Here is a 112,151-nt window from a genome sequence, read left to right as displayed (position 1 = left end):
TGAAGAATAGAAAGGAACGTGGGTTATCATCTCGTGGTAGACGAACTCGTCCCTCTCGGTCAGCTGCACGGTACCGTCTATGGAGAGGAGCTTGCCGAAGTCATAGGTATCGAAGACATCTATCCGCTGGAAGTCCGTCCTCACGGAAAGCAGCTGGTCCTTTATCCTGAACGAGAGCTGCAGGTTATCAGAATAGCGTTCCGAGAACCAGTTCTCAATCATCTTCATTGGCCCTTGGATTGAGAATGCATATTTAACCTAACCTTCCTGGATGCGGGGCAGGAGACAGGCCAACCTTTCATGCTGCCCGGCCGCTGGAGCAGGCGTTCAAGATGTCACCTGTCAACGGGCAGGTTGCCCGGTATGGGAGTCAGCTTGTAGACCCAGTTGTCAAGCCTCAGAGAGAGATCTACGTCTGAAAACCTGCCATTTTACTATATTCGTAGCATTTTAATTTAACATGCATTAATTTTATTATAATTTCTGAATACCCCCCCAAGACCCTTACTTTTTCGCATCTTATTAAATCACCGACACAAATATTTTAATATTGGAATGTACATTATACACTGGAGGTAACCGAGATGGTCGGAATTAGCGAACTGTCGAAGACCGTTGCCAAGAAGACCAACACAACGCAGAAAGTGGCAAGGAATGTAATCAAGACATTTCTTGACACAGTGATAGCAGAGGCCGACAGGGGCCAGAAGATAAACCTTGCTGGCTTTGGCATTTTTGAAAGAAAGAAGCAGAAGGCAAGGACAGCCAGGAACCCGCAGACAAAGGCCATGATCAGTTCCCGAGAAGAACAAGTTCGTCTTCAGGGCTTCCAGCAAGGTAAAGTACAAGTGAGCGGGGCTCACTTGGTCAACATCTTTTTTCTCTCTTTCGCGGAATAACCTGTGAGGTCCTCAATGAGCGCGTTGTATATCTTGACCGTCTTCTCAGGTTCCCTGTAACCCGTGTCTGTTTCCGTTGTAACGAAGATCTTTTTGCCTTCGGCATATATCTCTATTCGCTTTAGGCCTGGGACGGACATGAAGATGTGCCCATCCCGTGCATTGGCCTCCGGGTCGTAAGTCCTGCACTTGGAGAGCAGGGTTTCCAGGTCTGTCTTGAAGTTCCTCTTAACAGGATAGTCCCTGACCATGCCTCATGCCACCTGCTTCTTCGTCACGGATTTCTTCTGCATGTGCCTGGAGTAGCTCCTCATGAATATTATGTTCATGTACTGCGCATCGTGCTCCAGGAGCGGGGAGAAAGAGATCACAGTCATGTCGTCATCGTAGTTCATCATAGCCTCCGCCAGCGTCTCAAACTTCAGGTCACCGTGCTTTATTGCCGTGATCTTTTTCTCGTTCCCATCTGCGTATTCCACACCTGCGAATTCGGTGTATAGGTCTCCCTTCTTGTACCTGCTGAACTCCTCCATCACCTTCTCGAAGTCGCTGACCTCTAGGAGGGATCCGTTGCCCAGGGAGTGGACATGCGGGAAGTTGAGTATCGGCTCGATGTCAGGTATCTTCTTGGCCAGGGATATGACTTCCTGCTCCGTGCCGAATATCTCGGTCTTCCCTGAGGTCTCTACGCCCAGGTACGGGTATCCCCCCCTCTCGGTTGAGAACTGCGAGGTTATCCTTGTGTAGACCTCCATGGCCTTCTTCAGGCTCTCCTTCTTACCACCCCCCCTGTAGAAGCCTGTGTGCGTGATCACTCGCTTGGCCTCCATGGCCTTGCCTATAATCAGGGACCACCTCAGGTGTGTGTAAGATTTGTCGCCTATCTCCTCGTCATTCAGAAGGTCCATGTAGTAAGGCGCGTGTATGGACAGGAGGACGTCAAGTTCCTTTGCCAGCTCTCCGCCATCGTGGAGTTCGTCATAGTTCCTGGCAAGGTTCCAGAAGAGTTCCTCAACTATGTCGCCCTCCTCTATCACTGTGTCCACACCGATGCCCTTGTATATGCCGTCCTCGTCCTGCCTCAGGACGTCCACGATTATGCAGTCCTCAACGTCCCTAGCCTCATGCCGGAGTATTCCTCTGCGGGGGGGACAGACTGGACGTTGACCCTTAAAAGCTGGACCTCCAGGGCATTGAGGCCCAGGTTATGCGTGTCCTCAACCGAGTCTATGAAAGTCCTTCCCTTACTGGTCAGCGGGATCCCAGCCAGACCGAACCTGAACATGAAGATGCAGCATAGAAATACACTACCGATTATTTAACATCTATGCCGGGTGTTGTGATCTTCCGGGGGGGCTTCCGCATCAACCGGCTGAAGTGCCCCCCCGGTATGCGCAATGGAGATCCAGCCATACCATGGAGTCCATGCCCCTGATCGGTATGGGCGATGACATCCAAACCTGCCGGTGAGCAGCAGTGGACTATCCGGGTTATGTGGTGCAGCCTGCATGGGACGCAAGGAGTGGAAAGGATCACTCCGGATCCACCCGGATCACCCGGGGGGGCAGAGGCCCAAGGTGCTCTGATCGTATATCGCTGCATTGACTTGACCGTTTTATCCGGAAATCTTTGCCCTCAGGGTTAAGATTAAATACAGTTTAGGAATACAAAAGCCAGATGGTGATAGATAAGAGAAATGTGAATTTCTCGTTATCCCACATCAGAGGTACTCAAGGTGATGATTGTGAATGTAGATCCAAATATAACGAAATACCTGATCAAGGCAAAGATATCTACAGATGGGGGGGTGGTTGAGAAACCCGATGTCGTCGGAGCTATTTTTGGTCAGACGGAAGGGTTGCTCGGAGACGAGCTTGATCTCAGGGATCTCCAGAAGAGCGGCAAGATCGGTAGGATAGAGGTCGAGATAGACAGCAAGAAGGGGGGGAGGACAGAGGGATACGTCCTGATCCCTTCCGGGCTCGACCAGGTTGAGACCTCGATCCTGGCAGCGGCCCTGGAGACAATAGACAGGATAGGTCCTTGCAAGGCCAAGGTAGAGGTTGAGAGCATTGAGGACGTCAGGGTACAGAAGAGGCAGAGGATCATAGAAAGGGCAGAGGAACTCTACAAGAAGATGAGCGAAAACGGCAAGAGTGTCAGCGAGAGCATAATAAGTTCAGTCCGCGAAGAGGTGGAGAAGGGAGAGATCATAAGCTACGGTGAGGAGAAGCTCCCGGCTGGCCCGGCGATAAAGGACTCCGATTCAATAATAGTGGTGGAGGGCAGGAGCGATGTGCTTAACCTCCTGCGCTACGGTATAAAGAACACCATAGCCGTGCAGGGCACCAACATACCGAAGACCGTCCAGAAACTCTCCAAGGAGAGGACAGTTACGGTTTTCCTTGACGGTGACAGGGGGGGTGGTGACCTCATCCTGAAGGAGATGCTCCAGGTGGCAGAGGTGGACTTCGTTGCCAGGGCACCGCCAGATGGAGGTTGAGGAACTCACATACAAGCAGATAGTGAAGGCCCTCAGGTACAAGACGCCTGTGGAGCAGTACCTGGCCATGCGCGGCATGACTGAGGAACTGAAGGAACTGACCGAGAGGAACAATGCGGAGAAGAACGGCAAGAAGAAGGCGCAGGAGAGCGTCAGTGAGCCCGCTGTTATCGTCCCGCAGACAGGTGACAGGGCCCAGGCGGCGAAGGTCGTCACCGCGGAGGAACACGCGGAGGAGCAGAAGGAGGAGAAGGACGGGGAGCAGCAGGGCGGCCAGGTGGCGGAAGCTGTACAGGAGGAGAAGGTCAACCTTGCGGACCCCAGGTCTGTGGAAAGAAGGGGGGCCAGGTACTGAACCAGGAGAAGACCATGGAACTCTATGATGAGGCAGGTAACGTTATAGCCTCGCTCCCACTTGCAGAGGCCGTGGAGAGGATGGCGGACATCAGCAAGGCCAGCACCATAATAACAGGAGGGGGGGTCATATCACAGAGGCTCATAGACGTGGCATACAAGATGGGTGTGAGGAACATCTACGGTGCGAGGCTGGGGGGGCATATAACTAAAAAGCCCCTGGACATAAGGGTAGTAGCATGGGATCACCATACGTGAATTTTGATTACGAGAACTTTCAGGACACATCTTACGTGCCGATACCGCAGAACCCCCCTGGACAGGGTGATCGGCCAGGACGAGGCCGTGAAGATGGCCCTGATCGCCGCAAAGCAGAGGAGGCACCTGCTGCTTGTTGGCCCTCCAGGGTGGGGAAGTCCATGATCGCGCAGGCCATGTCCTTCTACATCCCAAGGCCGCAGCAGGAGATCAGGGTTGTCCATAACCCCCCCAGTACCCGGAAAGGCCATTTGTGGAGATAAAGAGCCTGGCGGAGATCATAGAGGAGAAGAAGGAGATGAGCTCCGTTGAGGGGGGGGAAGTGGTGGACCCGAGGCAGGTGCCCTCGAGCGTTGCTGAGCGGCTGGGCTACAGGTGCCCCCCCAGGTGTGGTTTCTACTCCCTGCCTAGCGATGTGACTTGCCCGAACTGCGGACAGCCAAAGGTCACCATATCGGCGCAGGGGGGCCATTCGGTGACGTGTTCAACGTGATCGGTGCCGCGTTCGGTGTCCAGAACAGCCAGGAGAGGGTCACCTCCACACGGAGGGTAGGGGGGGACAGGGAAGAAGTTATCGTTTACGAGAGGTACGGGGGGGACAAGATAAGGATACTGGACGAGAAGACCCTGGAGAGGAGGAGGAAGCTGGACAAGAGGAGCCCAAGCAAGGTCATAGTCCCCCCCATAGACAGGAACCCATTCGTACTTGCCACAGGGGGGGCAAGCGAAACAGAGCTCCTGGGGGGGATGTGAGGCACGACCCCCCCTATGGCGGGCACCCGCAGCTGGGCACCCTGCCCTATGAGAGGGTCATTGCCGGTGCGGTGCACGAGGCCCATGAGGGCGTACTGTTCATAGACGAGATAACACACCTTGGAAACCTACAGAGGTTCATACTCACTGCCATGCAGGAGCGCCACTTCCCCATAACAGGGAGGAACCCGCAGAGCGCGGGTGCCAGCGTCAGGGTGGACAAGGTACCGACTGACTTCATACTGGTTGCAGCCTGCAACATTCAGGACCTTCAGTATATACTTAGTCCGCTGCGCTCCAGGATAGTGGGGGGGAGCGGTTACGAGATACTCATGGAGGTGGCGATGCCGGATACACCGGCCAACAGGGTCAAGTACATACAGTTCATCGCACAGGAGATCAACTCCGACGGGAAGATACCGCATATGACCATGGACGCCTGCAAGCTCATAATCGAGGAGGGCAGGAGGAGGGCGAAGGAGATAGACAGGAAGGACAACGCGCTCACACTCCGCCTCAGGGAGCTTGGTGGCCTCATAAGGGCAGCGGGTGACATTGCGGTCTCGAAGGAGAAGAATCTTATCGAGCCGGAGGACGTGAAGGAGGCACTCAGCGTCTACAGGCCAGTGGAGGAGAAGATAAAGAAGTACTACGGCAACATGGGGGGGCGGCGGTCTCCAGCGAGAGCACAATAGCGCAGCGCGGGGGGGAGGAATACTACTTCTCCTACCACAACTACAGGGAAGACCGCTCTTACCAGTGAGCGGTGCATATTTTTTAATATCTCCGGTACGCTTTAAGCGGCGCGATGAGGATATCCTATACAGTTTCAATGGAAAAGCCACAGACGCACTTCTTCAGGGTCAGGATAGATGTGAGGGAGGTCAGCGATGACCACCTCGACTTCACCATGCCGGTCTGGGCCCCCCCTGGGTCCTACCTTGTCAGAGACTTTTCCAGGCACGTCAGGTCATTCAGGGCGGTTTCAACCAGCGACGGCAGGAGCCTCGAGGTCCAGAGGCTTGATAAGTCCACATGGAGGGTGCGCACCGGCATGTCCAGGGAGGTGAGCGTGGAGTACGAAGTTTACGCGAACGAGTTCACGGTGGATACGAGCCACCTTGATGCGTCCCACGGGTACTTCAACGGCACCAGCGTCCTCATGTACATTGAGGGCTACAAGGACCAGAGCTGCGAACTCGTCATAGTGCCATACGGGGGGGACTGGACGGTGAGCACCTCACTCGAGAGGATAGGGGGGGAGAACAGGTTCAGGGCGCCCAGCTACGATATCCTCGCAGATTCGCCGGTTGAGATCGGGAAGCACAGGGTGCTGAGCTTCACCGTGCAGGGGGGGAAGCCCCCCCACGAGATAGTCATATACGGCCACGGGAATGAGGACGAGAAGAGGCTGGTTGAGGACATAGGGAAGATCGTGGAGGCGTTCGCCAGCATGTTCGGCCAGCTGCCCTACAGGAAGTATACGTTCATATTCCACCTCGTTTCTCCAGAGGTCGGCAGCGGTGGCCTTGAGCACCTGAGTTCGACGACCATTGACATCGACATGTTCACCTTCAGGCCCAGGGAGAAGTACATCAGGTTCCTATCGGTGGTGGCGCACGAGTTCTTCCACCTCTGGAACGTGAAGAGGATCAGGCCGTCGGAACTGGGGGGGCCCTTCAACTACAAGCAGGAGAACTACACTAACTTCCTCTGGATCGCGGAGGGCTTCACCAACTACTACTCCTATGTGGCCCTCTACAGGGCGGGGATAATAAGCGAGAAGGAGTACTTCGAGCACATCATGGAGAGCATAAGGATCCATGAACTCCTCCCAGGCTCCAGGAGGGTTTCTGCATACGAATCTTCCTTCGATGCCTGGATCAAGCTCTACAAGCCCACACCGAACAACTACAACAGTTACATATCCTACTACCTGAAGGGGGAGATCCTGGGCCTCATACTGAGCATATGGATTGCTGACGTGACCAACGGCCAGAAGTCACTGGACGACCTCTTCAGGCAGCTGTTCGAGAAGTACAAGAAGGACGGCAAGGGCTATGGGGGGGAGAAGGAGATACTGAACACGATACAGGACGTCACAAACCACGACTTCACGGATTTCTTCAGGAGGTACGCCAGTAACCCCGGGCCAATAGACTTCGATTCTGAACTGGCCAAGATAGGCGTCAGGATAATTAGGAAGTACGAGAAACTCGGTGGAACAGATGAGGTGGAGAGGGGGGGCTACCTGGGCCTGGTAGTGAGGGACGCCGGAGGGAAGTACATAGTTGACGGGGGGGTGCTGGAGGGTACGCCTGCATATGAGGCAGGCATAAACGAAGGCGACGAACTGGTTGCCATAAACGGCTACAGGTTCACGGATCGGCTCCTCAGGCCGTTGAGGAAGGAGAACGGCAAACTGAAGACGGATTACCTCGTTGACACCAGGCCCGGTGAGACCGTGAGCGTGAGCGTCTTCAGGAGGGACACACTCCTGACCATTGATGTCACAGCGGCAACAGCCCCCTCACGACACCTTCGAGCCAGAAATAAGTGATGACAGGAGCTCAAGGCAGTACACGTTGAGGAACAAGGTGCTCAGGGGCTGAGGCCCCCCCTTACCACAGGAGAACCCCCCCAGCCCGGCTTCTCCGACCATTCTGGCCGGTCGACGGAAGCCGTCCCTTACTCAAACTTAATTAACGTGTCTGGAATATTTATCCGTACCCGGAGGAAAGACCCGATGCTGCTAATACTGGAGGAATACTTCAAGAACTATCCCATAAAGAGGAGGATAGTTGAGGGTCTGTACAACCTCGGGATCTCGGTGGTGGACGGCAGGTTCTACCTGGGTGGCATGGAGATCTCCATCTCTGAAATTGCAAAGGCATTCAGGGTCAACAGGAGGACGGTCTATGACACGCTCAGGTTCATAGAGGCCACGCCGCAGGTGAAGGCGGTGATGGAGAAGATCAAGCCCAGCGTGGACATATGCGATGTGGTGCCCCCCCTCATGGGACACCAGGTCATAACAATAAGGACCACCATGGGCTATTTCTCGCGGACTCTGGCCGCAGTCGGTGAGATCGTCTCAAGGTACGGGTGCTACATCAGGGAGTTCACGGCAAAGAACTACGGGTCGAACGACACGTTCATAAGGATCATCTTTTTCAGGCCGATACCGGAGAGGGTCATAAATGACCTCTCCGCCATAGACGGGGTGAGGAGGGTAGAGATCGCGTCACCCGAGCCGCTGGATGGCAAACTCCTCTGCGACATATGCGAGGTAAAGGTGTGCCCCCCCAACAAGCTGTCGAGCGGCCTAAAGGAAATAGAGGAGTGACTGGAGCAACCTTTAAATACAACCTTTTATACTTGACTCTGTGGAAGACCCCCCCGGAAGGAAATACTCAGGAGAGTTATTACGTTCCTAAGAGGTAGGGGTTTTGCCGTATCAGACCCGGAGCTCGGAGGTCTCGTGGCATTCGACATAGTTGCCAGGAGAGAGGATGAGAGGTACATACTCAAGATCCTGTTCAACATAGACACCTTCAGGGCCAGCAGCGCCATAGAGCTCATCAGGGTGTCCAAGATCACGGAATCTGTGCCTGTCGTACTGGGGGGGGAAAGGACAGGCAACGGCCCGCTTGAGAGGGGGGGGTGGTCTATTACAGGCACACGCTCCCGATAATGAACCTGGACACGTTCCAGGATTATGTGGATGGTGAGAGGCCTTACATATTCTCAGGCCCCGGTGGGTACTATGTGTCCATCGACGGGCAGAGGATGAAGGAGGTCAGGGAGAGGCTCAGGTACTCCATAGGATACATATCCAACAAGATAGGCGTTTCCAGGAGATCGGTATCACTGTACGAGAACGGCAACGCAGCCACAATAGAGATCTTCAGGAAGATCGAGGAGTCCTGAAGGAGGACCTGAAGAGGAGGATCGACCTCAGGGAGGCCATGGAGGGGGTGAGCATACCTGATCCCGAGGCGCCGGAGGACGAGCTCGTGGGAGAGGTCATAGAGATCCTCTCCATGATGGGCCTTCACTCCGAGGTGGTCAAGAGGTCTCCCTTCGATGCCATATCCCTGGAGACCTACAGCAGGATGCTCTTCCTGGGCGTGGTGGAGGACATGTCAAGGGCGGCCAGGGCGGCTGCAATAAAGAGCATATGCGACGTCCTGCTTCAGACACCACTGGTTGTCAGCGAGAGGGACACGGACAAGGAGACGATCGGTGGGTGCCCGGTAATACCGGTCGGCCTCCTCAGGGCTACCAGGGACCAGGACGACCTGATAAGGACAATAGAGAAGAGGGCGGCGGGGGGGCACAGCTGATCCGATGAAGAAGTCATACCTCGACGGAAACGGGAACACTGTCATCCTCGGTGCAATCAAGGGCCTTGTCTCAGATGGCAACGAGGTAAGAGATGCCCTGCGTGATTTCAGGCCGGAAACTGTTGCAGCGACCATATCACCGGAGGAGGCCGAGGGGGGGCTCCTGAAGTTTCTTGACAGCCCATTTGAGGTCTCCATATCAGACTACGAGACGATATACGGCGTCAACCTGTCAAGGTTCGGCGAGGTGATGGTGCCGCCGCCCATGTTCATAGAGGCAGCGAGGTACTGCAAGGAGAACGGTGTGCCCCCTGGTGGGCCTTGACATGGACGACGAGCACTACAACGAGGCCTACAGGAGGAGCGTGGGCACCATGGCGCTGGTGAGGCACTCACTGCGCAAAAACAGGGTGGCCAGGAAGGTCTTCACGTCCTCCAGTGCAGAGGAATTCGTGGATGAGTGGAAGAGGGAGATGTGGAAGGTGAAGGGCTTCAGGGTCCTGGACATGCTCAGGCAGGATGAGGTTGTGAGGAATATCAGGAGGCTCATGGGTGAGGGCAGGAGGCTGGCCGTTGTCTGCGAGCTCGAAATGTACAGTGATGTGCTCTCATCCATCGCCGGAAAATCCAGTGAATAGGATGTAGACCTCGCTGCTCTCCGCCCTAGATGCCCTAGGCTTCACTACCCTGGAATCCCGGAACCTGCCACTGTGCTTCCTTATGAAAGACTGCGTCATATCGCCCTGGAACTGCTTCACAAGGACACTGCCTCCCCTGGAAAGGAACTCCCCTGCGTAAGACATTGCAGCCTCGCAGAGGAGGTACGAGGACGCGTGGTCCCTGTTCCTGTCTCCGCTCGTGTGTACCATGGCGTCAGAGACTATTGAGCCTGCGTGAGCCAGGCTGAGCCTGGACATCTCTTCCCTCAGCCTCTCCCTTGTCTCCCTCCTCGTCATGTCGCCCCCCCTTATCTGGACGACGCCCTCCCTTTCCCTGGAGGCCACTAAGTCTATGGAGAAGACAGGGTGGCAGCCGAGCTGGAGAAGGACCTCGGTCCACCCCCCAGGGCTGGCCCCCAAACTCAATGACCGCAGTGCCAGGGGGGGAGAGGAACCTGTACCTCTCCTGTATCTCCAGCAGCTTGAAGGCCGCCCTGCTGCTGTACTCATATTCCCTGGCGAGCCTAGAATAGAGATCCTTCCTCCTCTCCTCCGGCCTCATTCCTCGCCTATGAACTTCCTGTACTCGGATGCACTCATACCCTGCGGCTTGAACCCCCCCTTTTCGAGGCGCATCTTCACCAGCCAGTTTGCATAACTGTCCTTGTTCAGCAGCTCTGGGCTCTTGCCCAAGCTCTCGTTGACCTCTATGATTTCGCCCGTCACAGGTGAGAACACATCCTCCGCTGATTTCACTGATTCTACTGTCAGGAGCACATCACCCTGCCTCTTCCTCTCCCCCCCCTTCTTGGAGATCGACATAGACGACGTCTGTCAGCTGCTGCTGGGCATAGTCAGTAATGCCCACGGTCACAGTGTCCCCCCCATCCACAGAGAACCACTCGTGTGTCTTCGTGTAAAGGAGGTTTTCTGGAACCTTGCTAGCCATGCTTACACGTAATGCTGGAAATTATAATACCCTTGGCTTCCTGCAACACGGTTGCCTGGAGTGCATTACCGTCCTCCACTGTCCATTGTTAAGGTTGTCTCTGCCGCTGAACTGTCGTGAGTGCTGCCGGAGCGGGGGCCTACCTCCCACGGTGCGGCCAGGGGGGGTGTGGCGCCTGTTCACCCACAACGGCCCGGGGGGCCGTATGCTCCCCCCCGCCACTGTCACTGTTATTTAGGACTTGAGGCATGACCATGCCATGCGCGCCTTCCTGGCAGTGCCCGTGAGCAGGGGCAGCGATACCGAAAGGGTGGAGCGTATGATCACGGCAATCCCCCCCGGCCTGAGGCCGGTGAGGACGCCCGAGCTGCACGTTACCCTGAAGTTCCTGGGCGAGATAGGAGATGGGGGGGAGGCAAGACGCATCTCCAGGGGGGGCCTCTCAGCACTGAGGTTCCAGAGGTTCAGCTTCAGGATAGAGGGTGTCTCTGCCTTTCCGGCACCCGCAAGGGCAAGGGTGGTGTACCTGTCAGTGTCACCAGAGGGTTTCAGGCACCTCTATTCCGAGGTGATGGGGGCTGCTCAACCTGGGCGTTGAGGCTGATTTCGTGCCCCCACATAACCGTGGCGAGGCTAAAGAGCCCCCATGGACCTGCGACAGTATGCCGTCAGGCTTGACGGAAACACTGAGAGGTTTGCTGAGAAGGTGTGCCTCTACAGGAGTGACCTCAGGCCGGATGGCCCGGTATACACAGCGATATCGTGCGCTCAGCTGATGTAGTTTGTCTTGTCGCCCTCTTCCCTCTCTGGCTTTGACTTTGCACTGACCAGCTGGTCCTCACTGAACTCTATCGCGATCAGATTCGACACAGGTATGAGCCTGATGAAGCTGCGCCCGTCCTGCTGCGTGACCCTGAAGCAGACCGCCCCCCTCCTCGCCGAAGATCGTGTAGCCAACGTACTCGCCCTCAGTCTTCATGGGCTCATCGGTCCCGCTGTTTGATAAAACCGTGTACCTGCCACCTTTCTTAATCTCGATCATGTCCATACCAATCATTCCCAGTATGCTCTTCAAATCTATTTTCGTATCCACCACTTCATACGGCCCTGGGCCGCAGTGAGATGGCCATGGGCATGCCTAAAATAAACTTTCAGGTGCTCCACACAACCTGATAGGGCAAGGTGCCACTGTTTTTAGGGGGGGAGCTAGAGATCAGGGATCATGCCCCTGGTCCAGTGCAGCCCCCTGAGGCTTGGTAGGTTCACCCTCCGGGAGAGGTGCATTCCAGTCATCTCAATAGGCAGGGAGGAGGATATCGCAAAGGTCGATCCGTCCAGGCAAATAGCTGAGCTGAGGGCTGACCTCATGGGCGTTGAGAGGGCCATTGGTGCACTCGAGAGGCTCGCTGCAGGCGGGGGGGCCACAGCGATCTTCACGTTCCGCTCCAGGGACGCTGCGGCAGCTTCCGCTGCATACTCCAGGGCCACAGATGCGGGTGCCGCCTGTGTCGACATAGACGCTGCCCTGTTGGGCAGTGTCAGCTCCGACCTAGGCGGTGCCAGGGTGATAGTGTCCATGCATATGTTTGAGGGCGATGGCATTGGCAACTCGCTCGATGAGATTGGCTCCATCCCCGCAGACATCTACAAGGTGGCGGCAAATTATAACACCAGGATGGCCTTCTACAGAGACCTGTCAATGTGCGCATGGTTCAAGAGAGAGGTGAAGAAGCCAATGATTTTCGCTCCCATGGGCCAAGAAGCGCAGGACTTCAGGCTCATGTCGGCCCTGGTGGTCTCAGACCTCATGTACTGCTCTGCCGGCGCGCCCACGGCACCCGGGCAGACAGGTTGCCAAGAGTTTGGAGAGTACCTATCGTCGCTGGAAACTGCTGCCGGCCTGCGTCAGTGGAGTGACGATATGATCGAGTAGAGGCCCGAGGTTATGAACTCTATCGCTATGCTCGCAAGCAGAAGGCCCATTATCCTGGATATAAGCAGTGAGCCCGTCCTGCCAAGCCTGTTGAACAGGGGCACCGAGAACCTCAGGATGAAGTAGGCAAGGAGTATCACAATTATCCCTGCAACCACAACCAGAAGCCTCTCAACAACTGTTGCGCCGGGTGCGTTGAAGTATATTATGCCTGTGGTTATGGTGCCTGGGCCTGCAAGCAGTGGGGTGCCTATTGGCACTATGCCTATTGCCTCCCTCTCGAGGGTCTCCTGCTCCTCCTGCTGCGTGAGCTTCGTGTTGGACGTCCTGCCCTGCAGCATGTCAAACGCTACCTTGAAGAGGAGCACGCCACCAGCCACCTTGAAGTCGGAGATGTCGATGCCAAGCACCAGGAAGATGTAGACACCAACGAACATGAAGCCGAAGAGCATGCCTGCGGCCACCATGACGCTTCTCCTGATCACTCTCCCGATCTCATCCTGACTGTAGCCCTGGGTCAGTGCCACCAGTGTAGGCACGGCCCCCCCTATCGGGTTCATTATTGCAAAGAGTGCGACGAGCACTGTTACGAAGAACACAGAGAGGAGCATTAGTCCGCTCAAACAGCTTCTTTGTATTAAATGTATCCGGGCACCACATCCTGGCTCTGGAAATACTGATCCTTTCAGGCGGAGTTGAACGACCCTTACCATAAAGCCATCGACGGCCCTTGCCTGCCATTAGAGAGGAAACGTATGTCCCTGGCCTGTGCGGGGTTGGGCCTGCAGTTCGTGATACTCCACCTATGCCTTACCACTGGTCTCACGGGCCAATAGGGCGCCCTGCCTGTATATCTCCTGTACCGTTTCTGACAGGCCCAGCCACAACAAGAGCCATGCTGTGAAATGGCATGTACCCTGCCTGGCAATATTTCTATAAGGGGCAGGCATCACCCGGCGTGGTAAATGCAGACTTCCTCAGGAGGCTCCTTGTTGTCGGGGGGGAGAGGAGTGTCCTGGAGGAAATGACAGAGTACATCCCGCTGAGCAAGGAGGCCAGCGAGTGCATACGCACCATGCTCTCAAAGAGGGAGCAGGACCTGAAGCCTGAGAACGAGAGGGTGCGTGCACTTGAGAGGCAGGCTGACGAGATCTCCATGAAGATAAAGCACGAGATAACGAGCGGGGCAATAAGCTCAAACGTGATGGACAACCTGATAGAGCTTGTTGAGAAGTGCGATGACCTCCTTGACCAGTCATACTACATAAGCAGGGAGATAAAGAGGATGGGTCCCAGGCTGAAGGTGCAGAACGATGCCTCCAGGAACGCTGTTGATCACGCGTACACTGTCTTTGCAAACATGATCGAGATACACCTCAGGGCCCTCGACCATGTAAGGATCGCCTTCACTGGGAGGCAGATAGCCGAGGTGCAGGCGGCCAGGCATGAGATCGAGAAACTGGAAGAACAGGTTGACGAGATGAAGGACAACCTCATAGACAGCCTCTATGAGATGTCCCAGTATGTGTCCTACATAGTGTTCCTGCACCTCACAGAGCTGACGCACAAGATCGATGACCTTCTGGACGACTGCGAGGATATTGCAGACCTTGTCCAGACCGTGCGGCTCTCTGTGACGAAGTGAGCCGCGCAGCCTGGAGGGGGGAGCTTGAATCCAGAGTACTTCGCATTCGGTATCGTGGTATCTTCCATCCTCACGGCCCTGGTGGCCGGGAACAACCTCTCGGCATCTGTGGGGGACGCTGATAGGCTCCAGGATCGTGAGCAGAAACGCTGGCACACTGATAGGCGCTGCGGGCTTTGCCATCGGCCTCCTGATTCAGGGCCACAGCCTGAGCCGTGCGGCGGCAGAACTCTTCCCTGAGGGCCAGTCATACCGCCTCCTGGCTATGCTGATATCCCTGGCCATCTTCCTCGTTGCCAGCCTCACGAGGTCACCGCTCTCCCTGACCATGGCCATGGTCGGTGTCTCCATAGGTCTCTCACTCAGGTTCGGCGAGGCCTCAGCCTCAGTTCCGTCAGGCCGGTTGTCCTGATGTGGGCCGTTGCGCCGCTTGTCTCTGTGGCTGGTGCTGTGGCCCTTAACAGGCTCGTGTCTGGCATAACTTACAGGGACGAGTGGGCCGCGGCTGCTGTCATCAAGACGCTGCTGATCATCTCGTCGTTCCTCACTGCAATAACCCTGGGAGCGAACACCCTCGGCTTCATAGAGTCCATGGCTGGTTTTAGCACAGCAACGACTGCGGCTATGGTTCTGTCCATATTCACCGGTTGCTTCTTCCTGAGCAGGGGGGGAGTCATCAAGAGGGTGGGGGGGAGGAGATCTACAGGATGCGGTACACAAACGCTTTCATCTCGCTTATCGTCTCTGCCGCCCTGGTCGAGACCGCTACGCTCTTCGGCATACCCCCCCTGTCAAACACGCAGACGCTCACATCGAGCGTTCTTGGCACCGCCCTGTCATACAGGTACAAGGCCGTGTACGTGAGACCATTCCTCATAGTCATAGCCACATGGGTCCTTTCGCCGGTCACAGGCATGGCACTGGGCTACCTGTTATGAAGGTGTATGCCATGTTATTACTGCAGATAATTTAAAGGCGCGCATATCAAAGGGGGGGTTATATGCAGGCACACATGGTGTCCATGATGCTGGAGCAGAGGGAGATGCCACCCTCAGCTAAACTGGTGCTCAGGGTGCTCAGGGAACTGAAGATCGCCACGGTGAAGAGGCTCGAGGAGGAGACCGGCCTGTCAAGGAGGACTCTGATGTACGCAATCAAGGTGCTCAAGGAGGCCGGGCTCATAGAGACACAGATATGCCTTACCGACACAAGGAAGAGGTTCTACTGCATAAGGCTCGGCTCCCCCGGAAACGTGACATGGTGCGGGCATTCCCTTGTGCATTCCTGCTTCGCTCTAGATATCTAGGAGGCTATGTCCAGGCCCGCTGGTATGCCGCGTCCTGCGTGAGTATAACTAATTAGTGGTCTGTGCAAGGCGTGCACAGTTAGAAACGTTATTCTCTATAGCGACTATCAGGTTATAGGTGGTTTAAAGATGCCAGTATATCTTGGACAGAAGGCTCCGGATTTCACCGTGAACACCACACAGGGCCCACTTACCTTCTCTGACCTGAAGGGGGGGCAGTGGGTGCTGCTGTTCTCACACCCGGCTGACTTCACGCCTGTCTGCACAACAGAGTTCATGGCCTTTGCGGAAAAGTACGACGAGTTCCAGAAGCTGGGCGTCAAGCTCATCGGTCTCAGCGTTGACAGCATATACAGCCACATCCAGTGGCTCAGGGACATCAAGGAGAAGTTCGGCGTGGAGATACCGTTCCCTGTTATCGCGGACATAGACAAGGAAGTCGCACGTGCCTACAACCTCATAGACGAGAAGGCCGGAACTACGGTCAGGGGGGGAGTGTTCATAATAGACCCGAACCAGATCGTGAGGTGGATGATCTATTACCCGGCTGAGATAGGCAGGAACATAAACGAGATCCTGAGGGTGGTGAAGGCACTGAAGTTCAACTGGGAGAGGAAGCTCGCCACACCGGCCAACTGGGAGCCTGGCCAGAAAGGCGTGGCATCCGCACCATCGACGTTCCAGGACAGCCTTAAAAACGAGAAGGAACCCGGCGCCAGGACGTGGTACCTCAGACTGGTGGACTGAATTGACAGCCGGCGAGAGGCTGAAACAGATACAGGGACTCTTTGAAGACCTGGGCGGGAAGTACCCTGATGTGCTGCAGAAGTTCATGGAGTTCAACCAGGCTGCAGTGGAGCCAGGCGCCATTGACCAGAAGACGAAGGAAGTCATAGCAGTGGCAGTGTCGGTGGCATCTCAGTGCCAGTGGTGCATCACATACCACGCGAGGCAGGCACTGGAGCTTGGGGGGGCCACAGAGAACGAGCTGATCGAGGCTGGCCTGGTTGCTGTCTCGATTTCCGGCGGTTCTGCGGCGATGCACATGATACCGCTCAGGGAAGCCATTAGGGAGTTCAAGAAATAACCTCTTTTTTACTCCCTGATGAACTCCCTGAAGCCCTGAACGAATTTTTCAGTATCCTCTATTGTGTGTGCGAAGCTGACGAAGCAGGTCTCGAACTGGCTAGGTGGCACGTATATCCCCCCCTTCACCAGCATGTGCCTGAAGAAGCGCATATATGTCCCACGGTCCGCGGACATGGCGTCCCGGTAGTTCTTCACGCTCTCCTTCCCGAAGAATATCTGGAACATTGGGCCCACCTGGTTCACTGTGGCCACCTTTCCTGAGCCCTCTATCTCCTCCCTTATGGCAACGGCCATGTCCTTCACAAGCCTGTTGAGGGTGCCGTAGTCGCTGTTTGCCAGCTTCTCCATGGTGGCAAGGCCGAAGAGCATGGATATGCGATTGGCCGAAAATGTGCCTGACTGGTACACAGGGCCAGAGGGCGTGACCCTCTCCATGACCTCCTTCCTGCCACCGAACAGGCCGATGGGCGCACCTCCGCCGATGATCTTGCCCATTGTCGTCAGGTCGGGCCTGATGCCTATGACGTTCTGGTAAGCTGAGAACTCAACCCTGTATCCAGTTATCACCTCGTCGAATATGAGTAGAGAGCCGTGTTCCGATGTCACCTTCCTCAGGTACTCCAGGAACCCCGGCTCCGGCGGTATGAGGCCCACGTTCCCGAAGACCGGCTCAGTGATCACCGCGGCGATCTCGCTGCCGAGCCTATCGAATATTGCCTCCACGCTTGCTATGTCATTGTAAGAGGCCACTGCCACCGTGGCGGAGACCTCCTCGGGCACGCCAGGGGGGGTTGAGGGTGTGCCAAAGGTGAGTGAGCCGCTGCCCGAGCGGATCAGAGAGTAGTCATGGGCACCGTGGAAGCCCCCCTCCATCTTCACTATGACCTTCCTGCCAGTGTAAGCCCGTGCCAGCCTAATGGCGTGCATTGTGGCCTCGGTGCCGCTGTTCACGAACCTCATCTTCTCCACCCACGGTGAGCTTTCCCTGATCATCTCGCCCAGGGATACCTCCTCCGCGTTCGGGGGGGCCCCGGGGGGGAACCAGCCTTCCCTCAGGCCCTCCTGCACCCTGGCGAGCACGTCAGGGTCACCGTAGCCCAGGATCATGGGGGCCGTATCCCAGAACGTAGTCTGTATATGTGTTCCCGTCCACGTCCCTGACCCTCTGCCCGCTCGCTCCCGCAATGAACAGCGGGTGTGGGTCGAAGTACCTTACCGGGGGAGTTCACACCACCCGGGAAGAGGCTATCTGCCCGCCTGAACAGGCTCTCCGATTTCGCCGTGTTCTCCATCAAAAGACCTCCTCTCCAGTGCCGTCCTGAGAGATGCGAGGACGTCTCCGTCCCTACCCTCCCTGAGTGCCTCTATGACCGGCCTCAGTGCCTTCGATGTTATGGCCCTTGTCATGGACTCCAGGCAGAGTCTATGGAGGACCCACCCGATACCTCCTTCAGGAACCTTGAGACCTCGCTGCGCCGCACCTCCTCGGCGTACCTGAACATGGATGATATTACCTCGTCCACCTGGTACCTGTTAAGTTCAACCATGAACCTCTGAACTGCTTCCTCGACCATGGCTTCCGCCCTTGCAACGTCCCGGGCCTTTGAGGCTCTCATTTCCAGGGCGTGCTGGGCCAGGTCTGGCATGTATCTGCACCTGCCCATGCCGTCGTCCACCACAGCGGCAGGGTTGGATATGTCCACAATCACCTTAGAGGCCCTCAGTGCCTCCATTGATGAAGGGTCGATCTTACCTTCATCTGGCCTCAGCGCAGCCACAGCGGCCGAAAAGCTGCGCCTGAGTGAGGCCACCTGGCCTGCGCTGCATGCAGTGACGTCCGTGAAGCCTAAAGACATGAGGACATTGTAGACGGAGCTGGCTGCCCTGCCAGACCCGATGACCAGAACAGGCAGGCCCGTTGAGCCGAGCTCACTGGCCACCACGTCGGCCGCAATGTCGAACACAGAGGACTTTCCGGATGATATGCCGGTCTCGGTCCTCACCCTCTTGCCCAGGGAGATGGCGCGCATGCAGAGGGTGGATAAAATGCCCCCTGACCTGGCCCCTCCTTACCTGCTCTTCATACTCGTGCCTCAGCTGCCCCCAGTACCTCGTTCTCGCCCACAGACATGGACTCCAGGCCGGCTGCGATCCTGAACACCCTCCTCACAACATCCTCGCCCTCAACGTGCCTGAAGCCATCCAGCGCAAGCGGCCTTTCGGAGACGTAAATCATCTCAATCCTGTTGCATGTGTAGAGGAGCATGTAGTTGTCTGAAACCGACCCCCATCTTTTCCCTGAAGTAATCTGTACCCCCCCTTTCAGCGGCCCGATACAGCTCTTCCCACCCGGTCCTGTAGTCCACGTAGGTGTCGTGAAGCTCACTCATGGAACCGCTTCCAGTTCCGTTATCTCAGTCCTGTATATAAGGAGGGGGCGGTACCCAAAAGTTCATTCCCTACCTTTACCCCCCCGCCTGTCCTGCCTGTTCCTCCTCACCCGCCTGAGCACCGCAGGCCGAATATCCTGGAGACCTCATCGTCCGTGAATAAAGAGAGAACGCGGAGCATGCGCCTCCTCATCGCCCTCTCTCCCTCACCTTCTGCCGACCTGGTCAGCAGGTCGACGATGAACTCCTTACCAGTGGCCTCCACCTGCCCGTGGACGACCCTTTCATCTAGCACAGAGAGGAACCACTTCCTGAACTCCTCCTCTTCCGTTTCCCTGATGCCCTGTATGTCTCCACTGAGGTAAGAGGACTTGAAGTCCACGGTCTTTTTCATAAGGTCGAACCTCTCGATCACAGAACGGAAGAAGGCGTCCCTGTCCAGGGTCATTGTTTTACCATCCCTCTTTCTTTGTTAACATGCAGCTCCATCAGGACACGTATCTTCCCCCCCATAGGTTTAGTCCGTTGTAAATCTTTAGGCCACCACATGTTTAAATCAGGCACAAAGTTGTTTTATTCCGGAAAGGTGATTGGCATGTTCTTCGCGTTTAAGACACTCCACCTGCCCTCTCCAGAACGCGTTCTGCCGGAGGCAGTGCGAAATTAGATAACGCGTGCCTGCTGGACTCCAAAACTAATTTATAGGTAGATCCTGCTGTGGCTATCATGGAGAGGAAGTGCAGCAACTGCAACGTTGACCTAGTTGAGGTAGGCAACATGAACTTCAGGGTTGGCGGGTTCACCGGCATAGGCGGCATGTTCCTGGGGGGGGATGGAACGACCTGATGGAGCAGACACAGACGTTCACCCTGTTCAAGTGCCCCCAGTGCGGCAAGGTTGAGTTCTACGAGCCTCCTCAGTATCGGATCAGGGCCAGAAGAAGCACCACTTCCTCTGACTATATTTTCCTTGAGAATAGGAAAAACACGCTCCTGTCAGTGCTCCCGGCCACCTCTATCCCGCTACCGACCTCAACGGCAGTGTAGCCCTCCGAAGGCAATATCTCGACCCTTGGAGTTGGCCTGAGGACATGGTAGGCCGTTTCTGAGGCCCTGTAAACGGTGATGCCCCCCCTGACATGAGGGCCCTGGGATGGAAACTGGCATGGTGTGCCCTGGCGAACCTCCACCCTATGTTCAGGAATGAGCCCCCCTTTCGATCTCCACATCCTCTGTCTCTCCCAGAAGAGGATTGCCACGGTGGAACTCGAATCCAGAGACCTTCCTGAAACCCAGCTTCGATACGAGGTTCAGTGATGGGGGGGTGTTGCTGTCCTCCACGATCAGCCTCATCTCATCAGACCTTGCAGCCTCGCTTGAAATTGCGTGTTCCATGAGGGATGAAGCAACGCCGAGCCTCCGGAATTCCGGAGCGACCCTCATGCCGCTGGCCCATGTGGAACCATCCGGAAGGTCCTCCACCTTCACGAAGCCCATTATCCTCTCCTCTTCGGCCACGTATATCCTCCCCCACCTGCAAGTATGCAGGCCCAACCTGGTTTATGTAGTCGTCGTAGCCTGCCCTGGAGGATATGGAGCTTATCTGTCCCCAGTCCTCCTGCCTGGCGAGACGGAACCTCATAGGCGGAAGAGTGATACGAGCCTCTTCAACATTTGCTGGTCCCCCACCCTTTCACGCAGTTCTTTCCGAAGCGGCGACTTCTCGTACCTCACTCTCTTAAACTCGAAGGCCTGCCCCCCCTCCGTGTCAATTACACAGTACCCCCCCGGCCATGGAGAGTTGTCCCGTGGCTGCCCTGCAGATCCAGTTCATGATGACCCACCCCCCCATGTACTGTGTCAGGAACTGGTAGTGGGTGTGGCCGACCATCACCAGGCCCTCTGGCACCTCCCTGCCCAGGGTGTCCCTGAAGTCGTCCCGTGAGATCGACCATGGGTAGAGGTAGCGGTACAGGTGGTCTGCCGGGGTCGCGTGGTATGCCTGGGCCCTCACCCCCCCGTCAAGGTCAACCTCAGCGCTTTCGGGCAGTGAGGCAAGGAACGACCTTTCCTCCCTACCCAGATCCTTCATGGTTATGTTTTCCCTTGTATAGACAGAGAGGTCATGGTTATCCTGCCCACACATGCAGTCAACACCGTGGGCTGCAGCGTAGTCATGGTTTCCAGAGAGGATAACGTCGAATGTCCTCAGCGTGTCCAGGACGTCGCCTGGCCTGGGGGGGCCGTAGTCCACAGCATCTCCAAGGAAGACGGCCTTATCGTACCTCTCGCTTTCCACTATAGCTTTCAGGGCCCAGGGGGGGTTCGCATGGACATCGCTGACCACAAGGACACGCATGTCCAGAGCATTGAAGGACTGGATAAAAGCATCGGGCACCTGCAATATATAGAGCTCCCATCCCTATATATATCAAGCCATTATGTATATTTATGGTCACACACTTATGGATAATACCCGTGGCCACCGTTCATGTATTTATAGAATGGTGACGATTTGAAGCACATGAAATCCATGGTGCTCAGGGAGATCAGGAAGGCTGAAGAAGAGCCTCTGGTGATGGAGGACCTTGATACCCCGGAACCTTCGGAGAACCAGATACTCATCAGGATCACATCCAGCGGTGTCTGCAGGTCCAACCTCCACATGATCGAGGGAGACTGGGTGCAGAACGGAGTGCCAGCAAGGCTTCCGATCATACCGGGCCATGAGGTCATAGGCAGGGTGGAGAAGGTCGGGGGGAAAACGTGGACTATTTCAGGAAGGGCGACCTGGCAGGTGTCCAGCCCCTCTGGACTGCCTGCGGCAGGTGTGAGTACTGCCTCTCGGGGGGGAGGGAGAACCTCTGCCCCAACAAGCAGGTCACGGGCGAGACGCTGGACGGTGGCTATTCCGAGTACATGCTGGCCGACGCCAGGTACGCCTACAGGATTCCTGCTGGAATCGATGAGACTAGGGATGCACCGCTCTTCTGCCCGGTGTAACGGCTTACAGGGCAGTGAAGCAGGCCAGACTTGGCCCGGCGAAGGAGGTCTTCATCTTCGGCGTCGGTGGAGTGGGCCACCTGGCAATACAGTTTGCGAAGCTGTCGGGTGCCAGGGTCACGGCTGTATCGACCGGTGAAAGGCACAGGGACCTGGCCCTCAGAGTCGGGGCCGGACGACGTCATAGACCTGGCAGGGACTATTCAGGCATCTCAAAGTTCTCGAGGGCTGCAGACAGGGCCATAGTCTTTGCACCCTCCCAGGCAGCCATAGACGCGGCCCTGAAGACGCTCAAGCCTGGGGGGGGCAGGCTTGTCCTGGGCGTTTTCGGAGGGGGGGCATCCAGCATACCCTTTGTTGACGAGATCGAGATCGTCGGGAGCGTCATAGGGACAAGGAAGGACATGAACGAGGTGCTGAGACTGGCCTCCACCGGCAAGGTGAGGATAGAGGCCGAGAGGTACAGGCTTGACCAGGCAAACGAGGTGCTCCTCAGGCTCAAGAGGGGCCAGATAAACGGAAGGGCAGTACTTAACCCATGAGGGGGTCGAGTCGTTACTGCCTTACAAAATATTTATGAATTAAAAGGATTTAACTTCTCTAGAACAGGAGTAGTGACCATGACCAGATTCGTCTTGGTATCAGATTCTACCTTGAGCTATGAATACAGGAACTTTCCACTGCTGGACTTTCTCCCATGCGCTCCGGGCAATGCGGTGCCTGCATCAATATACAGGTTCCTGAAGGGGGGGCCTGCGCCACCGGCCAAACCCAACGGAGAGGCCGTGTACGCTCCCTACGCAATAAGGAAGCTGGAGGCCTCACTCCTAAGGAAATTCAAGAGAGAGGAGGTAGTGGTGGCCCATGAGGACTACCTGCAGAACTTCATAAAGGATGACACGGAGATAATAGCGGTATCCACCATGGACCCGCTTGGCCTCGGCCCGACCACCATGTCATACTACGCCCTCTTCGGGGGCGAGCTGAATGCCTGGGTGAAGAAGGAGTGGGACGCCTGATGGCAAAGATAAACGCCATCAGGCAGGGCAAGAAGGCCAAGCTTGTCGTGGGCGGACCCGGTGTCTGGGAGTTCGCCATCCTGAGGGACGAGGTGGAGAAGAACCATATAGACTACATATTCCAGGGTGAGGCAGACGACGTTGCGCCCCTTCTGTTCGAGCAGATTGCTGAGGACAGCATAGACACTTCGGTCTTCTTCAACGGCTACTGGACATACGACGAGAACTTCAGGAAGGTCATGAAGAAGGACCGGTGTTCCTGGCACGCGGCTTCTCGCTCAAGGCCTACCCGAAGCTCGAGGAGATACCCTCCATAGTGGAGCCGTCGATGAAGGGCATGGTGGAGGTCATGAGGGGGCTGCGGTGTGGGCTGCGACTTCTGCGAGGTAACACTGAGGCCCCTGAGGTACTACCCGCTGGAGAAGATCGTTGAGGAGATAAAGGTGAACCTGAGGGGGGGAGGCAACACCAACGCATGGCTCCACTCTGACGAGATATTCGGTTACAAGCACGGCCCCCCCATGTTCGAGCCCAACGAGGAGGCCCTCCTGGAGCTGTTCCAGACAGTGCTCTCTGTGCCGGGCGTGACCTCTTCCAACCCCCCCACGCACGGCAGGATCTCCATACCTGCCGGCTATCCGGAGATGATGGCCAAGCTCTCCAAGGTCCTCCGCGCTGGCCCCCCCAGGAACTGGATCGGTGTGCAGACTGGGGGGGTGGAGACCGGGAGCGAAGAGCTGGCGAAGAAGCACATGCCCAACAAGACACTGCCGCTGAGGATAGCCCCCCCGACGGCTCCTGGCAGGAGATCGTGTGGGAGGGCGTGTTCGTAGAGACCAGGAACTACTGGAGGCCTGCGTTCACAATACAGGTTGGCCAGGAGGGAGAGACGCCAGAAGACCTCTGGGACACCATAGCTCTCACGAACAGGCTGAGCAACTCCTTTGTTGACGGCAGGCCGTTCGAGTTCACGATAACACCTCTCCTGAATGTGCCTCTGGGCAGGATAAAGTCCAGGAAGCTTAACACTGACATGCTAAACGCAGACCAGCTCGCTGTATACTACGCATCCTACAGGCACCTGGCGAAGATGGCTGCCAGGGACGGCTACAGGGACGCCACAGGCAGCTTCCTGGCAAGGATGGGCACAGGCACCATAATATCCTTCGGCGGGTACGTGATGATGAAGTTCGTCGAGCACCTGGCCAGGAAGAAGGGAGTGGATATAGAGAAGGTCAAGCACTACGGCGTGGAGGGTGTGAAGGAGATCACGTCAAGGGCTGTCCTGAGCAGGGCCCTCTGAAGGCACCTTGATAGTATTAAACCCTGAACCCCCCCTGGATTTTTCATTTCTACCCGAGACCCTTCCCCCCCACAGGGAGAGGGAGATAGAGAGGATAGAGTCCATTTTCATCTCACCTGTCATGGACGGGCTCCAGACCTCGCTCCTCATACACGGCATCTCCGGTACAGGGAAGACTGCCACGGTGAGGTACGTGATGCGCAGGCACCCGGAGATATCGTTCCACTACATCAACTCCCTGGCCCACACATCGGTGAGGAGCGTACTGAACGAGTTCGCCTCTGGCCTCGGCCTGGTGCTGCCGCCCGGCCCCCATCAACTATTCGGTCATTTTCAGGAGGATAGCCTCCAAGATATCCCAGCAGAGGAAACCGGTGGTTCTGGTCATCGATGAGTTCTCCTCCATAGCCAGGGCGGACTTCGAGGGCATCTACAACCTCCTGAGGGCCAGGGAGGTCCACGGAGTAAGCATACCGACAGTGCTTGTATCGCTTGACAACCCCCCCCTCGTTTACTTCAAGGAGAGCGAGATAAGGAGCATCGGCAATGTGGAGAGCCTCAAGTTCCTGCGCTACGGTGTAGGTGAACTCAGGGACATAGTTTCAGACAGGGTGGATAGGGCCATAACGCCCGGTGCGTGCAGCGATGAGGTCATAGATTACATAGCGGACATATCGGAGCAGTACGGGAGCGCCAGGGTGGCCATAGAGGTCCTCCAGAAGTCCGCCTACATAGCAGAATACAGGCAGTCTGCAGAGATCGGGATAGATGACGTCAGGGCTGCAAAGTCCATGATCAACCCGTACATAACGGAGAGCAAGCTGGCCAGCCTCATGGAGGAGGACCTTGTGGTCCTGCTTGCGGTGTGCCGCTGCCTGGTCTCCTCGAGGTACTGCGAGAGTTCGTGCATAATGCAGGAGGTATCCGTGATCGCGGAGGACTTCCTGGGGTCTCCCATGCCCGCCTCCAGGGCTTCGGGTGTGCTAAGGAAACTGGAGACCGTTGGCTTGGTGGACAGCAGGGTCATCGGGCAACCCGGTGATTCCAGGAAGGTCTACGGCATCAGCGAGGTTCCCGTGAGCGTGCTTTCCAGGAAGATCATATCAATGCTGGGAAAAAAGCAGTGAGGTCCGGGCCCTTCTTCCTGATTATGTATGAGAATGGCTCCCATGCCATCTCTATCAGGTGCCTGTAGTACGCTGCGTCTATTTGGTCAGCCGCGGAGGCCCTGAGCACCTTCCTCCCCATGTCCGAAACAACCACCGGGACCTCCATTCCTGGCTCGAAGGCCACATGCTTTCCCTCTACCATCTCTGCCACAGCCCTCTGCATGTTCTTGACGGAGTACTCGCCTGGGTACCTGGATGGCCTCACCTTTACGGCGAGCTTCTCCACTGGCGCCGCCCTCAGTTCCCTCATGAACCTCCTCTTCACCTCTTCAAGCCTGCTGTAGTAGAGCGGGAACTCCCTGGAAGATCCGCATTCCGAGAGGACGGATAGGCACCTGGCCTGGAACTCCTTCACGATCGCAGGCATGTCGCTCCTCCTCATGCTATGCCTCGTACCTTGTAGGTGCCGTCTGTCCTCAGGCCGAAGTAGCGGTTCAGTGCTCCCGTGCCGTCCCTGGAAGGAGGAACACTATCCACCTGTAATGAGAGTCGAGGACTATGTCCAGGCGCGTCTCCTCCCTCACTCTCTCCAGCACCCTGTCTATGCTGCCGCCGCCCCTGAGCCAGAGAGAGTCCACGATGCCATGGATCACCTCGAAGCCCTCCTCCATGGCAATGGCCGCAGCGCGTGCCAGGAGCTTCCTGCCTATTGCCGTCACCATCTCGTGCACCTCTATCTTACCGAACCTGGCGTTCTTGTAGCCTGTGTAGCCGAATGACGTCAGGAGGAGCCACTTCAGCGCTGTGTCCCTGAGGGAGTTCACGTCTCCATCCGACTTGATGGACTTGTAGTACAGCCTGGTATCCAGGAGGTCTTCTAGTGCTCTTGAGAGGAAGCCGCGCCTTGAATTATCCACAGAGTACGGTAGGTCAGAAGGCCCCCTGGGTTGGTCTGATGGTCTCTGGGGGGGACAGGTTGTAGCGCACTATGATGGACGGATACATGGAGGAGAAGTCGATCTCGTAGACATCATCGTATATGCCCGGCTCAGGCTGCAGCACTGTGCCGCCCCTGTCTGAGGAGTAGAGCTGCAGCACAGTCTTCGGCCATTCGTGGTCATCCTTCACGTCCGGGACGAGGATGCCAGAGAAGAGGGCCTTCGAGACCTCCATGGAAGAGACGACCGTTCCAGGCGTGGAGAGTGCCACCCTCTCGGGCGGCAGCGAGGAGATGCGCGAGAGCGTCTGTATGCCCACGGTACCGGAGACGGAGAAGGTGAAGCTGTCGGAAGGTATGCACACCATGGCGGGCACAGATATGGTCGGCGGCCTGTAGGAGACCCTGCCGTACGATGCATAGTGGGACGGGCCTGATAGCCTGAACCACGGGTGCCCGTGCCTCTCCCTCACGATGGTGAGGATGTAAGAGAGGCCCACCGCGTCGTTGTAGATCAGGTACAGGGATTCCTCCATGGACCTGAGGAGGTCGTCCAGCGCGTCAAGAGATGGCCTGCCGTACCTGCGCCCGTTGACTGAGAGGTGCACCACCTCCCTCCCGTCCCTCCTCAGCTCGACCCTGCATGCCGGCAGCTCTGGCTCCGGGCCAGATAGATCCTCGATGTGAAAGAACCTCAGGCCCCCCCTCTCCGCAGCGAACCTGTGCGGTGCATGTATGGATGAGTTGTACGTGCGCACCATGCCCCCCCCGAAGAGCCTCTGCACTTCCCTGGAGAGTGCTGCGAGTCTGGATGGCCTTCCCCATACCTCGAGGCCCTCCACCACCCCGTATATGGTGGACCTCTCAGACCACATGGCACTGAACTGCTGGCCTGAGAGCTGTGCCTCGATCTCCTCGAGGCTCTGCCTCCTGCCCTCCAGGAAGACCCAGGTGAAGTAATCGTACCTCCTGGAGCGCAGGCCAGAATCGTAATACCAGAGCGTTACTGTGTCCTCACCTGTGGCGTTCACCAGCATCCCTGGCCGCCTCCAGCTGCCTGACCCTCCTCTCCAGGTCTATCAGGACGGAGAGCAGGAAAGAGAACTGGCTGTCCAGGCCCCCCGAATGAGGCCTCTGGCACCCGGCGCTTTCCGCTCTCGAGTATGTGCAGTGCAGCGCGCCTCTCCTCTTCTGGGAGCATCTCCGACATGCGCAGTATCCCCTCCACCACAGGCCTGAGCACGGCCCTTGCTGTCGGTACCGTCCTACCCATTCACGGCAAGCCCCCCTGGCAACATGGTCGAGGATGAACGGCGCCCCGAAGACAACCAGGGTTATCTGACAGCCCTGGAAGTATGCCTTCATCCTCATGATGTCGAGAACGGAGAGTGTTATCTCCATGCCCCACTCCGACAGCACCGAGGACGAGAGGACAATGAGGTGCGGCAAAGTGTCGCCCTCCAGGAGTATGCGCCTGAGCTGGAAGGGCGTGAGGATCCTCTGCACCATGACCATCTCTGACATATCCGTCCCCCCCAGGTACCTCTCCACATCCAGCACCACGCCATCGGACAGCAGGAGGTGGCAGGAACCGCCCTCCTCCACGCATGACCTCAGCAGGCTGTCCAGGTATTCCTGGTCCAGGTCCCTCAGACGCCTTATCCGGAGTGAACTGTGCATGCATGCCCATTGTGCCCATGTGCTAAAGAGAGGCGACAGGTGTGGTGTGCCGGAGATCGCAGGCCAGCCAAGAGTTACAGGGGGGGATCGCCATAAATGAATGCAGTATAACGCATCACAGTTGTGAATTCATTCAATTTCAATCATGCACATGGTAATGATGGGTGGACCAGAATGGAGAAATGAGGTGGCTAAAATTAAAGGATATCAAAAAAGGGCAGGTGTCACAGGCCGGAGCCTATGACTGCGGTGGTGAGGTAATAGTTCACCAGGTCCTGTGAGAGGTTAAAGGCCTGTATGGAACCGATGCCCACAAAGTCGTTCCAGCCTGGGCCCAGGTACCCGCTGCCCACCATGCCAGGGTACGGCTGCACGTAGTTGACCTGGAAGTAGGCCTGGTAACCGAACATGGTGCCGTAACCCAGCTCGTAGAGTGCGGGCTGCACCCAGCCGAGGTACCCAGCAGTGCCTGATATGCTGCCGTATTCCTGCTCTATGTCAGCGAATATGCCTGCGGTTATGGGCGTGGCAAACGATGTGCCGCCGCAACACCGAAGAAATTCCTGAATGCGAAGAGCATCTTCGCAGCAGGCATGGCTAGGTCTGGCTGGCCCCCCCTGTTGGTGAAGGTCGAGGGCACAACTATCGTCTCGGCGCTCTGGTATACTGGCCTGGCAAAGAAGAAGCTGTTACCTCCTCCGGAACCGACCGGGCCACCGTACCAGCTGAACTGTGGCTGGTACCACGCGTACTGCTGCACTATCTGGCCGGTGCTGTTAAGCACAGGGTATACACCCCCCCCAACTGAGACGATGTACTGTGAGGCCATCACGGTGAGGTAGAATATGCTGTGGCTGTCGGCAGAACCAAGGAATATGGTCGTACCCTCTGCCACGGCCTGCAGGCCTATGAGGTCATATATCCTGGCGAAGCCGCTGTCGTGGTGGAACTGCAGCTCCGCCCAGCTGCCCGATATGACCTGCGGGCGTATCACGTTGAGCATGTAGTAGAGCTCGATGTTCACCGCATTGTCGCCTATGCCGGTGAGGTTGAAGGGCTGCATGACATCGTATATGGTGGCGTTGGGCGCCATGGCCCCGGACCACTCCACATCGAGGTCAGCCTCAACGCCCTCCGGATAAGGATTCATTCCGTTCGGGGGGGTGAGGTTGACAAGCACAACGCTCGGGTTGTGTATTCCGAAGCGGTCCCAGAAGGCCCTTACAGCGGACATGTTGACAGACTCGCCAACGCCAAGTATCCCTATCTTGATGCCCTGGCCCGTGTAGCCCATCTGCTGGAGTTCACTGACGCCGTAGAACTGCTCGAGGTTAAGTGGTGTCACCACACTGCTCATGCTGATCTGGGACCCAGCGGTCTGCGTGGCACCAGTGACCTCAGTCTTCAGGTCCTGCCTGTTCACCTCTGATAGGAGGGCGTCTGACGAATAGCTCAGGCCATAGACGTGCACGATGTACTGGGAGAACTGCTCCGGTATGTACGGGTTAGCGGTGTTCGTCACGAACGTCGCGTATGAACCGTTCGGATATGTGAACTCATACTCATATAGCATCGTTCCGAAGGTATGCTCGAACATGCTCACGTTGCCCTGCAGCACTATCACCAGGGGGGGCGCGTACCAGTAGCTCCAGACCTTGAAGCCCAGGCCAGAGTAGTATGCCTCTATCTGCCCGATTACAGATGCGGATGGGTAGTACATTGCCCGGAACTGCTGCGGTGTCAGGTAGTCCCCCGAAGTATGGGCTCATCGGCGAGTTGACCTCGCTAACGAACTGCTCCAGCCGCTCAGGTTCGTGAAGTTGAGGTAGAGGGTGACGTTGAGCTCCATGCTGCCATTCGCTGGCCCCCCCAGGTTGATCAAGTACTGCTGGAAGTACGGCGAGGTCATCAGGTATGGCACGTTGCCTGGAGCATCTGTGAGTGGGCGGGCCTCAGGTCTATGAGGTTAAGGGGGGGCAGGTAGTCCCCCTCCATACTCTATCAGCGCTGTCATTATAAGGGACCGTGCCGTTGAAGTTGTACCAGAAGTTGCCACCCTGGTACTTGCCGCCTATTATGCTGCCTGACAGGGGGGGCTGACCGTCGAAGTAGTTCACCTGCGATGCCGGCTCCAGGGATATGTTCCACTCGTTAATGTACACACTGGCGTTTCCTGTGTATATGCTCGTCGATGGGCTTATGGCCGTGAGTGCTGTGGCGAAGAAGTTGTTGTATATTGTGTTGTTAGAGGAGTAGACTGCCAGGCCAAGTGGCGCGCCCCACAGATTCCATGCGGATTCGAGGGACGCGCTGGCAATGGCCGGCGAGTCCATGAAGTAGTTGCCCCAGACCGTGTTGTTCATGCCACCGAATATGAGCACTGAAGAGTCCATGGAGAGGAACTGGTCTGAGGCGATGAGTGAATCGGTGGTGTTCCAGAGTATCACGTTGGCCAGGGGGGGCTCACCGGCATCGTCTGTGAAGAACCAACCGGTTACCCTGCTGTCCGTGAGCATGAAGTGGGACACGTTGTAGGCCCAGTAGCCCAGGTAGTTGAACGGGACCAGGCCCTCCACGAGGGCAGTGTCAAGGAACGAGCCCTGGTATATGACAGGGAAGGTCGGCATGTCCTTCGCCATCACGTACGCGCTCGTGTTTATCAGCATGACGCCCTCGAACTGCGGGAACGCGTAGTCGTTGATCTCACCGAACAGGGGATCGATGTAACCGTACTCATTGTTGAACAGCATGTATGGGTTCGAAAGGGTACCGTTTCCTGCATACGATATGTTCTGTAGCTGAGCGTTGTTCATCGCAAAGAGAGGTGTGTAGACCCCCCCTGCGGACATGTCCAGCGGCAGACTGAACGTGTTTTCACCTGTCAGTATCTGGGCCACCGCCCTGTGGTCGCTGAGCAGTGCCAGGGCAGCGTACTGGCCGGAAGGAAGCATGAAGCTGTAGGTGCCCGAGGGAGTCAGTGCACGTAGCCGGCCTGGCTGTAGTTGAGCGTCTCGCCCGGGCTCACGAACAGGAATGCATTGCTGGGCGAGACCTGGCCGGAGAACTGCTCCATGGTCGTGTCGGATGAGACGTTCCACATGCCATATAGTAGTGAGGGGGGGCCTGTGGTCAGTATCGCCTTGTCCTGGCTGTTCCAGGTCACCGCAACGCCCGTGGACGTCTCACCGGTATCTGTGCCGAAGTCAAAGGCCGCAGGCACGTTGACGTAGGCTGCCTTCTTCATTCCCTGCTGAGGTGGAGGTGGAGGAGGGGGGGGCGGGGGGGGTGCCGGGTGGTTCCCGTTCATCGGGTTCTGCGCTGGGATGTACTTCAGGGAGAGGTTGCCGTTGATGCTGTAGAACGTAGTGGTCGATCCTCCTCCAGGGCCGCCCATCATGATCTCTGCGTCATACAGCAGGCCCACCGGTGCCAGCTGGGTGCCGCTCACCAGGAAGTAGGACGGTGGTGCCCTGTAGCCTGGCGGCATCCCGTATGTGGAGTTGAATGTGACCCTGTCGTATGTGCGTTCACACCGAGCTGTGGGATGGAGTAATTGAAATAGACGACGTTGTTCCCATCGATTTCAGAGGTGTTCAGGTAGAGTGTGACGCTGAATGGCGGCTTGATCAGGTATGATGGCCCTATCGCTATGTGCACACCGGGATATGGATATACCTGCCCGGTGGAGTTGAGGATTGCGTTCGAGGACAGGTATGCAGCTGTGCTGCTGAAGTTCCATATGTTGTCCTCGAACCCCAGATCATGCGTCCTGACAGAATACGTGATCACGTTCTGCGTCCAGAAGGTGTACTTCGACTGGCCGAACAGGGTGGTGTTCGCTGTGACCGTGTTCAGCTGGAATGTCAGTGAGTACGGGGGGGCATCGTTTGCAAGGTTGAATACGCTCAGGTTTGTGATGTTGACCGTTGCCTCGAAACTGGACGCGTAGTAGTTCGAACCGACCAGCTTGCCCGAGACGTTCTCAAGGCCGAAGAAACCAATGCCCATGGCGCCGGTGACTGCGTGTAAAGGGGGGGCATCACGGTTCCGTTCTGCATCAGGAACCTGTGCACCTTCGCTGGCATGAACAGGTAGTTGTTCACGGGCTTACTCAGCTGGGCCGGTAAAACCGAGACCTGTGTGGCCGTACCAGTGCCTCCAGTCCCGCTGCCTGAGGGAGCCCTGTTCCCAGTTGACTTTGGCTGGCTGCTTGGGGCATGCGTAGCCGCAAAGCCCATAAAACCAATGACAGCCACGACCGCAATGGCAACTGTCACAAGCGTGAGAAGTTTACTGCGCATGGCGACCTATGCTCAGTGTATATATGAACGTATGTGAATAACTTTTACACTCTGTGTACGCTAGGCCTGTGATATGGGCACCACGGTGAACGTGAGCACAAACATCACCAGTGCGAAAACGCCTATTGCTATGTCCCTGGGCCTTATGGGAGAGTAGTCATCCAGCGCAGGCGGGTGTGTGATCCCCATGAATATGACGAATATTGCGAGGAGCCACCACCCGGGTACCTTATGCCCAGGTAGAAGAGTATGGCCACGAAGGCATAGTCTGCATATACGGCGTTGCGTCCCAGGAGGCCCCTGATCACATGACCGCCGTCAAGCTGCCCCCCCACAGGGATCAGGTTCATCGCTGTGGCGAACATGCCGACCCACACGGCGAGGACCATCGGGAATATGGGCCTGGCCGTTGGGACCTGTAGGTGGAACAGGTGGTATATGAGGGGGAGGTGTATTATGAAGGGCACGTAGTCTGTCACAGGCCTGAATACCCTGGAAAGGTAGGAGGCCAGGAACATGAGGGGCAGCGCAGTCAGGAAACCGAAGATTGGCCCTGCAGCCCCTATCTCAGTCATTGCCCTCTTGTTCGGTATGGGGTCCCTTAGGGATATGAAGGCCCCCCCGAACGTGCCCAGCTCCAGAGGGAACGGTATGAAGAACGGTAGCGAGGCCCTCACATGGTGCCTCTTGGCCACAATGTAGTGCCCTATTTCGTGTATGCCGAGGATCAGCATGAGGGGGTGCGGAAAAGAACGCGAAGCCGTAGAGGAGGCTCAGCTCCTCCCTGTATGGGCCCGGGCTGACGAAGGCAGATGCGTAGCCAGACCCCCCCACGTATATGGTGGAGGCCAGGGTCAGGATCAGCATCACCAGGTTCACTGTGTTGCTCCTGTACCTGACCTGGGGGGGGCGCCTGTCGACCTCTATGAAAGCCTCGCCGTCCTCAGCAATGAAGGGTATGTAGCCCCCTATCAACGAGTACCTTCCTAATGTCATCGAAGGCCTCTGCGATGTCGGGGGGGTTGTCGGAGTGGAAGAAGAAGAACCTTATGTGTTCAGGGTTCACCTGAACATCGTATGTCTTGACCCTTGAGGTAACAGTCTTCACAACGAACTCGAGGTCATCGCTCTCAACCCTCACCTTCTCCTGGCTGTACATAAGTTTCCTCGTGGTTGAATCTTGATCTTCCCCCCCACTTTAACGGGGGGGACCAATCACCTTTCATGATCCCACTGACCCTGTGGGGGATTTCTTCACCTGCCGCTGGTCGGACTTTCACAGCAAGGCCTGCGGCCATTTGCTAGGTTCGAGGCCCATGGCCCGGTGACATCTAGTCCTGTGTCGTCGTACCGCATCACCGTTCAGCGGTACTTCTATTGCAGGACATGGGTGTATCAAGAATGAGCCTTAACCTTTTTTCCTCATGTCAGTGTCAGTGAACCTGCATATGTCCCTGTATTCACACTCGCCGCAGAAGGCGCAAGGCCTCCCCCCCCTGAATTCACCGGCCGACATCCCGGCGATGCACTTTTCAAGTTCCTTGTCGATCTTCGGGCCCGCATCGAGGTTATGCAGCTTTCCATCCCTGAGGTTGAGTACCTTCACGGACCTCACAATCATCCCCCCCTGGCCCTCAAGCATTTTCCTGTAGACTGCGAGCTGCATGCTGTAACGCTTCATATCGTCCCCCCCATCCCCCCCGGACAGGTTAGACTTGTAGTCTATGACCTCAATGGACTCGCTATCAGGCCTGACCAGCAGGTCGGTCCTGCCCCCCCTGAGGATCGATGTGCCAAGTGAGAGGTGCATCATGCCGTCCTCTGTACTCTGAACGTGCGCCGATTTCAGGTAATCCAGGACACCCATTACCTTTTCCTCCACGTCCTGCCTCACCCTCCGGACGTCTTCCGGCGTTGCATATGGCAGGTGGACCTCCCTCTCCACTATCTTCCTGACCTGTCCCCCCCTCGTCAGCCTGTCCCTGTTGGCCGCTGAGGCTACGGCCTTCAGCACCCTGTGCACGGATTCCCCCCCGAATCCCTTCATCCTGTCAGTGCCCTGCACAAAGCCGCACACGCTGCCCAGATAGTAGTGGTGCGGGCAGACGTAGTAGTCGGAGATCGATGTCGCGTCGAAGATCGAGTACTTCCGTGGGGAGGCCTTCGATCCGTGGACCCTGATCTCACTGGAGTTCTTGCCACCACCGAATATCCTGTTCCTGACAAACATCACGGTGTCCCTTGCTCTTGTGACGGCAACGTAAGCGAGGTTGTAGTGCTCCACGCCCCCACCTGAATACCTCCAGTGGTCGTAGAGATCCTTGCTCAAAACCGGCCTGCTCGGCCTTGAGCGGAGCTTGTCTATGTCCGGCAGGAATACGACGTTCCACTCCAGCCCCCTTGGCGCTGTGGATGGTGCTGACAGTCACCGCGTCCCTGACCCTGTTTTCATCTGCGCTTATGCCATAGATCCTTTCCGATTCACTGTCACTGAGGTACCTCAACAGTCCCCCCCTCACGTACGTTTTCCAGTGCCCGTTCCTGCCCCCCCCAGGCTCACTGACTGCTCGAAATCACCCACCATCTTTGAGAATGATGCCATGGCGAGGAGGAGGCCATGGTCTTCGGCCTTTGTGCTGTCGAGCCCCCCCTTGATCCCTATGGCTGCATACACCATCTTGTAGGCCTGTGAGAATGCATCCAGCGCTGTGCCGGACGTCCTTCTGAACTTCTCCCTGGCCCTGGCAAGGTCAGCGGATATCACTTCAGCAGGCCTGCCGAACCTCTCCGACAGGATTCCGATCTCTTTCTCCGGTGGATCGCCACCTTGCCTAGAGGCGTCCACGAACCACTTGTAGACGGTCCTAATGGCTTCCATCTCGGGCATGGAAAAGATGGCGGAGTTGCCGAATATGACGAACGGTATGTCCCGTCTCCTGAACTCCGTTATCAGGCCGCTGGCATTGCCCTTCACGCTCCTGTACAGGACGGCAAAGTCAGAATACCTGGCCCCCCACCACCCTTCACGCTTTTCTCTATGGTTTCCGCTATCTCTGCTTCATACCCACTGAAAGTGCTCACTGTGCCCCCCCTCTCTTCCCTCACTGGCCTCAACATCGACTCCCTGGGCGAAGACAGGTACGCTTCATCAATTGAGTTCGCTAGTCTTACTATTTCCGGCACGCTCCTCCTGTTCCTGGTCAGGTAGTATGTGGCAGTGCCCGGGAACGCCCTCTCGAACTCATTGATGAGTGACGGGTCCGAACAGCGCCACCTGTATATTGTCTGCCTGGGGGGGTCGCCAACGACAAAGACGGAACAGCTTTTCCCGATGAGCCGGATGATCTCGAACTGAAGCCTGTTGATGTCCTGGAACTCGTCCACTAGGAGGTGTTCGATCTCTGGCCTGTAACCCTCTTTCAGCTTCGAGTGGTAGATAGAGAGCATGCGCGGGAAGTCTATGAGCCTCTTCTCCTCCATGTATTCCTCGTACTCCTCTATGAGGCCCATCACTTCCGGGTGTACCCTTTTCAGCTCCTTCCTATCAAGCATCTCCTCATAGAAGATGGAGATAACTTTCTTGAAATTCTCAACATCATAGCGCCCTTCAAGGAACCGCATGAGAACAGCGTTCTCAAGTCCCTCGTCCATCGGTGTGTAGCTGTCGTAGCCGAACCTCTTCTTCAGCTCGTTGAAGCAGAACGAGTGAATAGTTCCCACGAACATCTTTCCTATTGAGCCGGCATTGATGCCGCCCCCGCCGGTTCGCTCGTAAACCCTGAAGAGCATCTCAGCCGCTGCCCTCTCAGTGTAGGTGAATGCCACGACCCTCTCCTGCGGCACACCTCTGTCCTTGATAAGGTGTATTATCCTGGACACCAGTGTCTCTGTCTTCCCTGTGCCTGCGCCGGCTATGACCCTGACGTACCTCTCCTCAGCCATTACGGCACGGAGCTGCTCATCGCTGAGTTCTATACCGGCATCCGTGTGCTCCATGAAAATAGAAATTCCGTGGTGCGGATATAAATGTATGCGCGGTGCCGCGTAAGGGTTAAATTGTGCCAGTACCTTACGGATGCGAAGGGCCCGTGGTCTAGTGGTTATGACATCGCTCTCACACAGCGAAGGCCACCGGTTCAAATCCGGTCGGGCCCACTCAAACAATGTAGTTCGGACTAGTTGTAATCTTTTCACAGTGGAGATATTATCATCGCAAGGTGCCTGGATGTCGCACAGAACCAATCAAGATTCCTGGCCACAAATAACGCCTAGAATTTCCTTCATTCTTCTATCAGCCAAATGTTGGTGAACCATCTCGTGCCTCCGTTTCATAAATTTCTCACATGATATCTTACCTATGCCGGAAAGATGCCTTTGCCCAGGATGAGCAAAATGTTTCTAGGCTGCCACAAAGATTTACTGAACCCACACATGGAAGGAAAAAGAGGTTTGTAAAAAATGTGGAAATAGGGCTTTGATATTTCACGCGAAGGCTTCATTCATAAGGGTGGGCAAAACATATGACACTTATCAAGCCCTAAACTATAAATTTCGTGATATTTTCATAATTTTATATAATAATTATACAGAGTAGAATCCATCTCACGAATTTTTATATATTGACTTTCAGATAAGACCGCCAATGGTAAGTAAAAAGGTCATAGCAGCAGTCGTGGTGGTGGTAGTAGTCATCGTGGCGGCGGTGGCCGTCATTGAACTGTACCATCCACAGAAGATCTACCATCCTACAGTATTCACCGACGTATCGCAGACAGCAGCTCCCAGTGAAGGGCTTGACCCGGCCACAGGATTCTTCACGACAGACGAGCCCCCCCTGTTCACAGCCCTCTATCAGCAGCTTGTTGAGTACAACGTGACTTCCTTCAACGTGGTGCCCGTGATTGCGCAGAGCGTTACGTACAACGTGAGCAACCCGATGGTCTACAACTTCACCCTGAGGCCTTACGTGACATTCAGCAACGGCATGCCTGTAAACGCAACAGATGTGTGGTTCTCCATATACAGGGGAATCCTCATGGCCCAGGCACCATACGCCTCGGACTTTGGAAACATACTGTTCAACGACACGATATTCGCTGACTACAGCATAGAAATACCGTGGGGGCATAGGCCACGCGCTCAGGGCTGCGGGATACACGATCAACGGTAAGAACGAGAGCCAGAATGTGACGATTGAGGCAAACGATCTGGCATACATACTGTCGCACTTCAAACTGAACTACACGGACTGGAAGGTCATGACATACCCAGACCAGGCTGTCTACCTGCCTGCCAGCGAGATCAACAGCACGGACCCGCTCAATGTCACCATACAGACCATGTACCCCCCCTACCCCCCCTTCCTGCTGCAGGACATAGCGAGCTCATACGGTGCCATAATCGAGCCACAGTACGTTGACGCCCACGGAGGCGTGAACGTTTCAGGTGAGAACTCGTACATAAACCAGAATGGGGGGGCCCTGGCAACTGGACCGTACGTGATCTCAAGTGTCAGCAGTGGATACTCAACGATAGTCATAGTTAAGAACCCGCACTACTGGGTGGATGGTCACACTGTTAACAACGATACAATTGTCACGGTCAACAGCAAGACGCACATGGAGACCATTTCCACACCTGTGAACGACGTTCCCTATGTTGCCAGTCCGCCGAGCATTCCGGAAATTGTCATAGAGTACGGTCTAAGCCATGCGGACAGGATAGCTGACTTCGACACCAACCTGTCACAGATATCGACCGTGGGGCCCACCGGCTTCAAGCAGATAATTAACGGCTACTTCAACCCATCGGACAGGAACACTAACCTGGTGCAGGTGATACCTGAGGCGGGCGCACTTTACATATCGCTTAACGTCCAGAGGTTCCCGACGAACAACACGAACTTCAGGGCAGCACTATACTATGCCATGAACTACAGTGCTCAGCTGGCACTTTACGACAACAACTACAATGGTAGCCCACTGGCGTACATGGAACTTGGCCCAATATCCCCGAGCTATGGGCTTTACTACGATCCTGTGCACGCGCTCTCCCACAGCAGAACCTGACACTGGCTATGCAGTATCTTAAGAAGGCACTCTACCAGATGCATGCCTATGTGGTACTCCCGAACGGTACGAAGATAGGTAACACATCTGGCACTGACCTGTCATCGCAGACCTTTGACATAACAGGTATATCGCCCCCCCCGAGCACCCTTGAATCGGACCAGATAACCATTGCAATAGACTCATTCAAGCTGCTCGGCCTCAACTTCCAGGCCAAGTACGACACGAGGGTACGGTGCTCTCCTGGACAAGCCCAGCATCAACTCCGAGGTTCGTTGACCTTGGGTGGGTCCCGGATTACCCTGACCCCCCCGTTGGTCAGCAGCTCATGGCAATATATGATGTGACGGAGGTGGGGCCTTTGGAGGCAATGATGCATGGGTCAACAACACGACACTCCAGAACCTCTTCGTGAACATGGACTTCGAACCCGAGTCTGTTCAGCTGAAGCAGATGTACGAGGTATACAACATTACTGACCACCTGTACGCCTACGTATGGATGCCGATGTCAGATAACGTGTTCTTCATACAGCCGTACATACACAACTTCTACTTCAACCAGTTCACCGGTTACTTCTACAACCTGCTGACAAGCCAGTACTCATTCAAAGAGACGGCGTCACCGTCCTCAGCTGTGACGTCTTCGAGTACTGCCTCCGTATTGGCCACAACATCCTTACTGGCTTCCGACGCCCTAAGGATGGTGTCATAAAGATAACCCATCCTTAATTTTTAAGTGGCCCTTTTTTAATCTTTAGGTAAATCTTCTCTTCTTGAGACTAGCCTGTTAGAATCCGTGTTTGAAGTGTTGGAAGTTATCTACCACAGGTAGATAATATAACCATGAAAGAAGGTAGGGCAGGCTAAAGCTACCCCCACAGAGGTACATCTGATCGACCGTCTGTACCGTTATTGATGCCTGAACAGTTTCGGGTGCTGGTGGCAACAGATACAATTTTGGATTGTAGCATGCTGGTTTGCCTACATCTTCCAGTGGGAAGTGGCTTAATGTAATCTGCGGCTTGGGAGTGGAGGTACGCAAAACCCCGTGATCCTACTTCAATAGATTGATTGCTTGACTGGAAGCTTGAGGTACCCTTATTATCCACAACGGAATAGAGTGATATGGTGGCGCTTCCTGTAAGCCGTTTTTAAACTCAATAAAATAGTATGCTGAACCCGCCATTCCCTTTCCCTTGAAAGGTCCATGCGGAGCAGCATGACGAAGCCGATTGAGAAGTCCAAAAGATCTCACACAGATTGCCCCTGCTCCGTAGAATCGCCGGCGTGATTCGCCCGGTAAGCAGCATCCAGGGCTTCATAGACATGCCTTCCGTCCCGCAGGTCCTTTATGAGTATGTTCCCCCCTCTTCGTTATAACGTATATCGATATCAGGTCGAACTTCCTCTGCAGGATGCCCTGGTTATAGAACAGATCCTGAATATCCGAAATCCTGAACCTCTTGGTGGATAGAAATGACTTCACTTCGACCTGATCTGAATTTATGATCACCCTCACAGTGGTCTTCCACCATATGTAGATGGCAAGCAGGAGGTAGGTAACCCCCAGGAATTCCAGATAAGAGATAAATGTCCTCCTGCTTATGTCAAGAAAGATGGAGAAAATGGCCACAAGGATGGTGCCCTTAATTAGGGTTTTCCACGGCATTCCCCCCCACATAGAGCCAGCACGCAACCTTCACTCCATTTATTTCAGCAATCGGGGGTTCCTTCGAACAGGTCTCCATTGCAAAAGGGCACCTGTTCTTGAACCTGCAGCCCGGAGGTGGGTCAATCAGGCTCGGAACGTCCCCCCCGGTTGGGGACCTTAACTTCTTCGATTCAAAGCTCGGAACGGATGATATAAGGAGCTGAGTGTATGGGTGCTTTGGACTGTTCAGGATCTTCTCCGTGCTACCGTATTCGAACACCTTTCCGGCGTATGTCACAACCATCGTGTCCGATATGTATTTTGCGACGGCTATGTTGTGGGTGATGAACACATAGGTCACAGAGTACTGTTTCTGGAGCTCAACGAAAAGATTGAGCATCTGTGCCTGTACGGATTCATCCAGTGCCGAGGTTGGCTCATCAAGAACGAGGAGTTCAGGATTCTTTACAAGCGCCCTGGCTATTGCCACCCTCTGGATCTGACCACCAGAAAGCTCCCTTGGCTGCTTGTCCTTTACATCGCTGTACCTCAAACCCACCGATTCGAGGACTTCGGCCACGCGGTTTTCATCGAACCTCCCCCCCAGCGGCTCAGATACTATTGCCTTTATCTTCATCCTCGGGTTAACGGAGGTGGCGGGGTTCTGAAAGACCATGGAAACCCTCTTCCTCACCTCCTCCACGTAGCTGCCTCTGACTTCCTTACCTTCAAAGTAGTATGTTCCACCTGTGGGTTTTTCCATTGTTGTGATTATCTTGCCCATCGTTGTCTTCCCGGAACCGGACTCACCCACCACGGAGGTTACGGATCCTCTCACGATTGAGAGGTTCACGTCGTCCAGTGCCCTCACGTAAACTGGCTTTCTCCTGAATATCACATCAAGTAGCTGCCTCTGGTAGGCCATGTAGTACTTCTTCAGACCAACAAATTTTATTATCTCATCCACGGAGCCAACACCTCACACTAGAGCTGCCATAATTAACCAGCCTCGGTTCCTCGGTTTCGCACTTGCCAAAGACATACCTGCACCTCGGGCTGAACTTGCACCCCTTAGGTAGGGAGAAGAACGATGGCGGGCTTCCAGGTATGGAATAAAGTGGGCCAGCATTCTTATCATTGGTGGGTATGCTCATAAGAAGTCCCTCTGTGTAAGGATGCAGTGGTTTTCTTATGAGATCCTCGGCCGGACCGTCCTCCATGATCCTCCCGGCATACATCACCACAATCCTGTCTGCCAGGACATAAGCAAGACTGAGATCATGAGTGATGAAGATTATGGACATCTTCCTTGTCTGGTTCAGTTCCTTCAGCAGGTTCACCACCTGCGCCTGAATTGTCACGTCCAGTGCCGTGGTTGGTTCGTCTGCTATGAGGAGGCGCGGTTTCAGGAGGAGCGCCATGCATATAACAACCCTCTGAACCTGACCACCGGAGAGTTCATGCGGATATCTTTCCAAGATCCTCTCCGGGTCTGGGAGCCTGACGACCTTCATCGTTTCGACTACCTCGTTCTTCATCTGCTCCTCTGTCATGTTTTCGCCGTTACGCTGGTTTCTGATGCTAATCGCCTCCATCAGCTGGAACCCAACCGTTTTGACCGGGTTCAAGCTGTTAAGGGGGGGGTTCTGGAAGATCATGAACATCGTTGTTCCCCTTATGTTTGACATCTCGTCCTCGGACTTCTTCGATATATCTATGCCAGAGACCTCTATCTTCCCATCCATGACGGCCGAGGGGGGGGCAGGAGCTTTGTTATCGCCTGTCCAAGGGTACTCTTTCCAGAGCCGGACTCGCCAACGATAGCAACAGTTTCGCCCTCCTTCATATTCAGGTAGAAGTCATCTAGGACGGTTATGGTACCAGCATATGACCTGTAACTCACCTTAAGTCCCTGTATTTCCAAGAACATCAGAGCACCCCTTCAGTATTCAATCCTGTTGTTTATCACGTCCTGGAACCTGTCGCCCACCAGAACGAAACCGACCACTATTATCAGTATAGCCAGACCTGGGAAGAGTGAATACACCAGTCACCTGGCAGGTAGCCCAGACCGTTTGAGGCCATCGAACCCAGCTCGGGTATAGGTGTTGTTATACCGATCCCGAGGAAGGCCAGCGTGGAGTATGTGAGTATCACGTTACCGAAGTCGAGAGCAGCGTACGCTATGACCGGGTCAACACTGTTCAGGAATAGGTACCTGAAGAACAGTGCCCAGGGCTTGACGTTGTAGAGCTTCGCCGACTCCACGTAATCCCTGGCCTTGACCTGCAGTGTCTGTGCCCTGAAGAACCTGGCATATGTGGGCCACCATACAATTGTGAGGCCTATGAGGACTGAGCTGAAGCTGGCCTTCAGTGGTATGGATATGGCTATCACAAGCACCAGGCTGGGAGGGATAGGAATGTATCAGTTATCCTCATTATTATGGTATCAACCCAGCCCCCCCCTGTAACCCGCTGTTATGCCCAGAAGGGCGCCTATAACTATAGCAACCAGGACTATGACCAGTGATACGAAAGCATCCCTGGGCATGGCGTACAGCATTCTCGAGAGTATGCTCTCCCCCCCAGGGCATTTGTACCGAAGAGCATTGCAAGGGAGCTGTGTGATGGTGGAAGAAGCTCGTCTGCGAAGTCTATCTTGAACGGGTTAGAGGGCAGTAAAGCATACCCAAGCCTCGGATCATGGAAAAAGCCCGAAAGCACTTCCATTATGCCCTGAATGAGGGCCCAGAGCAGGAAGAGTCCGACTATCACCATTCCAAGGATCGCTGACTTGTCCCTGGACATCTGCCTTATATAGTCAAAAAATCTTGACCTGGCCCTGGCTACTCCGCTAACCTGTAAACCTGTCTTTACTTCCGTTGTCATTGTATTCTCACCCTCGGATCTAGTACACCGTAGAGGATGTCCGCAACGAGGTTTGCAACTATCACGGCAACCGCGACTATCACGGTTGTTGAGAGTATCGCTATGTAGTCAAGGCTGTAAATTGAGTTCACAATGAACCAGCCCATCCCGTGATAGTGGAATATGTCCTCAACTACAACTGCTCCTGCCACAGAGTATGCAAATGACAGCGCAAGAAGTGTTACAACAGGTATGGAGGCGTTTCTGAGGGCGATGCTGTAAACAGCCCTCCTGCGGGGGGGTATTCCCTTCATGAGACCCAGCTTGAAGTAATCGGACTCCATTGCATCCAGCATGGAGGCCCTTGTCAGCCTAGTTATCACACCGAAGCTGATCAGCGCTATTGTTATGACAGGCAAAACGGCATGTATCACTAAACTGTGGAGGTAAACCCAGTCACCCGCTATGAGCGCGTTGAGGAACGGGAAGAATGCCCTGTCGGGTGGCGCAGGGAGGCCAGGCGCCACCATACCCACTGCCGGAAGCAGGCCAAGGTCATAGGCGAAGAAGAGCTGGAAGACTATTCCTATGAGAAATGACGGTGAAGCCCATGTGACCAGGTATACCCCCCCCTTTACCACGTGGTCCCCAACCTTCCTCCTCCTGGAGGCGCCGATCGCACCTGTTAATAGGCCCAGGAGCATTGACAGTATTATCGCCGGTATCACCAGCTCAAGAGTCCTGGGCAGGTAGTGACCAATGAGCTGTATTTCAGGCCTGTGGTACACCGGGTCATAGCCGAGGTTTCCGTGAAACAGTCCAGAGATGTAGTTCAGGATCTGCACGTACAGTGGTGCACTCAGATCGTACTCCTTGACGATGGCCTCCAGCTCAGCCTTAGGCGCGTGATAGCCGCATAGACCTTTGCGAGTGCAAGAGGAGTAGGTGCAATAATGTGAATCAAGAGTTCAAGTATCGTGATGATCAAGAGTAGGCTGATCACGGCGTATATGGCACGCCTGACTATGAATATTATTAGGTTACTATTCACGTTGATAAAAATGGAAATTCCTTATTTTAGACTTTCTCAAACGATACAAACAATTGTAGAGTGTGTTAACAATTGGCTTCCCCCTATTGAAATGTACAGGTACCAGCATACTGTTACATAAAATGTATCCAATTATGTACTCATATCTAAATTTTGTTCAGGCTATCTACCCCCCCTCAAGAACTTGTTGTCTTTACATGGTGTTCATTCTCGATATGCCAGCAGGTATCTGTCGGGTCTCCGGATTTGGGTAGGATCCCGGCATGTAAAAGTAGAAGGCGGAAAATATAGGGAATCAGACTACCGTGCCCCCCCTGACAGAGTCCTTGTGAAGTCATTCATATGGTGAGGTGGTCGATAGCGGGCTGATATATGACAGATAAAGTGTTATCAGGTTACAAGACCTCTCTGAGCAAAATGTTCCCGACTGAGGAGGCGGAATCGCGGAGTGCAGGAGTCTATCGGATAATGGACATGAACGGTTGGTACGGTGTTGGAGCTGACCTTATACTTACAGACCCACCTTTCGGCATAGACTTTAATGGGAGGAAGGGGAACTACAACAGAGACGATAGTCTGGTTGTTGACGGTTACAGGGAGTGGAATAAGGAAGAATACGAAGAAAACGTGGCCAGTCTTCTCGAAGTGATTGAGAGGAACCTCTCTCCTGCGGGCCAGGCCCTCCTCTTCTCAGGCTGGAACAACAGCGGTGCAGTCAGCAGGGCCATTGAGAGGCACGGTGGTCTCAGGCTCAACGGAAAGATCTACTGGGTATACAACTTCGCGCCTGCCTGCAGGAAGAGGCCAGCACACAACGTGTACGAGATATTCTGGCTCGTGAAGGGCCACAGGTACACATATAACAGGAGGTGCAGCACCGAGCACTGCCTTTCCGGTGAGGCGAACCTCTCATCCTTCATATTCAAGAGGGACTACAAGAGGGCCATGCCAAAGTACCCGACGAGGCTTCCTTTCGAGCTAGTGAAGGCGCTGATCGAGCATTTCTCCTCCCCCGGAGACCTGGTGTTCGATCCCCCTGGCAGGAAGCGGCATGGTGGGCATAGTTGCAGGAGTCACAGGAAGGAGATACCTCCTTGGAGATGTAAACCCGAATGCACTCGCGGTCTACAGGAGCCTTATTGAGTATTACAGAGGGCATTACATGTATAACCCCCCCTGACCCCCCCGCCACATGGCATTCAGGGACTGGCAGTCCTCAATCAGAAGTGTGTTTCTGGGATGCCTCTTATCCATGTTCAATCAATGAGGCCTGTTCGAAGAACTGCCTGGCGCACTGCGCAGCAGCCAGTACTGCAGCGAAAAGCGCTACTGAGATTATCACAGATACAGAGAGGTACAGAGTTCCTGCCATCTCGGCAGAGGCCCTGTGCGTGATGGAGAATATGTCAGTGAAGACAAGGCCCCCGTCTATCCCAGCGTGCAAGATGATGCACAGCAAGAGTGCACCCAGCACTCTTGCCCTGCTGAAGAACGTGGACCACTTCATGAGGGCAGCTGAGCCAGGGTGGAGCGTTGCCTCTACCGCGATGTTCGAGGTGAACACGAACAGGAAGTAAGAGTTCAGGGACAGGAATGACGGTATCGATTGAACCACAAGCAAGAGGACGTCCACGACAGAGAAGCCAAGCCCAAAGTAAACGACTGCCCTTTGACAGATAAACCTGACACCTGCAAGGGTGAGCAACTCCTGGCAGATACCGGCAACCAGGCCAAGGTATAAGGAGATGAGTATTGAGTGGGCTATCTCGAACCCCCCCAGATACCCCGGCGTGCCCAGCAGGTCACGGCTGCCTGAGGAGGCGTTGAACCAGGCCAGTGGTACCAGGTCCAGGACCTCCTGGACGAGAATTGCGCAGACCATGAGGGCTATTCCCAGCACCAGTGCAAGTGGCCTCTCCCTTATGAGTGTCCCGGCGTGTGGCATTAAGGCTACCGCTCCCCAGTGCAGAGGAATGGCGTACTTAAAATATGGCACTCACAGCCGATCAGGGTAGTACGGGGGGGCATGGGGGGGCCCGTGCTTCGAAGACGTTTTTCCAGGGTCTCCAGCGGGGGGGCCCCACCTGCGCAACATGGGGGGGAAGCACAACATAATATGGAGATAGACATTATGATCCCGGATATGAGCCAGGTCAAGATAGGCGACATAAAGGCCGCAACTGAAAATGTTGATGTCAGGGTCAAGGTCCTCTCCCTGAACCAGAGGGAGCTCCACAACCAGAGGGGGCGACTCGATATACTTCTCTGGAATAGTTGGTGACGATACCGGGACGATATCCTTCACGGCCTGGACCTTTCCCTCCGCAATAAGGCCGGGAGACGTCATAGACATAAACAACGCGTACGTGAAGGAGTTCAACGGGAAGCTGAGGCTCTACGTGGACTCGAGGAGCGAGGTCATACTCCGGCCGAAGGACGAGATAGAGGTGAGGAGGAGCTACAGGGAGTTCAAGGTGAAGGACCTGAACACCAGGGACGCTTACGTGAGCGTGAAGGGCAGGGTGTCGGGCATCAGGGTAACCGAGCAGGAGAGGGACGGCCAGAAGGTCACAATCTACAGCGGCTACCTGGAGGACGAGACCGGCAGGGTAAGGCTCACCTCATTCGATGTGCCTCTGGTTGAGGGGGGGCGTTTACCAGTTCGAGGGCGCCCGGGTCTCTGAATACAACGGCATCCTCAGGGTCACCGTGCAGAACAGGACAAGGGTCTCGCAGGTGACTGAGGAGATAAGCATGGGTAAGAGGTACTATTCGATAAGCGAACTGAACGATTCCATAGGCGGGATAACACTCACTGGCTTCGCTGTAACGGTGGGGGGGGAGAAGAGCGGCATCATCTACCGGTGTTCTGTGTGCAACAGGGTGATCGAGGAGGTCAGGTGCCCGGACCACCCCATAGACGTGCCCAAGATGGACATATTCGCCTACTTCACCCTGGACGACGGCACCGGCACGGTGCAGTGCACGTGCGGAAGGCAGGTGCTCATGCCCCTTCTGGGCCTCACAGATGCTGACCTCGACTTCACTAAGAGCAGGCTCGACACCAGGACTATCTCCGGAGGATAGAGGCTGCGCTCCTGGGCAGGGCCATCTCGGTTGAAGGCGACCTCACCAAGGGGGGGACGAACGGCCTGACACTGAGGGCCAGGAGCATCTCGTATATATCGAAGGATGACCTGAAGGAGATATCGATCATGATACAGGAGGAAATATCATGATGTCCAGGAGGAGGGAGCAGGCCTGGTGGCTCTTCTCCAAGGAGCTCAAGGACACCACGGTCGTTGAGGAGAGGGACGAGGATCAAAGAGGGAGGCCCTACATCGTGACACCGCTTGGCGCCAGGGTGAAGAGGGTTCTGGTCTGCGGCCAGGTCACCCAGAAGAGGGCCGAGGACACCCAGGTCAGGCTCACTGTATCTGACCCGCTGGGCCCGGTGTACGTGAACGTGTTCGCGAGCGACTTCAACGAGAAGGTTATGGCTGAGGCCGCGAAGGTCAACGTCAACGACTACATAGTGGTCATGGGCAGGACCAACGTCTTCAGGAACAGCGAGGGAAACCTCTACGTGAGCGTGAACCCGGAGTTCCTGAGGCCTGCTGACGAGATGACCAGGGCCTTCTGGAACTTCAGGACGGCACACCTATCAATAAGGAGCTCTACGCCATCAGGGAGGCATTCAAGTTAGAGAATCCATCTGTGCAGGATCTCGTAAGGCTCGGATACACAGAGGAGGAAGCTGAGTGCGCCATAAGGGCACACGGGCACTACAGGGAATACGACTTCCAGAAGTTCAGGGAGATGGTGGACATAGCCTTCACGGTGGCTCAGGTGGACGAGAAGGTGCAGGAGAACAAGGACCTGATCCTGGACTACATAAGGAACAACGACACCGACGGGAACGGCTGCCGCTACGAGGACATAATAATAGCGGCGGCAAACAGGAACATAGACCAGGCGCAGGTCGACGAGATCCTTAACTACCTGGGCTCCGAGGGCGAGATATACGAGGTGTCTGTGAAGAGGTACAAGGCGCTCTAGTCCCTGAATATGTTCTCCCCCCCTAACTCATCCGTCTTCGTTAGTATGTAGTGTGTCACTGGCTCTTTGCCGAAGTCCACTGCGACGTAGCCCTGGTTGAAGAGGCTGGAGAGTGTGCTGCCGATGTACTGGCGCCAGGCAACCGCCTCCGTCCTGTCCCTCTCCTTGAGGGCAGCGAAGTCTGTGGGTATTGCCAGGCCGATGGTGTCCTCTCCCCCCCCGGTGACCGGTTTCCTTGCAGGCCTGCCGTCCTCCATGTTCTCTATGGTGTAACCACGCTCCGAAATTCTTGCCCCCCGCCTATGTACCATTCTGCCACGAGCCTGTCTGTCTTCATTCCCCTGTTTATCCTGTCCTCCATGGTTCCGTAGAAGTTGGGCAGGTATGTCCTTGCAATGGCCCCGAGCTTGTGGAGGTTGAAGTACGCGTTCAGGGACATCGCAGGGTCGAAAGTCCATGCGATGAGGCTGTAGCCCATCTCCCTGGCGATCCTGGCCTGTTCCATCTTCAGGGCGTAGCCTATGCCGGAGTACTTCCTCTCATCCACCACACCTGTCATGTGGGAGTAGAGGTACACCCTCCCCCCCTTCCTGTACCCCCCCGGGAAGCTGAAGTGCATGCCCACCATCCTGTCTCCGTCGTAAGCGCCGAGCACTATGCCGCCGTGGAAACGCATGGCCGCCACCACGTCCTTGACCAGGCTGGACATGTCCTCCATGCCCCATGCTGACCTTATCACAGGCACGATCTTCCATATCTCATCAGGATCGGTGATCCTCTTAACGGTCTCCCGCATAAAGTGAGGGGGGGTTATCACCAGGAGCATTATCTAACCTCCGCACCGCATATGCGAAAGGTTATGCACACCCAATCGTTTTTCATACGTGAGGCTCGAGTTCTACAAGGTCAGGCTCCCCTTCAAGTCCCCGTTCACAACCAGCTTCGGCACTGAGGATGAGAGGGTCGGCTACGTGTTCACACTGGAAAATGAAGGCATCAGGGCCTTCTCGGAGTGCGTCACCAGTGAGGCCCCCCCTCTACAGTTACGAGGACAACGATACCGCAATGCACGTGATAAGGAAGTTCCTGGCCCCCCATGATTTCTGGCCTCCCTACACCGGATGAGTTCACCGCAAGGGCACAGGCCATAAAGGGCCACAACATGGCGAAGGCTGCGCTCGAGATGCTCCTGTGGGACTACCACGCAAAGGCTGAGGGCAGGCCCATGCACCAGTACATAGGGGGGGAGAGCAAGGGCTACGCAGACGTGGGCATATCAATAGGCATCGACAGGCCTGAGAACCTCCTGAAGGCCGTGGAGGCGGCGGTGCAGAGGGGGGGCTACAGGAGGGTCAAGCTGAAGATAAAGAGGGGGGCATGGAGCACCAGATCCTCGGGCCAGTGCGCGACCGCTTCCCGGACATAGTGCTGAGCGCTGACGCCAACAACGACTACACACTCAAGGACCTGGATGTACTGAGATCGCTTGACAGGTACAATCTCGTGTACATTGAGCAGCCCCCCCTCGACCATGAGGACATAATCGACCATGCGAAGCTGCGGAAGGAGATCTCCACACCCATCTGCCTTGACGAGTCCATTACCTCCCCCCCTGACAAGGCCAGGAAGGCCTTTGAGGTCGGGGGCTGCCGATGTCATAAACATAAAGCCCGGGAGGCTTGGCGGCTTCGGGCCCTCGCTTGAGGTGGTCAGGATAGTGAGGGAGAACAGGGCGCACTGCTGGGTCGGTGGCATGCTGGAGACCGGAATTGGCAGGGCCTTCAACGTCGCGTTCGCATCGCTCAGGGACGTTGATTACCCCGGAGATACATCGCCCAACGACAAGTACTTCGAGAGGGACATTGTCCTGAACCCCTTCAGCATGGAGGACGGAAGGATCAGGCCCAACGCAGGACCGGGGGGGATAGGCGTAACTGTGGATATGCAGTACCTGAGGAGGATGAGCGTGGACTACGGCTACATAACGGTGGGGGGGGTGACATGGAGGGCGTCAGGGAGTGGATGGCCGGGAAGAGGGAGGAGATGCTCTCCCTCCTGTCCACAATGGTCAGCATGGAGACGCCTTCCACAGACAAGGACCTCCTGGACGGGTTTGCGGAGTGGCTTGCAGATACTGTGGAGAGGCTGACAGGCATAAGCGCCAGGATCATAAGGCTGGGGGAACTCTGGAAACGCAGTTTTATGCGGGGATGGGAAAGACCTTTTGCTGAACCACTACGACACCGTATGGCCGAAGGGCACCATCGGGAAAAGGCCGTTCAGGACGGACGGTAGGTTCGCTTACGGGCCGGGGGGGGTCTTCGATATGAAGGCCGGCATGGTACAGTGCCTGTACGCCATGCAGTTCGCGGCGGAGCACGGTGGTAGCTTCGTATCCCTCTTCACCGGCGATGAGGAGGTAGGTAGCACGGAATCGAGGCCGATCATAGAGGATCTTGCTTCCAGGAGCAGCAGGGTCTTCGTGATGGAGCCGAGCCAGGACGGAAAGATAAAGACATCCAGGAAAGGAGTCGGAGACTACACTGTTACATTCAGGGGGGGCAGGGCCGCTCACGCAGGCCTCGAGCCTGAGAAGGGCGTGAACGCCATAGATGAGATGGCCAGGGCAGTTCTCTTCCTCCATAGCCTCTCGGACACTGCCAGGGGGGGCACCACGGTGAGCGTCAACGTGGCCAGTGGGGGGGGCACCAGGAGCAACGTGATCGCTGACTGGGCCCAGGTGCAGGTCGATGTGAGGGTATGGACACTAAGCGAGGCAGAGAGGGTCGACGGGCAGATCAGGTCCATGCGACCGCACAACCCGGGAGCCACCATTGAGGTGTCGGGCGGCATAAACAGGCCGCCCATGGAGAGGACAAGGGCCACCGTGGAGCTCTTCGAGGAGGCCAGGAGGGCTGCCAGGACCCTTGGCATTGACCTTCAGGAGTGTGCGGTCGGGGGGTGGCAGTGACGGCAACTTCTGCTCCGCGATGGGGGAAGCCCGTGCTGGACGGCATGGGTGCCGTGGCTCAGGCGCCCACGCGGAGAGCGAGGTGGTGAGCGTGGACGAAATGCCACTCAGGGCTGCCCTCCTGGCAGCGCTGATCTCACCACCTTAGCTTCGGCTCCCTGGCTGCCCTCACCTCGTCTATCCTGCCCACCGCGGTGTTCAGTGGCATCCTCTTCAGTCCCTCCGGATCCTCCCTGGCGGCCTCCAGCATTATGTCAGCGTACCTGTCAAGGTCGGCCTTGCTCACAGTCTCGGTGGGCTCTATCATGAGGGCCTCGTGCACTATGAGCGGGAAGTACACAGTTGGCGGGTGCATGCCATTGTCCAGGATGTACTTGGCGATGTCCTGGGCACGCCTTCCAGTGCTGTCGCTGGACACCACGACCTCATGCTTCTTCAGAGGCTTGTACGGTATCCTGTAAGCCCCCCCGGAGAGCCTCTTCGCGAGGTAGTTGGTGTTGAGCACTGCCCTCTCGGTGTTCCTTGTGAGCCCGTTGCCACCGTGGTAGAGTATGTACGCCCAGGCCCTCAGGTGCATGAGGAATGAGCCGTAGTAGGACGATACCGCCCCCCCGATGGTGTGCCTGAGGTCGTAGTTCAGGTGGTAGGCCTTTCCATCGTACTCGACAACGGGCACAGGCAGGTAGTCCCTGAGCTCGCCCCCCCTGACGCCCACAGGCCCTGAGCCCGGCCCGCCACCCCCCCGTGGGGGCGTGGCGAATGTCTTGTGGAGGTTGAAGTGCACTATGTCGAAGCCCATGAGGCCAGGAGAGGTTTTGCCCAGGATGGCGTTGAAGTTCGCGCCGTCGTAGTAGAGGAGGGCACCGGCGGAGTGGACCAGATCCGCTATCTCCAGTATGCGGTCCTCGAATATGCAGCGTGTTCGGGTTCGTTATCATGAAGAGGGCGGTCCTGTCTGACAGCGCGGCCCTCAGGGCACCCATGTCCACCATGCCATCCGGGGGGGAAGAGGGTATCTCAACCACATCGAACCCGGCCATGGCAGCAGAGGCGGGGGGGTTCGTGCCGTGCGCCGAATCCGGTATGATGACCTCCCTGCGCCTCTCCAGCTCACCGTGCACCTCATGGTACTTCCTGGCGATCAGTATCCCGGTGTACTCTCCATGTGCCCCCCCTGCCAGCGGCTGCAGCGATACCGCGTCCATGTCGGAGATCTTCTTCAGGAACTCCTGCAGCTCGTACATAACCCTGAGGTTGCCTGCACACTCTCCTCAGGGGGGGCCAGGGGGGGGTGCACAGTGCTGAACTCCGGCATGGAGGATATCCGGTCAGCAAACTTGGGGGGGTTCAGCTTCATTGTGCAGGAGCCGAGAGGGTACATGCCTATGTCAACGGCATAGTTCATCTGCGAGAGGCGTGTGTAGTGCCTGACAACATCGTATTCCGCCACAGACGGAATGTCAAGGGACTTCCTCCTCAGGGATTCCGGTATGGCAGCACCGGACTCAACATGGTGGTAGTCGTTTCCAGACGATATCTCAGAAAGCAGCGGTTCATCGTACCTCGCCTGCCTGTACTGCACCTACTCCACCCCCAGCGCCTGTGCCAGTGCAGCTATGGCCTGATCCGTTGTCTTCTCCGTGACCGAGAAGAAGTATGTGTCCGGGAACTCCGCTGCAAGTGGCTGTATGACCGAGGGGAGCGGTATCCCACCGGCGATACCGGCACTCTCGAGCCTTCTCCTGAGCTCCTCGCGGCTGTATGGCACCTTGACTGGCACGTCAGAGAAGTATGTTCCCCCCCTGAACGGCCCGGCAGAGATGCCGTGCAGGGAGGAGAGGCTTGAGATCAGGCGGGATGACATCTCCACCGTCCTGGAGGCAACGGCCCTGAGGCCCTCGGCCCAAGCGTTGCAAGGTAAACGCTGGCCGCAAGTGCCATCAGTGCCTGGTTCGTGCATATGTTGCTCATGGCCCTCTGGCGCCTTATGTGCTGCTCGCGGGTCTGCAGAGTCATGACGAAAGCGCGCCGCCCGCTGCTGTCCACGCTCTCGCCTATTATCCTCCCCCCCGGGGACTTCCTCACGTACTCCTCCCTGAAGGACATGATGCCAAGGAACGGGCCGCCGAAGTTGGGCCTCATGCCCAGCTGCTGACCTTCGGCCACCGCTATGTCCGCCCCCCCGTACTCCCCCCCGGGAGGCACAACAATGCCCAGGGACACAGGATCGACGTAGGCTATCAGCACGGCGTCCCCCCCTATCACCTCCCTCACGTGCCTCACCTCAGGTCCAGGATTCCGAAGGAGTTGGGGTTCTCCACCACCACCGCACAGGTATCGCTACCCACCTTACCCTTCAGGTCCTCGATGTCCAGGGATCCTGTGGAGCGGTCGACCCTGTAGAAGGCCTCCTTCATACCGAGGCCGATGGTGTAGTTCCTTATCACGCCCAGCTTCCTCGTGTATATGTTCTCAGGGAGCAGCACCTGGTGCCTTCCGTTGATCCTGAATGCCATCCTCACCGCCTCACCCAGGGCCGTGAAGCCGTCATACATGGAGGAGTTCGTGACGTCCATGGCCATGAGCTGGCTCATCAGGCTCTGGTACTCGAAAAGGGCCTGAAGCGTGCCCTGTGACACCTCTGGCTGGTACGGGGGGGTGTAAGAGGTGAGGAACTCGCCCCCTGGAGATGACGGTGTCCACAACGGCCGGGACGAAGCGGTCATAGACGCCGCAGCCCAGGAAGCTGTAACGGTATTTCCTGTTCATGGACGCCACGGACTCGGCCAGCGCTGTCAGTTCGAGCTCGCTGATCCCGTCAGGTAAATCGATGCCGCTTTTCCTGACCTTCTGGGGGGGAATGTCGGAGAAGAGATCGTCAACGCTACCTATGCCCAGGTAGCTGAGCATTTCAACCTCATCGCTGTGGTTCATGGGAGACCAAGCTCGGTAACCCGAGCCAGTTATTTTACGTTCCCATCCGGCCACATTTTAATAGAGCATGCAGATAACGGGGGGGAGGATGGATCCCAAAGGGCAGGCCAACTGGGCCGTTGCTTACCCGACCATCGGGATAATACTCCTGGGCGGCATCTCCGACCCGATGAGGAGGCGCCCGCTGCACCTCTCAGCCGGCATAGCATACACATCGGATGACGGCAGGACAATGGTCAGGACGAGGCTTTTCTACGCCTCACCCAGGCGCGGCACGGTCAACGGTGCCGAAATAGACGCGTCATCCCCCCGTTCACCGTTCAGGCTCATAGACAGGTATGCCAAGTACATAGATGGTGCGGAAAGGGTATCGTTCGAATCGGAAAACGTGAACGTGATCAGCGGCAGCTCAGACGGTGCCGCTGCGGCATTCGGCCTCTGCCTATCTTCAGCATCAGGCGGAAGTCTCTCCCTCGCTGAAATGGAGGACGACCTCAGGATGATATCTGAGAGCGTGGGCAGGAGCCTGTTTGGCGGCCTCACCATAACAGATCCGGACAAAGGCCTGCGGACGGAGAGGCTCCTGGACGCCCGGGACTTCTCACAGTACAGGATAATTGCCTGCAGGTTCAGCGAGAAGAGGAACCCTTCGGACGCCATTCACAGCAGCGTTGTGCGGAACAGCGGCTATCAGAAGAGGGTCGAGAGCACCAGGGAAAAGGGCAGAACGCTGAGGGAACTGGCCGCCTCAAGGGACATAGAGGGGGGGATCTTCGAGCTCGCGATGGGCGACACAGATGAGTACCACAGGCTAGTCGAAGCGTCTGGCGTACACGTCATCACGGACGGCATGAGGGCCCTGATGTCCAGGGTAAGGGAGCTGAGGAGAGAGGTGTGGTGCACTTACATAGTTACGGGCGGTACGAATGTCTTCGTGCCCGCCAGGAAGGGGGGGGATGTGCCCGAACTCGTGTCTGCGCTTGAGCCCATGTGCAGCGGCGTGGAGGTCCTCAGGGTGGCTGGCCCGCCGCACTTCAGTGGCCCTTCCTGACCCTCCTGGCCACACCCCTGTAGGGGGGGAAGACCAGAGCCACCACTATGGCGGCAAGGGATATCCCCCCCAGGTCCCTGTAAGAGCCCTTTGGCACCTCGTTGTAGTATGGCCAGTCCCCCCCCTGTAGCCTCATCAGGTTGAGCTTGATGAGCCCAAACCACGGTATCTGGCCAAACGCTATGCCCACAACATCGGATGCCTTCACCGGCGGGAAGCCGAAGCCGGCCGGCGGGGGGGCGACTGGTCCGCTGCGTCGTATGCGTCCAGGGTTGCATTGTAGACCGGAGATACCGCAAAGTTGTGGTCACCCATGGTTATGAAGCCCGTCTCGTTCCTGACCGGTGCCAGGGGGGGGAAGTAGAAGTTCCTGTGGGAGTAACCAACATCCTTTATGAGGACGTAATTATCGGTAACCACAAGCCAGCTCTGTCCGTGGTAGCCAACCACGTATGGAGTGCCATTGTGCCATTCGAGCAGGAACATGGCCCTGTGGATTATGACCTCGCCGCTGGGTGCCCTGTAGAGTATGACATCGCCGTACTCACCGTAGGTCCTTATGCCCTCCTCCCTGCCCACCACATACGTGACGACGGATGAATACGGATCCGGGGTCCTCTTCACAAAGACCATGTCGCCAGTGTTTATGACGCCGGGCATCCAGTAGCTGCCGTGCTGCATGCTCCCCCCCGATTCGACAACGGAGACAGGTGGCCAGATGCCGCAGTATGCCGTTGTGCCGCCTATGACTGCAACTATCACAACTACAGCGATGAACGCTGATGACCTGTACCACCGGGACATGGCCATGCGGCATGTGAACCGGTTCTGATAAAAGTTGCCCGGGCCCGCTTGATAGTGTTTTAAGCCCGGTCGGCATTCACACCCATGAATATACTGGCCAGCACCTACGACAAGAGTGGCCTCGATAAGTTCATAAGGCAGTTCACGGAGAGGGGGGGTGCCAGGGTATACGCAACAGGCGGCACCTGGTCCTTCCTCAGCGAAAACGGCATAGACGCTATCGAGCTCTCGGAGATCACCGGCTTCTCGACGAGGGCGGATGGCCGCGTGAAGACCCTGCACCCTGACGTCTTCAGCGCGATCCTGTCCAGGGGGGGCGGGGGGGATGACTTCCTCTTCGACATGGTGGTGGTGAACCTGTACCCCTTCCAGAAGTACGCAGATGCTGACCTCAAGGACATGGTGGAGAACATAGACATCGGCGGCGTTGCACTCATAAGCTGCCGCCAAGAACTTCCAGAGGGTAACCGTGGTCTGCGACCCGGCGGACTACGAGAGGGTGGCAAGGGAATATAAGGAGGGGGGGGAGAGATACCTTACAGCACAAGGGCGGAAATGGCGGTGAAGGCCTTCTCCATCACAGCCTCCTACGACATACTGATCAGGGAATCGCTTGACAGGGCCCTTGGCACGGGCAACAGGGACTTCCTGCTGGTATCGTCCAGGCTCAGGCAGGCCCTGAGGTACGGGGGGGAGAACCCACACCAGAGGGGGGGTACCTCTACCATGACGGGTCGGGCAGGGGCATACCCGGTGCAGAGCAGCTACAGGGTAAGGAGCTCTCCTACAACAATATCATGGACGCTGATGCCGCTCTCTCCGCCGTGGCCGAGTTCCAGGAGCCTGCGGCCGTCATCGTGAAGCACGGCACTCCCTGCGGTGCCGCAACCGCAGGCAACCTGAAGGATGCATTCCTCAGGGCGCTGGATGCGGACCGGGAGAGCGCGTACGGCTCAATAGTGGCTCTCAACAGGGAGGTTGATGTGGATGCCGCCAGGGCCATGTCCGAACTCTTCATGGAGGTGCTTGTGGCCCCCCCATCATATACGGAGGAGGCACTGAGGCTGCTATCCAGGAAGAAGAACCTCCGGGTTCTCAGGTGCAGCGTAGAGAGGGAGAGCGGGGTGCGTGTGAGGTCGGTGATGCACGGCTTCCTTGTCCAGGATGCAATGGATGTGGAGCCTCAAAGGCTGGAGCGTGTTGCTGGGCCAGAGGCAGACCAGGGGGGGACGGTCAGTGACCTGCTATTCGCCTGGAGGGTTGTTGCCCACTGCAGGAGCAACGCTGTGGTGCTGGCCAAGGACGGTGCACTGTGGCAATAGGGCAGGGGGGGCAGACGTCAAGGGTGGAGGCCGTGAGGATCGCGCTTTCAAAGGCAGGGGGGGAGAGGGCCCGGGGGGGGCGGTCATGGCATCCGATGCCTTCTTCCCGTTCCAGGACAGCATAGAGATCGCTGCGCAGCACGGGGGGGTTTCCGCCATAATAGAGCCCGGTGGCTCAATAAGGGACAGAGAAGTCATGGAGGCTGCGGAGAAGGGTGGGATATCGCTCTACTTCACCGGTAAGAGGGTATTCCTGCACTGATCACGGCCTCAGGGGGGGAAAGTACATGAAGAAGGCTATGAGGAAACCGAGGATGGCGCCCGTGTTTATGTATGGCAGGCCGGGCGCTGGCCTGTTCTTGTTGAAGAAGAAGAGGAACGCCATGCCTGCAAGTGCACCGGCCAGTGGCAGCCCTATGAACGGAAGTGGGTGGGAGATGCCGTAAACGGCGGAAGAGACAACGAGTATGCTTGGCAGCGCTACGTCCCCCCCGAAGCCCAGCATGAGCACCTCCTGCTCCCCCCCCTGTTGTCGAAGGTCAGGTCCCTCATGGTGAAGTTCCTCCGCGACGGAGATACGAAGAGCAGCGGTATCGATTCGTCCACTGCAACCCTGGCCAGGCTCACCATGTGCTTGGTCTTGTAGACCGCTATGTAGTCGTAGATGGCAAAGGCGACCAGGAAGACCACAGCGGCCCAGATGCCAATCTCCACTCCCCCACACCGCCGAGACGCCTGCGGAGAGGAAGAAGCCCGCTAGGTCTATGACGTACCACTCATTGCTCACCAGCAGGAAAACCAGGATCACAACAGGTATGGCAAAGGTTATCACATAGTACTCGACGATGTTCACGGAAACGATGGCAGCCAGGATCGAGGAGACGAAGAAGGTAACATACGCTATCAGGACGTAGAAGACGTACCTGAGGATGCTGATCCTGCGCCGCCTGGCCACGAAGAGTATCACGAATGTGAAGGCTATGGCAACAGCGATGTAGACGAACACTATTGATATGCCACTAGTCGAGCTTGTGCTCTTTATGCCAGGGCTTATCTCTATCAGTGCCTCTGCAAGGTACACTGCGAACAGCGACGAAGCCACGAATATGGCCATAGTGAATATCTCAGGAAGCCGGTTCCTCATCCCCCCCCTCCTCCTGTTGAACTGGCAATCCATCTTGGGGGGGCAGAACCTCCACCTCCTCCTGCCCCCCCGGATGGAGAGGAGGATTGGTGCACCGCAGTACTGGCACACCTGCCCTGTGGGCTCCACGGTGCCCATCTGCGGAAGGGGGGTAGCTGACGGTGCACTTCGGTAGTTGGAGCAGCTCAGGAACCTCTTTCCGTTCCTCGACTGCCTCACCACAAGGTCACCGCCGTCCGACGGGCACTTCCCCCCCATCCTGGAGCGTTCCACGTTGAACGCACACGCAGGGTCTATGCACCTGAGCTCCGGGGGGGACTGGCCCTTCCTTATGACCTTTATGAGAGGTTTCGAGCAGGCGCTGCACCTCTCGTCCGTCTTCTTGATCGAGCCCCTGGCATAGAGCCTGTAATTGATAGGGCACCCTTCCACGGTGCACCTGATCTCGTAGTGGTCCCTCTTCTTGATCGCAATGACCTCCCTTGAATGCACGGGGCAGAGGCCGACGGTCTCACCGCTGTTCTCTGCCTCCTTTATCTTTCCGTTTATTATGTCCTCCTTCTCCCTGAAGTCCTCGAGCACGGAGCTGAGCATCTTCCTGGACTGGTTCACCACACTCTCCTTGTCCACCTTGTTCTCTGCTATCCTGTCCATGTCCACTTCCAGTTCCGCGGTCATCTCCGGCTCCGAGATCTTCGATTCAACAGTAAGTATCGAGTCGATGAGTGACATGCCCAGGGGCGTGGGCCTCACGGGGTTCCCCCCCTCTATGAAGCCCCGCTTCTGCAGCTTCTCTATGATGTCGTGCCTGGTGCTCTTGGTGCCAAGGTTAAGTTCCTCCATCTTCCTCAGTAGGGAGGACATGTCGTACCTGGGCGGGGGGGCTTCGTCTCGTCCTCCTCCTCGTACCAGTCTATGGCCTTCACCTCCTCGCCACTGTGCAGGTCAGGCAGGAAGGCCTCTGCCTGCCTGTGGTAAGTATATATGGAGAGCCACCCAGCTCCGTCACCCTGACACCCCCCCTCGCCCTGAACTCCTCGCCCGAGACCTCGATTGTGGCCTCCCTGACCTCCCTGGTGCCGTCTGTGTAAAGTGTGGCCAGGAAGCGCCTCACAACGAGCTCGTATATCTTCGCATAGTCCCCTGTCAGCTCGCCCTTCTTAGCCGCGGAGGCCGGGTATATGGGGGGGGTGGTCTGTTGCCTCCGTCCTGCCCCTGGAGGGCCTCACGCTGTCCAGGGAGAGCACCATGTTAGCCTCCCTGCTGAACTGTGTCTCAGCCAGCGATTCCACTATCTTCCTGAGGGGGGGAGAGACCGGTTGTACACGGTGTTGTCCGTCCTCGGGTAGCTTATGTAGCCCCTGTTGTAGAGCGATTCCGCTATCCTCATGGCGTTTGCAGGTGATATGCCTATCCTGGATGCCTCCCTCAGGAACTCGTTGGTGTTGAAGGGTGCCGGCCTCCTTATGGGCTCCTCCCACCTCTCGAATGACCTGACTCTGCCGTCCTTCCCCCCCCTCACCTTGGAGAGGATCTCCTCCACCCTCCTGTGATCCTTTATGTTCCCCCCCTCCACGTGCTCCGCCCTGAAGGTACCGCCCTTATCGAATGATACAAACACTCTCCAGAACTTCTCCGGCACGAAGGACAGGATCTCCCTCTCCCTCTTCACTATCAGGGCCAGGGTGGGCGTCTGCACCCTGCCGATTGAGAGGAAGTCCCTGCCCCCCCATCGCCCAGTGGCGTTGGAGAAGAACCTCGTGAGCACCGCACCCCCCCACAGGAGGTCTATGACCTCCCTGGCCTCGGCAGAGTCCGCCATTGCCTTGTTCACGTCTATAAGGTTGCTGAAGGCCTCCGTGACCTCCTGCCTCGTGAGGGCGCTGAACTTGGCCCTCTTTATGTCAGGCATGCCCAGATGCCTCCGCTGCCTCTCCTCTAGGACTATGTTGAGGGCCTCCATGCCTATGAGCTCCCCCTCCCTGTCGTAGTCCGTTGCTATGATTATCTGGTCTGCATCAGCGGCTATGTCTTTCAGGGTGCTGTAGGCGGACCTGTTCTTTACCTCGATTACCGTCTCGCTCTCCACCAGCTTCCTCAAATCCACGGACTTCCAGTCCTTCATGGATGGCGGGAAGTTTATCTCCACTATGTGGCCGCTCAGCGGTACGACGACGTAGGTGTTCCCGTCCTTCTCGAACTCTATGTAGTTGTGGCCCTTCGAGCGCTTTGACTTCGCCTTACCTTCGGAGAGGAAGAACGATATCCTCCTTGCAACATCGGCCTTCTCGGTTATTATGGCACACTTCAAGGCGATCCCCGCCTCCCAGGGAGTACCTGAATGCCTGCATCACGCTTTAACATGACTGCTTGAGCCCCCCATGGCCATGACTGTGTGGTTTTCTCTGGCCGCATGATCCGCAAATCAAACATATCTAGCATTAATAAATATACCGCTGGATGACCATCCACTCCATGTCCGGGGGGGTGATGTACAGGTGCTGCCCCGGTGTTTACGAGCCTGCGGAGGACACGGAGATGATGCTCCAGGCGCCTGAAGTAATGGGGGGGCCTATCCTGGAAGTGGGTTGCGGTACCGGCGTGGTCTCCATATACCACGCTCTCCGGGGCCTCAGTGTGACCGCCACTGACATAAACCCAGTGGCCATTGAATGCGCAAGGAGGAACGCGGAGCTAAACGGAGTCTGCATCGATCTTGTCCTCACAGACCTCTTCCCAGACGGGAGGTTCAGGACGGTCCTCTTCAACCCCCCCCTTACCTGCCGGCAGAGGAGTGGGAACCCCCCCCGGAGTGGAACGGCGGCAGTGACGGCCTGGTGGTCGTCAGGCGCTTCCTGGAAAGGCTCCCTGAACACCTCATGAAGGGGGGGGTCAGGCTTATATCATACTCTCCGATCTCAGCCCCCAGGGAGGAGCTCTTTTCCCGTTTCGACCGTTATGAGTTTACAGAGGTCTCGAGAAGGGTGTTCGAGTTTGAAGCGATCTTCCTCTACGTGGTGAGGGTGGATGGGGAGCATTGAGGACAGGATCAGGGAGATAGAGGAGGAGCTCAGGAGGACGGAGTACAACAAGGCGACGGAGAAGCACATAGGGCTCCTGAAGGCAAAGCTGGCGAGGCTGCAGATGGAGCCGAGAGCCACAGGAAGGGTGGCGGAACCGGCTTCGCCATACCGAAGTCCGGGGGGGACGCAACCGTGGCCCTGGTGGGCTTCCCCAACGTGGGAAAAAGCACGCTCCTCAACAGGCTCACCAACTCCAGGAGCGAGACAGGTAACTTCGCGTTCACAACACTCCGTGTTGTGCCCGGTACCCTGGAATACAAGGGCGCCAGGATACAGATACTGGACCTTCCCGGCATCATAGAGAATGCCTCCAGGGGGGCGCTGGACGGGGGGGCAGAGAGGTCCTCAGCATGGTCAGGAACGCTGACCTTGTCCTCCTGGTCACGGACACCAGCGTGGAGGGCCTGGACAAGATAAGGTCAGAACTGTACAGTGCAGGCATTGTACTGGACAGGGAGAGGAAGAACATCTCTGTGAAGAAGACGAACAGTGGCGGCATAAGGATACACAGGCCCAGGAAGCTGTCGATGAGCGACGAGGACATCAGGGACATACTGAAGGAGTTCAGGATAGTCAACGCGGAGGTGTTCCTGAGGGAGGACATCACGCAGGACGACCTGGTGGAATACCTCAGGGGCAACGCAGTCTACGTGCCCTCGCTCACAGTGGTGAACAAGGTGGACATGCCGCACAGCAGGGAAGAGCTTATGGAGAGGCTGCGAGGGGGGGTGAAGAACTACGTGCTCGTCTCCGCAGCCAGCGGCCTGGGCATAGAGGAACTGAAGGAGAGGATCTTCTCTTCCCTGTCTCTGGTCAGGATATACCTGAGGGATAAGTCAGGCAGGATCGACTACGAGCGCCCCCTGGTGCTGAGGAAGGGGGGGGTCAGGATAGAGGACGTCTGCAGGCACATAAGCAGGGAGATGCTATCGTCCTTCAGGTACGCCATAGTCTCAGGCCCGTCAAGGAGGATAGGGGGGGAGCAGAGGGTGGGCCTGGATCATGAGGTATATGACGGCGATGTCGTTACGATAATAAGCAGGAACTGATGGGCATGAAGAGTTACAGGGTGCGTTTTTTCGGCAGGGTACAGGGCGTGAACTTCAGGAGGTCCACAGCAGACATGGCCAGGAGGCTTGGTGTGAGGGGGGGCTGGGTGATGAACATGCCCGACGGCTCAGTCGAGGCTCTCCTGCAGGGCCCTGAGGAAAGGGTCAGGGAACTTGTGGACTACTGCCGCACGTCCATAAGGCTGGCATCGGTCACAAGGGTCCAGTTGGAGGAGGTGGAGGCTGAGGAGTTCATGGACTTCACAGTGCGCCTATGAGACCACCTGGAAGGAGAAGCCCAGTGTCTTCAGCTTCTCCACGAGTGCAGCCGCGTGCTCTGAATCCCTGACGTTCACTGTGAACCTCACAGACTGGTAGCCCACAGGGGGGGTGTCCCTGGCCAGGTTGTCCACCTCCGCGTGGTATATGTTCCCGCCCACGCTGGATATCGCGTTGGATATCCTCCACAGCGTGCCCGGCCTGTCTGGGATCTTGAAATCTATTCTCACCAGCCTCTCCTCTATCTCCAGCGACTTGTAGATTATCTTGGAAAGCAGGAGGAGGTTGGCGTTTCCGCCAGAGAGGACTATGCCAACGTTCCTGCCGCTGACGTCGACCTTGCCCTCCATGACCGCAGCGAGGCCCGCTGCGCCCGAGGGCTCGACAAGGGTCTTCTTCCTCTCGAGCAGCTTGAACAGCGCCAGGGCTATGGTCTCGTCCGACACTGTCACTATCTCGTCGACATACTTCCTGCAGACCTGCAGGGTGAGGTCACCGGGGTACTTCACCGCTATGCCGTCCGCGATGGTGAAGCCTGTGGTGTGCTCCACGATTATTCCCTTTTCTAATGACACCTTCATGGAGTCCGCGTTCTCCGACTGGACGCCTATGACCCTCACGTCCGGCTTCAGGGACTTCACTGCAGTGGCTATGCCCGATATCAGGCCGCCACCGCCAACGGGCACGAGCACGGTGTCCATCTCCGGGAAGTCCTGGAGCATCTCCAGGCCTATGGTGCCCTGGCCAGCTATAACGTAGGGGTCGTTGAAGGCCTCTATGAAGGTCATGTCCTCCTTTGCCGCTATCTCGCCTGCCTTTGCCCTGGCCTCGCTGTAGTCCTGGCCGTAGAGGACCACCTCGCACCATAGCCCTTCACCGCAGACACCTTCGCCGGGGTGGTGTATTCCGGCATCACTATCTTTGCCCTGATTCCGCTGGCCCTGGCCGCGTAGGCGACGCCCTGTGCATGGTTGCCTGCGCTCGCGGTGACGACGCCTTTCCCTGCCTCCTCCCTGGGTATCTTGGATATCCTGAAGAGGGCTCCCCCCTGATCTTGAAAGAGCCTGTCTTCTGCATGTTCTCCATCTTGAACATGATCCTGCAGCCGAACTGTTCGCTGAACGTTGCGCTGCCGACCATCGGCGTCCTGACTATCCTGCCCTTAAGGAATTCCTGGGCCTCCCTGATCAGGTCAATGCCCGGTAGAACGGAAGAGACCATGGTGCGTGATCCCTAACTACCTCTCATTTTTTCCCATCACCGCACCCTCCATGGAGATGCCCAGGGAGAGGAGGGGTATGTCACCGCCCCCCTCCTCCCTGCCACCTGCAGGCCCACCGGCAGGCCCCCGCCGTTACCTATGGGTATTGAGAGGGCCGGCTGGCCGGTGAGGTTGAAGATGTGCGTGAACGCGTTGAGCCTTGAGTGGACCTCCATGCCTGCTTCACCGATGCGGGGGGGTGCCTCCACAGGGACTGTGGGCGATATGAAGGCATCTATGCCGTCCATGAGCCTGTCAACCTGCCTTGCCAGCACGATGCGCTCCATCTGTGCCCCCCCCACGTACTCCGTGGCCCTCTCCTCCATGCCGGGCGCCAGTTTGGCAAGGATCTCGCCAGAATACATGCCGGACCTGTCCCTGTAACGTGAGTGGAAGTGGGCCGCCTCTGCGCCCCTGATCCTCCCGTACAGGCCCTGAGTGTCCACATGCGGTAGCCTTACCCCCCCGCGCACCGTGGCGCCAGACGCCCTCAGGGCCTCCACTGCCCTCTCGAACGCCCTCCTCACGTGGCTGTCTGATGCTTCCACATAGTCCTCCAGGACGCCCAGGGTGCAGCCCTCCACGCCTGGCGTGTACCTCCTATCTGGTGGGAAGAGCCTCAGGGCAGCCCCTTCGGTGTCGAGGAGGGCATCCAGCAAGATCTGCGCGTCCTGTACGCTCCTTGTGAGGAAGCCCACATGGTCCAGGGAGTATGAGAGAGGTATCACCCTCCTGTGTTTATGTACCCTATGGTTGGTTTGTAACCGACCACCCCGCACAGTGCCGCGGGTATCCTCACTGATCCACCCGTGTCGGTGCCTATGGCGAACACGCTCATGCCGGATGCCACTGCAACAGCTGACCCGCCGCTGCTGCCACCGCTTATCCTCTCCGTATCGTGGGGGGGGTTCCTGGCAGGCCCGTACCAAGGGTTCACGTTGGTGGGCCCGAATGCGAACTCGTGCGTGTTAGTCTTTCCAACCATGGCAGCCCCCAGCGACTTCAGTTTCCTGACGACCTGTGCGTCCTCACCTGGCACGTTATCAGCCAGGACCCTTGAACCGGCCGTTGTCCTGATGCCCTCCGTGTCCACGATGTCCTTGACGGCATATGGTATGTATGCGAACGGCCCTGAACAGGCCCTTGGTTCATCCAGGAGCGTTATGAATGCATTCAGCAGTGGGTTGGCATCCCTGGCCCTTTCAAAGGCCCCCGTGCATAACCTCTCTCCTCTCCTCCTCTCCCATGGCCAGCATGGACGCCAGGTTGAATCCGGGGTCAGAGTATACAGAAGAGGACATGGTTGGGTATCCCTGGAATGTATAGAAAACTTGAGATCCCTGGTGAACCTACATGCGCCCGCCCACTGTTTCCATCACCTTCCTGTGCCTCGACTCCATGTCCTCGAGGAAGAGCCTGGTCTTTATCTCCTCGTCCTCCCTCTCCCCCCCATCACTTAGGTTCTGCGCGTTCACCCTGACGTTGAGGAGGACCGCCCTTGCGGCGGACAGGGCGAACTCCGCGGCGCTGCCTGCATCTGTAACCGCGCTCTTGAGCCCGTCCCTGGCCACCTGAGCTGCCATGTCCATTATGTCGGAGGAGACGAGGGCGATCTTCCACGGTACCGATATGGCGTACCTGGACGCCTCCCGGAGTGCCTGCGCCCTCCTGGCCTTTTCCTCTTCCGTTGCCTTCGGCATCTTCCAGGCCTGGACGACCCTGTTGAAGGCCCTCTCGTCCTCCTCGATGAGGTGCCTGAGCGATTCCGATGCCGCCAGGGACCTGGAGGATATCCGGGCCATCTCCTCCCTCCTGTCCTCGTATCCCTTCTTCTCCATTGTGATCTTAGAGACCATGGTGATGAGGGAGGCCGCTGTCAGGGCCACCAGTGCGCTGGCAGCTCCACCCCCCCAGGTGCAGGGCTTGGTGAGGCCAGGCGCTCCATGAAACTGTCAAGTGATTCCACCGGCCTCACCCCCCCAGAGCTTCTTTTCCAGCACCTGGCTGTTCTTGAAGCCGTTGAGCTGGAGGTAGAACTTCGCACTCTCCAGGAGGGCATCAAGCGGGACGAGGCCGACTATCTCGGACTCCACCACGTTCACGCCGTACCTTGATGCCTCCAGCTTCACGAGCTCGAATGCCCTGTATATGGGCGTCTTGTTGAAGTTTGTTAGGTTCATCGAGATCTGCACCATCTTCTTGTCCTCAAGGTAGAATGAGAGCGCCTTGACAAATGTCAGGCCACCGTCCCTTGCCCTCAGGGCCTTAGCTATCTTCTTGCCTATGTTCAGGTTAGAGGTGTTCAGGTTCACGTTGTAGGCGATGAGGAAGTCCCTGGCCCCCCCTATTATAGTGGCGCCGGCCTTGCCGACAGATGAGGGGCCAAAATCAGGCTTCCACCTCTCCTCCGCTATTGCAGTCTTCAGCTGCTCGTACTGGAAGCCCTGGGACCTGATGTTCTCCAGGCTCCTCCTCTCCTCCCTCATCGCTGCCTCGCCGTAGAGGAACACGGGTATCTGCAGCTCTTCGCCGACCCTCTTCCCGAGCTCCCTGGCAAGAGCGACGCATTCATCCATCGTTACGCCACTCAGAGGCACGAAGGCACAACGTCTGCGGCCCCCCCGAATCTTGGGTGCGCACCCGTGTGCCTATCCAGGTCGATCAGCTCTGATGCCTTCTTTATCCCCCCCCTGAATGCTGCCTCAACGGCCCTGTCAATGGGGCAAACGAAGGTGATCACAGACCTGTTGTGGTTCTCGTCCATCTCTATATCCAGTATCCTGACGCCTTCCACGGATGATATTGATGAGGCTATCTCGTCCACCCTTGCCTTCACCCTGCCCTCACTGAAGTTGGGCACGCACTCCACGAGCTTCATAAGCCGGTGAGCCCTATGTGCTAAAAAACCTTAGCCTGTGCAGCCACAGGGGGGGCAGACCTGGGGGGGCATGACAGGCACCTGTGTTCGCGAGCCTGGGTGTGCCGCTTCACGGCCTGCCCCCAACGCCCAGGGCCGGGCCAGGGCACACACGAAAAGGGCACATTGTAGTTTTTCACGTGTGGATAGGATTAAATGCTGTTATGCGGATATTCTAGAGGCAGGTGATCCATATTGATCACATCCATGTGATCATAGGGTCACACACAAGGAAATAAGGGAGCCATGCAGATGGCATGATTTACCCGTAGGAAAGAGAGGCAGAGAGGGATAACAGATGAAGGATTCAATAATCAAGAGGGACGGTACAGTCGTTCCGTTTGACAGGACAAAGATCACGAGGGCAATATTCAAGGCGATGCAGTCAACAGGCCACGGGACGTGGGCTGACGCCGAGGACGTGACAGACCACGTGCTCCTCGAGCTAGAGAGGGTTGAGGGCACACCGCACGTCGAACAGATACAGGACATGGTGGAGAAGGCGCTCATGACGTTCTCAAGCAACGGCGAGAGCTTTGCGGATGTGGCAGAGGCCTACATACTCTACAGGAAGCAGAGGGAGATCATAAGGGAGGAGAAGAAGAGGATAGGCGTGCTCCAGCCAAAGAGGGTGAGCGTGGATTCTGGAAACTCGGTGCAGGTGGAGCTCAAGCTGAAGCCCAGGACCGTGACGAACAGGTCAGGGCAGAAGGAGCCCATAGACATAACAAAGATCAGGGAGGTCATAGAGAAGGCATGTGAGGGTCTCTCCGGGGGGGTAGACCCCATAGAGCTCGAGCTTGACTCGCAGATCCACTTCTTCGACGGCATATCCACCAAGGCCATACAGGAAACGCTCATAAGGGTTGCAAACGAGAAGGCGAGCGTTGAGAGGCCAAACTGGACGTTCGTCGCGGCCAGGCTCCTCCTCCATGACCTCTACAAGGAGGCCAGGAGGAACAGGCACATGGACGGCAACGTCTACGGCCACTTCCCGGAGCTTGTGAGATACCTCACATCTATCGGCAGGTACGACCCGAGAGTCCTGGAGGAATACGGGGGGGAAGAGGGCCTCAGGGTCCTTGGGTCGTACATAAAGCCGGAGAGGGACCTCCTGTTCAACTACCCGGGGCTAAAGCACCTTAGCGACAGGTACGCCATAAGGGGGGTGTGGACAACGAGGTTCTGGAGCTCCCGCAGGAGGTCTTCATGGGCATATCCGCCTACCTGGCCCTGGCTGAAAAGAAAGAGGATAGGATATCATGGGCCAGGAAGTTCTACGACGTCCTCTCGACCCTCTCTATAACGATGGCCACTCCCACCTTCGCGAACGCGAGGAGGCCAAACGGGCAGCTCAGCTCATGCTTCGTGGACACCCCCCCTGACGACTCGATCAACGGGATCTTCGATGGCCTCACGACGTTCGCCAAGGTATCACAGAACGGTGGCGGCATGGGAGTATACATAGGAAAGCTGAGGGCGCTGGGCAGCGACATCAGGGGGGGTTACAAGAACGCGGGCAGCGGGGGGGTGATACCCTGGGTCAGGCTCTACAACGACACTGCTGTATCGGTGAACCAGCTGGGGGGGCAAAGGGCAGGTGCGGTGAGCATATGGCTCGACATCTGGCACAAGGACATCATAGACTTCCTTGACATAAAGACCAACAACGGTGACGAGAGGAGGAAGGCACACGACATATTCCCTGGGATATGCGTGCCTGACAGGTTCTACAGGTCCCTGGAGAAGAACGAGACCTGGTACCTGTTCGACCCCCACGAGATACTGCAGAAGAAGGGTTGGGCCTTGAGGACTCCTGGGGGGGAGAGGAGTGGGAGAGGAGGTACGAGGAGTGCATAAGGGACCAGAGCATTTCGAGGAAGGAGATACCTGCACTTGACCTGATGGCACTGATCCTCAAGAGCCTCTACGAGACCGGGGGGGCCATTCATATTCAACAGGGACACAGTCAACAGGATGAACCCCCCCAACAAGCACGCAGGCATGATATATTCATCAAACCTGTGCACGGAGATATGCCAGAACCAGTCCCCCCCACCGTCAGGATAAGCAGCGAGGAGGAGGACGGGCAGATCGTGTACAGGTTCCAGCCCGGGGACCTGGTGGTCTGCAACCTTTCGTCGATAAACCTCGGCAGGACGGACACTGTGGAGAAGCTCAGGGAGGTCATACCGGTGCAGGTGAGGATGCTGGACAACGTGATAACGATGAACCACCTGCCGCTTCCGCAGGCCGTGAGGACAAACATGCGCTACAGGGCCATAGGCATAGGTATATCGGGCTACCACCAGCACCTAGCCAAGAAGGGCATAGACTGGGAATCGGAGGAGCACGTGCGCTACGCGGACTGGCTCTTTGAAGAAATTAACTACATCGCCATAAAGGCGAGCATGGAGCTTGCCAAGGAGAGGGGGGCCTACCCACTCTTCAAGGGCAGCGACTGGGAGACAGGGGGAGTACTTCAGGCTCAGGGGGGGGTATACAGACGAGAGGTGGAGGCAGCTTGCCGAGGACGTAAGGAAGCACGGGATCAGGAACGGGTACCTCTTCGCAATAGCGCCCACTGGGTCCACCTCAGTCATAGCGGGTTCCACCGCAGGCGTTGACCCGATATTCAAACCCGTTTACACAGAAGAGAAGAAGGGGGGGTTCCTGATAAAGGAGGTGGCACCAGACCTGTCCCCCTGAGACGCTCAGGTTCTACAAGAGCGCCCACCAGATTGACCAGATGTGGTCCCTCAGGGCCGCGGCTGCAAGGCAGAGCACATAGACCAGAGTCAGTCCATAAACCTCTACGCCACCCCTGACATGGACGAGCAGAAGTTCCTGGATCTCTACTACACGGCCTGGAAGCTGGGCATCAAGACCCTCTATTACTTCAGGAACTTCACGCCTGAGGAGGAGAAGATATCGCAGGCAGCACCCGTATGCGAGTCCTGCAGCTCGTGAGGTGATCTACATGATGCAGATGAAGAGGCTCTTCAACCCCCCCGATGGCTCCAGGGACCTGTCCCAGCAGAGCCTAATAGGGGGCAACACGACCAACCTCCTTGAGTTTGCACACTGCAAGTACCCATGGGCTGAGGCCCTTTACAAGAAGATGCGTGGCTTCTTCTGGATACCCGACGAGGTGCCCCCCCTGGGAGACGACAAGAAGCAGTTCCCTAACCTGACAGAGGCTGAACAGGAGGCCTACAAGAAGACCCTTTCCTTCCTGATATTCCTGGACAGCATACAGATCGACAACCTCGGGGCGCTGGCGTCATACATAACGGCGCCGGAGGTGACGGCATGCCTGAAGGCACAGGCGTTCTTCGAAACCATACACGCACAGAGCTACGACTACCTGCTGACATCCGTTGTCGATTCCCTCACTAGGGAAGAGGTCTACACGATGTGGAAGGATGACGAGCACCTGCTCAGGAGGAACAAGTTCATAACCGACCTCTACGAGGAGTTCATCTTCAACCCCCCCACGGAGGAGAACTTCGTCAAGTCATGCATGGCAGATTTCCTGCTTGAGGGCGTGTACTTCTACAGCGGCTTTGCGTTCTTCTACGCCCTCGGGAGGCAGGACAAGATGGGCGGCACGGTGAGCCTCATAAGGCTGATACAGAGGGACGAGAACACCCACCTTGCCCTGTTCACAAACATCATAAGGACGCTGAGGGAGGAGAGGCCGGAGCTGTTCGATGAAAGGATGGTAAGGGAGCTGCTGGGCATGGTCACCACGGCGGTGAGCCACGAGATAGCCTGGGGGGGACAGTACGTGACGCACAACCAGATACTGGGCCTGACGGATGCCCTCATAGACAGGTACATAAAGTACCTGGGCAACATAAGGTGCAGGTCCATAGACCTGCCGGAGCCGTACCCCGAGGTCAAGGAGCACCCCCATGCCCTGGGTGGACACCTTCGCGTCCATGAACATGACGAAGACAGACTTCTTCGAGAGGAGGGTCACCAACTACGTGAAGTCCGGCAGCTCGCTCAACTTCAACAGGCTGAGGCCGCCCGGTGAGGGCTGAACATATTTTTAACAACTCATAATCCCTGGACATGGGCGACGAGGACCTCTTCTACCCCCCCACCGAGGCTTTCCTGTCCGCTCTCAGGGACGCCATGTCCTGCACCGGCCTGCAGGGCGTGAGGGACAGGATCAAAGGTGCCCTGGCAACAATGGACGTGCCAGGCGATGCCCGGGGGGGAAAGCCCAGGAAGAGGCCTGCCCTGCTCCTGGAAATGAAGAAGGCACTGCAGGCACGGACTGAGGAGAGGGCAAAGCACTATGTGAAAAAGATCCTGGAGTCCTTCCTTGAGGAGAAGAGCAACGGCATAAGCGATATAGACCTGACCAGGTGGAGGGACTACGACGAGGTCATCACCGACAGCCTCTGGATATTCCAGAGGCGTGACAGGAGTGGCTCACACTCCGCCTGGTACTGGGGGGGTAACTTCGTCCCACAGATCCCCAGGCAGCTGATGCTCATGTTCACGAAGAAGGGGGGACTGGGTACTTGACCCCCCCTTCGTGGGGAGTGGCACGACACTCATAGAGTGCAAGAGGCTCGGCCGCAACGGCATCGGTATTGACATCGACGGGAAGGTTCTTGAAGCCGCCAGATCGTCCATAGAGTCCGAGCCGAACCCGTTCGGCGCCACGGTCATGACATTCCGGGGGGGTGATAGCAGGACCTTCAGGCTCAGCGACGTCGTCCCTGAGGGTGGGATCTCCCTGGCAGTACTGCACCCACCGTACCATGACATAATAAGGTTCAACGGCATTGAAGGTGACCTCTCCGGAATTGGGAGCCTTGATGATTTCATTGAGGCACTTGGCCAGGTGTTCGAGAACACGATTGGTGTCCTGAGGCCCGGAGGGCACATGGCGCTGGTTATAGGAGATAAGTTCAGCAGGGGGGGACAGTGGTACCCGGTCGGATTCCTGGCCATGCAGAGGGCATTGGCCTGCGGGTTCAGCCTCAAGAGCATAGTGGTCAAGAACTTCACCGAGACCAAGGGAAAGAGGGGGGCAGAGTGACCTCTGGAGGTACAGGGCGATGGCAGGTGCTACTATGTCTTCAGGCATGAGTACATATTCATTTTCAGGAAGCCCTCGGGCAGGAGACCAAAATTAATAAGCGATCAAAAATTCCCGTCTGCAGAGCGGGCAGGGGGTTGTCGAGACTGGTCAAAGGCGCCAGATTGAGGGTCTGGTTCCGTAGGGATACGAGGGTTCAAATCCCTCCCCCCCTGCACTCTGGGATGCGGGAGATCACTCCAGTTTTCTTGTCCCAGGCTGGTTCGCAGCAAGAAGCCACAGGTGACAGCAGGTGAGCGGAAAGAACCTGTGGAGCACCATGGCATTATGCCCTGGGAATACAGATCCTGAGGCTATGTTCCTGCCTGGAACGGAACGAATAGCGTCTTGATCTCGAACTTCTTGAAATGCACCTCACTTCCCTGTATCGCTGGCCCATCGTCTTCTGTGATATTGCTCTCGGACATGTCCCTGATCCATGGCGCCGTTATCCTGACTGCGGCTGGGGAGTCGAGGGAGTAGGCCCTTATCACGATCCCTTTCCCCCCCGATTCGGCTGGCTTCACTGATTCGACTTCAACCCCCCCTTCGCCCTCCACACTCATAATCTCCCCCCGCTGTTGTCCGCATTACCTCCACCCCCCCATGTCCTGCAGAGGATTGGTGGGTATAGGACGAAGTTGCACTTCCTGTAGACCTCCCTGTAGTCACTGTCAGGCAGTATGTAGAACTTGTTCGATACCCCGTCCGCATCGGAGAACGGGTTGGGTAGAGAGGGAACTTTGCAAGCGATATGCCGAGTTCGCCCCCCCAACGAAGCTGTAGCCGTGTATCTCCCTGGAGACTATGGAGAAGCCGGAGGACCCATCGGACCAGTTGACGAACCGAAGGGCGGGGAACTCGAACCTCGGGTCCATGCCCTTGTTTCCGAAATCGCGCTCCACCACGCCGAATGGCACCTCGCATGTCAGCTTACTGCTCCCTATGCCAGAACGGAGGAATGTCTTGACGAGTTTCTCCCTGCCAGCGGGCCTTATGCTGTTCTCCACGCCTATGACCTCACTCCTGGCGTCGAGGGTGAACTTCTGCTCTACCACTGAACCGTCCTCGTAGGCCGTCCTGGACCCCCCCAGTGTGAGGATCCTTCCCCCCCTGCGCTCGGCCCATACCCTGACGTCCACCCTCTTGAGGGTGTGCCTCTCGCTGATGGTATCGTGGTCTATGTTCCATGCATCGAACTTCGCCGGGAGGTCCTCCAGTACCTCCGTGCTTGCCCTCTGTATAAGTGCATTTCCACCCCCCCTTGACAGGCTGAACGAGCCATCCTGGTGGAGTGAGAACTCGTATTGCCTTGTGGCAACGCGGATTTCACCGCCGGACTGCTCGATTGTGAAGCCAGGGCCCTGATCCCCAGCATCTTCAGCGCGCTGGATGCTTCCGAGCACAGTAAGGGAGAGTGGGGGGGAGGCATTGATCACCATGTGCCTCCCAGGGCCTCGCCTGTGAGGTTTATTAGGTCGCTCGATGCGTCCAGCACAGCGCTGATGCCGTACCTGCTCCTGTTGAGCACTATGTAACCACCTGCCAGGCCACGCCTACCGGAGAAATCGCTGACCTGATCCGCTATGAATTTCGACACCCTGTCCAATGATTTTCCGAGGTCGGCGAAGGCCTCCGAGTATGCGAAATAGTTCGCAGAGCCCGGTATAACATCATGGAACTGGGCGGTAAGCAGGGCTTCCCAATCATCCCTCAGTGTATCCACACCAGCCCTTTGGCCACCTATGGTCTGCAGTGATGCCACAAAATCCGCCGCTAGGAGGAGGTCCTCTAGCCTGGAGACCATCTTCTTTACCCTGCTGTTGGTCGTGTATGTGCCCCCCCTGTGGTTCTCCACGTAGAGTTCCCCATGGACCTCTTCCGCTGAGCCGGAGGATTGAAGAACGTCACAGAGCATCTCTTCCTCTGAGAAGATGGTGTGAGCGCCTCCCGCTATCTCATGCACGTACCTGAGGAGCTCGAGCATCTCCACGCTCGGACCCCCCCCTCCACCGTCACCGTGACCGAAGAGGTATGCGTAAGGCACCTCCCTTTCCCTGACCCCCCCGGAGACTGCCCTCGCTATCTCACCGTAATCCATGCTCCCATTATAAGTATCGTTCACCAGCATGGCCGGAATGCGGGAACCGTCGATGCCAACCCAGACGAAGAAGTTGTGAGGGAACTTTGTGGTGTCGTTCCACCTTAGCTTGTGGGTCACGAAGGCCCCCTATGCCACTCTTCCCCATGATCTGCGGGAGCTGGGCGCTGAAGCCGAAGGTATCCGGGAGCCACCCTATCCTGGCACGCCTCCCGAGCCTCTGCTCGAAGTACCTCTGCCCGAACAGGAACTGCCTTGCCAGGGACTCGCCAAGGATCAGGTTCGTGTCCGATTCCACCCACATCCCGCCAACGGGGAGCCACAGTCCACTCCTCACGAGCCTCCCTATCTCCGTGAAGAGGTCGCTGTCCATGAGCTCCAGCCACCTGTAGTAAAGGGCAGAGCTCTGCGCATAGACGAAAGAATAGCCATCCCTGTAGAGCTTGACCACGTTCAGGAAGGAGCGCTCCACCTTCCTCCTTGTCTCACTGTAGGGCCAGAGCCAGGCGGCATCTATATGGCAGTGGCCAATGAAGTAGATGCATGCATTGAGCTTCACAGCCGGGGGGGCCCCAGTGGTGCGTCTATTGCCGCTAGGGCGTATGTGCCCGGCTCCAGGTCACTGATGGCGGACTGGCTGACCGGACTGGAGTAGAAGTCCACCACCTCCTCATAGCTCCTGTACGTCAGGTGCCCCCCCATGAGGCGAGTGGCGGCCAGCTGCATCACATTCGGCGTGCCGTGCACCGAGTAGAGGCCATCAAGTACCGAGGAGAGCGATGCCATGTCACCGTTCTGGGCGAAGTACTTCGTGAGGCCCCCCCTCAGGCGCAAAGCCTCGAGAACTTCTCCCAGTGGGTCTTTGTTATCATGACTTCGTTCACGGCAAACCTCCACATGTTGCTTCCAAAGAGGGATGTGGGTGTGGCCTTCACACAGATCCCGTGTGGCCTCTCCTTCAGGACCACGTACCTGTGCCCCCCCGGATCTATGGCCTGGTTCTTCATGCCGTCCGTGTAAACTGTCCCTATGCCGCTCATATCCACCAGGAGCAGGTAAACCTCCCCTTCCGCCAGGCCCGGCAGGGAGACATCGAGGCGGATATCGAAAACTGTGTCCGGGTCCGCAGGCACTGAAAACGGCATGGCCACATCCCGCCCGTTGAGCGTGATGCTGCTCAGCCTTTCTACATAAGTGTGACTCATTGATATTATGTCGTCAATCTTTCTTGAGACCTTTAATTCAACTGACGACCACATATGAAACAATTGGTGTAGCCAATATAAGGGTTGCCCTGAGCTGCTCCGTAGCGACCACCAGGATCGCCTCTCTCCCAGTATCTGGCTTCAGGGGGGGTCTCCAATGGCATACTCTGTGGCCACCTGGGGGGTTGGCTCCATCCCATACACCCTGGCCCCCCCTGGGTTTCCCTGTGAGGGCCTGGCTGCAGCCGGGGGCGTGCCCGTTGCTGGCCTTTTGAGGGAACTGAGGTGGGGCAAGAAACCGCATGGGCCATCCGGTGGGGCCAAAAACTAATAATAGCTGCGAAGACATCTTAAACATATGGAGGGAGCATCTGGCCCTGAGGCCCACGGGCTGGCCCAGCAGGACGTGGGGGGGCCTGGAAGGCCACAGGGCAGGATCGGTGCCCTGAACGTCCTCGCGTACATAGTGCTTGCCATCTCACTCTCGTTCTTCATCGCTTCTATTGCCCTTGTCTTCAGCCCACATGGTTTCCGCACCTGTCCACGGCCATATCGCCTTACATCTTCGTGCTCCTGCTGGCGTTTTACCTGCCAACCTCCAGTGCACTGGCAGTCTCCATCGCGGTGTTCGTGGTATATTCGTGCCTCTTCGCAGCTATGGTATATATGTCACGCAGGCAGGCCAGTAGCGTCCTGGATACGCCTGTGGGGTACTTCACCCTTGTGAGCAGCTCCCTTTACCTCATAGTGTACGTGGTATCCCTGGCGGAGATCTCGTCAGGAGTGAGCATAGGCGGATCGAGCATCAGCAACGAGCTCACACAGCACCCTCTGCTCGGCTTCCTCTCGCTGATATACGCGCCGTTTGCAGAGGAGATAGGGTTCAGGATCATACCCCTGGGCATCCTCACCCTCGTCCTCGTCCTGAGGGCCGCTTCCGGAAGGGGGGGCAGCGCCAGGGACGTTGTCCTGAGCTTCGTGTCACCCGGCACGGTGCGGAGGAAGTACGGGATCAGGTTCGGTACTGCCGACTACGCAATGATAGTGTTCACAGCCGCTGTCTGGGCCTACGCGCACATATTCTTCGGTGCATGGAGCTGGGGCAAGTTCCTGCCCGTGTTCATAGCGGGCATAGCCATAGCTGTGGGCTTCCTGAAGTTCGGCATCTACGTTGACATACCGATGCACTGGTTCTTCAACGGCTTCTTCACAGTATACGTGCTCAATTCCTCACTCCTGGCCGCCTCCAGCATAGCCTGGTCTTCATACTCATAGTGGGAGTGGTGGGCATAGTGGCCGTGATACTCTACCTATCGAGCTACTTCAGGAGGCCGCAGAGGCCCGTGGCGGAGGAGCAGCAGGTCAACCAGACCTGAATATGACCCTGTTGCCCCCTTATAACGTAGCCCATGGAGCACATGGACGCCAGGGCCTCCACTATGGCCTCATGCTCCAGGGGGGGTGTATCTTTTCCTCCAGCGTCTCCTCAGTGTCGTCGGGAGAGACCTCGACCACCTTCTGCAATATTATGGGCCCCCCCTGTCAACATCAGGCGTGACCAGGTGCACCGTGCAACCGGAGAACATGGCCCCCCCGCTGTCTATCACTGCCCTGTGCACCCTGCGCCCGTAGAACCCGGGGCCGCCGAAGCAGGGCAGGAGGGAAGGGTGTATGTTGACCATCACGTACTTCGATACAAGCCACCCGGGCAGTATCCTCATGAAGCCTGCCAGCACGACTATGTCAGGAGAGTGTGACTCCAGAGCCCTGTCCACGGCATTCTCGAAGCCATCACCGTGCTTCACGTAAATTGCCTCTATGCCACTGCGCCTCGCCCTCTCCAGTGCGTAGGCGCCCCTCCTGTCGCTGATTACGCACACCACCCTCCCATTTATCCTCCCCCGAGGACGTTGCGTCGATTATTGCCTGCAGGTTTGTGCCGGAGCCTGATGCGAGCACAGCGATCCTTTTCTGTTCCATCTCTCGGGTATCCCTTCCGGTACATTTATTCTCTCCGGGCGGCCTGCCTGAAAAACAATTTAAGCCAAGAGTGTATGCTTTCCGGAGCGCCGATGATAGACATCTGGATCGAGAAGTACAGGCCGAAGTCGCTTGACGAGATAAGCGGGCAGGCCGAGATCGTTGAGAAGCTGAAGGCCTTTGTCAGGGCCAGGGAGATCCCGCACCTCATATTCGCAGGCCCAGCAGGCACAGGGAAGACCTCAGCGGCGCTCGCACTTGCGGCGGAGCTCTTCGGGGGGGAGGACTGGAAGATGAGCTTCCTGGAGCTGAACGCCTCAAACGAAAGGGGGGGCATAGATGTCATAAGGGAGCAGGTTAAGGACTTCGCCAGGATAAGGCCATCGAACAGCCTGGGCTTCAAGATAATATTCATGGACGAGGCGGATCAGCTGACTTCAGAGGCACAGGCTGCGCTGAGGAGGACAATGGAGATGTATTCAGAGACGACGAGGTTCATCTTTTCGTGCAACTACTCCTCGCAGATCATACCGCCAATACAGTCGAGGACAGTCGTGCTAAGGTTCAGGCCCCTATCAAAGGAAGACGTGGTGAAGCGCCTCAAGTACATAGCGGAGCAGGAGAAGGTGGACCTTTCCGACGATTCTGCTGAAGCCATATACGAGGCCTCTGAGGGTGACATGAGGAAGGCCCTGAACATATTCCAGGCTGTGGCCTCCTCCGGCAACACGAGCCCGTCTAGGATATTCGAGATGGTGGGGGGGAAGACGAGCAGGAAGGAGTACGAGAAGCTCCTCAGGATATCACTTGAGGGCCTGTTCGAGGACGCAAGGAACGAGCTGGACAGGATGCTAATACAGCAGGGAATGTCCGGGATCGACATAATCAGGGGGGGCCTCCATTCAGCCGTTCGTTCCTCCCAGATCGAGCCCAGGAAGAAGGCGGAGGTCATAATGGCCCTGGGTGAGGCGGAGTTCCGCATCGTGGAGGGGGGGGAGCGACAACATACAGCTGGACGCCCTCATAGCCAGGCTATCCTACATAGGTGGAAGGCTCAGCTGAAGTCGTCCAGTTTCGGGTCCCTCTTCACCCCCCCCACGCTCCCCTCCATGTTCCTCTGCATCCTCCTCTCCTTTCTCAGGCTGGAGAAGTAGTAGCCCCCCCTGTCCCTGCTACCCTCGTACAGGAGGATCTTCACCTGCCCCCCCGTCCTTGTCCTCCCTGTCCTGCCCCGTCTCTGTATGGACCTTATCTCGCTTGGCACTGGCTCGTAGAATATGACCATGTCCGTTGAGGGTATATCGAGCCCTTCCTCCGCCACGCTTGTGGCCACCAGGACATTGAAATCGCCATCCCTGAACCTCTGTATGATCTCTTCCTGTTCCCTCTGGCTCATGCCCTCGTCGCTACCCCCCCTGCTCGACTGCCCCCCACGAACCTCACGGCCCTTATGGCTGCGGAGTGCTCGTTCAGGTACCTGGTGAGCGTCTCCGAGGTCTTCCTGAAGTGGGTGAACACTATTATCCTGGAAGCGGGGGTTTTCCGCTATCTTCTGCTCGCACAGCCTCAGGGCCACCTCCATCTTCGGGTTCTCCACACCCTCCCGGCACACCCTCCCGAGGTTCAACAAGAGATCAGTGTAGCCGGGCAGCGAGTGCAGGATCTTCACGGTCCTCTGCACAGAGGGGGGGTCCTCGCTCCCTTCCAGGGACTGCAGGTACTCGTATGCGATCTCGGGGCCCTGGCTCTCCATGTACTCTATGGCATAGTCAAGCCTGATGGTGGCCGTCAGGTACGGGATGACCTTGAAGAGTGCCCTGTTGCCAGACCTCGCCTTCTCCACAAGTTCCTGGATCTTCACGGCCAGGGCCTTCCTGTTTATGGCGGTCTTCGAGAGTTCCGGGTTGTCCCTGTACTTCGATATGAGGTCGTTGTAAATGGACCGCATGTCGTAGAGGATCTGCCTTGCCCTTGAGGGCAGGGCCACGGTGATGGTCTCCACTTCGATCTCCTTGACATACGGTGCAACGTCCGGGTCACTCTCTCCCTTGATTATAACCCTCTCTATGCCGAGGTTCCTCTTCACCTCCTCTACCTTCTCCCTGTCGCCCCCCGGGACTGGCGGTCATTGCGAGGACAAGCCTTCTTCTGGCTTCGAGGAAGCTTGAGGCTATTGAAACATAGGCATAGTTGCCGACGGCCCTGTGGGCCTCGTCGAAGACGAGGAGGGAGAACCTGGAGATGTCAGCGTCCCCCCCGGAGCGGATGTCGTTGGCGACGACCTGGGGTGTGGATACTATCAGGCGGCTGAGCACCCACCTCTCCCTCCTGTCACCCGTGTCCACCTCACCTGTGAAGTAGGAGCACTCCCTCTCTGAAAGGCCCAGCAGCTGCGAGAGGGACCTGTAATGCTGCTGGACAAGTGGCCTCGTCGGTGCCATGAAGAGGACTCGGCCACCCTCCTCCAGGACCCTGGCAGCCACCATGGCCGCTATGACGGTCTTGCCGAGACCTGTGGGGGGGAGGACGATGAGAGTGTTCTGCCTCAGCGCTTCCCTGAACACGTTCACCTGGTACTCCCTGACCTCTATCTTGCCCTGCAGAAGCGAAGGTATCAACATGGGAAAATGCTCTGCACATTTAAAAAGTGAGGGGGGGTCAAGCGGCGTTGGATGCCTGCTGCCTGTTCCCGAATACAGGCGCCCTGCCCCCCATGACGGATACCGCTGCGAAGAGTGCCAGCGGGAGAGCTATGTTCGGGTCGGTGCCGAAGCCCGTGAACATGCCCCCAAAGTCCTGGAAGAGCACCCAGAACGCTATCATTAGGGGGGGAATGGTGAAGTAAACTGCAGTGTTCGGCCTCAGGGCCCAGAGGACAGCTGCAGCGGCCAGTGATGCCACCACTATGGAGTTCACCACCACCGGCTCTGCCACTTCGAGCGAAGTCATGAACGCCATGAGGGAGGTGAGCGCGTGCGGCTGGTAGGCTGTGTAGAGCATGTAGTTGTTCTCAGCCAGGCCTTTCCAGCTCCAGAAGCCGTCCACGGGTAGTGCCTGCCACAGCAGGGAGATGGCGAATATGGACACCATTGAGTACCTGATGAACTTCCCGGGGGCTAACGCGCGTGACCAGCGGCACAGACATCAGGCCATATAACAGTGCTGCACCCGGCGAGCCAGAGAGAATGGATGAGCCCTGGAATATGGGCATCGTTTCCCCGAACACCCAGACCACCACTGACCATGCTATGCTGCCCACAGCAGCTGCCCTGAAGAGCCCACCCTCTGAGCGGAGGAGGAGGGTGAGGCCCAGCATGACCTGTATGCCGCCTGCAAGTGTGTTGAACACTATCGGGTCAGTGTTCCAGATGGCGAGTGCCCCTGAATCTATGTGGCTCAGGAAGGGTGGCCACGATGGCACGCTCACGGTCTCTGTGAAGAAGAAGGAAAGGAAGGGCTGGAGCTGGAGAGCACCGTCCAGCAGCCACAGCGAGCCTAAGACGGTGCGGATACCCCCCCTGATTGCCCCTGAATCCCTTAGGATGGGCCTGGAGATGAGGAAGAACAGGTAAACGACTGTGATTGCCACCAGTGAGAGCGTAGAGACATAATAGGTGTCCATCGGTGACATCATATTCCAACCATCGCCTCGGTGCAGATATACGGATCAGCTAACATGTGAGCTGTAGGGAAAGGTTTAGGTTATCCAGAGCATATAAACTGTCGGAAACCAGCGGTGCCGGGAATGACAAGGTTTGTTGAGGCCCTCATAGAGGTCAAGAGGAGCGACTGCAAGGTCACGAACGCAGTGTATTCTGTGTCCCCTGGCATATCCGTGAAGAGGCTCAGGATAGGCTCGGAAAGGTCTCTTCACATTGTCAGCTGCCGCGGCCACATGGATGAGGTGAAGGAGGAGGCCTGCAAGATAAAGGGTGCCAACGTGTGGAGCAGCGGCAAAGACCTGCTCATGGTGGATGCCCCCCAGCTGCTCCGCCTGCAGGGCAGTGTCCGGGATAGACGCCGCGGTCACTGCGAGCAAGAGCGTGGGGGGGCAGCACCATATAGTGTTCAGGTTCCTCTTCCGCTCGAACTCACACATGAAGAACGTCATAAAGATCCTTGCGGATAATGGCCTTGAGCCAGGGTTGTGGAGGTACAGAAGCCAATGGACCTCACGGAGAGGGAGAAGGAGATACTCCTGGAGGCCTACAGGCAGGGGGGGTACTTCGAGCCTGACAGGAGGGTATCGATGACTGAGCTGGCCAGGCAGATGAACATATCCACACCAACACTGTCCGAGGAGATGAGGAGGATAATGAAGAAACTTGTCAGGAACTACATTGAGGAATCCGTGCCGGAATGAGGCTTCTTCTCCACCTGCTCCCTGACCTTCCTCGCTATCTCGTCGAATATTTTCCTCATCTCCTCAGAGTAGACAACAGCCGGTATCCCCTGGTCTGACTTCTCGACCAGTTCAGCGACCAGTGGTATGCGGCCGAGGAACGGGACGCCGTAGGCCTCAGCTGCCTTCTCCCCCCCTCCTCCCCCCCTCTTGAATATATCCACAGTCTGCCCGCAGTGAGGGCATATGAAGCCGCTCATGTTCTCGACTATGCCAAGGACAGGCACCTTGAGCTGGTTTGCGAAGTTTATGGCCTTTTTCGCGTCCAGGAGCGCTATGTCCTGGGGGTGTCACCACTATGACGACCCCCCCGTCAGCATCGATCAGCTGTGATACGCTGAGGGCCTCGTCCCCCCCTGTGCCGGGGGGGCATGTCGATGATCACGTAGTCCCTCTCCCCCCCCACATCACGTCCTCAAGGAACTGCTGTATGGCCTTGTGCCTCAGTGCACCCCCCCTCCATATGACAGCAGTGTCCTCGGTCGGCAGGATGAAGCCCATTGAAACCAGGTCAACACCGTACCTTGTCTTCACGGGCAGTATCTTGTCACCCTGAGCGTAGAGCTTCTCGTTGTCAGCGCCAAGCATCTTCGGGTCGTCAGGGCCGTTTATGTCAGCATCGATCAGCCCGGTTTTCAGGGACTGGTTGGCCAGCGTGACCGCAAGGTTCACGGACACAGTGGACTTGCCCACCCCCCCGCCCTTGCCGCTCATAACCATTATCGTGTGCTTCACGCCCTTATACTTCTGCGACTTCGGCGGCGGCCCTATAATTGGCTGCGGTGGCGGGTTGTTGATCTTAATTGTCCCCCCCTTTGGCATCGGAAGAGTATCTGTTGGCACTATTTTACCTTCTTGAGTGCATTGTGCATCACCCTTATGTCCAGATTACGCATCCACCACCAGGGTGTGTCTCTTGAAGATCCTTGTCAACTGTGCCCTCCCATACGCAAACGGCCCACTGCACCTGGGCCACATAGCTGGAGCTTACCTGGGCGCCGACATATTCGTGCGCTACCACAGGATGGTCGGGGACGATGTCCTCTTCATAAGCGGGAGCGACGAGTACGGCACCCCGATAACGATAACGGCGGACAAGCTCAAGAAGAGCCCCCAGGAGGTGGCTGACTTCTACCACCAGGACCACGAGGAGACATTCAGGGCCCTGGGCATAGAGTTCGACATATTCTCCAGAACGACCTACCCGGAGCACCATGCCACAGTGGCAGAGTTCCTCGACGAGTTCCAGAGGAAGGGCTACCTCTCAGAGGGCACTATGGTCTCAGCGTATTGCCCTGTGGACCAGAGGTTCCTGCCAGACAGGTACGTCCACGGCACGTGCCCGTACTGCGGCTTCAAGGACGCCAGGGGGGGACCAGTGCGATGAGTGCGGCAGGACACTGGACCCGAAGGACCTCCTGGAGCCCAGGTGTAGCATATGCGGCACAGCGCCGGAGTTCAGGGAGAGCAGGCACCTCTTCTTCCGCCTGGACCTGTTCGCAGACAGGCTCATGGAGTGGCTAGACTCGAAGGGCTTCTGGAAGCCAAACGTTCTCGCCTTTACCAGGAACTTCATAGGATCCGGCCTCAGGGAGAGGCCGATAACCAGGGACATAAACTGGGGGGGCGTCCCCCGTGAGGCTCAGGGGGGGCTTCGAGGACAAGAAGGTCTATGTGTGGTTCGAGGCCCTGATAGGCTACATCTCCGCCGCGAGGATACTGTCGGAGAGGAGGGGCAAGCCTGACCTGTGGAAGGAGTACTACATGGACCCGGAGGCCAGGGTGTACTATTTCATCGGCAAGGACAACATACCGTTCCACACAATAATCTGGCCCGCGATGCTGATGGCAAAGGGCGGCATAAACCTGCCATACGATGTGCCTGCCAACGAGTACCTGAGGTTCAGGGGGCCAGCAGTTTTCCAAGAGCAGGGGGGGCATAGGCTTCACGGTGCACGAGGCCCTGAGCGCGGTGCCCAGGGACTACCTGAGGTTCTACATGGCAATGACGCTGCCTGAGAGCGCAGATAGTGACTTCGTCCCTGAAGACCTGGTGGAGAAGGTCAACAGCGAGCTCATAGACAAGTACGGCAACCTGGTGCACCGTGTCGTCTCCCTCTGCAGGAACAACTCCATCGAAAGCCTGGGGGGGCCTCAGGACGGCCTGGACGGGAGGGTGAAGGAAGAGGTGCAGAGGGGGGGCCTTGCAGATTACAGGGACGCACTGGAGCACATCCAGGTCAGGAGGGCGGTGAACAGTTTCCTCTCACTCTCGAAGTTCATCAACGGCTATGTGAACGAGAGCCAGCCCTGGAGGCTACTGAAGGAGGACAGGGAAAGGGGGGGGAGGATGGTGCTGCACACCTGCCTCTACGCCCTGCAGGCCCTGACGGCGATGCTCTACCCTGTGGTGCCTGATGCCGCCAGGAAGGTCTGGGGCATCATAAACCCGGACCGGGAGATCTCGCTGGACGTGAGCGAAGCAACGGTCTTCAGGCCAGCCGGTGGCGAGATACCGTTCAGGAAGATCGACCTGTCATCCATGAACCCGAACTCCCTGGACCTGAGGGTGGCAAGGGTCGTGGATGTGAGGGATCACCCTTCCGCGGACAGGCTCTACCTGTTATCCCTTGACCTGGGCGGCGAGGCCAGGCAGATAGTTGCGGGCCTGAGGAACCACTACAGGCCCGAGCAGCTCAGGGGCAGGAAGATCATAGTTGTCAGGAACCTGAAGAAGAGCAAGATAAGGGGGGGCGAGGTATCTGAGGGCATGATGCTCGCTGCAGACGATGGCCACGGCGTGCACTTCCTGACAGTGGATTCCGATGTGGAGCCAGGCACGCCAGTGTCCCTGGGAGACCTGAACTATAACGGGTCCGGGTCAATAGATGTGGAGGAACTGTCCAGGTTCAACCTAAGGGCTGCAGAACGGCGGGAAGAAATACGTGGTTGCCACCGTGGACGGCAGGGAAAAGAGGCTCATGGCCGGAGATGTGCCTGTTGTCTTCGATGGAGACATAGGTGGAGAGGCAAGAGTCAGGTGATGCAGGCCCTTATCCTCTCCTCCACGAACTCCCTGCTCAGGTTGGAGAGGAAGTAGCCCAGCCTGGGGGGGCCAGTATCCTTTCCTATGAGTATCCTGTAGAACGAGGCGAATGCCTTTGAAGGGGGGGCTATCCCCAGGCCCTTGGCTATCCCGTGGACCCTGTTGTGTATCTCCTCCGCGTCCCACCTTATATCCGGTATGGCCCTAAGGAAAGCCTCCAGCACAGCCTTCTCATCGCCGTCCACGACCACCTTCTCCCCCCCCTGGCAGGAGCGTGAACTTCACCTGCTCGGGGGGCGTATTTTGAAAGCCAGTTCTTCACCACTGATATCTCGAACTCCAGGCCGCCGTCTCCACTGCCCTCCCTGTAACCACTGCGCCTCAGCGCCGCCATGAGGCTATCCCTGTCCTGGTAGATCTGGACAAGCGTCACCAGGTGCCTGAACCTTATGCCGTCTGGCCCGTGTGGGAGATTCCTGATGTACGAAAGCTCGTAGATTGTCCTGAAGTCCTCGTCCTTCAGCGTGTCCAGGCCGTAGTAGGCGTTCTCGTACTTCTCGAACTCATCTATGAGGGAGAGGAGGCCCATGCCCGGGTCGAAGTCTATGTGCCTGGCCGGGTTGGTCTTGGCTATAAGGAACCTGAGTATCTGGGGGGGCGGTGCGAACTCGATCATCTCCGATGCTGCGATGGCCAGGCCCGTGGATGAGTGCATGGCCCCCCCCTTGCCCTTGAGCAGGATCCTCTCGTACATGAGTGGGACGGGTGCCTTATGCCGAATACCTCCTCCGCTATGCGCTTGCCAGTGTCGTAGGAGCCGCCCGCTGCCCCGTGGTCCTTCCCGAAGGGCTCTATGGTCACGCCCAGGGCGTACCACTTTGCCGGCCACTCTACCCTCCAGGGCATCTTGCCCTCGGCCCTCCTTATATCGGCCCTCCCGCTGTGGCCGCATGTGCATGTGTAATAGACATAGGGCCTCTGGTAGCCGGTTACCCTCGTTGTGTTTATCTTGCCGCAGGCAGAGCATATGGGAGAGTAAGGGTACCAGTCCCCCCTCGATCTCCCTCCCGGAGACCTCCTCCAGTATTGCCCTTACCTTCTCCCTGGCGTTGATGACCCGGTCTATGGCGTCCTCGAAGACCCCGCTGCCGTACAGGCCTGAGGTCCTTATGACGCGTGCGCCGACCTCGAGGACTTCCATCACGTGGATGAACGGTGCCAGGAAGTGCTCAGAATAAGTACCGTTGCCGTCAGGTGACGGTATCTTGAAAAGCGGCTTTCCAACGTGCTCCTGGTAGCCCTGGGGGGGAAGGAAGGGATAGACCTTCCGTAAGGGGGGTCCATGTCATCGCACAGGTATATGAAGTCGCTCCTCAGGCCCTTCTTCAGCAGCGCCCTGTGTATCATGTCGCCGGTGAGGATCTCCCTCATGTTCCCGACGTGTATGGGGGCCAGATGGCGATATACCCGTGGAGACCCTGTGGTCTCCCGTGAGGTCCTTGACCAGAGCGTCCGACCAGTGCATGCCTACGACCTATCCTTCCGGGCCCACCAGGCGTGTCCTCAGTATGGATCGGATCTTCACGCCATCTATCTCGTCCACAGGCAGCTTCGAGGCCAGAAGGACTGCCAGCACGACCTTGCCGCCCTCGTCCCTCACGTCCTTGAAAGTCCTCCGGAGTGTCTCGCCGGTGCTCGCAACGTCGTCAATGACCACTATGTTCTTGCCCCCTGACGCCTGCGTAGTTGCTGCTGAACAGGCCCTCCTTCCTTGCCGGGTGCGGCCTGTAGACTATGAGCTCCCTGTCCATGATGTAGGATACCATGGTGGCGAAGGGTATGCCGTTTATGGTTATGCCCAGGATAGAGTCGACCTCGAACTGGGACAGCCTTGATTCCTCCTCTATTATGTCCGCCATTATCTCTGCCACGTGGGCGATCCTACCCCCCCCATAGACCCCCCCGAGGCTCCTCCACCCGATCTTGACGTCCTGTACGACCTTCTCCTTCAGGAATTCCTTGCTCAGTAACCACGTGACCGTGTTCACGGAGAGGTGGAGTTCCGTAGATATCTCCTTATCGGACATGCCCTTGTTCTTAAGCTCCAGCGCCCTCTTGTAGAGCTCCTCAAGACTCTTCATCATACACCACCCTGCTGACCGTCCAGAGCCCCCCCGGACTATGAAGGCCCGGAAGCGTTCCCATTCCCTGTGATGTCCATTACCTCCGTTATCCCGGAGACCTCGGGCCACGCCATCCTGCAGGTCCGGTGCGGCAGACCGGCACCCACTCCAGGTGATCCAGGCCCATGGGGGGGCCTCACCCCAGCCTTTAAGCCCTGGCTCAGCGGTTGTTATTTTCTTGAAAATAAAAACATTTCCATAGGGAAGCGCTAGCCGGTCCGTGGAACTCTGGGGGGGCGCACTGACAGTGTGGCCTGCCCTATTCCAGCACTATGTCCTCCACCACGTGGTCACCCCAGTCCCTGTGGAGCTGTTCCCTTATCTTATCCGCCGTCTCCCTGAGCTCCTCCAGCATGACCCTCCTCCTCCCCCCCCACTGCAGCTGCCTGTCACACCACCTGGGGATCACGTGCAGGTGGTAATGCATCACGACCTGGTTGGCACATGGGCCGTTGTTCTGCCCTATGTTCACGGCGTCGGCACCCATGGCCACCATGGCGGACCTGGCAAGCTTCTTGGCCACGCTCTGCACCTTGAGGAAAGCGAGCATGTCTATATCGAATATGTTCTCGAAGTGGCCTCCGGGACCACCAGGAGATGCCCTGGCTCCACGGAGCATGGTCCATGAACGCAACGACGCCATCCTCCTTCAGGATCACCGCTGCTCCTGCTCTCCCTTTGATATCCTGCAGAAGACGCAGTCACTCCTCTGGAACACGGAGAAGCTGCTCATCCAACCACTCTCTTGACCGTGATCGGCGGACACGAAGGCCCACCAGTCAAGATTGTAACACAGCGTTTAAATTTTATTTCACCGACGAGGGGGGGTGCAAAAGTATATCTAATATGCATGAAATAATACGTGGCCGGATGTTCTGGAAGAGCAAGGCACAGAACGAGGACGAGATAATAGTGAGGCAGGCCAACCCTTCCGATGCGAGGGGGGGGATAATAAGCTGCATGCAGAGCGTTATGGATGAGAGGAAGTACCTGGTCAGCGAGTATTACCTGCTAACAGAGAGGGGGGGTGAGCAGGAGAGGATAAGGAATCCGGATGACCTGACCCTTGTGTGCGAGCACAGGAAGGAGATTGTTGGTGTCCTCACGGTGCAGAGGGGGGGCATGTACAGGAAGAACAGGCACGTGGGGGGGACCATGGGCATAGCGATAAAGGCCGGCTACAGGCACAGGGGGGGCCTCGGCACCAGGATGATCACTGAGGCCATAGAGTGGTGCAGGAAGCAGGGCATACTCAAGCTCAACCTCGAGGTGTTCTCATCGAACACGAACGCCATTAGCCTCTACGAGAAGATAGGCTTCGAGAGGGAGGGCGTCAGGAGGAAACAGTTCATAATAGACGGCGAATATGTGGACGATATCCTAATGACGTACTGGACCATGCCCGAGGTACTCAATGGCGGCGTTGAAGGGCAACAAAAACAATAAATGTCAGTTTTTACTGCATGGCTTGTTATGAAGACGATGATCTGGAACATCGACTACTTCTGCAACCTCAGGTGCAAGAGCTGCAACGCCTGGCAGGGCAGGATATTCTTCCCTGAGGAACTCATAGACAAGCACATTTCAGAGATGAAGGCCAACGGCATCAAGATCGTTTCCCTCACTGGCGGTGAGCCAACCCTAAACAGGTCGGTCGAGACCATAGCAAGGAAGCTGAAGGAGAACGGTTTCCTGACGCACATAGCCACAAACGGCACGAACCCCCCCTACGTCCTGCGCAAGCTCTACCCTTACCTCGACGGTATAACGATATCACTTGACAGCAACGTGCCGGAGGAACACAACGCCTACAGAGGCTCAAGATATTCGATACGGTGGTGAAGACGATCAAGGAGGCGAGGAAGAAGGTAAAGATACTCACCGTCAACATGCTTGTCACCAACTTCAACTACTTCAAGGTTGGCGAAATGGCAGAGTTTGCAAACAACGAGCTGGGCGCCCCCCCGCTCTCCATGTGCTTCCCCGATCAGAGTGCATACTACTTCCAGGACTTCCAGGTCACCAACGACATGATCAGGCAGGCGTTCCTCTACGCCTACGAGAACTATGACAGGCACGTGTTCGGCAACACGAGGAGCTACTACAAGGAGGCTGTGGACTACATAGACGGAAAGCCCGTGACCAGGTGCAGGGCCGGCGAGGTTGTCATGTACACAGACTACATGGGCAGGGTGCACCCGTGCTTCACGCACGTTGAGGTGGTGCAGAACAAGAAGCCAAAGTGGGAGACTTACGAGAACAACTGCAACGAGTGCTTCACCCAGTGCTTCAGGGAGCCCTCCATGGGCAGGTTCTGGGAGGACGCAAAGCTCGTCTCGAGGATATGGTGGTACAACCACGTGAAGATGCGTGAGATACCTGCGCAGCTCGTTGCTGCGGCAACCTCGTAAAGGCCTATTTTTTCAAATATGTTTCAAAAAGGTAGTCTATAAGCCTGTTGACTTCCTCATCTTTTTTCCCAAGGCTCCTCTCATACATTGACCTGAGGCCCACTAGCCTCAGGCTCTCCCTGAAGACTGTGTCCCTCAGATCGACGATCTCGAGGTTCAGCCTGGAAATTGAGGAACTGAGGCCAAGGGCCTCCAGCATCATCCTTGTTCTAGCCTGAGAGCGTCCCTGAGCCTCCTCTGGGCCTCCCTTATCCTCTCCAGGTCCGCCTGAAGACGTCTGACCTCATCCTCCAGAGAAGCCTTCCTCCTCTTCAGCTCCTGTAGCAGTGCTTCCTGCTCGGCATCGCTCATTGAGGACAGCCCGGAGAGGTCCATTGGGAGCCTCTCAGAGGAACTCCTCCAGGACATCCTGCGGTATTGGCCTCACTTCCCTCTCTATGGGCGGCTTCTCGCTGAGCACCGGATCGAGCTCCTCGTACCTCTTGTCCGTGTTCTCGTATATTATGCCGATTGGTATCCTGTCACCCCCCCACTCCAGGGCGAGCCTGTAGGCCTCCTCGAAGTTTGATGTGTCATGCTGCGGCTTGTAGACCCTCTTCCTGAAGAAGTCGTAGGTGTTGATCTTGTTGTATGTGACGCAGGGGGGGCTCATCACGTCTATGAAGCAAAGCCTTGTGCTGTATGCCCTTCTTTATGACCTCCTTCAGGTGCAGGGCATCTCCGGAAAAGGCTCTGGCAACAAACGTCGCGCCTGCGGCCAGTGCAAAGGTCAGCGGGTTCACCGGCTTCTCCACGTTGCCGTCAGGTGTGGACTTCGTCACCATGCCTATCTGCGACGTGGGCGACGCCTGGCCTGTTGTGAGGCCGAATATCTGGTTGTCCGACACTATGTATGTTATGTCCACGTTCCTCTTCGCTGTGTGGTAGAAGTGCTGCGTTCCCTCGAAGAACCCGTCACCGTCCCCACCGTAGCTATGACCGTCAGCTTCGGGTTCGCCCACTTTATGGCAGAGGCAACGGGCAGCAGCCTTCCATGGATGCCGTGGAAGCCGTACCAGTTGGCGTACTCCGGCAGGTTGCTGGAGCAGCCTATTCCAGACACGACCACTGCGTCCTTCGGCTCGATGCCCAGCTCGACAAGCGCGCCCTGGATTGCCGAGAGCTGCGCGAAGTTGCCGCAGCCAGGGCACCAGTCAGGCCTGACCCTCCCCCCCTTGTAGTCGTTGAGTGTGACCATTACCATCACCTCTTCACCGTAACCGTGACGGCTATCTTCTTCTCGATCTCATCTGCAAGGGCCCTGGGTAGAAGCTCTCTCCGTCATACTTCGTTACGAGCTCCGTCTGGACCAGGAACTCCGACCTCAGGAGCCTTGCGAACTGGCCAGAGAAGTTGTTCTCTACCACTATTATCTTCTTCTTTCCCCCCCTGAGGAGATCGCCTATGTCAGGGTTCAGCGGGAATACGTGGTTGACCTCTATGGCACCGACCTTTATGCCCCCCCTCTCCCTGAGTATGTCTATCGCCTCTTCAACGACACCTCTGGTGCCGCCCCCCCACTGGACCACGGCGTACTCCGCGTCCTCGTACCTGTAGGTCTCTGTGGGCGGTATCTCCTTGAGGTAGGTCTGCAGCTTCCTCATCCTCTTCTCCATCTGTTCCCTCCTCGGGGGGGTCGGATCGGTTACTGCATCGCTCACCACGTCGCCGTACTCGTTGTGCTCATCTGAATCCTCATTGTGCATGAGGCCACTCATACCAGGTATTGCCCTGGGAGATATGCCGTCGTCGGTCAGCGCGTACCTCTTGTAGTCTGGCGTGTTCTCCTCGGCGTACTTGCCCCCCCTCTCAATGCGCACACTTGTGTCCAGGTTCTCCACTGTCTCATAGTGCTCAGCTATGTAGAGGTCTGACATGAGTATGACCGGCGTCTGGTATTTCTCAGCCAGGTTCAGCGCCTCCCTGGCGAGGTCATATGCGTCCTTCACGTCCCTGGCAGCCAGCACGATCCTGGGGGAAGTCGCCCTGTGATGCCCCCCCGAGGACCAGGTTCAGGTCGCCCTGCTCTGTCTTTGTTGGAAGGCCTGTCGATGGGCCTGCCCTCTGTGCCTCGTAGACAACGAGAGGCACCTCCATCATGCCAGCCATTCCCAGGGCCTCAACCATCAGTGAGAAACCACCGCCAGATGATCCGGTCATGGCCCTCACGCCAGCGTAGTTGGCGCCTATGGCCATGTTTATGGCGGATATCTCGTCCTCCGGGATCTTCACAAAGACGCCGAACTTCTTGGCATGCGATGCGAGGAAGTGCAGCGCAGAAGAGGCGGGCGTCATGGGGTAGCCGAAGTACATTTTCAGGCCTGCGCTCACCGCACCTAGGCCCACTGCCTCTCCACCGCTTATCAGGTAGTACCTCTTGTTCGAGGTCTTCAGCTTCTTGTTGAGCTTCTTGAAGTTCTTCAGGTAATACTCGTAGCCCTCCTTCGCCGCGTTCACGTTCTGCTCTGCCACCTCCCCCCTTGTTGCCAAACTGGTCCCGGATCACTCCGGCGAGGACCTCAAAGTCCATCCCGATTGATGCCATGGCAGCGCCTATGGCAACCGTGTTCTTCATGAGGGCGTTCCTGCTGTACTTCGACGCTATTGAGGTAAGCGGCATGGAGACGTAGTTGACCTTCTCCTGCTTGTACCCCCCCTTGATGGAGTCGTCGAAGATCGCGATCCCGTCCTCGGAGAGTGGCGACGCACCACCCTCGTTTATGTTGGGGGTTTGTGTGTCTCTCAAGCGCGTCCTTGTTGAGTGCAATGAGGATATCTAAACCATCGCCCTGTGACTTGACCTTCCTGTCTGAGGCCCTGACCTGGTACCAACTGTACCCTCCCCCCCTGATGATGCTCTGATAGTAATTGTAAGTGTTCACGTGGAGGCCACTTCTGGAAAAGGTTTTGGCCAGTATGAGACCGGCAGACTGGACACCATCACCGGCAGCTCCGCCCACCCTTATTATAACCTCATCCGGTTTCATTCGATCACCTGTTAGCCCGAATCTCCTTGAAGGCTCACTTGCTGTCCTTCGTATTGTTCCTTGCTATTTAACTGTTTTTTGATTTTTTTCAAATAAAAGTGCAAAAATGAGCTCCGCCCGCAGACAGTCCTCCGGAAACGGCCGCTGGTGTTGTGAAAATATCTATCCCGGGCCGGAAAATCGCCATCGATTTATACGTTCATTCTATGACAGTGCATGAAGAGGATAGAGAGGGACGTTCTGGGAGAAGTGGAGATAGACGACAGCTGCTACTACGGTGTCAACACCGCACGTGCAGTAGACAATTTCCGCATCTCTGGCCTAAGGGCAGACGCGGATCACATAATCTCAATGGTGACAATTAAGGAGGCCGCCGCCATCGCGAACTGGAAGGGCGGCCGCCTGAGCGAGGATAGGAAGGACGCCATAGTGAAGGCCTGCGAGAGGATCAGGGCAGGCGAGCTCCATGACCAGTTTGTGATCGATGTATACCAGGCGGGTGCCGGAACATCGTTCAACATGAATGCAAATGAGGTGATAGCGAACCTTGCCCTCACCATAGCCGGAAGGAAGAAGGGCGAGTATGAGTACATCCATCCCAACGACCACGTGAACATGAGCCAGTCCACAAACGACGCTTTCCCGACCATGATGAGGATTACGGCTGTGAAGAAGGCCCACAGGCTCAGGGACGAGGTGGAGATGCTCATCGATTCGTTCAAGAAAAAGGCACAGGAGTTCAAGGACGTTGTGAAGCCGGGCAGGACGCACCTGCAGGACGCAGCGCCAGTGACACTCGGTCTGGAATTCTCGGCATGGGCCTACACGATGGAGAAGAACATGAGGGAACTGGACAGCGCCATAGACTACCTGATGGAGCTCAACATAGGTGGTACCGCAGTGGGCACAGGCATAAACACTTCCCCCCCGAACTACAAGCACAACGTGGTGGCAGAGATATCCAGGATAACTGGCTACAACTTCCGGGAGAGCGATAACCTGCCGGGCATAATGGAGTTCATGACCGACTTCTCGAGGCTAATGAACGCTGTCACTAACATGGCACTGGACATAAACAAGATATCCAACGACATAAGGCTCCTCTACTCCGGCCCGGGCGCCGGGCTGCACGAGATAACGATACCCGCTGTGCAGCAGGGCTCCTCCATAATGCCTGGCAAGGTCAACCCCTCCATTGCGGAAGCGATGAACATGATATGCCACTCTGTGATCGGAGCGCAGCAGGCGGTTAACTTTTCGGTTCAGGCGGGGGGGCAGCTGGAACTTAACGTGATGATGCCTAACATAGACTACGAGCTGTCGAGGTCCCTGGACATAATGCGCAACGGCCTCAGGATGTTCCGCACAAAGCTCATAGACGGCATACAGGCCAACAGGGAGGCCTGCAAGGAACACCTCTCCAAGAGCTTCGGCTCAGCCGCTCTCCTTAACCCGTACCTCGGCTACGACAGCGTGGCCAAGATTGTCATGGAATCCCTGCACACAGGGAAGTCAATAAAGGAGCTCGCACTGGCAACTGGGAAGATCACGGAGAAGCAATTCGACGAGATCATGAGCAGCGGGATCCCAAAGTGACCACCACATCATTTCTGTCCCTGTGCTCCGGAGACATGCCGGAGCAGCCCTGATTTTTAATGGCCGGAGAGGGCCTCATAATGTTGAGGCATATCCTTTCCTGCCTTAGTTACTGGGACTGCCACCGGCCCAGGAGCGCAGAAAAATGTAGGTTGCCCCCCCTCAGTGGCCTCCTCAGGTCCCCCCCTATATGCCGACCCACGGGTTTTTCCTGTAGGCCTTGGTCACCATATCGGTCTCGAATCCCTCCACGCCGTCCATCCTCTTGAGGGAGTCCTCGAACTCCTGGAGGCTCTCTATGTTCAGGAAGAGGGCCTCGAGTATGAGGATTCCGTTCTCCCTTGTCCTGTAGAGGCTCAGTATGCTTGAGTTCAGCAGGAGCTTACGCGCAAGCTCGTCCATATTCTCCTGCCTCACCCTTATTTTCATATAGACCTTTATGCTGTTCTCCACAGCCCTTAGGTTCACCAGGGCGGAGAAACCTATTATGATGCCCTTCTCCACCAGGGCCGATATCCTCCTCCTGACCGTTGCCTCGCTGGTGCGCAGCGTCTTTGCGAGCTCGGCGTTTGACATCCTCGCGTTGTACCTCAAGAGGCATATGATCTCCTTGTCAAGCTCGTCCACCGGCAGAAGTGAGGGGGGGTTCAGCTTCGCCCACCTCAGCGCAATGTCGCAGCTGTAGCCCTCGAGGTAGTCCTCCTTTACCTCACTCCCCCCCTCCATGCTGGATGTATCGCTATATCTTATCTAACCTTCGCTCCCCATCCACCTGCCATGGCACTTTATAAGGTGCTTGGCATCCTCAGTAGGATGCGAATCTACGTGGAATCCTACGGCTGCACCCTCAACAGGCCGAGACCGGGCTCTATGTGAACAGGCTGCTCTCAGAGGGTGCCGAGCTGGTCCAGAGGCCGGAGGAAGCGGATATAGGCGTAATAGGCACGTGTGTGGTCATAAGGCACACGGAGGAGAAGATGCTCAGGCGCATAGAAGAGCTGAGCAGTAAGGTCAGGGTAAAGGTCACAGGATGCCTCCCCCGCAGTGTCAGCGGGCCAGCTCGAGGGTGGGGGGGCTGTTGAAGTCTTGAAGCCCAGGGAGGCCAGGTCACTCTACACAGGTTACCTTGACGACGTGGAGATAAGGGAGGCGTCCATCTTTGAGGGGGGGATACCCATAAACCAGGGGGGGTGCACCGGGAGCTGCAGCTACTGCATATCCAGGGTCTCCAGGGGGGGAAAGCTCCTCTCAAGGCCTGTGGAGAAGATAGTGAAGCAGGTGGAGATGCAGCTGGAGAGGGGGGGGATCAGGGAGATAAGGCTGACCAGCCTGGACACGGCCGCCTACGGAAAGGATACCGGCCACAGGCTCCCCGAACTGGTCGCCGCAATTCTCAGGATACCGAAGGACTTCAGGCTCCGCGTGGGCATGATGGAGCCCAAGAACGCCGGGGGGGAGATTGCGGAGGAACTGTTCCGCACCTATTCAGACCCGAGGTCTTCAGGTTCCTCCACCTGCCTGTGCAGAGCGGCGATGACAGGGTTCTGAGGGACATGAACAGGGAATACACGGTCTCGGACTTCGAGAGGATCGTCAGGATGTTCAGGGAGAGGTTCCCTGATTCCACACTTTCGACAGACATAATATGCGGCTACCACAGCGACGATGAGGAGAGCTTCGAGAACACAGTGAGGCTCATAGAGAGGACAGAGCCGGAGATAATCAACATAACGAGGTTCTCACCCAGGCCCTTCACGAAGGACTTCGGGTCGAAAACGCCACCATCCAACGTGATGGGCAGGTGGAGCAGGGCGCTGACGGAACTGCACAGGGAGATCTCGGCCAGGAAGATGGCTTCTCTGGTTGGAAGGACGGAGGCCATAATCTTCGCAGAGAGGGGGGGGAAGCAGGGCACCACGGTTGGCAGGGACAGTGCCTACAGGCCCGTCGTCGTGCCCGGAGAGTATCCACTTTACGGCGAGGCACAGGTAGAGGTCGTGGACAGCACAGAGACCTACCTGGTCGGGAGGGTCATCTGACCTCCACGCCCTCCACCCTCCTCCTCAGGTCCCTTTCGCAGTTCGTGCAGCACGCGTAGAGCGTCCTGCCCATGAACTCCACCTCTATGGGCTTTCCATCTATGAACTTCCCGCAGTAGTCACACTTCACACCCCTTACAGGCGAGAAGGAATACACGTATCTCTTCTTCACATATTCTATGGCCAGATGGCCCTGGCCGCTCAGCTCCCTGAGGCACTCAGGCCTGATCAGTACCAGGCTCTCCTCACCCAGCAGATCCAGGCGCTCCACCACGCAAGAATCTGGAACGCTCTCTGGATCCCTGGTCCTAAGGAGCACCATGTCGCCCTCGTCCATGTCGGTGATCACAGTAAACCTCCTAATACGCCCCTTTCAAGTAGAGACCTGAGGACCTTCGATGCGGTGACCCTGGTCACGCCCAGCCTCTCCGAGAGATCAGTGAGGCTCATCCGTGCGTCCCTCTGTAGAAGTGTGATCATCATGCTCTCGATGTCTGCCCTATCGCTCACCATGGTGTCACAATCATACTGTGTGTAATATACATTCTGATCGAGTCATGGTAATGTAACCCCCCCACGTGATGCACGGCATATGAAGAAGTACGAGGATGTGGTGTGCGGCATGAAGGTGGGTGAGGACACCCCCCCTTACACGAGCGAGTACGGGGGGAAGAAGTACTACTTCTGCTGCGGGCACTGCAAGGAGCAGTTTGACGCAAACCCCCCCTGAAGTACGTGAGGTGACACATGCCCACGGACCCTGTCTGTGGCATGTTCGTGCCGGAGGATTCGCCGCTACACGTGGACAGGGGCGGGCAGAGGTACTACTTCTGCAGTAAGGGGGGGTGCATGGAACAGTTCACGTCCCCCCCGGAGAGGCAGGTTGCATCTGTCAAGAGGCGTCTGGTGCTTGCCTGGGCACTTGCCGTGCCTGTGATATCCATAACATACCTCACCCATTTCCATTTCAGGGACTATGTACTGCTTGCCCTCTCCGCGCCTGTACAGTTCTACTCCGGCCTAGAGTTCTACCGCGGGGGGGCATACTCCTCCATATCATCGAGGATGGCCAACATGGACCTCCTCGTTGCCCTCGGCTCAACCACTGCCTTTGCCTTTTCAACAGCTGTAACGATCTTCCACAGCTTCCTCCACTATTCTGGCGTCTACTTCGATGCCTCCACAGCGATCATAGCGCTAATACTGACGGGGGGGAGCTACGTGGAGCAGAAGGCCAAGGAAAGGGCCCAGAGGGATGCGGAGGCCCTGATCAAGTCGTTGCCCGAAACAGCGAAGAAGATCGTTGATGGGAGAGTTGTCGAGGTGCCCAGGGATACACTGGTGCCCGGAGACATTATAATCCTGGCCCGGGGGGGAGACACCGTGCCCGCGGACGGGGGGGAGGTCGTTGATGGGAGCATGGATGTCGACGCCTCGAACATAACTGGTGAGCAGGAACCTGTCACGCTATCACAGGGCGACCATGTCTTCTCTGGCTCCGTCGTGTTGACAGGCGGGGGGGCATCAGTCAGGCTTGAGAGGGGGGGGCCTGCGGACAGCACCCTGATGAGGGTCTACGAGGCCGTCAGGAGGGCAAGCATGGGGGGGAGGGTCAGGATGCAGAGGGTCGCGGACATCTTCTCCTCGGTCTTCGTGCCGGTGATCCTTGCTGTGGCCGCCTTCTCCTTTGCCTTCTGGTTCCTGAGGCTTGGCACTGATGCCTACGCACTGCAGTATGCGGTGCTTGCGGCTGTCTCTGTCCTCGTCATAGCATGCCCGTGCGCCATAGGCCTCGCGGGCCCGATCAGCTTCCTGATAGCCTCATCTGCATCTTACAGGAGGGGGGGCATACTCATAAGGAACCCCGGGGGGGCACTGGACAGGGCCAGGAAGGTGACCAGGGTGGTATTCGACAAGACGGGCACCCTCACAGAGGAGGAGGGCACTGTTTCATCTTACCATATCGCTGATGGCTTTCCGGATGCCTCGATGTGCTCTACAGCGTGGAATCTCTTTCACGGCACCCGGTGGCGAGGGCACTCTGCAGGTTTGCCAGGTCAAACGGTGCAAGAGTCTATCCCGCAAGTTCATTCAGGGAAGAGCCTGGCCTGGGCGCACGTGCAACGGTGAGGGGCCATGATGTGTTTGTCGGCAGGGAAGGCGGGGACACTGTATTGAAGATCGACGGAAGGGTTGCCGGGAGGTTCAGCATAGAGTACAGGGTCAGGGAGAGCGCTGCCAGGGCCATACAGATGCTCAGGGAGAGGGGCATATCCATATCCATGGTAACAGGCGACAGGGGTGACCGTGCTGAAGCGGTCGCATCTTACCTTGGCATAGGGGACGTCCACCACTCGGCCGGACCTGAGGAAAAGGAAAGGATCGTAAAGGAGATGCAGCAGTCCGGCGAATACGTGGCCTTCGTTGGCGACGGCGTGAACGATGCGGTGGCAGTAAGCGTTTCCGACGTCGGCATAGTCATCGGTGGCAGGGACAGGTCGATGGCTGAACTGGGCGACATCGTGATCATGAACGGTGACCTTAGGGGGGGCATCGTGGAGATATTCGATATAGCGGAGAGCACGCTCAGGAAGGTCCGCCAGAACCTGGCCTGGGCCATCGTATACAACAGCATCCTTGTGCCAGTGGCAGCCGGTGCACTTGTCCCGCTGCTGGGCCTCGGTGTCTACGGTTACCTGCCCATGTTCTCCGCCCTGGCCATGGGCATGAGCTCCACCTCGGTTGTGCTCAACACACTGCGCCTCAGGTCGAGGATAGCTCACCCCCCCAGGCCCCCCCTCTACAAGGCATCTCCCGCTCACTGAGTATCGACGGCCACGATCTCGTCCAGGACGTACCGCCCTTTCTTTATCCCCCCCAGGGCCATCTGGAACTCCTGCGGCGTGAGCACAGGCATGCTGAACTTCCCGCCATCGTCTATGGGCACCCTTGGGCAGCCTGTGAAGACAACGGCATCACACATCAGGTTCTCGTAGTCCCTGGGGGGGTTTGCCTCGTCGGTGGCCAGGGTCACGACCTCCTTGCCACTCTCCCTGGCCTGCCTCTCGACCACTGCAGCCAGTGATGGCCTGTACTGACCTATCTTTGTATCGATAACTATGCAGACCTTCCTGGCACCCGCTGCCCTGGATATTGCCGCGAACCTCTGCCTGAGGAACCTGTCCGCCTCCTCCCTCATGCTCCTGAGGCTGCCTTCGGAGACGTCGTATATGAAGACCTCCTTTTCCGTGGAGAGCTGCGCACCGAGGGCATGGAAGGTGCCTGTGCTCACGACGACTATGCTGTCCACCATGGCCTGGACGCTGTGTATGGCCGAGAAGTTGCAGCCCAGCACCTGGCCAGGGTACTTCATCCTCCCGTCAACGCCGCCGACCAGCACCCTGAGGCCCAAGGCCTCCAGGGCCTCCCTCACGCCCTCTGCGACCTGCCTGTACTGCACAGAGAACGCCAGGCCCACGGTGGAGTACCCCCCCCTTGACCTGAGGATCTGGAAGGCGGATGCCTCGATCCTGGCATCCCTTTCGTACAGGTGCTCTATGAAAATGATCGGCTTCGGGTACCTAAGGTTCGGGATCTCAGTGTGGCCCAGCTGCACTATGCAGTCCACCCTGGAGTAGGTGTCCATGCTCCCCCCCACATCGCAGGCCCCCCCGTAGAACGACTGCGAACTGATCACCACGGAGAAGTGCTTTGAAAGTTCAGAGAATATTCCGAAGGCCCTGGGCTTCAGGCCGTCCGGCAGCTGGAGTAGCACCTTAGATGCTCCAAGGTCCTTTGCCCTCTGTATCGCTTCCTGGACGTTGCTTGCACTTACTATCAATGTGGGTGAATGCCTAACCCCGATATAATGGTATATAAATCACAGTGAGAAATAGCCGTGCCTCATTATGGGCTCTCCCATGACAAAGACACTGTCGACCAGGCTGGAGGAGTACTGGTATGGTATCTTCCTGTAGTCGTCCACATTCAGTATGAGGATGTCAGCGTCCTTGCCCGGCTCTATGGTTGCCTTCCTCCCCCCCAGGACGTCCAGAGTATGCTGCGTTCACCGTAGCGGCGTTTATGGCCTCCTCAACGGTCATGCCACAGAACCTCACCGCCAGGTATATGGCGAATGGCATACTTATGTTGTACGAAACGGGTGAGCAGTCCGTGCCTATGGCAACCGGTATACCGGCGTCTATGAACTTCCTGGCGTCGGGGGGGAACCTGATCCTGTCCAGGGAGAAGCCCGTTATGGGCAGCAGTGTCGCCACAGACCCGCCCTGCAATATCTTTTTCAGGCCCGCATCCCCCCGTCTCGAGGAGGTGGTCCACGCTGTGGAGCCTGTACTTCAGGCAGAGGTCCAGGCAGCCTATGTCCTCTATCTCGTCCGCGTGGAGCCTCATCTTCAGGCCCTTCCTTGAGGAGGCTGCGAAGAAGAGGTCTGTGGACTGTGGCGAGAAGGCCCCCCCCTGTCACAGAACGCATCGACGAAGTCCACCCTTTCTGAGAACCTCTCGAGCATCCTGCCCATTACCTCTGCGGTGTACGAATCCTCCGTCATCCCAGGGGGGGGCACAGCGTGCATTCCGAGGAACGTCTTGACGACGTTGACTATGCCCAGGGATGCGATCCTGTCCATGACCCTGAGCATCTTCATCTCGCTCTCCAGGTCAAGCCCGTAGCCCGTCTTGATTTCAAGAGTCGTTGTGCCACACCTCACAGCGTCCTGGACCCGCTGGAGGCTCTGCCTGTATATCTCCTCCTCGGATGCGGCCCTGGTCTCCCTTACGGTCCTGTTTATACCGTTACCGCTCTGCAGTAGCTCGAGGTAGGTCTTCCCCCCCTTCAGCTTCATGTAGAACTCCTCTTCCCTAGTGCCTGCGAAGACTACGTGTGTGTGGGGGGTCAACGAAGCCCGGCATCACCACCCTCTGCCTTGCGTCTATCTTCTCACCCTCGTAACGGCCCACTGATTCCTCGTCAATGACGGACGAAATCCTGCCGTTATCGATCACGATAGCCGCACCCTTCACGACCCTGAGCCTAGACTGCGCCGCACCCCCCCTCAGCGGTTCCCATCCGGCCCCCCCTTCGTTGGTGACGAGCTGTGATATGTTGTGCACAACGAACCTGCCGTTCACCATCCCCCCCCATCGATCCTATAACTCAATTGTAAATGTTTTCCCCTCAGGTCACCCCACGGGTGCCGGTCTTGCCAAGGCTGCCAGAGATACCGGCAATGTAGACGGCGATGAGCAGGGCCAAGGATACAGTCCCGACTGTGAGGAACGGTATGCTGAAGGAGTGGGTGCTCGCAACCATGGCCCCCGATCAGGAACGGCGATACGCTCCCGCCCAGCTGGGAGCTGAAGTTCACGAAACCGCTGGCAGAGCCAGTGCGTCCTCGCCAGCTGAGACCTCCGTGGCCAGGCCCATGGACGGCCCGGAATAGAGGCCGTAGAAGAAGCCAGACAAGGAAGCCGTCAGCAGCGCCCAGGCACCGGGGGGGAGCAGGCCAGTCGCCACAACAGAGAGTGCCAGGGCCATGGATGCCGCCACCGCGACGGTGAACTTGTACCTTGTGATGCCACGCGATACCACACCGCCCAGGGGGGGCGAGCCTGCAATGCCCAGGAAAATTGGCACCCATGCGAACCTGTAGGTGCTGTCCGCAGAAGTTATTCCCCTGAAGACGATGAACGCTGCGAACAGTGAGGAGAAGCGAGGTAGGTGAAGCCAGAGGCGAACCTGATGGCCGCAACGTAGGCCAGTTCCCTCCTGACTGTGCCCCCCCTGCTCCTCCCCCCCTTCCTCTCAGGGTTACTGAGGAGGGCAAAGTTCAGCATGCAGGCAGCAAGCATGAGAGGCATGAAGGCAAGCACGGATGCCCTGAAAGATATGCCCAGGAGCCTGACGGAGAGTATCTCAGCCACCGATGCGCCCACAAAAAAGGCGGTCTGGTATATGCCGACGCGTGCGCCCGCCTGGATGGTTCTGACACCCTCTGGATTAGAGAGACGTCGGAGATGTAGACCAGCGAAGACGAGGCGCCCAGGAGGAGCTGGATCGCCAGTAGCCCAGCAAAGCTGTGAAGGGCAAGGAAGCAGGAGAATAGCGCGGTCATGGCCAGGAATGAGGCCTTGTTAACGGTGGCCTGGCCGAAGCGGTCGGAGATGAAGCCCGATGGGATCTGCATGGCAGTGTACGTTGACCAGTATGCAGTGACGAGGAGAGAGGCCTTCACGATCGAGATGCCGTCCAGCTCCTCTATGACAGGAAGTAACGATGGGATGAAGTACCTGACCAGCGAGTTCATGAAGAACGAGAAAGTGCCAACAGCAACCACTGCCCTGCCGCTCTTCGTCCACTGTGTACCGGTACATGCCTTATAAAAATGGGGGGGTCGGATGCGCGTGTGGCCCGGTGTGGCGGTGCAGCTAAGGTGGTGTCCATGGACCCAGGGTGTTACAGCGTGCAGGAGCAGCACCGTGTTCCCATTTGAGTGTGCAGTCGCATTTCTCCGGATGCTGTGCCATCACCTCACCAGCAACACGGGCCAGGCCCCCCCGAACAGGGCGGTGGCAATGGAGCCGATGAGTATCGGCACTATGAATGGCACCTTGTAGATGCGGAGCCTCCTGCCGGAGAGATCCCTCTCGCTGAACTTCCTTGGGTCTTCACCGTCAGGTACCGTAAGGAACCACGCGAAGTCGAACTGCCCTCCTCTCACCGCGTTCCTTATGGCCAGGTACGGGAAGAAGAGGATGGATGAGAGGCCGGCGTTGATGACGAGCATGATCGCTGAAGGCACTATGGAGAGCAGCTGCCCCTCCTGCACCATCACCGGCGTGAGTGGAAGGAGGGCTGAGAGCGATATCATGGCTGATACCATGGCCTTTATGTCGCCTATGCCGAAGACCACTTCCCTGTACCCGGCGAGCAGCACAATGGAGATGAGGAGGAGCTGCAGGCCGTAGGTGGCTCAATTGTGACGAAGTACGTGGAAACGCCAAGCATAGAGGCTGCCAGCGCCGGGTAAAGGAGGATGTCCGTTCTCACGAAGGCCAGGATGAAAGATATGCCTGACAGCACCAGGAAGAAGAGAGGTTCGTGCACGTAGGCCCCGTAGGCCAGGCCCGCTATGGCCACAGGCAGGAAGAGGAAGGAGTTCACAGCCCTCCTCCTGACATCCGAGGCGCTCCCCCACGCGAGGAAGGCAAATGTTACAGATAGATCCAGGAGGTAGGGGGGGAGGAGCATGCATGGGTCAGCCGATGCATAGGATATAAAACTTAGTCCACAGCCGCATGCACACAAGCCGTCCTACATTTTCCCGCCCAGCATCCTGAAGGCCCTCAGGACGGATGAGAAGTCGAGGTTGCCGAGGCCAATGGAAGCTGCCGAGGCGTACATCTGCGACGACACAGATGTGACCGGCATGGGCCAGTTCACCGATGCCGCCAGGTCCATGGCATACCTGCTGTCCTTCAGCATGTGGGAGAGCAGGAACTGCGGCTCCGTGGCCTCGCCCAGGAGGTACGGCCTCTTCATCTGCAGCACCCTTGAATCCGCACCACCGCTGGACAGTATATCGAGCATCTCGCTCCTGCTCAGGCCGAGCCTCTCGGCCAGTGCAAGGGCCTCACAGACCGCTGCCATGTTGATTGCCATCACTGAGTTGTTCACCAGCTTCGCCTTTATTCCGTTTCCTACCTGGCCCAGGTAGAATATGCGGGAGCAGAATGTGGAGCACACCTCCCTGACCTCCTCGAATGCCTTCTGGTCGCCACCAGCAACCATGGTGAGCGTACCCTCCCTGGCCTGTGGCACGCTGCCTATCACTGGGGGGGCATCGATGTACCTTGCACCCCCCCTCGAGGCGCACGCCTCGCTCTCCCTAAGGGTTTCCTCCAGAGAGACAGTGCTCATGTTGACCACAGTCTGCCCCCCCCTGCCTGAGGTTGCCCAGGATGCCCTCCGGGCCATCGAACACCCTGGCACTCACCTGTGAGTCAGAGACCATGACGAAGATGGTGTCGCAGTAGTACGCGAGATCGTAGGGCGTTCTGAAGACCCTGACAGCCTCTCCGTCTATGGCTATGGCCTTCTCAGGCGTCCTGTTGTACACTCCGGTCAGGTGGAACTTCGTGTTGATCCTGGAGGCTATGTGTATGCCCATCTTGCCGAGGCCTATGAAACCCATGCGGGGCATACGCACAGATCGCACTGCGCAATAAAATCATGACTCGTCCAGCGTCAGCACTGAGCTCCCCCCCCTGTCCTGGGACGCACACTCCAGTGAGGCGTACCTGACATCCCTGTTGGCAAGGTACTGCGAAACCGTTGAGTATGCTATGTCTGGCCTGTTGTTCTCCTGGCTAAGGTGAGTTAGGACAACATGCGTCTCAGGCTTCACTATCCTTGCGATGGCCTCCGCCGCCTGCTCGTTTGACAGGTGGCCGTGGTCGCTGAGTATCCTGGCCTTCAGGGGGGGCGGTGAATAGGGCCCTGTCCTGAGCATCTCCACGTCGTGGTTCGACTCGAATGCGAGTATGTCACAGCCCCCCCTGAGCTCATCTATGAGGTACCGGTCCACCCTGCCAAGGTCTGACACAATACCTATCCTGTACCTCCCATACCTGACCCTGAAGGCCACAGGGTCCACGGCGTCATGCGAGACACTTATTGCCTTGACCTCGAAGTTTCCTATCACCACCGTATCCCTTATCGGAAATGCATCGTCGAGGCCTATGGCCTCTGCTGTCCTTGGCCTCGTGTAAACGTCTGCCCTGGCCCGCCTGTGGAGCGCCTTATGCCTGAACTGTGGTCTGAGTGCTCGTGTGATATGAATGCCGACACCTGGAGGCCCCTGAGGCCCAGGAGGGACATCCTCCCCCCCTGGAGGCGGGAAAGGGAGATTCCCATGTCGAATACCAGGAGGTCGCTGTCATCCCACAGGATTGTGGAGTTCCCCCCCTTGCTCCCGCTGGAGACTATGTTGAAGCCGAGGAGGTGCATTGGCAGAATAAGTTTAACGCATCTAATGTTTTTTGCGCAGGAACGTAACCGCGCATGGGCGCTATAAAAAGGGTTATAACCACATTGATGGTACTCAACTGTGCTGGTATGCGCAGCCTTCATGCCAAACACGCCGACGCTGGTCGGCGACCTAGGTGTCCGCCATGACAAGACCGTTGAGGCACTGCGGTCGCTGGGCAGGCAGCTGAAGGTGAAGCCCAGGGCAGTCGTTGTCCTTTCGCCACACTTCGTAACGGGGGGGGAGGGGGGGTCGCAGTGGTGGCACAGAGGGAGCTCAGGCAGATATATGACTTCTACGGCTTCCCTGACAAGTTCTATTCCGTCAGGTACAGACCTCATGGCGACCCTGAGCTCGCGGAGGTTATCGCCAGGAAGATAAACTCCTTCGGGGGGGTGCCATGCACCACAACGGAGGAGTGGGGGGGCCTGGACCACGGCGCCTGGTCGCCACTGATGCACGTTTTCCCCAACGCCGACGTCCCCGTGATACCCTTATCCCTGTGCGATGAAATAGAGGAGATATCTTACAGGGATGTGGGACGGGCTGTGAGGGCCGTGGCTGAGGAGACAGACCTGTTCGTCTGCGCAACCGGCTCGATCATACACAGGCTTGACCTTTACGGTAGGGATAACAGTTCAGTGCCGGAAGTGGCCAACAGGTACCTCGGCCTCGTGACGATGGCACTCATAAACGGAGAGTGGGACAAGATATGGAGTGCACCCGTATCCTGGATGAGGGAAGCATCGCCTGAGGGTGGCCTGGTGCCCCTGAGGTTCCTGAGCGGCGTTGTTGGAAACAGGTTCATGGGCCACCTCCTGGCAAACGAGATAGAGTTCAATGCCGCATCACTGACAACTGTTAAGCTGGATGAGGTCAGGGAAATATAGCGACCTGCACTATCATAAAGCTCTGCAATTCCCGCTGCCTGGCCGCACTTGGAGTGCATGGGAGGTGTGCCAGTCCGGACACCCGGTTGACGCCTTCTGGGAAGATGTTTATATTTTGACTGTCCATACCGTAACCAAAAGGTGCACCGGTAACGGTGGGCCGGGCAGCACATCTAATCTGGTTCGCACGCCCGCTGCCACTGTCAGGTACAGGTGCACTCCGGTTGCATCGCTGGGCAGGCCACGGGTCGTGGGCGCGGTGCCAGAGGGCCGGTAGATCAGCGGTAGATCGCCTGCTTCGCAAGCAGGAGGCCTCGGGTTCAAATCCCGACCGGTCCATTTAATCTATTAATCGAATACTTTTTATCCTGTTACTCGTTATGCTATCATGACCATTCAGCCCAAGTATCAGGATCTTCTTCTGGATGAAGATGTGCGAAGATGGTTTGAGAATTTAAGGGCAAAATCCGTTCTAACGGCAACAGTGGCATTGCGAAACTTAGGTCACTATTGCGAATTAACAAAAACAACACCAAAGCAGATACTTGAAAAGGCAAAAAAAACAACGAAAAGGATTTCCGCTATGAATTCGCAGATTTTGTAAGGGACATGGAAAGCAAAGGAAAGGCAGGATCATACATTGCAAGGTTCAAGAAGGTTATTCTCTCTTGGCTGAAGTTTAACGGTATCCGTTTACAGTTAGCCGTTAACATATCCGGAGAGAACGAAACGCCTACAATAGCAAACGAGAGAGTACCAAGCAAGGAAGAACTGGCAAGGATATTGAGAAAAGCAACATCGCGAGGAAGGGTTATCATAGCGTTAATGGCATTTTCGGGTTTACGACCTGAATCACTTGGCAATTACGAAGGAACAGACGGATTGAAACTTGGAGATATCAAGGAGCTGAAGTTATCAGACGAGATAGAATTTGACAAGATTCCTGTTACGGTAATGGTTAGGAGCAGGTTAAGCAAGGCAAGGCACCAGTATTTTTCTTTCATAGGAGAAGAAGGGGCAACATATATCAAGGAATACCTTGAGGAGAGGAGAAAACAAGGCGAGGAATTATCCTACGATTCTCCATTATTGCAGTTTGATGTCCGTGGAATAAAGAAAAACGCATTTCTCAGGACAACCCTAGTCACAAGGGACGTCCGCGATGCCATCAACGGCGCAGGCTTGAAGATGAGACCCTATGTTTTAAGGGCATATTTCAGCACAGCATTAGACATAGCAGAATCAAAGGGATTAATATCACATCCATGGAGGCAGTTCATAATGGGGCACAAGGGCGATATCGAAGCAAGGTATTCAACGAACAAGAGACTGCCTCCGGACATGATAGAGGAGATGCGCGAATCATACAAAAAATGCTTAAAGTACCTGGAAACAAGGGTAACAGAGCCATCGGAGAGCGATGCAAAGCTGTACCTTCAGCAACAGCTTTTACTTGCAGTGGGCTACAGGCAGGATGAGATCGATCGAATGAACCTTGCAGAGATGGACAACGAGGCATTCCAGAAACTGCTCAGGGATAAGGTCGCAGGCGCTATGTCAGGCAACGGATCAAAGCAGAGGCTCGTGCCTGTAGATGAAATAGAAAAATTCCTGAGCGAAGGGTACGAATTTCAGGCGGTATTGCCCAACGGAAGGGCTATAATGAAAATGCCTTTTTAAATCTATGATTTTTGACACCCCAGTGGATTATAAGTATCCTCCGGACAGGAGAGCGGAAGCTGTTCTCAGAGCCATCCAGGACAGAGAACGCAAATTCCAGCACACGTTCACAAGCGATCTATACATAGCATTATCAGGCATTCCCAGGGACAGGATTCGCTCCTCGAACCAGCTCAAGCACGAGTGGATTGACAGGAGAATAGATATGCTCTCAAAAATGAAATTCGTTGAAAGGCTCAGCGACGATAAGGACAAAAGAAGGACAGAGCTCAGGACAATGCCGGAGGAAATCTATACCTACATGATTGGTAGAGATCCTATGCTTTTCTGGAATCTTATTGAGAATGGTTATTTCTATTTCGTCATCAGATTCGCGGAATCAGGAAGAAAGGTTTTATGCCAGAAGTGCCAGAGGGAATCGGATATATCAATCGATTCCGCTAAGAAAAAGACCGCCAGATACCCTATCAGCGATGACATGCACATAGATGTGATATTTACCCATCTGATCATATCGTTCAATTGCGAGTGCAGTTATTCATACAGGGAAGAAATAGACATTGTCGATCCCTCTACCATGGAGGATTTCCTAAGGCTTATGGATGCTTCCAATAACCGTCGTAATCCCCGCTAAATCGACGTATTACCCATTGCGCAATATTATATCGTGGAAAAGGCAGGTTTTGACATAGCGAATGTAAAAATAAAATTCGCCGCTAAATTCCCAGAGCACCCGTTAACTAAAATACTGCTTTCCGAACCAAATGTGCTTACAAAAGACGAATTTATAGCTAAGACACAGACGTGGCTTGCCTTTTTCAACGGAGATGAAGAAGATGGAAAGAACTGAAAGGATTGTTTTGAAAGGGAGAGAAGAAGAGCCGCAGGTAATAAGGTATGTCATGGCAGACCCGCAGAAGAAGGGCACGCTCGAAAGACTTCAGGAAACGGTTATCGAGAAAACGGTTAACCAGTACGAACTTGAGGATCGCAGGCAGATCGACTCTGTGATGAGGTTCATGGAGAGGAATCCGGACATCAGCTACGTTGAATATGAATCGAATCCTGTTTTCAGGATAGATCTGACCATAACAAGGCGCGGCCTCATATTCAGGCGCGAGGAGGCAACCATATCTGCAACGATAACGCCAAACAGAAGGTTCAGGGCTCAGAGGTAAAGCATGGAAGAAGACACGCTAAAAATAGTATTTTTAATATCGGCGCCAGCCTTCTTTATCTCAAGCTTAATCTGGAACGGCCTTTTCCTGCATTTTATCTCAATGCTAGAATCAGGCAATATACTATACGAAGTGCTTGGCTTCTTGGGCATAGCTTACGCCGCCATAGGAGGCATCATTCTCAATGAGGATCATATAATAAACAATGAGAAATTTGAGTTCTGGTATGCCCAGAGGGAATCCATAGAGACTCTAATCTATGTTTATGAGGTCATGAAGAAGAGGAGATTTTTAGATCTCGCTAAAGAGTTCGGTGAAGGGCCACAATTTTTCGATCCTAATGTTGATATTTATCCTCTCTACGGGTTTAAAATGGCCACTGGATCAGGAAAGACCTATGTTATGGCATTATCTATTGTATGGCAGTACTTTAACCATAAGTTCGAAAATGGCGACGATTACACCTCCAAGTTTCTTTTAATAGCTGGAGAAAAGAATGTAATTTACGATCGTTTAAAAAGGGGGGGCTATCAGGATGGGAAAATATTCCATGAGATACCATTAATTCCACCAGAATGGTCAGATAAATTCGATCTGAAAGTCATTTTGAAGGAGGACCCAATAAATAACATCCCTGACTCTATTCTATTTTTAACAAATGTACAGCAACTCCAGGATAAGGCAAACAGGAAAAAGGAAGCTGATAAATTTGTTGATGACGTTCTGGATTTAAAGGAGGTAAACAGAACAAATATTGCACAGGAGAATAGAATAAAAGAGGTCTTGGAAAAAATACCGAACATAATGATATTAAAGGATGAGGCACACCACATATACAATTATGAAAAAAGATGGAAGCAGATTCTTATAGACCTTCACAAATCCTTGGAGTCAAAATACGGCAAAGGTTTCAATTCTGAACTGGATTTTTCAGCCACACCCCGTGGCGAGAATGGAGCACTATTTCCATGGCTGATTGTAGATTTTACGCTAAAGGAAGCAATTGAGATGAATATAGTGAAAAGGCCATTGAAGGGTATAGTGCAAAGTGCCACTGAAATAACATCTACGAACGTTGTTGAACGTTACAGGGCTTGGATCGAAGCAGGCATTAAGAGATGGCAGGAGTATAAGGACGCTCTGGCAAAGCTAAACAAGAAGCCCATACTCTTTTTCCAGTGTCCGGATAACAAGCAGGCTGATCAGTTAAAAAAATATCTGGAGACACTACCACAGCTCTCAGGTAAAATTTTGTTAATACACACGGACAGTACAGGAGAGGTAGCAAAATCAGATATTGAAGAAGCGAGAAAATTCGCTCAAACGGTTGACAGCGAGGAGAATACCTACGAGGCCATAGTGAGCACAATGATGCTGAACGAGGGATGGGACGTAAGAAACGTGAATGTAATAGTGGGATTGAGATCGTATACATCCGAGAGGAATGTGCTTCCTGAACAGGTCATTGGAAGAGGTCTAAGAAAGATGTTTCCAGATGAGAACGCCAGTGTAAAAGATTTTGTGAATATACTGGAGGTAATTGGACCACCCGGCTTAATGCAGATTATAGAAGAATTGGAGAGGAATGAAAACATAACGTTTGGCACGGCAAATCTTGGTAACCAGATCAATGTAACAACAATATTCGTTGATATGGATAAGAAGGAATTCGATTTAGAAATTCCCATACTTACGCCAGCAATTATCGTTAGAGAATTTGAAATCGATGAGAATACACTGGACAAAATACCACCGCTCAACATAGGGTTGGAAAACAAGGTATTCAAGACTACCTACAAGGCAGTTGATATGGTCACCGGTGCAGTTCAGGTTGAAAGAAATTGGGATCTGCCTGTACCGCAGGATGTAAAAAGTGTTATTGCATATTATACTGGTAGAATCCTCAAGGAGCTTAACCTAGCCAACATGTTCGCAGACCTATATCCAATTGTAAAGGAATACATAGAGAAAAAACTCTTTGATCAGAAAGTTGACTTAGAGGATCCTAGAGTTCTTTTCCAGATAAGCGAGCCGGAATTACAGGAGAAACTGATAAAGGTCTTTGTGGATAACTTAAAAGACCTGGCATTCACAGACAGTCAAGTAACCATACTTGACAGAATTAAGATATCCGATACACAGCCCTTTGTCTGGACAAAGAAGGTTTATCAAGCCAATAAATGCATCTTCAATTACGTTCCCTGTGATAATGATCTTGAGGTTAACTTTGCAAGATTTCTGGACTCGGTTGATGATGTGAAGGCATTTTCAAAGCTTGCTCAGAAAATAGGATTCTTTATAGAATATAGGGATTCAAGCGGAAACCTGAGGTACTATTATCCAGATTTTATCATAAAACTTGAAGATAAGTACGTGATTGCTGAAACAAAAGGAGAAGAGGATGTAGATGTAAAGTTCAAGGATAAGAGAGCCAAGTTGTGGTGCGAGGACGCCGAAAGAGTTACGGGAGACAAATGGATCTACGTCAGAGTTAACGAGGATGAATTTTACAAATATCACTTTGAAAGTTTTGAAAAGTTGATCCAATTTTTCAACCCCCCCGAAGATCATAATAGCAAATAATTCAAATGAACTTGAACAGCTCCGGCTCAAATTCACCCCCCCCGACTTCGCTTCGCTCAGCCACCCCCCCTCTTTGAGCCTCCGCTATTTACTATGTGCCCTCCGCTCGCCTGCACGCCGAGCACAGGACCCCCCCCATGCTTCGCCTCCAATCAAAATTCACCCCCCCCGTCTTGCTTCGCAATCCACCCCCCCTCTTTTGATTTACGGCTCGCACTCTTTCTCCGAAAGAGCCCCCCCTTCTTCGCTACGCTCATCCGGGGTGGTGTCCTGTGCTCGCCACTCGTGGTGTATGTGTGGTGCTACACACCTTCGCTTCGCTTGGTGTTCCACACCACCCACCGCTAACGCTTACACCACTCGGTCCTGCTCCGCAGGCTTCCGGCTCGCTTCGGGCACATTATTCTCTCCTGCGGAGTGCAATTCAGGGAGGGGGCTTGAATGGCTTAAGGGGATGCTTGACCGCACAATGCCGCTTCGCTTAGTGCGGAATTAAACAAATATGAAATCATGATGCTATGCCATATACTCTAACCAGAAAAACACTAGGAGCACTGTATTCCTTTATGAACTTCCCAAGCTCTCCATTGTAAACTATCGTAACATTTTGCAAGACCAAATCCACACCTTCCGGTATAACCAACCTTGTCTGAAGATTAATTGGATTTGCGTTGCTGGGCATTTTGTTCTGGAATTTAACATTATAGAAATAGAGCTGGATCCTTTGGGAATCTC

The 112,151-nt window shown here is 56.3% G+C and carries 107 protein-coding genes, 3 tRNA genes and 40 pseudogenes (1 of these 150 running past the window's edge); 73 read left to right on the top strand and 77 right to left on the bottom strand.

The features are described 5' to 3' along the window. Positions 1-228, bottom strand: a pseudogene (speE, locus tag JCM13583_RS07515) (polyamine aminopropyltransferase) (it extends 606 nt beyond the left edge of the window). Positions 229-584: 356 nt separating this feature from the next. Here speE and JCM13583_RS07510 point away from each other — a divergent pair. Continuing rightward, positions 585-852: pseudogene (locus JCM13583_RS07510) on the top strand (HU family DNA-binding protein). A 7-nt stretch (positions 853-859) separates the two neighbouring features. Here JCM13583_RS07510 and JCM13583_RS07505 read toward each other — a convergent pair. Both JCM13583_RS07505 and JCM13583_RS07500 read right to left on the bottom strand, forming a co-directional pair. Continuing rightward, positions 860-1,150 (bottom strand): DUF5611 family protein, encoded by a 291-nt coding sequence (locus JCM13583_RS07505; protein WP_075057236.1) that lies wholly within the window; start codon positions 1,148-1,150, stop codon positions 860-862. Between the two features lie 3 nt (positions 1,151-1,153). Next, positions 1,154-2,184 (bottom strand): annotated as a pseudogene (locus JCM13583_RS07500) (endonuclease IV). A 459-nt stretch (positions 2,185-2,643) separates the two neighbouring features. Between JCM13583_RS07500 and JCM13583_RS12675 the strand changes: the two are divergent. From JCM13583_RS12675 to JCM13583_RS07460, 9 genes and pseudogenes are all read left to right on the top strand, one after another. Beyond that, positions 2,644-4,014, top strand: a pseudogene (locus tag JCM13583_RS12675) (DNA primase). Further along, positions 3,996-5,462: pseudogene (locus tag JCM13583_RS07485) on the top strand (ATP-binding protein). The pseudogenes JCM13583_RS12675 and JCM13583_RS07485 overlap by 19 nt, the downstream one beginning before the upstream one ends. Before the next feature lie 113 nt (positions 5,463-5,575). Then, positions 5,576-7,327 (top strand): PDZ domain-containing protein, encoded by a 1,752-nt coding sequence (locus JCM13583_RS07480; protein ID WP_075057234.1) that lies wholly within the window; start codon positions 5,576-5,578, stop codon positions 7,325-7,327. Between the two features lie 186 nt (positions 7,328-7,513). Beyond that, on the top strand, positions 7,514-8,113 hold the full coding sequence (locus JCM13583_RS07475; protein WP_075057233.1) for a regulator: 600 nt from the start codon (positions 7,514-7,516) through the stop codon (positions 8,111-8,113). Between the two features lie 135 nt (positions 8,114-8,248). Beyond that, positions 8,249-8,461 carry a hypothetical protein gene (locus tag JCM13583_RS12670; protein ID WP_162509590.1) on the top strand — a complete coding sequence of 71 codons (213 nt, stop codon included), beginning with the start codon at positions 8,249-8,251 and terminating at the stop codon, positions 8,459-8,461. Next, positions 8,431-8,697: a helix-turn-helix domain-containing protein gene (locus JCM13583_RS12665; RefSeq protein WP_162509589.1), complete on the top strand. Its 267-nt coding sequence runs from the start codon at positions 8,431-8,433 to the stop codon at positions 8,695-8,697. Before JCM13583_RS12670 ends, JCM13583_RS12665 begins: the two co-directional genes overlap by 31 nt. A 38-nt stretch (positions 8,698-8,735) precedes the next feature. After that, the gene (locus JCM13583_RS12660; protein WP_162509588.1) at positions 8,736-9,113 is read left to right on the top strand and encodes a hypothetical protein; all 378 of its coding nucleotides are present in this window, start codon (positions 8,736-8,738) and stop codon (positions 9,111-9,113) included. 4 nt (positions 9,114-9,117) lie between these two features. Beyond that, complete coding sequence (locus JCM13583_RS07465) at positions 9,118-9,438, top strand: hypothetical protein (RefSeq protein WP_075057232.1); 321 nt, start codon at positions 9,118-9,120, stop codon at positions 9,436-9,438. Further along, positions 9,416-9,751, top strand: a complete 336-nt coding sequence (locus JCM13583_RS07460) for a hypothetical protein (protein ID WP_075057231.1) — start codon at positions 9,416-9,418, stop codon at positions 9,749-9,751. Before JCM13583_RS07465 ends, JCM13583_RS07460 begins: the two co-directional genes overlap by 23 nt. Here JCM13583_RS07460 and JCM13583_RS07455 read toward each other — a convergent pair. Next, positions 9,722-10,192, bottom strand: coding sequence for an RlmE family RNA methyltransferase (locus JCM13583_RS07455; RefSeq protein WP_171823514.1), 471 nt, complete (start codon positions 10,190-10,192; stop codon positions 9,722-9,724). The two genes, JCM13583_RS07460 and JCM13583_RS07455, sit on opposite strands and share 30 nt — an antisense overlap. Before the next feature lie 138 nt (positions 10,193-10,330). After that, a pseudogene (gcvH, locus tag JCM13583_RS07450) lies at positions 10,331-10,721 on the bottom strand (glycine cleavage system protein GcvH). Between the two features lie 259 nt (positions 10,722-10,980). On the opposite strand from gcvH, the gene JCM13583_RS07445 reads away from it, so the two are divergent. Beyond that, positions 10,981-11,319, top strand: a complete 339-nt coding sequence (locus tag JCM13583_RS07445; RefSeq protein ID WP_075057230.1) for a hypothetical protein — start codon at positions 10,981-10,983, stop codon at positions 11,317-11,319. 170 nt (positions 11,320-11,489) lie between these two features. Here the strand turns inward: JCM13583_RS07445 and JCM13583_RS07440 are convergent. Then, positions 11,490-11,769: pseudogene (locus JCM13583_RS07440) on the bottom strand (hypothetical protein). A 174-nt stretch (positions 11,770-11,943) separates the two neighbouring features. On the opposite strand from JCM13583_RS07440, the gene JCM13583_RS07435 reads away from it, so the two are divergent. After that, positions 11,944-12,654, top strand: a complete 711-nt coding sequence (locus JCM13583_RS07435) for a type I 3-dehydroquinate dehydratase (RefSeq protein WP_075057229.1) — start codon at positions 11,944-11,946, stop codon at positions 12,652-12,654. Here JCM13583_RS07435 and JCM13583_RS07430 read toward each other — a convergent pair. Next, on the bottom strand, positions 12,627-13,265 hold the full coding sequence (locus JCM13583_RS07430; protein WP_075057228.1) for a MarC family protein: 639 nt from the start codon (positions 13,263-13,265) through the stop codon (positions 12,627-12,629). The genes JCM13583_RS07435 and JCM13583_RS07430 overlap by 28 nt on opposite strands. A gap of 347 nt (positions 13,266-13,612) precedes the next feature. On the opposite strand from JCM13583_RS07430, the gene JCM13583_RS07425 reads away from it, so the two are divergent. The 5 genes and pseudogenes from JCM13583_RS07425 to JCM13583_RS07400 all read left to right on the top strand — a co-directional run bounded on the left by JCM13583_RS07425 (position 13,613) and on the right by JCM13583_RS07400 (position 16,692). Beyond that, positions 13,613-14,299 (top strand): DUF47 family protein, encoded by a 687-nt coding sequence (locus JCM13583_RS07425; RefSeq protein WP_075057248.1) that lies wholly within the window; start codon positions 13,613-13,615, stop codon positions 14,297-14,299. Positions 14,300-14,405: 106 nt separating this feature from the next. Then, positions 14,406-15,237, top strand: a pseudogene (locus tag JCM13583_RS12655) (inorganic phosphate transporter). A gap of 86 nt (positions 15,238-15,323) precedes the next feature. After that, a complete protein-coding gene (locus JCM13583_RS07410) occupies positions 15,324-15,605 on the top strand; it encodes a MarR family transcriptional regulator (protein WP_162509595.1) in 282 nt (93 codons plus the stop codon). Between the two features lie 129 nt (positions 15,606-15,734). After that, entirely contained in the window at positions 15,735-16,352 is a 618-nt protein-coding gene (locus JCM13583_RS07405; protein WP_075057224.1) for a peroxiredoxin, read from the top strand. A gap of 1 nt (position 16,353) precedes the next feature. Beyond that, positions 16,354-16,692 carry a carboxymuconolactone decarboxylase family protein gene (locus JCM13583_RS07400; RefSeq protein WP_075057223.1) on the top strand — a complete coding sequence of 113 codons (339 nt, stop codon included), beginning with the start codon at positions 16,354-16,356 and terminating at the stop codon, positions 16,690-16,692. An 8-nt stretch (positions 16,693-16,700) separates the two neighbouring features. Here JCM13583_RS07400 and JCM13583_RS07395 read toward each other — a convergent pair. The 5 genes and pseudogenes from JCM13583_RS07395 to JCM13583_RS07380 form a co-directional block, all read right to left on the bottom strand. After that, positions 16,701-17,986 (bottom strand): annotated as a pseudogene (locus tag JCM13583_RS07395) (glutamate-1-semialdehyde 2,1-aminomutase). Beyond that, entirely contained in the window at positions 17,940-18,101 is a 162-nt protein-coding gene (locus JCM13583_RS14035; RefSeq protein WP_171823513.1) for a hypothetical protein, read from the bottom strand. Before JCM13583_RS14035 ends, JCM13583_RS07395 begins: the two are co-directional and overlap by 47 nt. Next, entirely contained in the window at positions 18,098-18,724 is a 627-nt protein-coding gene (locus tag JCM13583_RS07390) for a hypothetical protein (protein WP_075057222.1), read from the bottom strand. The genes JCM13583_RS14035 and JCM13583_RS07390 overlap by 4 nt, the downstream gene beginning before the upstream one ends. Positions 18,725-18,774: 50 nt before the next feature. After that, entirely contained in the window at positions 18,775-18,960 is a 186-nt protein-coding gene (locus tag JCM13583_RS07385; RefSeq protein ID WP_075057221.1) for a hypothetical protein, read from the bottom strand. A gap of 230 nt (positions 18,961-19,190) precedes the next feature. Further along, positions 19,191-19,532, bottom strand: coding sequence for a hypothetical protein (locus JCM13583_RS07380; RefSeq protein WP_075057220.1), 342 nt, complete (start codon positions 19,530-19,532; stop codon positions 19,191-19,193). 278 nt (positions 19,533-19,810) lie between these two features. On the opposite strand from JCM13583_RS07380, the pseudogene JCM13583_RS07375 reads away from it, so the two are divergent. Continuing rightward, a pseudogene (locus JCM13583_RS07375) lies at positions 19,811-20,042 on the top strand (nucleotide-binding protein). Here the strand turns inward: JCM13583_RS07375 and JCM13583_RS07370 are convergent. From JCM13583_RS07370 to JCM13583_RS07360, 3 genes are all read right to left on the bottom strand, one after another. Beyond that, entirely contained in the window at positions 20,043-20,273 is a 231-nt protein-coding gene (locus tag JCM13583_RS07370) for a hypothetical protein (RefSeq protein ID WP_075057219.1), read from the bottom strand. Positions 20,274-20,280: 7 nt separating this feature from the next. Next, positions 20,281-20,601, bottom strand: coding sequence for a GNAT family N-acetyltransferase (locus JCM13583_RS07365; protein WP_162509585.1), 321 nt, complete (start codon positions 20,599-20,601; stop codon positions 20,281-20,283). Positions 20,602-20,851: 250 nt separating this feature from the next. Next, complete coding sequence (locus JCM13583_RS07360; protein ID WP_162509584.1) at positions 20,852-21,481, bottom strand: metallophosphoesterase family protein; 630 nt, start codon at positions 21,479-21,481, stop codon at positions 20,852-20,854. Positions 21,482-21,607: 126 nt separating this feature from the next. Between JCM13583_RS07360 and JCM13583_RS12650 the strand changes: the two are divergent. The 6 genes and pseudogenes from JCM13583_RS12650 to JCM13583_RS07345 form a co-directional block, all read left to right on the top strand. Beyond that, a pseudogene (locus JCM13583_RS12650) lies at positions 21,608-21,850 on the top strand (alcohol dehydrogenase catalytic domain-containing protein); the annotation flags it as partial. Then, the gene (locus tag JCM13583_RS12645; RefSeq protein WP_162509583.1) at positions 21,850-22,086 is read left to right on the top strand and encodes an alcohol dehydrogenase catalytic domain-containing protein; all 237 of its coding nucleotides are present in this window, start codon (positions 21,850-21,852) and stop codon (positions 22,084-22,086) included. The pseudogene JCM13583_RS12650 and the gene JCM13583_RS12645, both read left to right, overlap by 1 nt. A 14-nt stretch (positions 22,087-22,100) precedes the next feature. Further along, a complete protein-coding gene (locus JCM13583_RS12640) occupies positions 22,101-22,628 on the top strand; it encodes a zinc-binding dehydrogenase (RefSeq protein ID WP_171823512.1) in 528 nt (175 codons plus the stop codon). A gap of 78 nt (positions 22,629-22,706) precedes the next feature. After that, a pseudogene (locus JCM13583_RS07350) lies at positions 22,707-24,408 on the top strand (B12-binding domain-containing radical SAM protein). Between the two features lie 7 nt (positions 24,409-24,415). Then, positions 24,416-24,802, top strand: a complete 387-nt coding sequence (locus JCM13583_RS12635) for an AAA family ATPase (RefSeq protein ID WP_162509581.1) — start codon at positions 24,416-24,418, stop codon at positions 24,800-24,802. Continuing rightward, positions 24,783-25,535: an AAA family ATPase gene (locus JCM13583_RS07345; RefSeq protein ID WP_162509580.1), complete on the top strand. Its 753-nt coding sequence runs from the start codon at positions 24,783-24,785 to the stop codon at positions 25,533-25,535. Before JCM13583_RS12635 ends, JCM13583_RS07345 begins: the two co-directional genes overlap by 20 nt. Here JCM13583_RS07345 and JCM13583_RS07340 read toward each other — a convergent pair. The 9 genes and pseudogenes from JCM13583_RS07340 to JCM13583_RS07280 form a co-directional block, all read right to left on the bottom strand. Beyond that, on the bottom strand, positions 25,507-25,959 hold the full coding sequence (locus JCM13583_RS07340; protein ID WP_075057217.1) for a hypothetical protein: 453 nt from the start codon (positions 25,957-25,959) through the stop codon (positions 25,507-25,509). The genes JCM13583_RS07345 and JCM13583_RS07340 overlap by 29 nt on opposite strands. A 52-nt stretch (positions 25,960-26,011) precedes the next feature. Beyond that, a complete protein-coding gene (locus JCM13583_RS07335) occupies positions 26,012-26,434 on the bottom strand; it encodes a hypothetical protein (protein WP_075057216.1) in 423 nt (140 codons plus the stop codon). Between the two features lie 13 nt (positions 26,435-26,447). Further along, complete coding sequence (locus JCM13583_RS07330) at positions 26,448-27,491, bottom strand: hypothetical protein (protein WP_162509579.1); 1,044 nt, start codon at positions 27,489-27,491, stop codon at positions 26,448-26,450. Next, entirely contained in the window at positions 27,469-28,134 is a 666-nt protein-coding gene (locus JCM13583_RS07325) for a hypothetical protein (RefSeq protein ID WP_075057214.1), read from the bottom strand. Before JCM13583_RS07325 ends, JCM13583_RS07330 begins: the two co-directional genes overlap by 23 nt. A 224-nt stretch (positions 28,135-28,358) precedes the next feature. Next, a pseudogene (locus JCM13583_RS12630) lies at positions 28,359-32,435 on the bottom strand (thermopsin family protease). A gap of 60 nt (positions 32,436-32,495) precedes the next feature. Beyond that, positions 32,496-33,594, bottom strand: a pseudogene (locus tag JCM13583_RS07295) (site-2 protease family protein). A 249-nt stretch (positions 33,595-33,843) separates the two neighbouring features. After that, complete coding sequence (locus JCM13583_RS07290) at positions 33,844-34,764, bottom strand: PD-(D/E)XK nuclease family protein (protein WP_075057208.1); 921 nt, start codon at positions 34,762-34,764, stop codon at positions 33,844-33,846. Between the two features lie 186 nt (positions 34,765-34,950). Then, positions 34,951-35,409: a hypothetical protein gene (locus JCM13583_RS07285; protein ID WP_075057207.1), complete on the bottom strand. Its 459-nt coding sequence runs from the start codon at positions 35,407-35,409 to the stop codon at positions 34,951-34,953. Further along, entirely contained in the window at positions 35,406-36,431 is a 1,026-nt protein-coding gene (locus JCM13583_RS07280) for an ATP-dependent helicase (protein ID WP_075057206.1), read from the bottom strand. Before JCM13583_RS07280 ends, JCM13583_RS07285 begins: the two co-directional genes overlap by 4 nt. 86 nt (positions 36,432-36,517) lie before the next feature. Here JCM13583_RS07280 and JCM13583_RS07275 point away from each other — a divergent pair. The 5 genes from JCM13583_RS07275 (at position 36,518) to JCM13583_RS07255 (ending at position 39,217) form a co-directional block, all read left to right on the top strand. Beyond that, positions 36,518-36,590 (top strand) — tRNA-Val (locus JCM13583_RS07275). 487 nt (positions 36,591-37,077) lie between these two features. Continuing rightward, positions 37,078-37,605: an ABC transporter substrate-binding protein gene (locus tag JCM13583_RS07270; protein ID WP_075057205.1), complete on the top strand. Its 528-nt coding sequence runs from the start codon at positions 37,078-37,080 to the stop codon at positions 37,603-37,605. Between the two features lie 16 nt (positions 37,606-37,621). Next, positions 37,622-38,503, top strand: a complete 882-nt coding sequence (locus tag JCM13583_RS07265; protein ID WP_075057204.1) for an ABC transporter substrate-binding protein — start codon at positions 37,622-37,624, stop codon at positions 38,501-38,503. A gap of 8 nt (positions 38,504-38,511) precedes the next feature. Beyond that, positions 38,512-38,850, top strand: a complete 339-nt coding sequence (locus JCM13583_RS07260; protein WP_075057203.1) for a hypothetical protein — start codon at positions 38,512-38,514, stop codon at positions 38,848-38,850. A gap of 70 nt (positions 38,851-38,920) precedes the next feature. Then, positions 38,921-39,217 carry a hypothetical protein gene (locus JCM13583_RS07255; protein WP_162509577.1) on the top strand — a complete coding sequence of 99 codons (297 nt, stop codon included), beginning with the start codon at positions 38,921-38,923 and terminating at the stop codon, positions 39,215-39,217. Positions 39,218-39,823: 606 nt separating this feature from the next. On the opposite strand, the gene JCM13583_RS07250 is transcribed toward JCM13583_RS07255, so the two are convergent. The 5 genes and pseudogenes from JCM13583_RS07250 to JCM13583_RS07230 form a co-directional block, all read right to left on the bottom strand. Next, positions 39,824-40,174: a hypothetical protein gene (locus tag JCM13583_RS07250; protein WP_162509576.1), complete on the bottom strand. Its 351-nt coding sequence runs from the start codon at positions 40,172-40,174 to the stop codon at positions 39,824-39,826. Next, positions 40,152-41,081: an ABC transporter ATP-binding protein gene (locus JCM13583_RS07245; protein WP_075057247.1), complete on the bottom strand. Its 930-nt coding sequence runs from the start codon at positions 41,079-41,081 to the stop codon at positions 40,152-40,154. Before JCM13583_RS07245 ends, JCM13583_RS07250 begins: the two co-directional genes overlap by 23 nt. A 34-nt stretch (positions 41,082-41,115) precedes the next feature. Beyond that, positions 41,116-42,089 (bottom strand): annotated as a pseudogene (locus JCM13583_RS07240) (ABC transporter ATP-binding protein). A 9-nt stretch (positions 42,090-42,098) separates the two neighbouring features. Continuing rightward, positions 42,099-43,047 (bottom strand): annotated as a pseudogene (locus tag JCM13583_RS07235) (ABC transporter permease). Next, a pseudogene (locus JCM13583_RS07230) lies at positions 43,044-44,077 on the bottom strand (ABC transporter permease). Before JCM13583_RS07230 ends, JCM13583_RS07235 begins: the two co-directional pseudogenes overlap by 4 nt. A gap of 468 nt (positions 44,078-44,545) precedes the next feature. Between JCM13583_RS07230 and JCM13583_RS07225 the strand changes: the two are divergent. Further along, positions 44,546-45,220, top strand: coding sequence for a site-specific DNA-methyltransferase (locus JCM13583_RS07225; protein WP_075057200.1), 675 nt, complete (start codon positions 44,546-44,548; stop codon positions 45,218-45,220). A 103-nt stretch (positions 45,221-45,323) separates the two neighbouring features. Here the strand turns inward: JCM13583_RS07225 and JCM13583_RS07220 are convergent, their stop codons facing one another. Beyond that, on the bottom strand, positions 45,324-46,022 hold the full coding sequence (locus JCM13583_RS07220) for a hypothetical protein (RefSeq protein WP_075057199.1): 699 nt from the start codon (positions 46,020-46,022) through the stop codon (positions 45,324-45,326). Between the two features lie 171 nt (positions 46,023-46,193). Here JCM13583_RS07220 and JCM13583_RS14030 point away from each other — a divergent pair, with 171 nt between their 5' ends. From JCM13583_RS14030 to JCM13583_RS07210, 3 genes are all read left to right on the top strand, one after another. After that, positions 46,194-46,358: a hypothetical protein gene (locus JCM13583_RS14030; RefSeq protein WP_171823511.1), complete on the top strand. Its 165-nt coding sequence runs from the start codon at positions 46,194-46,196 to the stop codon at positions 46,356-46,358. Between the two features lie 85 nt (positions 46,359-46,443). Then, positions 46,444-46,761, top strand: a complete 318-nt coding sequence (locus tag JCM13583_RS07215; RefSeq protein WP_075057198.1) for a hypothetical protein — start codon at positions 46,444-46,446, stop codon at positions 46,759-46,761. Beyond that, positions 46,718-47,164 (top strand): hypothetical protein, encoded by a 447-nt coding sequence (locus JCM13583_RS07210; RefSeq protein WP_075057197.1) that lies wholly within the window; start codon positions 46,718-46,720, stop codon positions 47,162-47,164. Before JCM13583_RS07215 ends, JCM13583_RS07210 begins: the two co-directional genes overlap by 44 nt. Here the strand turns inward: JCM13583_RS07210 and JCM13583_RS14025 are convergent. After that, complete coding sequence (locus JCM13583_RS14025; RefSeq protein ID WP_171823510.1) at positions 47,148-47,294, bottom strand: hypothetical protein; 147 nt, start codon at positions 47,292-47,294, stop codon at positions 47,148-47,150. The genes JCM13583_RS07210 and JCM13583_RS14025 overlap by 17 nt on opposite strands. Positions 47,295-47,312: 18 nt before the next feature. Here JCM13583_RS14025 and JCM13583_RS12625 point away from each other — a divergent pair, with 18 nt between their 5' ends. Both JCM13583_RS12625 and JCM13583_RS12620 read left to right on the top strand, forming a co-directional pair. Then, complete coding sequence (locus JCM13583_RS12625; RefSeq protein ID WP_162509574.1) at positions 47,313-47,783, top strand: hypothetical protein; 471 nt, start codon at positions 47,313-47,315, stop codon at positions 47,781-47,783. Between the two features lie 11 nt (positions 47,784-47,794). Further along, positions 47,795-48,136 (top strand): hypothetical protein, encoded by a 342-nt coding sequence (locus tag JCM13583_RS12620; protein ID WP_162509573.1) that lies wholly within the window; start codon positions 47,795-47,797, stop codon positions 48,134-48,136. On the opposite strand, the gene JCM13583_RS07200 is transcribed toward JCM13583_RS12620, so the two are convergent. Both JCM13583_RS07200 and JCM13583_RS07195 read right to left on the bottom strand, forming a co-directional pair. Beyond that, a complete protein-coding gene (locus JCM13583_RS07200) occupies positions 48,133-48,393 on the bottom strand; it encodes a hypothetical protein (protein ID WP_075057196.1) in 261 nt (86 codons plus the stop codon). The genes JCM13583_RS12620 and JCM13583_RS07200 overlap by 4 nt on opposite strands. A gap of 5 nt (positions 48,394-48,398) precedes the next feature. Beyond that, on the bottom strand, positions 48,399-48,962 hold the full coding sequence (locus JCM13583_RS07195; protein ID WP_075057195.1) for a hypothetical protein: 564 nt from the start codon (positions 48,960-48,962) through the stop codon (positions 48,399-48,401). 58 nt (positions 48,963-49,020) lie between these two features. On the opposite strand from JCM13583_RS07195, the pseudogene menC reads away from it, so the two are divergent. The 3 genes and pseudogenes from menC (at position 49,021) to JCM13583_RS12610 (ending at position 51,255) form a co-directional block, all read left to right on the top strand. Further along, positions 49,021-50,285 (top strand): annotated as a pseudogene (menC, locus tag JCM13583_RS12615) (o-succinylbenzoate synthase). Positions 50,286-50,360: 75 nt separating this feature from the next. Next, entirely contained in the window at positions 50,361-51,107 is a 747-nt protein-coding gene (locus JCM13583_RS07170; protein WP_162509572.1) for a M20/M25/M40 family metallo-hydrolase, read from the top strand. Beyond that, positions 51,085-51,255 carry a hypothetical protein gene (locus JCM13583_RS12610; protein ID WP_171823509.1) on the top strand — a complete coding sequence of 57 codons (171 nt, stop codon included), beginning with the start codon at positions 51,085-51,087 and terminating at the stop codon, positions 51,253-51,255. Before JCM13583_RS07170 ends, JCM13583_RS12610 begins: the two co-directional genes overlap by 23 nt. Here the strand turns inward: JCM13583_RS12610 and gcvPB are convergent. Together gcvPB and gcvPA are read right to left on the bottom strand one after the other, a co-directional pair. Next, positions 51,244-52,689, bottom strand: a pseudogene (gene gcvPB, locus JCM13583_RS07165) (aminomethyl-transferring glycine dehydrogenase subunit GcvPB). The gene JCM13583_RS12610 and the pseudogene gcvPB sit on opposite strands and share 12 nt — an antisense overlap. After that, positions 52,690-54,041, bottom strand: a pseudogene (gene gcvPA, locus JCM13583_RS07160) (aminomethyl-transferring glycine dehydrogenase subunit GcvPA). Between the two features lie 88 nt (positions 54,042-54,129). On the opposite strand from gcvPA, the gene JCM13583_RS07155 reads away from it, so the two are divergent. After that, on the top strand, positions 54,130-55,092 hold the full coding sequence (locus tag JCM13583_RS07155; RefSeq protein ID WP_075057246.1) for a hypothetical protein: 963 nt from the start codon (positions 54,130-54,132) through the stop codon (positions 55,090-55,092). On the opposite strand, the pseudogene JCM13583_RS07150 reads toward JCM13583_RS07155, so the two are convergent. After that, positions 55,076-55,902 (bottom strand): annotated as a pseudogene (locus JCM13583_RS07150) (S26 family signal peptidase). The gene JCM13583_RS07155 and the pseudogene JCM13583_RS07150 overlap by 17 nt on opposite strands. A gap of 78 nt (positions 55,903-55,980) precedes the next feature. Here JCM13583_RS07150 and purH point away from each other — a divergent pair. Next, positions 55,981-57,480, top strand: a pseudogene (purH, locus tag JCM13583_RS07145) (bifunctional phosphoribosylaminoimidazolecarboxamide formyltransferase/IMP cyclohydrolase). On the opposite strand, the pseudogene JCM13583_RS07140 reads toward purH, so the two are convergent. Both JCM13583_RS07140 and JCM13583_RS12605 read right to left on the bottom strand, forming a co-directional pair. Next, a pseudogene (locus JCM13583_RS07140) lies at positions 57,481-58,332 on the bottom strand (hypothetical protein). A gap of 39 nt (positions 58,333-58,371) precedes the next feature. Further along, positions 58,372-60,658 (bottom strand): annotated as a pseudogene (locus JCM13583_RS12605) (DNA topoisomerase I); the annotation flags it as partial. A gap of 164 nt (positions 60,659-60,822) precedes the next feature. Between JCM13583_RS12605 and JCM13583_RS07115 the strand changes: the two are divergent. The 4 genes and pseudogenes from JCM13583_RS07115 (at position 60,823) to JCM13583_RS07105 (ending at position 62,772) form a co-directional block, all read left to right on the top strand. Continuing rightward, a complete protein-coding gene (locus JCM13583_RS07115; RefSeq protein ID WP_075057188.1) occupies positions 60,823-61,245 on the top strand; it encodes a methyltransferase in 423 nt (140 codons plus the stop codon). Then, positions 61,242-61,403: a hypothetical protein gene (locus JCM13583_RS12600; protein ID WP_171823508.1), complete on the top strand. Its 162-nt coding sequence runs from the start codon at positions 61,242-61,244 to the stop codon at positions 61,401-61,403. Before JCM13583_RS07115 ends, JCM13583_RS12600 begins: the two co-directional genes overlap by 4 nt. Next, a pseudogene (locus tag JCM13583_RS07110) lies at positions 61,390-62,494 on the top strand (GTP-binding protein). Before JCM13583_RS12600 ends, JCM13583_RS07110 begins: the two are co-directional and overlap by 14 nt. Further along, positions 62,494-62,772, top strand: a complete 279-nt coding sequence (locus tag JCM13583_RS07105) for an acylphosphatase (protein ID WP_075057187.1) — start codon at positions 62,494-62,496, stop codon at positions 62,770-62,772. The pseudogene JCM13583_RS07110 and the gene JCM13583_RS07105 overlap by 1 nt, the downstream one beginning before the upstream one ends. On the opposite strand, the pseudogene ilvA reads toward JCM13583_RS07105, so the two are convergent. The 5 genes and pseudogenes from ilvA to ftcD all read right to left on the bottom strand — a co-directional run bounded on the left by ilvA (position 62,767) and on the right by ftcD (position 66,912). Then, positions 62,767-63,994, bottom strand: a pseudogene (gene ilvA / locus JCM13583_RS07100) (threonine ammonia-lyase). The gene JCM13583_RS07105 and the pseudogene ilvA sit on opposite strands and share 6 nt — an antisense overlap. 36 nt (positions 63,995-64,030) lie before the next feature. After that, positions 64,031-64,762: a hypothetical protein gene (locus JCM13583_RS07095; RefSeq protein WP_075057186.1), complete on the bottom strand. Its 732-nt coding sequence runs from the start codon at positions 64,760-64,762 to the stop codon at positions 64,031-64,033. Continuing rightward, entirely contained in the window at positions 64,759-65,358 is a 600-nt protein-coding gene (locus tag JCM13583_RS12595; protein ID WP_162509568.1) for an amidase, read from the bottom strand. Before JCM13583_RS12595 ends, JCM13583_RS07095 begins: the two co-directional genes overlap by 4 nt. 25 nt (positions 65,359-65,383) lie before the next feature. Beyond that, positions 65,384-65,920 carry a cyclodeaminase/cyclohydrolase family protein gene (locus JCM13583_RS07085; RefSeq protein WP_075057184.1) on the bottom strand — a complete coding sequence of 179 codons (537 nt, stop codon included), beginning with the start codon at positions 65,918-65,920 and terminating at the stop codon, positions 65,384-65,386. Positions 65,921-65,986: 66 nt separating this feature from the next. Next, positions 65,987-66,912, bottom strand: a pseudogene (ftcD, locus tag JCM13583_RS07080) (glutamate formimidoyltransferase). A 337-nt stretch (positions 66,913-67,249) separates the two neighbouring features. Between ftcD and JCM13583_RS14360 the strand changes: the two are divergent. From JCM13583_RS14360 to JCM13583_RS07050, 6 genes and pseudogenes are all read left to right on the top strand, one after another. Continuing rightward, a pseudogene (locus JCM13583_RS14360) lies at positions 67,250-67,534 on the top strand (ribonucleotide-diphosphate reductase subunit alpha); the annotation flags it as partial. Beyond that, positions 67,460-69,921 (top strand): annotated as a pseudogene (locus tag JCM13583_RS07070) (ribonucleoside-diphosphate reductase subunit alpha). The pseudogenes JCM13583_RS14360 and JCM13583_RS07070, both read left to right, overlap by 75 nt. Before the next feature lie 13 nt (positions 69,922-69,934). Beyond that, positions 69,935-71,000, top strand: a pseudogene (locus JCM13583_RS07065) (ribonucleotide-diphosphate reductase subunit beta). Positions 71,001-71,031: 31 nt separating this feature from the next. Then, positions 71,032-71,493, top strand: coding sequence for a hypothetical protein (locus tag JCM13583_RS07060; protein ID WP_075057183.1), 462 nt, complete (start codon positions 71,032-71,034; stop codon positions 71,491-71,493). Between the two features lie 10 nt (positions 71,494-71,503). Continuing rightward, positions 71,504-72,013 (top strand): hypothetical protein, encoded by a 510-nt coding sequence (locus tag JCM13583_RS07055; RefSeq protein ID WP_075057182.1) that lies wholly within the window; start codon positions 71,504-71,506, stop codon positions 72,011-72,013. Between the two features lie 131 nt (positions 72,014-72,144). After that, positions 72,145-72,228: transfer RNA gene (locus JCM13583_RS07050), tRNA-Leu, on the top strand. 138 nt (positions 72,229-72,366) lie between these two features. Here JCM13583_RS07050 and JCM13583_RS07045 read toward each other — a convergent pair. From JCM13583_RS07045 to JCM13583_RS07020, 6 genes are all read right to left on the bottom strand, one after another. Then, positions 72,367-72,618 (bottom strand): hypothetical protein, encoded by a 252-nt coding sequence (locus JCM13583_RS07045; protein ID WP_075057181.1) that lies wholly within the window; start codon positions 72,616-72,618, stop codon positions 72,367-72,369. Between the two features lie 108 nt (positions 72,619-72,726). After that, positions 72,727-73,494: a hypothetical protein gene (locus JCM13583_RS07040; RefSeq protein WP_075057180.1), complete on the bottom strand. Its 768-nt coding sequence runs from the start codon at positions 73,492-73,494 to the stop codon at positions 72,727-72,729. Beyond that, complete coding sequence (locus JCM13583_RS07035; RefSeq protein WP_075057179.1) at positions 73,488-74,153, bottom strand: hypothetical protein; 666 nt, start codon at positions 74,151-74,153, stop codon at positions 73,488-73,490. Before JCM13583_RS07035 ends, JCM13583_RS07040 begins: the two co-directional genes overlap by 7 nt. A 7-nt stretch (positions 74,154-74,160) precedes the next feature. Further along, entirely contained in the window at positions 74,161-74,712 is a 552-nt protein-coding gene (locus tag JCM13583_RS07030; protein WP_075057178.1) for a hypothetical protein, read from the bottom strand. Further along, positions 74,709-74,987: a hypothetical protein gene (locus JCM13583_RS07025; protein WP_075057177.1), complete on the bottom strand. Its 279-nt coding sequence runs from the start codon at positions 74,985-74,987 to the stop codon at positions 74,709-74,711. The genes JCM13583_RS07030 and JCM13583_RS07025 overlap by 4 nt, the downstream gene beginning before the upstream one ends. Further along, positions 74,978-75,412, bottom strand: coding sequence for a hypothetical protein (locus JCM13583_RS07020; RefSeq protein ID WP_075057176.1), 435 nt, complete (start codon positions 75,410-75,412; stop codon positions 74,978-74,980). The genes JCM13583_RS07025 and JCM13583_RS07020 overlap by 10 nt, the downstream gene beginning before the upstream one ends. A 513-nt stretch (positions 75,413-75,925) precedes the next feature. On the opposite strand from JCM13583_RS07020, the gene JCM13583_RS07015 reads away from it, so the two are divergent. Beyond that, positions 75,926-76,633: a CPBP family intramembrane metalloprotease gene (locus JCM13583_RS07015; protein WP_162509564.1), complete on the top strand. Its 708-nt coding sequence runs from the start codon at positions 75,926-75,928 to the stop codon at positions 76,631-76,633. A 43-nt stretch (positions 76,634-76,676) separates the two neighbouring features. On the opposite strand, the pseudogene JCM13583_RS12590 reads toward JCM13583_RS07015, so the two are convergent. Beyond that, positions 76,677-77,338: pseudogene (locus JCM13583_RS12590) on the bottom strand (phosphoribosylglycinamide formyltransferase). Between the two features lie 92 nt (positions 77,339-77,430). Here JCM13583_RS12590 and JCM13583_RS07005 point away from each other — a divergent pair. Beyond that, positions 77,431-78,400: pseudogene (locus JCM13583_RS07005) on the top strand (replication factor C small subunit). On the opposite strand, the gene JCM13583_RS07000 reads toward JCM13583_RS07005, so the two are convergent. Genes JCM13583_RS07000 through JCM13583_RS06985 form a run of 4 tightly spaced genes read right to left on the bottom strand, consistent with a single transcriptional unit; the run spans position 78,393 to position 80,960 of the window. After that, on the bottom strand, positions 78,393-79,424 hold the full coding sequence (locus tag JCM13583_RS07000) for a hypothetical protein (RefSeq protein ID WP_075057173.1): 1,032 nt from the start codon (positions 79,422-79,424) through the stop codon (positions 78,393-78,395). The pseudogene JCM13583_RS07005 and the gene JCM13583_RS07000 overlap by 8 nt on opposite strands. Next, positions 79,375-79,959: a DEAD/DEAH box helicase gene (locus JCM13583_RS06995; protein ID WP_075057172.1), complete on the bottom strand. Its 585-nt coding sequence runs from the start codon at positions 79,957-79,959 to the stop codon at positions 79,375-79,377. The genes JCM13583_RS07000 and JCM13583_RS06995 overlap by 50 nt, the downstream gene beginning before the upstream one ends. A gap of 37 nt (positions 79,960-79,996) precedes the next feature. Continuing rightward, complete coding sequence (locus tag JCM13583_RS06990; protein ID WP_075057171.1) at positions 79,997-80,383, bottom strand: hypothetical protein; 387 nt, start codon at positions 80,381-80,383, stop codon at positions 79,997-79,999. Continuing rightward, complete coding sequence (locus JCM13583_RS06985; protein WP_171823507.1) at positions 80,349-80,960, bottom strand: hypothetical protein; 612 nt, start codon at positions 80,958-80,960, stop codon at positions 80,349-80,351. The genes JCM13583_RS06990 and JCM13583_RS06985 overlap by 35 nt, the downstream gene beginning before the upstream one ends. Positions 80,961-81,083: 123 nt before the next feature. Here JCM13583_RS06985 and JCM13583_RS06980 point away from each other — a divergent pair, with 123 nt between their 5' ends. Together JCM13583_RS06980 and JCM13583_RS06975 are read left to right on the top strand one after the other, a co-directional pair. Then, positions 81,084-81,467: a hypothetical protein gene (locus JCM13583_RS06980; protein ID WP_075057169.1), complete on the top strand. Its 384-nt coding sequence runs from the start codon at positions 81,084-81,086 to the stop codon at positions 81,465-81,467. Between the two features lie 18 nt (positions 81,468-81,485). Then, positions 81,486-81,701, top strand: coding sequence for a helix-turn-helix domain-containing protein (locus tag JCM13583_RS06975; protein ID WP_075057168.1), 216 nt, complete (start codon positions 81,486-81,488; stop codon positions 81,699-81,701). Here JCM13583_RS06975 and JCM13583_RS06970 read toward each other — a convergent pair. Next, positions 81,674-82,562: pseudogene (locus tag JCM13583_RS06970) on the bottom strand (Mrp/NBP35 family ATP-binding protein). The gene JCM13583_RS06975 and the pseudogene JCM13583_RS06970 overlap by 28 nt on opposite strands. A gap of 392 nt (positions 82,563-82,954) precedes the next feature. On the opposite strand from JCM13583_RS06970, the gene JCM13583_RS06960 reads away from it, so the two are divergent. From JCM13583_RS06960 to JCM13583_RS06950, 3 genes are read left to right on the top strand one after another with little or no spacing between them, the layout of a single operon-like run. Then, complete coding sequence (locus tag JCM13583_RS06960; protein WP_075057166.1) at positions 82,955-83,485, top strand: class I tRNA ligase family protein; 531 nt, start codon at positions 82,955-82,957, stop codon at positions 83,483-83,485. Beyond that, complete coding sequence (locus JCM13583_RS06955) at positions 83,415-83,759, top strand: class I tRNA ligase family protein (protein ID WP_075057165.1); 345 nt, start codon at positions 83,415-83,417, stop codon at positions 83,757-83,759. Before JCM13583_RS06960 ends, JCM13583_RS06955 begins: the two co-directional genes overlap by 71 nt. Further along, complete coding sequence (locus tag JCM13583_RS06950) at positions 83,692-84,840, top strand: class I tRNA ligase family protein (RefSeq protein WP_075057164.1); 1,149 nt, start codon at positions 83,692-83,694, stop codon at positions 84,838-84,840. Before JCM13583_RS06955 ends, JCM13583_RS06950 begins: the two co-directional genes overlap by 68 nt. On the opposite strand, the pseudogene JCM13583_RS06945 reads toward JCM13583_RS06950, so the two are convergent. From JCM13583_RS06945 to JCM13583_RS06935, 3 genes and pseudogenes are all read right to left on the bottom strand, one after another. Further along, a pseudogene (locus JCM13583_RS06945) lies at positions 84,777-86,311 on the bottom strand (lysine--tRNA ligase). The gene JCM13583_RS06950 and the pseudogene JCM13583_RS06945 overlap by 64 nt on opposite strands. A 9-nt stretch (positions 86,312-86,320) precedes the next feature. Beyond that, positions 86,321-86,927 (bottom strand): annotated as a pseudogene (locus tag JCM13583_RS06940) (orotate phosphoribosyltransferase-like protein). A 301-nt stretch (positions 86,928-87,228) separates the two neighbouring features. Next, a complete protein-coding gene (locus JCM13583_RS06935) occupies positions 87,229-87,612 on the bottom strand; it encodes an HIT domain-containing protein (RefSeq protein WP_162509561.1) in 384 nt (127 codons plus the stop codon). A 227-nt stretch (positions 87,613-87,839) separates the two neighbouring features. Between JCM13583_RS06935 and JCM13583_RS06930 the strand changes: the two genes are divergently transcribed. Together JCM13583_RS06930 and JCM13583_RS06925 are read left to right on the top strand one after the other, a co-directional pair. Next, a complete protein-coding gene (locus tag JCM13583_RS06930; RefSeq protein ID WP_075057163.1) occupies positions 87,840-88,415 on the top strand; it encodes a GNAT family N-acetyltransferase in 576 nt (191 codons plus the stop codon). A 36-nt stretch (positions 88,416-88,451) separates the two neighbouring features. Then, positions 88,452-89,380 (top strand): annotated as a pseudogene (locus JCM13583_RS06925) (radical SAM protein). A 4-nt stretch (positions 89,381-89,384) separates the two neighbouring features. On the opposite strand, the gene JCM13583_RS06920 reads toward JCM13583_RS06925, so the two are convergent. The 4 genes and pseudogenes from JCM13583_RS06920 to JCM13583_RS06905 all read right to left on the bottom strand — a co-directional run bounded on the left by JCM13583_RS06920 (position 89,385) and on the right by JCM13583_RS06905 (position 92,406). Beyond that, a complete protein-coding gene (locus JCM13583_RS06920) occupies positions 89,385-89,582 on the bottom strand; it encodes a hypothetical protein (RefSeq protein WP_075057162.1) in 198 nt (65 codons plus the stop codon). Next, positions 89,579-89,788, bottom strand: coding sequence for a hypothetical protein (locus tag JCM13583_RS06915; protein WP_075057161.1), 210 nt, complete (start codon positions 89,786-89,788; stop codon positions 89,579-89,581). The genes JCM13583_RS06920 and JCM13583_RS06915 overlap by 4 nt, the downstream gene beginning before the upstream one ends. Next, a pseudogene (locus JCM13583_RS06910) lies at positions 89,766-90,617 on the bottom strand (2-oxoacid ferredoxin oxidoreductase). Before JCM13583_RS06910 ends, JCM13583_RS06915 begins: the two are co-directional and overlap by 23 nt. A 5-nt stretch (positions 90,618-90,622) precedes the next feature. Further along, positions 90,623-92,406: pseudogene (locus tag JCM13583_RS06905) on the bottom strand (2-oxoacid:acceptor oxidoreductase subunit alpha). A gap of 216 nt (positions 92,407-92,622) precedes the next feature. On the opposite strand from JCM13583_RS06905, the gene JCM13583_RS06900 reads away from it, so the two are divergent. Further along, complete coding sequence (locus JCM13583_RS06900; protein WP_075057160.1) at positions 92,623-94,002, top strand: aspartate ammonia-lyase; 1,380 nt, start codon at positions 92,623-92,625, stop codon at positions 94,000-94,002. Between the two features lie 186 nt (positions 94,003-94,188). Here JCM13583_RS06900 and JCM13583_RS06895 read toward each other — a convergent pair whose 3' ends face one another. Beyond that, entirely contained in the window at positions 94,189-94,728 is a 540-nt protein-coding gene (locus JCM13583_RS06895; RefSeq protein ID WP_075057159.1) for an Lrp/AsnC family transcriptional regulator, read from the bottom strand. A gap of 113 nt (positions 94,729-94,841) precedes the next feature. On the opposite strand from JCM13583_RS06895, the gene JCM13583_RS06890 reads away from it, so the two are divergent. The 3 genes from JCM13583_RS06890 to JCM13583_RS14020 are packed head-to-tail and all read left to right on the top strand — an operon-like array spanning position 94,842 to position 96,041. Further along, complete coding sequence (locus tag JCM13583_RS06890) at positions 94,842-95,084, top strand: hypothetical protein (protein WP_162509560.1); 243 nt, start codon at positions 94,842-94,844, stop codon at positions 95,082-95,084. Positions 95,085-95,088: 4 nt separating this feature from the next. Further along, positions 95,089-95,550: a radical SAM protein gene (locus JCM13583_RS06885; RefSeq protein WP_171823506.1), complete on the top strand. Its 462-nt coding sequence runs from the start codon at positions 95,089-95,091 to the stop codon at positions 95,548-95,550. Next, positions 95,523-96,041, top strand: a complete 519-nt coding sequence (locus tag JCM13583_RS14020) for a TRAM domain-containing protein (RefSeq protein ID WP_171823505.1) — start codon at positions 95,523-95,525, stop codon at positions 96,039-96,041. Before JCM13583_RS06885 ends, JCM13583_RS14020 begins: the two co-directional genes overlap by 28 nt. On the opposite strand, the gene JCM13583_RS06870 is transcribed toward JCM13583_RS14020, so the two are convergent. Next, positions 96,034-96,390 carry a TRASH domain-containing protein gene (locus JCM13583_RS06870; RefSeq protein WP_075057155.1) on the bottom strand — a complete coding sequence of 119 codons (357 nt, stop codon included), beginning with the start codon at positions 96,388-96,390 and terminating at the stop codon, positions 96,034-96,036. The two genes, JCM13583_RS14020 and JCM13583_RS06870, sit on opposite strands and share 8 nt — an antisense overlap. Further along, positions 96,387-96,554 carry a DUF977 family protein gene (locus JCM13583_RS06865; RefSeq protein ID WP_162509558.1) on the bottom strand — a complete coding sequence of 56 codons (168 nt, stop codon included), beginning with the start codon at positions 96,552-96,554 and terminating at the stop codon, positions 96,387-96,389. The genes JCM13583_RS06870 and JCM13583_RS06865 overlap by 4 nt, the downstream gene beginning before the upstream one ends. Positions 96,555-96,633: 79 nt before the next feature. On the opposite strand from JCM13583_RS06865, the gene JCM13583_RS06860 reads away from it, so the two are divergent. The 3 genes from JCM13583_RS06860 to JCM13583_RS12580 are packed head-to-tail and all read left to right on the top strand — an operon-like array spanning position 96,634 to position 98,866. Further along, entirely contained in the window at positions 96,634-96,771 is a 138-nt protein-coding gene (locus JCM13583_RS06860) for a YHS domain-containing protein (RefSeq protein ID WP_075057154.1), read from the top strand. Between the two features lie 17 nt (positions 96,772-96,788). Beyond that, positions 96,789-98,171, top strand: a complete 1,383-nt coding sequence (locus JCM13583_RS06855) for an HAD-IC family P-type ATPase (RefSeq protein ID WP_162509557.1) — start codon at positions 96,789-96,791, stop codon at positions 98,169-98,171. 11 nt (positions 98,172-98,182) lie between these two features. Next, the gene (locus tag JCM13583_RS12580) at positions 98,183-98,866 is read left to right on the top strand and encodes an HAD-IC family P-type ATPase (protein WP_171823504.1); all 684 of its coding nucleotides are present in this window, start codon (positions 98,183-98,185) and stop codon (positions 98,864-98,866) included. Here the strand turns inward: JCM13583_RS12580 and dph2 are convergent. The 12 genes and pseudogenes from dph2 to JCM13583_RS06805 form a co-directional block, all read right to left on the bottom strand. Next, complete coding sequence (dph2, locus tag JCM13583_RS06850; RefSeq protein ID WP_075057244.1) at positions 98,860-99,879, bottom strand: diphthamide biosynthesis enzyme Dph2; 1,020 nt, start codon at positions 99,877-99,879, stop codon at positions 98,860-98,862. The genes JCM13583_RS12580 and dph2 overlap by 7 nt on opposite strands. Before the next feature lie 163 nt (positions 99,880-100,042). After that, positions 100,043-100,318, bottom strand: coding sequence for an amidohydrolase family protein (locus JCM13583_RS12575; RefSeq protein ID WP_162509555.1), 276 nt, complete (start codon positions 100,316-100,318; stop codon positions 100,043-100,045). A gap of 135 nt (positions 100,319-100,453) precedes the next feature. Further along, positions 100,454-100,957: a hypothetical protein gene (locus JCM13583_RS12570; RefSeq protein WP_162509554.1), complete on the bottom strand. Its 504-nt coding sequence runs from the start codon at positions 100,955-100,957 to the stop codon at positions 100,454-100,456. Then, entirely contained in the window at positions 100,920-101,192 is a 273-nt protein-coding gene (locus tag JCM13583_RS12565; protein ID WP_162509553.1) for a hypothetical protein, read from the bottom strand. The genes JCM13583_RS12570 and JCM13583_RS12565 overlap by 38 nt, the downstream gene beginning before the upstream one ends. Before the next feature lie 229 nt (positions 101,193-101,421). Further along, positions 101,422-101,694: a hypothetical protein gene (locus tag JCM13583_RS06840; protein ID WP_075057153.1), complete on the bottom strand. Its 273-nt coding sequence runs from the start codon at positions 101,692-101,694 to the stop codon at positions 101,422-101,424. 32 nt (positions 101,695-101,726) lie between these two features. Beyond that, positions 101,727-101,981 (bottom strand): hypothetical protein, encoded by a 255-nt coding sequence (locus JCM13583_RS14015; protein WP_171823502.1) that lies wholly within the window; start codon positions 101,979-101,981, stop codon positions 101,727-101,729. Then, entirely contained in the window at positions 101,888-102,394 is a 507-nt protein-coding gene (locus JCM13583_RS06830) for an MFS transporter (protein WP_075057151.1), read from the bottom strand. The genes JCM13583_RS14015 and JCM13583_RS06830 overlap by 94 nt, the downstream gene beginning before the upstream one ends. A 189-nt stretch (positions 102,395-102,583) precedes the next feature. Beyond that, complete coding sequence (locus JCM13583_RS06825; protein ID WP_162509552.1) at positions 102,584-102,994, bottom strand: hypothetical protein; 411 nt, start codon at positions 102,992-102,994, stop codon at positions 102,584-102,586. Continuing rightward, on the bottom strand, positions 102,955-103,308 hold the full coding sequence (locus tag JCM13583_RS06820; RefSeq protein ID WP_075057149.1) for a hypothetical protein: 354 nt from the start codon (positions 103,306-103,308) through the stop codon (positions 102,955-102,957). The genes JCM13583_RS06825 and JCM13583_RS06820 overlap by 40 nt, the downstream gene beginning before the upstream one ends. A 63-nt stretch (positions 103,309-103,371) precedes the next feature. Further along, on the bottom strand, positions 103,372-103,977 hold the full coding sequence (locus tag JCM13583_RS06815) for an NAD(P)-dependent oxidoreductase (RefSeq protein ID WP_075057148.1): 606 nt from the start codon (positions 103,975-103,977) through the stop codon (positions 103,372-103,374). Continuing rightward, complete coding sequence (locus JCM13583_RS06810) at positions 103,946-104,260, bottom strand: NAD(P)-binding domain-containing protein (protein ID WP_075057147.1); 315 nt, start codon at positions 104,258-104,260, stop codon at positions 103,946-103,948. Before JCM13583_RS06810 ends, JCM13583_RS06815 begins: the two co-directional genes overlap by 32 nt. Before the next feature lie 27 nt (positions 104,261-104,287). Beyond that, positions 104,288-105,066, bottom strand: a pseudogene (locus JCM13583_RS06805) (MBL fold metallo-hydrolase). A gap of 276 nt (positions 105,067-105,342) precedes the next feature. On the opposite strand from JCM13583_RS06805, the gene JCM13583_RS06800 reads away from it, so the two are divergent. The 7 genes and pseudogenes from JCM13583_RS06800 (at position 105,343) to JCM13583_RS06770 (ending at position 111,416) form a co-directional block, all read left to right on the top strand. Continuing rightward, entirely contained in the window at positions 105,343-105,975 is a 633-nt protein-coding gene (locus tag JCM13583_RS06800) for a hypothetical protein (RefSeq protein WP_075057146.1), read from the top strand. Between the two features lie 267 nt (positions 105,976-106,242). Beyond that, positions 106,243-106,314, top strand: a tRNA-Ala gene (locus JCM13583_RS06795). 49 nt (positions 106,315-106,363) lie between these two features. After that, positions 106,364-107,655 (top strand): annotated as a pseudogene (locus tag JCM13583_RS06790) (site-specific integrase). Positions 107,656-107,659: 4 nt separating this feature from the next. Then, positions 107,660-108,289: a hypothetical protein gene (locus tag JCM13583_RS06785; RefSeq protein WP_075057145.1), complete on the top strand. Its 630-nt coding sequence runs from the start codon at positions 107,660-107,662 to the stop codon at positions 108,287-108,289. Positions 108,290-108,322: 33 nt separating this feature from the next. Next, positions 108,323-108,505 (top strand): hypothetical protein, encoded by a 183-nt coding sequence (locus JCM13583_RS06780; protein ID WP_075057144.1) that lies wholly within the window; start codon positions 108,323-108,325, stop codon positions 108,503-108,505. Beyond that, a complete protein-coding gene (locus JCM13583_RS06775) occupies positions 108,483-108,833 on the top strand; it encodes a hypothetical protein (RefSeq protein WP_171823503.1) in 351 nt (116 codons plus the stop codon). Before JCM13583_RS06780 ends, JCM13583_RS06775 begins: the two co-directional genes overlap by 23 nt. A gap of 102 nt (positions 108,834-108,935) precedes the next feature. Continuing rightward, positions 108,936-111,416, top strand: a complete 2,481-nt coding sequence (locus JCM13583_RS06770) for a DEAD/DEAH box helicase family protein (RefSeq protein WP_162509594.1) — start codon at positions 108,936-108,938, stop codon at positions 111,414-111,416. Positions 111,417-112,151: the final 735 nt, after the last annotated feature.

Origin of the sequence: Thermogymnomonas acidicola JCM 13583, from assembly GCF_001316105.1 — an archaeon.
GTDB classification, from domain to species: domain Archaea; phylum Thermoplasmatota; class Thermoplasmata; order Thermoplasmatales; family Thermoplasmataceae; genus Thermogymnomonas; species Thermogymnomonas acidicola.
This window is presented reverse-complemented; position numbering and strand designations above follow the sequence as displayed.

Bases quoted from the DNA above. Each gene is read 5' to 3' on its own strand.
- JCM13583_RS07260 (WP_075057203.1), top strand. From the start codon at position 38,512: ATGCAGTATCTTAAGAAGGCACTCTACCAGATGCATGCCTATGTGGTA.
- JCM13583_RS07225 (WP_075057200.1), top strand. From the start codon at position 44,546: ATGGACATGAACGGTTGGTACGGTGTTGGAGCTGACCTTATACTTACA.
- JCM13583_RS07040 (WP_075057180.1), bottom strand. From the start codon at position 73,494: ATGGTGATCAATGCCTCCCCCCCACTCTCCCTTACTGTGCTCGGAAGC.
- JCM13583_RS07340 (WP_075057217.1), bottom strand. From the start codon at position 25,959: ATGAGGAGGAGCGACATGCCTGCGATCGTGAAGGAGTTCCAGGCCAGG.
- JCM13583_RS07390 (WP_075057222.1), bottom strand. From the start codon at position 18,724: ATGCGCGCCATCTCCCTGGGCAAGAGGGTGAGGACCGAGACCGGCATA.
- JCM13583_RS12600 (WP_171823508.1), top strand. From the start codon at position 61,242: ATGAAGGGGGGGGTCAGGCTTATATCATACTCTCCGATCTCAGCCCCC.
- JCM13583_RS07465 (WP_075057232.1), top strand. From the start codon at position 9,118: ATGAAGAAGTCATACCTCGACGGAAACGGGAACACTGTCATCCTCGGT.
- JCM13583_RS07200 (WP_075057196.1), bottom strand. From the start codon at position 48,393: ATGGAGGACGGCAGGCCTGCAAGGAAACCGGTCACCGGGGGGGGAGAG.
- JCM13583_RS07280 (WP_075057206.1), bottom strand. From the start codon at position 36,431: ATGGAGCACACGGATGCCGGTATAGAACTCAGCGATGAGCAGCTCCGT.
- JCM13583_RS07380 (WP_075057220.1), bottom strand. From the start codon at position 19,532: ATGACCCTGGACAGGGACGCCTTCTTCCGTTCTGTGATCGAGAGGTTC.
- JCM13583_RS12625 (WP_162509574.1), top strand. From the start codon at position 47,313: ATGATGTCCAGGAGGAGGGAGCAGGCCTGGTGGCTCTTCTCCAAGGAG.
- JCM13583_RS14025 (WP_171823510.1), bottom strand. From the start codon at position 47,294: ATGATCGATATCTCCTTCAGGTCATCCTTCGATATATACGAGATGCTC.
- JCM13583_RS06900 (WP_075057160.1), top strand. From the start codon at position 92,623: ATGAAGAGGATAGAGAGGGACGTTCTGGGAGAAGTGGAGATAGACGAC.
- JCM13583_RS07245 (WP_075057247.1), bottom strand. From the start codon at position 41,081: ATGGCCTACCAGAGGCAGCTACTTGATGTGATATTCAGGAGAAAGCCA.
- JCM13583_RS07410 (WP_162509595.1), top strand. From the start codon at position 15,324: ATGCTGGAGCAGAGGGAGATGCCACCCTCAGCTAAACTGGTGCTCAGG.
- JCM13583_RS07255 (WP_162509577.1), top strand. From the start codon at position 38,921: ATGGACTTCGAACCCGAGTCTGTTCAGCTGAAGCAGATGTACGAGGTA.
- JCM13583_RS07385 (WP_075057221.1), bottom strand. From the start codon at position 18,960: ATGCTCCTCTACACATGCAACAGGATTGAGATGATTTACGTCTCCGAA.
- JCM13583_RS07480 (WP_075057234.1), top strand. From the start codon at position 5,576: ATGAGGATATCCTATACAGTTTCAATGGAAAAGCCACAGACGCACTTC.
- JCM13583_RS12565 (WP_162509553.1), bottom strand. From the start codon at position 101,192: ATGGTGAACGGCAGGTTCGTTGTGCACAACATATCACAGCTCGTCACC.
- JCM13583_RS06865 (WP_162509558.1), bottom strand. From the start codon at position 96,554: ATGGTGAGCGATAGGGCAGACATCGAGAGCATGATGATCACACTTCTA.
- JCM13583_RS07035 (WP_075057179.1), bottom strand. From the start codon at position 74,153: ATGGATTACGGTGAGATAGCGAGGGCAGTCTCCGGGGGGGTCAGGGAA.
- JCM13583_RS06985 (WP_171823507.1), bottom strand. From the start codon at position 80,960: ATGGACACCTATTATGTCTCTACGCTCTCACTGGTGGCAATCACAGTC.
- JCM13583_RS06820 (WP_075057149.1), bottom strand. From the start codon at position 103,308: ATGCTCCTCCCCCCCTACCTCCTGGATCTATCTGTAACATTTGCCTTC.
- JCM13583_RS12660 (WP_162509588.1), top strand. From the start codon at position 8,736: ATGGAGGGGGTGAGCATACCTGATCCCGAGGCGCCGGAGGACGAGCTC.
- JCM13583_RS07505 (WP_075057236.1), bottom strand. From the start codon at position 1,150: ATGGTCAGGGACTATCCTGTTAAGAGGAACTTCAAGACAGACCTGGAA.
- JCM13583_RS06930 (WP_075057163.1), top strand. From the start codon at position 87,840: ATGTTCTGGAAGAGCAAGGCACAGAACGAGGACGAGATAATAGTGAGG.
- JCM13583_RS06855 (WP_162509557.1), top strand. From the start codon at position 96,789: ATGCCCACGGACCCTGTCTGTGGCATGTTCGTGCCGGAGGATTCGCCG.
- JCM13583_RS07195 (WP_075057195.1), bottom strand. From the start codon at position 48,962: ATGCTCCTGGTGATAACCCCCCCTCACTTTATGCGGGAGACCGTTAAG.
- JCM13583_RS07330 (WP_162509579.1), bottom strand. From the start codon at position 27,491: ATGCTGGTGAACGCCACAGGTGAGGACACAGTAACGCTCTGGTATTAC.
- JCM13583_RS06960 (WP_075057166.1), top strand. From the start codon at position 82,955: ATGCCACAGTGGCAGAGTTCCTCGACGAGTTCCAGAGGAAGGGCTACC.
- JCM13583_RS07045 (WP_075057181.1), bottom strand. From the start codon at position 72,618: ATGAGTGTGGAGGGCGAAGGGGGGGTTGAAGTCGAATCAGTGAAGCCA.
- JCM13583_RS06935 (WP_162509561.1), bottom strand. From the start codon at position 87,612: ATGGCGTCGTTGCGTTCATGGACCATGCTCCGTGGAGCCAGGGCATCT.
- JCM13583_RS07105 (WP_075057187.1), top strand. From the start codon at position 62,494: ATGGGCATGAAGAGTTACAGGGTGCGTTTTTTCGGCAGGGTACAGGGC.
- JCM13583_RS07020 (WP_075057176.1), bottom strand. From the start codon at position 75,412: ATGTGGTCGTCAGTTGAATTAAAGGTCTCAAGAAAGATTGACGACATA.
- JCM13583_RS06920 (WP_075057162.1), bottom strand. From the start codon at position 89,582: ATGATGCTGGAGGCCCTTGGCCTCAGTTCCTCAATTTCCAGGCTGAAC.
- JCM13583_RS06785 (WP_075057145.1), top strand. From the start codon at position 107,660: ATGATTTTTGACACCCCAGTGGATTATAAGTATCCTCCGGACAGGAGA.
- JCM13583_RS07325 (WP_075057214.1), bottom strand. From the start codon at position 28,134: ATGCACAGTTCACTCCGGATAAGGCGTCTGAGGGACCTGGACCAGGAA.
- JCM13583_RS07430 (WP_075057228.1), bottom strand. From the start codon at position 13,265: ATGCTCCTCTCTGTGTTCTTCGTAACAGTGCTCGTCGCACTCTTTGCA.
- JCM13583_RS06810 (WP_075057147.1), bottom strand. From the start codon at position 104,260: ATGCCCCGCATGGGTTTCATAGGCCTCGGCAAGATGGGCATACACATA.
- JCM13583_RS07405 (WP_075057224.1), top strand. From the start codon at position 15,735: ATGCCAGTATATCTTGGACAGAAGGCTCCGGATTTCACCGTGAACACC.
- JCM13583_RS07060 (WP_075057183.1), top strand. From the start codon at position 71,032: ATGGGCGACGAGGACCTCTTCTACCCCCCCACCGAGGCTTTCCTGTCC.
- JCM13583_RS06980 (WP_075057169.1), top strand. From the start codon at position 81,084: ATGACAAGGTTTGTTGAGGCCCTCATAGAGGTCAAGAGGAGCGACTGC.
- JCM13583_RS14035 (WP_171823513.1), bottom strand. From the start codon at position 18,101: ATGACAAGGGCCATAACATCGAAGGCACTGAGGCCGGTCATAGAGGCA.
- JCM13583_RS06915 (WP_075057161.1), bottom strand. From the start codon at position 89,788: ATGTCCTGGAGGAGTTCCTCTGAGAGGCTCCCAATGGACCTCTCCGGG.
- JCM13583_RS06815 (WP_075057148.1), bottom strand. From the start codon at position 103,977: ATGAGCACTGTCTCTCTGGAGGAAACCCTTAGGGAGAGCGAGGCGTGC.
- JCM13583_RS06860 (WP_075057154.1), top strand. From the start codon at position 96,634: ATGAAGAAGTACGAGGATGTGGTGTGCGGCATGAAGGTGGGTGAGGAC.
- JCM13583_RS07115 (WP_075057188.1), top strand. From the start codon at position 60,823: ATGACCATCCACTCCATGTCCGGGGGGGTGATGTACAGGTGCTGCCCC.
- JCM13583_RS07220 (WP_075057199.1), bottom strand. From the start codon at position 46,022: ATGCCACACGCCGGGACACTCATAAGGGAGAGGCCACTTGCACTGGTG.
- JCM13583_RS07270 (WP_075057205.1), top strand. From the start codon at position 37,078: ATGGTAAGTAAAAAGGTCATAGCAGCAGTCGTGGTGGTGGTAGTAGTC.
- JCM13583_RS07155 (WP_075057246.1), top strand. From the start codon at position 54,130: ATGGATCCCAAAGGGCAGGCCAACTGGGCCGTTGCTTACCCGACCATC.
- JCM13583_RS06775 (WP_171823503.1), top strand. From the start codon at position 108,483: ATGAAGAAGATGGAAAGAACTGAAAGGATTGTTTTGAAAGGGAGAGAA.
- JCM13583_RS07475 (WP_075057233.1), top strand. From the start codon at position 7,514: ATGCTGCTAATACTGGAGGAATACTTCAAGAACTATCCCATAAAGAGG.
- JCM13583_RS07445 (WP_075057230.1), top strand. From the start codon at position 10,981: ATGCGCGCCTTCCTGGCAGTGCCCGTGAGCAGGGGCAGCGATACCGAA.
- JCM13583_RS14030 (WP_171823511.1), top strand. From the start codon at position 46,194: ATGGAGATAGACATTATGATCCCGGATATGAGCCAGGTCAAGATAGGC.
- JCM13583_RS06995 (WP_075057172.1), bottom strand. From the start codon at position 79,959: ATGTTGATACCTTCGCTTCTGCAGGGCAAGATAGAGGTCAGGGAGTAC.
- JCM13583_RS07435 (WP_075057229.1), top strand. From the start codon at position 11,944: ATGCCCCTGGTCCAGTGCAGCCCCCTGAGGCTTGGTAGGTTCACCCTC.
- JCM13583_RS06770 (WP_162509594.1), top strand. From the start codon at position 108,936: ATGCTAGAATCAGGCAATATACTATACGAAGTGCTTGGCTTCTTGGGC.
- JCM13583_RS06895 (WP_075057159.1), bottom strand. From the start codon at position 94,728: ATGGAGGGGGGGAGTGAGGTAAAGGAGGACTACCTCGAGGGCTACAGC.
- JCM13583_RS07250 (WP_162509576.1), bottom strand. From the start codon at position 40,174: ATGCCGTGGAAAACCCTAATTAAGGGCACCATCCTTGTGGCCATTTTC.